Genomic DNA, 113,837 nt, shown 5'->3' on the forward strand with positions numbered 1-113,837 from the left:
CACCTCTGCGCGCAATTCGTCGGGTGAGAGTTGCTCGGACAGCCCGATGATCGAGTCGATGACCGTGCGTGCGGTCGGGTCGACGACCTCGAACCGTTCCAGCCCATCGCGGAAGCCAAGCGACACATTCGGGTTGGTCAGCGCAATCGCCGCGATGAGGCGATCGGTCAGCAGGAACAACTTTGCCTCATCAACGGCCCCCGCCAAGAGCGACGCTTTCGCCTCGGGTGTGGCAGTATCGCGCGGTTTGTGATATTTCCCTTTGAAAGGCGGCGCATAATTATCGGGTCGAAATTTTTCCCACCGGTATTCCTTGATCGCTTGTTCATAGTAGCGTTTGACGTCCGGGTCGGGGATTTTTCCCACCAGTGCACGCCAGCGTTTATCCAGATCGGCTTTTTGTTCGGGCGTGCCCCATGGGCGGCGATTCAACTCTGTCGTCCAAAGCTGGACGACCAGGGGATTTGCCTTTTCGTCGATAAAGGACCGCAGGACATTGGATCCATGCGCCTTCAGATAGTCATCCGGGTCCTGCCCATCAGGCAGTTCAACGAAATAAAGGCTGTTGCCGCCGCGCAAGCGTTCGACCGCCAGCGGGATCAAACGATCCGCCGCGCGGCGCCCGGCAGTGTCCCCATCCAGCATTATCTTGGGCTCCGGCCCGATCCGCCACAGCATGTCGAGTTGATGTTCGGTGATCGCCGTTCCCAGTGGGGCGACGGCCCCTTCGAAACCGGCCTCCGACAGGGCGATGACATCCATGTACCCTTCGGCCACGATCAGATCATGGCCCTTGCCCACCGCCTCGCGCGCTTTGCGGATGTTGAAGAGACTTCGGGATTTGTCGAAGAGCGGCGTCTCGGGCGAGTTCAGGTATTTGGCATTGTCTTCGGGGTCCATCGCCCGCCCGCCAAAGGCGATACAACGCCCGCGCCCATCGCGGATCGGGAACATAATGCGGTGACGGAAGGTGTCGTATGGCTCCTTGCCCTTATCGGATGTCTTGGCAAGGCCAGCGTCAATGATGAGGTCTTTGGCGATGCCTTTACCCGTCAGATGCGCCCACAGGTGCGACCAGCCGGGTGGAGCAAATCCGATCTCCCAACGCTCCAACGCATCCTCTTTCAGACCGCGCCCGGACAGATAATCACGCGCCTCCGCCCCGGCCCCGGTCTTGAGTTGCAGGCGAAAGAACTGCAGCGCCTGCTCCATGACCTCGACCAGTTGCGCGTTGCGGTCGGCCTTTTGCTGCGCCTGTGGATCCCGTTCGGGCATGGGCATCCCGGCCTCACCGGCCAGGATTTTGACCGCGTCCATGAAATCCACATTTTCGGTCTCGCGCACGAACGAGATCGCGTCGCCTTTGGCATGGCAGCCAAAGCAATAATAGAACCCCTTACGGTCATCGACGTGAAAGCTGGCAGTCTTTTCCTGATGGAATGGGCATGGTGCCCACAGATCACCCTTGCCCTGGTTGGACTTGCGGACATCCCACATGACCTTGCGCCCGACAACCTGCCCCAGCGACAGGCGGTTGCGCAATTCATCCAAGAATCCGGGGGGCAAGCTCATGATGTATTATCGCGCAGGCCCCGACCAATCACCACACCCTCTTTTGGCCAAAAAAAATCTCCGCCAGAGGCATAAAATCTACCGGCGCGCAGCCACTCCCCGCGCCGCGCTTTCCAATTCATGCACCAGCGTCCCGGCCATCGACCGCATCGCCATGATTTCAAACGCCTGGGCGCCGACCCGTGTGATCGACACGGACATGTGCCGCAGCATCGTTCGTGCGGTATGGCCGTTCCTGAACGCGGATGGCCGCAAATCCATGGGCACCAGTCGCGCCAGCATGTCCTCGACACCTGCGCCCGAGGCTCTTGTGATTGCCCAGGCGTCGGACTGGTCGCTCACTGCAGCAAAACCATCCAAAGTCACCTCGGCTGTGACCAGCCATATTCGATGCCCTGCCCAGAGCACCCGCGCCCGGCGGTTGCTGGTCGCCCGCCCGACAGCCGACAAACCAAGGCCGATCTGATTTTTCAACGCCGCGGATGTCGCCTTGGCCTGTCCGCGAAAAGGGGCCACTGACAAGATGCGGTCCAGCACAACCTCTTCCAGTGCGATACCCCCGACCTCGCGCGGCAACAGGTTTGCGCTGGGTGACAAAGGCAACAACTTAACCACGCGCGCGCTCTCCTTCGGGGTCAAAGAACACCGGATCGCAAACCTCGACCTGTGCCGTGATCTTGCGCAGGTGGTCGACCATCTTGATCACCTCACCATGGCGCGCCCTGCCCCGTTGCAAGAAAGCCAGAGCAAGGTTTGTCTCCAGCGTGGGCGAATAGCAGACCGACGTTGTGTAACCTTGGCTATTTACCCGTACCGGCTCTGCATTCGTCGCAAACAGATGTGCGCCTGCGGTCAGTTGCTTGACCGCGCCGACGGGTTTGAGCCCGACCAGTTGTCCGCGGTTGTCGTCCATCAGCCCCGGGCGCCGTGAGGCGGCTTGTCCGATGCAGTCTTTCTTTGGGCTGATCATCCGATCCATCCCGATGTCGAAGGCTGTTGTCCGCCCGTGGATTTCCGCGTGGGTGATGAACCCTTTTTCGATACGCAGGACATTCAGCGCTTCCATTCCATAAGGGCCGCCGCCCAACATCTCGGCCTGTGTGGTCAGCAGACGGAACAGGCTTTCGCCATAGCGGGCGGGCACCGCTACTTCGTAAGCGTGTTCGCCCGAGAACGAGATGCGGAACAACCGCCCCGGCACGCCGGCCACACCGATGGCACCGCAGGACATGAAGGGCCATTCATCGTTCGTCAGTTCAGCGTCGAGAACGCTATTCAGCAATTCCTGGCTGCGCGGCCCGGCCACGGCAAATTGCGCCCATTGCTCGGTCGCCGAGATCACCCGCGCATCCAGATCGGGACGCAGCGCCTGCAGCGCGAATTCCAGATGCCGCATCACCTGCGCCGCTGCCGCGGTTGTCGTCGTCATCAGGAAATGCTGATCGTCAAACCGCGCGGTGGTTCCGTCATCCATCACATGCCCGTCTTCGCGCAGCATCAGGCCATAGCGTACACGCCCCGGCTTGAGCGTCGAGAATGTGTTGGCGTAAACGAAATCCAGCAAAGCCGCCGCTTCGGGCCCCTGAATGTCGATCTTGCCAAGGGTGGACACGTCGCAGACGCCCACCGCGTTACGCACATAACCGACCTCGCGATCGCAGGATTGCCGCCAATGTGTTTCGCCCGGCGCCGGGTAATAACTGGGCCTGTACCACAATCCGGCCTCGATCATCAGCGCGCTGCGCGCGACACTTGCCTGATGCGAGGTCGTCAGGCGTTCAGGTGCAAAACCCTTTCCCTGGCTGCCCGCCCCAATCGCGGCGATTGAGACTGGCACAAAGGGCGGGCGAAAGGTTGTGGTTCCGGTTTCCGGTATCCCCCGTCCTGTCGCATCCGCCAACACGGCCAAAGCCACCACGTTCGAAGACTTGCCCTGATCGGGGGCCATGCCTTGGGTCGTGTAACGTTTCATATGCTCGACCGACCGGAAATTTTCCTGCACGGACATATCGATATCCTTCACGTGGACATCGTTCTGAAAGTCGATCCATTTGCGGCCCTTTCCCGGCAGAGCCCAAAGCGGGCTGATCTGATAGGCCGTGTCATCTGCAGCAGGCACCGTCACCTGGGGTTTCAACCCCAGGTCCGCGGCAACCTCGGCAGCCGTTTCCGCGCCTTCGCGCAGGCACCCCGCCGTGTCAAATGTGCCGTTACAGGCACCTGTTGCGACCAGCCCCGGAATGCTGTCCGGTGTCGGCACAAAGGACGCGATATCGTCGCGCCACGTAGGCCGCCCATTCATGTGGCAGGTCAAATGTACCGTCGGATTCCAACCGCCCGACATAGCAAGGCAGTCCGTCCACAACTCCCGCGTCCCGCCAGCATGTGACACGGTGATACTTTGCAGGGCGTGCCGTCCTTTGGTGCCTATGATCCGTGCACCAGTGAAAACGGGAAAGTCGCCGCTGACCTCGACATCATCGCGGCTGTCAATCAATGCGGCGACCTTGACCCCGGCAGAGACCAGATCATGCGCTGTGCGATGGGCATCGTCATTGTTCCCGAATATCGTTACAGCCTTGCCGGGGGTCACACTCCAGCGGTTCACATAAGACCGCACCGCGCTGGCCATCATGATCCCCGGACGGTCGTTGTTAGGGAAGGCAATCGGACGCTCCAAAGCGCCGGCGCACAGGATCGCGCGCTTGGCCACGATGCGCCAGAAGCATTCCAGCGGCTTGTCCGGTTTGCGCGGCCCGCTGATCCGCTCCAACGCGCCATATGTCCCCTGATCGTATGCGCCGGTTACCGTCGTCCGCGTCATCAGGCGTACATTGGGAATCGCGTTCAATTCGACAAGAACCTTCGCGATCCATTCCACCCCGGAGGTTCCATCAACCTCTTCCACCTCGCGCAGTAGCCGTCCGCCCATGGCGGTGTCTTCGTCGGCGAGGATCACATCCGCTCCGGCCCGTCCGGCGGTTAGCGCGGCCATCAGTCCAGCGGGGCCACCACCGATGATCAACATATCGCAAAAGGCAAAGGCCTTTTCGTACACATCCTCATTCGACCGCCCACTGAGCGCCCCAAGCCCGGCGGCCCGCCGGATTACCGGTTCATATAGCTTTTTCCAGAACGCCTTGGGCCACATGAAGGTCTTGTAGTAAAAACCGGCGCCCAGAAACGGTGACAGCAGGTCGTTCACCGCCATCATGTCATGGCGCAACGATGGCCAGGCATTCTGGCTGAACACCTCCAACCCCTCGGAAACCTCCAACACCGTCGCCCGCACATTGGGTTCTTTCTGCGCGCCACGCCCGACGGTCACCAGTGCGTTCTGTTCTTCCGACCCTGCCGACATGATCCCGCGCGGGCGATGATACTTGAACGAACGGCCCACCAGTTTGATCCCTTGTGCCAGTAGGGCGGCGGCCACAGGTTCTCCGGGCACGCCCTGGACGGGCTTTCCGTCAAAGGTGAAGGTCACAATGGTGTCAGGCGGGCGCACCCTCATCTTTTGGCCCGCTCGGCCAGGATCACCCCGCTTATGTCATGCGTGACCGTGTTGCGGTTCACGACGACCCAGGCACCGCATCCACCTTCGTGAAACCACAGGTCGCGTGTGTCGCCGGCTGGGTTGTCGCGATTGTGCAGGTAATCGTCCCAAGCCTGCAGTCCCGCATCAGGTGCGGGACGGCGAAGCGCCAGAGCGTCCCCTGAATAATAGAACTCCTGCCGGTCACGTTCGCCGCAATTTGGGCATGTCATTCGCATGTCTTGTCCTAGTGCAAATTGTGCTGAGAGCCGGTGCCCTCTTCATCCATCAGCGCGACCCCATCGCGGAACCGGTCCAGCCGGAACCTTGCCGCCGGTTCATGGTGCCGCCCTGTCGCCATCAGGTGAGCGAGGCTGAAACCCGATCCAGGCACTGCCTTGAACCCGCCGTAGCACCAGCCGCAGTCGATGAAGAGCCCTTCGGTCGGGGTTTTGTCGATGATGGGACTGCCGTCGGGTGTCATGTCCATGATACCACCCCAGGATCGCAGCACCTTGGCCTTGCCGATCATGGGCATGAGGGTCATCGCGGCCTCCATCACGTGTTCCTTCATCGGCAGGTTTCCTCGCGCGGCGTAGGATGCGTAGAAATCGATGTCGCCCCCAAAGACCAGGCCGCCCTTATCCGACTGGCTGATGTAGAAATGGCCCATCCCAAAGCTGACGACATGGTCAATCACCGGCTTCAAACCTTCGGTCACGAAGGCCTGCAAGACGTGGCTTTCGATCGGCAAACGCATCCCGGCCATTGCGGCAACCTGACTTGAGCGACCGGCCACGACGATGCCGACCTTCCCGGCCCTGATCGCGCCGCGGGTCGTCTGGACGCCTTTGACTGCACCGCCTTCGATATCGATGCCGGTTACCTCGCAGTTCTGAATGATATCGACCCCGCGCTGGTCGGCGCCGCGGGCATAGCCCCACGCCACGGCATCATGCCGCGCCGTGCCGCCGCGCCGGTGATAGAGCCCGCCGTAAATCGGGAAGCGCACATTGTCGAAATCAAGATAGGGCAGGACGCGACGAACACCTTCGGTGTCCAGCAGGATCGCATCGTCGCCCTGATTGATCATCGCATTGCCCCGCCGCGCAAAAGCGTCGCGCTGACCGTCCGAGTGGAACAGGTTGATCAGCCCACGTTGCGAATGCATGACGTTGTAGTTGAGCTCCTGCTCTAGACCTTCCCACAGTTTCAACGAATGAGAATAGAATTCCGAGTTGCCGGGCAGAAGGTAGTTTGCCCGCACGATCGTGGTGTTCCGCCCCACATTACCGCCGCCGATATAGCCCTTTTCAAGGACTGCTACATTGGTCAGCCCGTGTTCCTTGGCCAGATAATAAGCCGTTGAAAGCCCGTGACCGCCACCGCCGATGATCACGGCATCATAAGATGGTTTGGGATCAGGATCGCGCCAGACGGGTTTCCAGCCTTTTTGGCCGAACAGCCCTTCTTTGATCACCTGAAAGCCGGAATATCGCATCGTCGGTCCCCTTACCGATGGCGACCTTAACAAGCCTGTCGCGGTCGGAAAGCCCAAAGACGGCATGGGGTGTCGCAGACGGATCGTGGTACTTGGTTGCGAGAGCCGCAAAACCAACGTGACAAGTTCAGGCGATCACATCCAAACCAGCCCTAAGGTGCGCCCGAACCTGGGCACCGGTCTGGCGTAAATTTCAGGCAGCGCGATCGGCCGACCCGCAGCCGTCATGTTCTGCAGTCACGCCTCGCCTGTAAATGAATTTCGTCACGGCTGAAATCGGTATGCTTGCTCCGACGCGCCGGAGAGGAGCCGGACAATCATTCCGTCACCCATTTCGCAAAATATGGAAAAAGAAACTCCAAAAAGTTCATCTTGCGGTCCTCCGTGTCATTTGGCCGATGGCCATTCCAAGGGTGAAGCAGTCGCTTCACAGAGATGACGCGCGAGGAGTGTGTTTTATTCTGCGGCTGAGCGGGACTTTTGCCAGCACTGTTTATCTTAAACCGGCGACGTCGCGGGTAGCGCGTGCTGGATCGGTGCCTCATCACCAACGGATGGTTGCGGCAGGTCCAGAAGATGGGGCGCTGGTGCCGCCTCGATCCGGACGGCACGCATGCCCCCGAATTGTCCCAGCTTGGCCTGTGCGACGACCTGCCCGTCATGCGTTTGCAACCGCACCGAGTTCACGGTGCAGCCGCGCAATGGCAAAACCTGGCCGACGGCCAGATTGCGTGCCTGGCCTAACGGGACCGTCATCCTGTGCAAAAGCGCGTCAAGTTGCCCCGGCGCGCCGCAGACGGCGTCGTGGAACGTGACCGCCCAGTCCGGGCTTTCGATGATGTTTGGCGCAGGCTCCTCGGTCTGGGTGACCACAGGTAACGCCATAACGATCTGCCCATGCCGGTCGGCCACACCCAGATCGACATTGATTCGCAATGCGCGGTAGTTGCCGTCATCCAGCGATAGCCCGGCGGCACGCGCATCGCCGAAGCGATCGCCGAGGGTCAAATCATGCAGCCAGCCATCGCATTCCGTACCTGCCATCGCCGCGGGCAACGCAGCAAGGAAGGGATTCAGCATCGTCGCTGACATCATCAGGTCAGTACCGGTGGCCGCCCGCGTTTCTGCCGCAGCGCCGATGAGTTTGCCGATCGTCTGCATTTCAAGAAGTGCCGCGCGCATCTGCACATCAAGTCCGATCACGCCAACCGGTTGGCCACACCTTTCAAGGCCGATCAGCATCAGATCGCTGCCCAGTGTGTCGAGCAGCGCGTCGAGTTCGTGCACCTCGTCCCCGATTGCCATGATTGTCAGGGACAGGTCCGCGCTGTCTTGTGCGGCCTTGGTCAGCGCCAGCCGCAATGCGCGTGACCAGGTTTGCGGGGGGTCCGCCACCGCAACCGCCTGGCTGCCGGTCATCCGTCGCAAAATCGCTATCTGAGAACTGTCGCTCATCCGCCCATCAGGTTCTATCTCCAACGGCAGATTAGGGGCAGAGTGGTTACGTTTCCGCTAACGCGGTCGCGGTCACGTTGGGCACGACGACGCGAAAGGCGGTTCCGTATTGACCATGCAGATAACTGACCTGGCCCCCTAGCCGCTGCATGACCTCGCGGCAGATGGCCAGACCAAGCCCCGCCCCGCCGGCCTTGGACTGATCTGTAATCCGGGCAAATTTTTCAAAAATCACCTGCTGGTTTTCCGTCGAAATACCGCTACCATTGTCGATGAAATCAATTATGAGCTTATCGTGCCTGTCGCTGACGGCGATCTTCAGACGAGGTTTGTCCGCATCGCAGTATTTCTGCGCATTGGCGATCAGGTTGATGAAAACCTGCCCCAGACGGTCCAGGTCCGTGGTCAGTTCGACAGCCTCATCGCCCGGTTGCCGAACGATATCCAGTTCATCCGGTCTCACGCCGGCAGCACGCACCGCCCTGTCGAGCAGCGCGTCGAGACGTCCCGTCTGTTGGTGCAGGGTGACCTGTCCGTTTTCCAGGACCGATAGATCAAGCAGATCATCAAGCAGTCGGGTCAGACGCAGGGCCTCATCATGGATGATCCCGGCGTAACGTTCTCTTTCGTCCGGGCTGGTCTGTGCATCGCCGAGAATTTCGGAGAATGACCGGATCGAGGTCATCGGCGTGCGCAATTCGTGGCTGATCTGGCTGAGAAACGCATCCTTCTGGATCGACAGGGCGGTCAGCTTGTCATTGGCATCACGCAGGGCCCGCGCGGTGCGTTCCTGTTCGGCCGATTTGATTTCTAGCTGGTTGGAATATTCGAGGATTTGTGCCGCTTCGTCCGCAACGGCGATCAGGTCCTCGACCAGAATACCGCTGCCGCCGGTCAGTTGACCGATCATCGCATGCGCCGTCGCCCCGCCGACCGAGCCCGACAATTCCCGCTCCAGTCCTTCGATGAATTGCGGTGTGACGTCAGGTAGATAACCACGTTTGCCTTGGCGTGCAACCTCGCGTTGAAAGATCGCCTGGGCTTCGTTCGCCCCAAGGATCCGTTGCGCCATGACCAGAAGGTCCTCGGCCCCGGCGGCAGCAGTCGTCCAGGCACGGGCTCCGGTGGATTGATCAAGTGCGTTGACGAATTGTGCACCTTGCAGCCGTTCGAGCGGCTTTGGAAAACTTGTCAGTGATCCGACGATGAACATGAATGTGTTCAGAAGGATCGACCACATCACGCTGTGCACCAAGGGATCCAACCCTTCGATGCCGAACAGGGCGCGCGGGCGCAGCCATCCGACCCCGAAGGGACCGTCCGCCATGACCGTCGTTGATATCACCGCATCGGTGCCAAAGCTGGGCAGATACAGCGTCCACAGCCAAATGACCAAACCGGTTGCCAATCCAAGACCCGCGCCGATCCGGGTCGCCCCACGCCAGAAGATACCGCCGATCATCGCTGGGAGGACTTGCACCACCCCGGCGAACGAGATCAATCCGATCGCGGCGAGCGCGGCACCGCCGCCCGACAGCCGGTAGTAGACGAATCCAAGCCCAAGAATACCGGCGATCGAAAAACGGCGTGCAAGCAGAATGACATCACGCACGTCACCCGACATCACCGCCCGTTCCCGGTTGTTCATCCGCAACCAGATCGGCACGACGATGTGGTTCGAGACCATCGTCGCCAGCGCAATCGTCGCGACGATGACCATCGACGTCGCCGATGAAAAACCACCGAGGAAGGATAGCATCGCCAAACCTTCCCGATTTTCGCTCAGGGGCACGGTCAGAACGAACAGGTCCGGGTTGCTGCCTGCAGGTAGCAGATCAAGCCCGATGACGGCGATTGGCACGACGAAGAGGCTCATCGCGAAGAGGTAAAGCGGGAAGGCCCAACTGGCCGCACGAAGGTGCCTTTCATCGGCATTTTCGACGACGAGGACCTGAAACATGCGCGGCAGACACAAAAAAGCGGCCGCAGAGAGAAAGATGAGCGTGACCCAGCGATCCCCCGCTTGGTTCCAAAGCGGGATGGAGGATGTGTCGATCCGATCCAGCATTGCCGCGGGCCCGCCTGCGATCCCCCAGACCACAAAGATCCCCACGGCCAGCAGCGCCACCAATTTGACAACCGCCTCGACGGCGATGGCCATGACGATGCCGTGGTGGCGTTCGTTGGAATCAAGGTTGCGCGTGCCGAAGAGGATGGTGAAGACGGCGAGGCCGAAGGCGACCCATGCAGCGGCGGCCGTCAGCTCTGCCGGTTCCCATCTACTGCCTCCGGCCTCTGCAAAGACGGCGAAGGACAGTGTCACCGACTGCAGCTGCAGCGCGATGTACGGTGTCGCCGCGATGATCGAAATCAGAGTGACGATCACGCCCAGCTGCGTCGATTTCCCGAAACGCGATGAGATCAGATCGGCGATCGACGTGATCCGCTGACTGCGCCCGATCCGCACCAACCGGCGCAATACCCACCACCAGCCGATCATGATCAGCGTAGGGCCAAGGTAGATCGTCACGAACTCCAACCCCGACCGTGCCGCATAGCCAACCGCGCCGTAGAATGTCCAGGCGGTGCAATAGATGCTCAGCGATAATGTATAGATCAGTGGCGATTGCAGCCAGCGCACCGACCCGGCGGCAGCCCGTCGTTCGGCCCAGAAGGCGACGAGAAACAGCAGGACCACGTAGCCCAGCGCAACGAGGATCAAGATATTGAAGGTGAGCATTACGCGGGCTCATCCTTTGACGGTTTGTCATCGGATGGTCGGATCAGGCGAGCGATCAGTGCAGTGAGCAGAATCAGCAGAACCCAGACACCGAAAATGTACAACATCGCCATCGACTTGCCGTTCTGTGGGTCACCTTTGTCCCAAAGCAGCGGCACCAGCCAGAGTATGATTCCAAGAACCGGCACCAATAGCCCCGCATCGCGCAAACGGCGCTGGCGATAGCTGGATCGCTCCAGAAAGACGCCGGGTTGCGGCTGCTTTTTCATGCCATTATCAGGCTGCGCACGTGATCGCGCACCTCGGTGTTCGAAAACGGTTTGGTCATGAAGTGGTTGGCCCCAAGCCGCAGCGCCAGATCGCGGTCCTTGGCTTGTCCGCGGGCGGTCAGCATCATCACCGGTATCTTTTGGGTTTCGGGCCGCGCGCGCAGATCACGCAGGATGTCAAAGCCGCTACGCCCCGGCAGCATGACATCGAGGATGATCATGTCGGGCGGAAAGGACAGCACCTTGTCCAGCGCTGTTTCCCCGTCTTCGTGGGTATGCACCGTCCATCCATCCCGTGACAGAATAAAACTGATCGCCTCGATAATGTTCGGCTCATCCTCGATCAGAAGGACACGTTTGCCCATCTCATCCCTCCCCAATACTGTACCTGTGCTGCCTCCACAGCTCGCTGAGTCTATCTGCAGGCGGAGGCACCTGTCAAAGCGTGACAGCATCAGATGGTCATTTGATTTGGGGGATGAAAAAGGGTGCGCAGCGTCCGGCGCTACAGGTTGTGTCGTGCAATCGACGACGACCTGAATTTTCTTCCAGGCCCCGGCACCTTTTGCATTGGACCTCTAGTCCATAGGTTGTATTCCTTCTTTTGCTTATCGTCTGCGGAGCCGATCAATTATTCATGCATTTTGGAGTTTCGACCTTGCCTAGAACCGCCGTAATTTCAGCCCTTTTCATGTCCACGATGTTGACAGCGCCAAATGCTGGCATGGCGCAAAGCAGCGCTGAAATCATTGAAAAGCTCGAGGCGAACGCTGAAGGCAATCACGACTTCGTCCAATACTATCGTCAGCTTGTTCAGCAGGTCCAACGCGATCGGGGGGATAGTCTGTTGCGATCGACATTGCAAAACGTGCTGAACCTTTCGCCATCTGGCGAAATCAGCCCCGAAGTGATCGCGCGACAACGGCAAATCGAAACTGCAAACGCAAGAGGTAACCAGATCGGTCGGATTCTCGCATATGATTTGGACGGCAATGGCGAAATCAGCCAAGAAGAGCGCGCGGTTCATCAAGGACGAAACGCCGTCAATGTCGAAGTGCTCTTTGCTCAAGGAGATACTGACGATAACGGTATGATCAGTCTGCCAGAGATCCTCGCGTATGCGGCGACACAGGTGGACACGACGCGACGCGGGTCGCGATATAATCACCTTATGCTATTCGACCTGAATGATGATGGCGTGGTCCGCATTGACGAAATCACCGCGTCCATCGGAGCACTTCAGGACGGCGACCCGGCCCTGCCGCAGCCCATGCATCAGTCCGCTGTGTCGAACACCGTCCGTTGTGATGCACCTGAACCGCCCGACAAATCGGAAGTGGTGGTGCTGAGCGCCTATGAGGGGGCGGCTCTGTCAACGGTAAGTATTGCAGGTATGGATGACGAAACACATGTCGCGGACATCGTCATAGAAGACGGCGACACCCCGTTCTATCTGTTTCTGGCGGCATATTCGAACATGATTTGGAACATATCCGGCGACATCGACCGACTAGATACCGTTGTTGTGCAACGCAGCGGCCAGAGCGAGGACAATGGGGCTGGCGTCATCGGCATTCCGTCAGAGAAGGTTCATTTCGTCAGCCGCAACAGCTGTATCAAGCCCATTCACAGCATTGAAGGTGGCGAAGGTATCATTGCATATCGACAGGTCGCCCGCGGCCTCGGGCAGGATCCGGATCATATGCTTGCCCACTACACCGTGGGCACCATCTCGTTACCGTCGGGCGAAGGATCAAAAGAGGACGGCGAAGGTACGGATATCATTATATATAATGGACAGCGCTATACGCTTGGGCCCGACGGACCGAAGATCATCGATGAATCCGAAGGCCAGGGTTCTGGTGACCGGCCTTTTGGTGTGGGACAAGTGTATCGCGATCTTTTGCGTTTCAGCCCGGGCGGCATCCGCCATCTTGACGCCGACAACGTTGTATCGCCGGGTGATGCGCAAGACTATGATGTATTACCCCAGCAGGCCGGATTGCTGCAACTGCTTCTGGAAGAGAAGATCAGGTACACCCCTGACGGATTTTATCTGATCAGTGAACCGATCGCCCGCTTTCCGGCAGGACTTGCCGGGGCACATTCCGTAAAGTTCATGCTGGCAGAAGGTGTGCCGATGCCGGGTGGTTCTCCCGGTCATTCATCCGTGTACTCTGCTGAAACCGGTGAGTGTGTATCGGGTTTCCGCTGCCGATAGTCACTGAGATCGATTCATGTGAATTGGATCATACATAACTGCCGATCCCCGCGATTGCCGGTTCGCGGCGGCTGTCGCACCTGTTCCGCGGGCAAATCCGACAGGATGTCCCGACAGGGATCGGGTGTGGAGCCAGCGATGGCGGGTCCGGCAGCACCAGCATCGTGCTTTGCAAAGGTTGCGGCCCGTTCAGCCGTGGCGGGCCGACCGGTGCCGCGATGGCATAACACAGCATCTGGGTGTTCAGCGTGCCCGGCATCTCGACAACTGCATGCAGCGGTTGCGCCGGACGGGCGAAGGCACCGAAAAGCGGCCAGAGCGGGCAGGCCCCGCCAAAGCGTGGCAACGCAAAACCGGGCACGGATTTGAGGAAGGTCAGCGCACCGGATGCATCACAGACCGCCAGAGCCATGGGCGGGTGACCGTCATCCGGCAGAAGCGTGGAAAGGCGGCGCAGGATCGCGGCAAAGCCCGTGTTAAACCGCATAGCGAGTGCGACGGGATCATAGGCGGCGTCCCGCGCCGCCGGATCGAATTGCGCCCGCGGCATGGCCACGGCATCCGCATGATAGATGTCGGCCACGATTTGTAACAGTCTCGTTGCGGGTTGCGAAAGGTCGGCCGCGCTGACGAAAGATGCGATGTCTGCGTCATCAGCTTCGAGCGCGGTGAATTGGTGCCCATTGCCGGTGATGAAAATTTCGACCTCTTCCAGCGGCGTGATGGTGTTGGGCTGCGCGGGCTCGGGCTTGTCAAGATATGCGATCAGTGCCTCGCTACTTTGGGCCAGACGGCGGCTGTCGGCATCGATGTTCTGGTGAAAGCGCCGCTGCCAATCGGGGTCCAGTTGTTCCTGTTCGACGAGGATGGCCGCCGACGACCGGATCGCCGTGACGGCCGAAATCACCTCGTGAAGGGAGGTCGACAGGTGCGGATCATAGGCCATGCGATCCGACAGGGTGCGTATCTGCTCTTCGAGCGTTGTGATCCGCTGTTCCTGTGCAGCGATCAGCGCGGCCCAACCCGGATAACGTCCGGCAAGGTCCTCGGCACGCGCCACCTCGGCCATATCGCCGAACCGGGCGGTGGCGGCATGCATCCGATCCAGCAGATCGCTATCGGCCCCCTCGGACAGCGCGATCGGATCAACGCCAAGAACGCGGGCCAGATCGCCCAGCAGCTTGCCGCCGATTCTGCGACGGTTATGTTCGATAAGGTTCAGATATGACGGCGAAATACCGACATCCAACGCAACGGCAGCTTGCTTCAGGCCCTGATCCAGCCGCTTTTCGCGGATACGCGATCCTGTCAGACGATGGGGCGGCATGGAGAATTCCTTGAACGCTTTCAAATGCTTTCTGCGGGCGCAAGAAAACAGATTTACAAGATTGACCCACAAAGAGTAGAAAAATTTACATAAAAGTCCAGCCTGCCCAACCACTTGTTGATCGTTGTGGTAAGTCCGCCCCAAAGTCACGATACACTGGAAAAGTGTTTGTCGCATTGGCCCAAGCCGGTCCGGCAATGATGTTAGGGAGGAAACTAATGACGAAATCGAATTTCTCGCGGCGTGGCGTGCTGAAAACCAGTGCCATCGCCGGCGCAGGGCTGGCGCTGCCGACCTATTTGCGTGCCGATGGGCATGCGGGCTTTACCAATGCGCCGGGCGACAGCGAGGTCATCTTGGGCTTCAACGTGCCTCAGACCGGCCCCTACGCTGACGAAGGCGCCGATGAGTTGCGCGCCTATGAGTTGGCCGTCGAACACCTGAACGGCGGTGGCGACGGCGGCATGCTGAACACGTTCTCGTCAAAAGTCCTGGACGGAACGGGCATCTTGGGTCGCGAAGTCAAATATGTGACCGGCGACACGCAAACCAAATCCGACGCCGCCCGTGCATCGGCGCGGTCGATGATCGAGAAAGACGGGGCTGTCATGATCACCGGGGGATCGTCGTCAGGCGTTGCCGTGGCGGTGCAGGCGCTCTGCCAAGAGGCCGGGATCATCTTTATGGCTGGCCTGACGCATTCGAACGATACGACCGGCAAAGACCGTCGCGCGAATGGTTTCCGCCATTTCTTCAACTCTTACATGTCCGGCGCAGCGCTCGCCCCCATCCTTGCCGCACAATATGGCAGCGACCGTAAGGCCTATCACCTGACTGCGGACTACAACTGGGGCTACACCACGCAAGAGGCGATCCAGTCATCGACCGAAGCGATGGGTTGGGAAACGGTGAATGCGGTGCTGACGCCGCTGACGCAGACCGATTTCTCGTCCTACATCGCGCCGGTTTTGAACTCCGGCGCCGACGTGCTGGTGCTGAACCACTATGGCGGCAACATGGTCAACTCGCTGACTAACGCCGTGCAGTTTGGCCTGCGTGAGGCGCAAGCCAACGGTAAGCAGTTCGAGATCGTCGTACCGCTTTATTCAGAGCTGATGGCGCGCGGTGCGGGCGAAAACATCGCCGGTATCCTCGGCTCTCAGAACTGGGACTGGAAGCTGGAAAACCAGCTGGGCGAGAAATATGCGGGCACCAATGCCTTCGTACAATCCTTCGGCACCAAGTACGGTTTCCCACCATCGCAGGCTGCGCATACATGTTATGTGCAAACACTGCTATACGCGGACGCCGTCACGCGCGCCGGATCGTTCAACCCCTGCGCGGTCGACGAGGCCCTGTCCGGGTTCGAATTCGACGGTCTGGGCAACGGTCCGACGCTGTATCGTGCCGACGATCACCAGTGCTTCAAGGACGTTGTCGTCGTGCGCGGCAAGGAAAACCCCGAGAACGAATTCGATCTTGTCGAAATCGTCGAGGTCACGCCGGTCGATCAGGTCACATATGCGCCCGATCACCCGCAGTTTGCGGGCGGTGAACTGGGCAGCTGCAATCCAGGCGCCTGACGCTAACCGGGTCATCGCCGTTTGGCGGTGACCCCATTGCTTTTCCGACAACGTGCTGCGTTCGCGCGCCCGGTTTCCGGGTGACCGGCCGTGTTTTTGTCGCATCATCAGAGGTCATGATATGGACCAGATCATACTGCAAATTCTCAACGGTCTGGATAAGGGATCGGCTTACGCGCTGATCGCTTTGGGCCTGACGTTGATCTTTGGCACGCTTGGTGTCGTGAATTTTGCCCATGGCGCGTTGTTCATGCTGGGGGCCTTCGTAGCTGTCACGGTCAGCAAAGTGCTGACGCTTAGCCACAAGGTGGTCGACGAAACGCGGACGGATTTTTTGGGTAATCCACTGCAGGTGGATGTGCCCTATGTCTACGATTGGTTCGGACAAGCAGCAGGTGATGTGATCATCGACTGGGCCGTGCCCATCGCCATTGTAGTGGCGATCCCCTTCATGATCTTGGTCGGTTTCATCATGGAGCGGGGCCTGATCAAGCACTTTTACAAAAGACCGCACGCAGATCAGATCCTTGTCACCTTCGGTCTGGCGATCGTGCTGCAAGAAATTATCAAGTATTTCTACGGCGCGAACCCGATCCCCACATCGGCGCCCAGCGCCTTTACCGGCAGCTTTGATTTCGGTGTCGCCTTTGGGTTCGACCCGAATGCGATCATCTATCCCTACTGGCGCCTCGTCTATTTCTTCTTTTCGATCTTCGTGATCGGTGCGGTCTTTGCGTTTCTGCAATTCACGACGTTCGGGATGGTCGTCCGCGCGGGTATGGCCGATCGCGAGACCGTCGGCATGCTGGGGATCAACATCGACAAAAGGTTCACCGTGATGTTCGGCATCGCCGCCGCTGTCGCGGGTCTTGCGGGGGTCATGTATGTGCCGATCAACCCGCCGAATTATCACATGGGGATGGATTTCCTCGTCCTCAGTTTCGTCGTGGTCGTCGTCGGTGGCATGGGATCCCTGCCCGGCGCGGTTGCAGCCGGCTTCCTGCTGGGCATTCTTGAGAGCTTTGCCTCGATGTCGCAGGTCATCGCGGTGCTGCCGGGCATCAACCAGATCATCATCTACCTCGTCGCCATCATCATTCTGTTGACACGTCCACGCGGCCTGATGGGGCGCAAAGGCGTGATGGAGGAATAAGCCATGCTCGGACTACAAGCGAAAGACTTCCGGCTGCTTCTGGTCGTCATTGTCCTGACAATGCTGGCACCATTCATCCTGAACCCCTTCCCGGAGGGGTCGGACATGGCGCAATTCAATGCAGGCTATCCAGACCTGATGCAGCGGTTCGTGATTTTCGGCATCCTTGCCATCGGTTTCAACATTCTGTTCGGGCTGACAGGGTACCTTTCCTTTGGTCACGCTGCTTTTCTGGGTGTCGGTTCTTACGCAGCCGTTTGGATGTTCAAACTGCTCAGCATGAATGTCATTCCCGCGATCCTGCTGTCAGTGGCCATAGCGGGGATTTTCTCACTGATCATCGGCTATGTGTCGCTGCGCCGGTCGGGAATTTATTTCTCGATCCTCACGCTGGCTTTCGCCCAGATGTCGTACGCCCTTGCCTATTCTGTACTGACCCCGCTGACCGGCGGTGAAACAGGCCTTCAACCCAAACCAAATGATCCGCGTATCCTCGATGGTGAATTGGCGGCTGGCGAAACCGCGACACCGGGGTTTTTCGGATTGTTCGACATGCGCGACTCGCTCGAATTGTCCGTGGGCGGCTGGGTGTTCACCTTCAATGCCGGCTATTACTTTGCCGCGATCGTCATGATCATCGCCTTCTACCTCTCGATCCGTATCTTCAGGTCGCCGTTCGGGATGATGCTACGGGCGATCAAGTCCAACCAGACCCGGATGAGCTATACCGGGCTGAACGCGCGGCCCTACACGCTGGCCGCCTTCGTCATCTCGGGTATGTATGCCGGTCTGGCGGGTGGCCTGCTGGTGTCAATGGACCCGCAAGCGGGGGCGGAACGGATGTTCTGGACTGCCTCGGGCGAGATCGTGTTGATGACCATTCTGGGTGGTGCGGGGACCCTGATCGGCCCTGTGCTTGGCGCGGGTTTCATCAAGTATTTCGAAAACATCGTGTCCAAGATCAACAAAACTACATTGGAAAGCTGGTTCTACTGGATGCCTGACGGGATCGAGGATTTCATGATCGCCATCGTCTACCCGTTTGTGGGCAAGGGCTGGCATCTGACTCTTGGCCTGCTGTTCATGCTGGTCGTGATCTTCCTGCCCGGTGGCCTTGTTCAGGGTGGTCAGAAACTGTTCGGCTTTATGAGCCGCAAGAAACCCGATGACGCCAAATCCAGCGCCGCCAAGCCGGCCGAATAAGGAGAGACGATATGGGTATCCTTGAAGTCAAAGGCATCAACAAACGGTTCGGCGGCCTGCAGGCGCTGGGGGATGTGAACCTGAGCGTGGCAGAGAACACGACCCACGCGATCATCGGGCCGAATGGTGCGGGTAAGTCGACTCTGCTGAACGTACTGGTGGGCAAGCTGATCCCGGATAGCGGATCGGTCATGTTCGACGGTCAATCCGTGCTGGGCCGCAAGCCACATGAGATTAACCAGATGGGCATTTCCCGCGTGTTCCAGACCCCCGAAATCTTCGGTGATCTAAGCGTCCTGGAAAACGTCATGATCCCCTGCTTTGCGAAGCGCGATGGCGCATTTCGGATGCACGCCATCGAAAGCGTTGGCGCAGAGCGCGACATTCAGGAACAAGCCGAAGAAATCCTGACAGATGTGAACATGTTGGAAAAACAGAACATGATCGCATCCAGCCTGTCCCGCGGCGACAAGCGGCGGTTGGAAATGGCCATGTGCCTCGTGCAGGATCCGCGCCTCTTGCTGCTCGATGAACCGACGGCGGGCATGGCCCGGGCAGATACGGAAAACACGATCAACCTGCTAAAAGAAATCCGCCAAAAACGGGGGATCACGATGGCGATCATCGAACACGACATGAACGTCGTGTTTTCCCTCGCCGAGCGGATCACCGTGCTGGCGCAGGGCACGCCACTGGTCGAAGACACGCCCGACAATATCAAGGGCCACCCCAAGGTGCGCGAAGCCTATCTGGGCGAAGCGCAGGTCTAGGCAGAGGACAGGAAAATGAATGCACCCTTCAACAAACATGCCAATAACGCGGCCACGCACCCTGCATTTCTGAGTATCTGGGAAATCGAGGCCTACTATGGCGAAAGCTACATCGTTCAGAATATCAGCTTCAACATTCACGAAGGCGAAATCCTTGCCCTTCTGGGCCGCAATGGCGCGGGCAAGACCTCGACCCTGCGGACCATCGCACGGCTGGATGATCCGGAACTGCGTCATGGCGAGATTTGGCTGGACCACAAACCGCTGCACGAGATGAAGAGCTATGAGGCAGCTGGCGCAGGCATCGCGCTGGTACCCGAAGACCGCCGGATCATTCCGGGTTTGACGGTGGAGGAAAATCTGCAACTAGCGCAGATCGCGCCACCCAAGGGCTGGTCGCTGGAGCGCATTTATGACCTCTTCCCGCGCCTTTGCGAGCGTCGCAAACAGGAAGGCGTGACTTTGTCCGGGGGGGAACAACAGATGCTGTCTATCGCCCGTGCCTTGGCCCGTGACATCAAGGTTCTGCTGCTGGACGAACCCTACGAAGGTTTGGCACCGGTGATCGTGCAAGAGATCGCCAAGACGCTGGGGATCATCCGCGACCAGGGGATCACCACAATCATAGTTGAGCAGAATGCTGTTGCAGCGCTGAAACTCGCCGACCGTGCGGTGATCCTGGATACCGGAACAGTGGTTTTCGATGGTTCCGCGGCCGAGGTTCTGGAAAACGAGCAACTGCGCGCGCAATACCTGGCGATCTAATGGGCCTGCGCCGGTAAGGATGAATTGTTCTTATTCTGCCTTGGCCAATTAAGTTGTTGGTAAGGTTCTATGACGATCCTGAAACAGGGGCAGTTTCTGCCGTTCGGAGACGTCAAATGGATACGCAAATCGCACCGACCAACATTTTCCCAACGCCAACGACCTTATCCGCGGTCCGGCAACCGCCGTCTGACACCAAAGTACCCCGGGTGCAAAAGTTGGGCGAAAGCGCCACCCTGCCCTCTGAAGGCCCGTTCATCGCCCAGGTCGTCAACGCACGATTGTCCGGCGACGACTTCCCGGAAAGCCCGGGTGAAATCGCGCCGTCGGAACGCACCTTGCGACCTTATGATGTACCGATGCTGCCCGCAGAAAAATCGAAAGAGCCGTTGGTGGCGACTGCAACCCAAGGCGTCAGTGTTAAGGTCGACCCCGACCCGTTCAGCAAAACTGACTGATCCCGCTCACTTTTTCGAAACGCCCCCGCTTTCCACCCTCGCTGCCTTGACCTATAAGCGACGAAAGGCATTGTGACGCCACGTCGCAATGGCGACAGAACAGGGCAACGGGCCGAGGACAAGATGAGCGACAAAACCCATGACAGCGATGTCAGCTTTATTCAGGCGCTGGCGGCGCTTTTGCGCGAAAACGACCTGACCGAATTGCAGGTCAAACGGGATTATGGGGAAAATGACAGTCTGAACGTTCGGGTCAGTCGGCAGACGCAAATTGTCACAACCGTCGGCACCGCTCCATCGCCCGCAGCACCTGCAGCACCATCACCGACGCCCGCCGCGCCAACGCCCACCAGCAGCGAAAATGCGGATCCCGTCAACCATCCAGGCGCGGTGACCTCACCTATGGTCGGCACCGTATATATGGCACCAGAGCCCGGTGCAGCCCCGTTCACAAGCGTTGGCACCGCGGTAAAGGAAGGCGACACGCTGCTGATCATCGAGGCGATGAAGACAATGAATCACATTCCCGCCCCTCGCGCAGGCACGATCAAACGTATTCTGGTCGAAGATGGTGGCGCGGTCGAATTCGGCGCCCCCCTTGTGATCATCGAATAGGGCGGGCCGCGCATGTTCGACAAAATTCTCATCGCGAACCGGGGCGAGATCGCCTTGCGCGTCGTGCGCGCCTGCCGCGAAATGGGCGTGAAATCAGTCGCGGTTCATTCCACCGCGGACGCCGACGCGATGCATGTGCGTATGGCCGATGAGGCGGTTTGCATCGGCCCGCCATCATCCACGCAAAGCTATCTGTCGTTCCCCGCCATCATCTCCGCCTGTGAAATCACGGGCGCACAGGCCATCCACCCTGGCTATGGTTTCCTGTCGGAAAACGCGGCCTTCGTGCAGGCTGTGCAGGATCACGACATAACGTTTATCGGGCCCACCGCAGAACATATCCGGGTAATGGGCGACAAAATCACGGCCAAGGACACGATGAAGGACCTTGGTGTGCCATGCGTACCCGGCTCTGACGGCGGCGTCCCCACGCTGGATGACGCCAAGCGCATCGGCGAGGAAATCGGGTATCCCGTCATCATCAAGGCAACCGCTGGCGGCGGTGGTCGCGGCATGAAAGTGGCCCAAACGGCTGCTGACATGGAAAAGGCGTTTCATTCAGCCCGCGCAGAAGGCAAGGCCGCTTTCGGCAATGACGAAGTTTATATCGAGAAGTACCTGACCACCCCGCGCCACATCGAAATTCAGGTCTTTGGTGACGGCAAAGGTAATGCTGTGCATCTGGGTGAGCGCGATTGCTCATTGCAGCGTCGGCACCAAAAGGTGTTCGAAGAGGCGCCCGGCCCCTGCATCACCCCCGAACTGCGCGCAAGGATCGGTAAGGTCTGTGCGGATGCAGTCGCCAAGATCAACTATATTGGCGCGGGAACGATCGAGTTTCTGTTCGAGAATGACGAATTCTATTTCATCGAAATGAACACGCGCCTGCAGGTCGAACATCCGGTCACCGAGGGGATTTTCGGCGTCGATCTCGTGCGTGAACAACTCCGTGTCGCCGCCGGTATGCCGATGTCGTTCAGCCAGGACGATCTGGAAATCAACGGCCACGCGATCGAGGTGCGGATCAACGCGGAAAAACTGCCGAACTTTGCCCCCTGCCCCGGCACGATCACACAATATCACGCACCGGGTGGTCTGGGCGTCAGGATGGACTCCGCTCTTTATGATGGCTACCGGATTCCGCCTTATTACGACAGCCTGATCGGGAAACTGATCGTGCACGGGCGCGACCGGCCCGAGGCTTTGGCCCGGCTGGCGCGTGCCTTGGGCGAATTGATCGTGGACGGCGTCGATACGACAATCCCGCTGTTCCACGCGCTCCTCGCCGAAGAGGCCGTGCAGACCGGCGACTACAACATCCACTGGCTCGAACACTGGCTTGAACAAAATCTCTAGCCGATGTGGGACCGCGACCCACCCCTGACACCGGAACTCTTGCTGCAAGCCTACCGCGTTGGTGTGTTCCCCATGTCCGAGGGTCGTGATGATCCAGATGTGTTCTGGGTTGATCCAAAACGGCGGGGTGTGTTCCCTTTGGATGGTTTTCGAATATCGCGCAGTCTGGCAAGAACGATGCGGCGAGACCATTTCACGCTAACGACAAATGCCGCGTTCGAGGATGTCGTATCAGGCTGCGCGGACCGCGACGAGACGTGGATCAACGATACGATCTTCGATCTTTATCGGGTGCTTTTTCACAGGGGCTTTGCCCATTCTATCGAAGTTTGGGAAAATAATACTATGGTCGGTGGGGTATATGGGGTAGCGATCGGCGGTGCCTTTTTTGGTGAAAGCATGTTCAGTCGGGCAACCGATGCGTCGAAAGTGGCGCTCGCGTATCTGGTGGACCGGCTTAACCTGGGGGGTTTTGTCCTGTTCGACACGCAATTCCTGACGCCACATCTCTCCACCCTTGGCGCGGTTGAGATTACCCGTGCGCGTTATCGGTCACAACTGGCCGAGGCGATTACGATGAATGCCGATTTCAATGCACCAGGCGGCCTGCCACCGGCTCAGGACGTGATACAGCGTAACGCCCAAACGTCATAACGCGGGTGGTCCATCGCGTTCAAGGCCGGGGAAGATGCCAGCATCCATCCCGCGAAGGTGGGGCTGTCCTGATAGAGGACGTCAAGCGCAAGAAATGCGTCGCCATTTGGGTTCCCGGTCGGATAGCGACAGGCGCTCAGCGTCACTTTCAGATAGCCGACGGCCCACGTTTCCCCAACCTGCAGTGTGATGTCGGTCACTTCGCCGGTCAGCTTGTCCAGAACCCGCACTTCGCCCGCATTCGCGGATGCCGCATCTACGACCTGCGCTGTTACGGGTGCGGCGGCCACCGCTCCGACGATGATCGATGTCAGAAACCTGCGCATATCATGCCCTATTCCGGCGACCATGCCTCGTAATCCGACCGTTCCACGGGGGCGGCCTTGCGGATCGAACCGGCCGGCGCATAGGCGGCCATGGTGCCGGTCAGATTTTCCTGATGGGGCTTTTCCCAGTCCTTCCGCTTAAGGTTTGCCTCGGTCGGGGGTTCATCCCACGTGCGATGCAGCCACCCATGCCATTCCGGTGCCACACGCGAGGCTTCGTTTTCGCCATTGTAGATCACCCAGCGGCGGCTGTCGTCGGCGTTACGATAGAACACGTTGCCCTGATCGTCCTCGCCCACCTTTTGACCATGGCGGCGGGTCCAAAGCTGGGTCCCGTAGGATTGCCCATCCCACCAGGTAAAAAGACGTTTGATGTTGTGACCAAGGCCCATGCGGCATCTCCGATAGCGTTGCTTTCTTTTGTCTGAAAACGGCGGGAAGGTCTAGCAGGAAGCGTGTCGCGGCCCCTGAACCGGTTCGCTTACGGTATCCGCGCGGTCACTTCAATTTCGATCTTCATCTCAGGGTTCTGCAATTTGGCCGAAAACATAGTGGCCGCTGGACGCGCATTGGCAAACACTTCGGACGTCACCGGCCAGCAGTCCGGCCACTCATCGACGTTCGGTACGATGTAACTCACCCGCACGACGTGATCCAGCCCGCTGCCTGCATCCTCCAATGCTTTGCCGATCGTCACAAGCGCATTGCGGCACTGATCGACGATGCTGGCTGGTATCGTCATCGTCGCATAATCGTAACCGGTTGTTCCGGCGACAAAGACCCAGCCATCGGCAACAATGGCACGGCTGTACCCGATATCTTTCTCAAATGGTGATCCGGTGGATACATGCCCGACGGCCATGGCTTAGCTGGCCGTCGCAGGCTCTTTCTTGCTGCTGCCCTTGTCATGGATCATCAGCGGGGCAACGTCGGATGTGACCGCCTCTTCATTCACCACAACCTCGGTGACCGTATCCATCCCAGGCAGGTCGAACATGGTATCCAGCAGGATATCTTCCATAATCGAGCGAAGGCCACGCGCACCGGTCTTGCGCTCTATCGCGCGCTTGGCGATCGCACCCAACGCATCGTCTGTGAACGTCAGCTTGGTATCTTCCAGTTCGAACAGGCGCTGATATTGCTTGACCAAGGCATTCTTCGGCTGCGTCAGGATCGTGATCAGCGCATCTTCGTCCAGATCGGTCAGTGTGGCGATCACAGGAAGACGTCCAACGAATTCAGGGATCAGACCGTATTTCAGCAAATCTTCCGGCTCAAGCTCCTGGAACACTTCTCCGATTCCACGATCGTCGTTTTCCTTAACGTCAGCGCCAAATCCCATGGCAGAGCCTTTGCCCCGCTGCGCAATGATCTTGTCCAGACCCGCAAACGCACCGCCGCAGATGAAAAGGATATTCGTCGTATCGACCTGCAGGAATTCCTGCTGCGGATGCTTGCGCCCGCCTTGCGGGGGCACGGACGCAACAGTCCCTTCCATGATCTTCAAGAGTGCTTGCTGCACGCCCTCGCCGGACACATCGCGCGTGATCGACGGATTGTCGGACTTGCGCGTGATCTTGTCGACCTCATCAATATAGACGATCCCACGCTGGGCCCGTTCCACATTGTACTCGGATGCCTGCAACAGTTTGAGAATGATATTTTCAACATCCTCGCCCACATACCCGGCCTCGGTCAGCGTCGTCGCATCAGCCATGGTGAACGGCACATCCAGAATGCGGGCCAACGTCTGCGCCAGCAACGTCTTACCGCAACCGGTCGGCCCAATCAGCATGATGTTGGACTTCGCCAGTTCGATATCCGACTTCTCGGCATGGTTGAGCCGCTTGTAGTGGTTATGCACTGCAACCGACAACACGCGCTTTGCATGCATCTGGCCGATCACATAATCGTCAAGCACCTGACAAATCTCGGTTGGCGTCGGCACGCCATCGCCCGATTTCAACCCGGCGGACTTGGTCTCTTCGCGAATGATGTCCATGCAAAGCTCGACGCATTCGTCGCAGATGAACACCGTCGGCCCGGCAATCAGCTTGCGCACCTCATGCTGGCTTTTGCCGCAAAAGCTGCAGTACAGGGTGTTCTTGCTGTCGTTACCGGATGTGGTCGCCATCTCAAACCTCTTGGCCTAAAGGCCGCTCAAACAAATCGCAGACTGTCCCCGGTGCAACACTAGGACAGCCCGCCAAGGTCCACAATGTCAAAATGACCTTGTGAACGGGACGTTAATTTTCAATTCAATCATCCGATTTTTCGCGATTTTCGACGATTTCATCGATCAGGCCCCAATCTTTGGCCTCTTCGGGTGACATGAAATTATCACGCTCCAGCGCCGCCTCCACTTTCTTGAGGGTCTGTCCGGTATGCTTCACATAGATTTCATTCAGCCGATTTTTCAGCTTCTGGGTCTCGGCGGCGTGGATCATGATATCGGTCGCCTGCCCCTGATAGCCGCCCGAAGGCTGGTGTACCATCACACGCGAATTCGGCAACGAAAAGCGCATGCCCTCATGACCGGCTGTCAGCAAAAGTGAGCCCATGGAGGCGGCCTGCCCCACAACCAGCGTGCTGACCTTGGGTTTGATGTACTGCATGGTGTCATAGATCGACAGGCCCGAGGTCACAACTCCACCGGGTGAGTTAATATACATACTGATGTCGGCCTTTGGATTCTCGGCCTCCAGGTGCAACAACTGCGCGACGATCAACTGGCTCATCCCGTCATGCACAGGGCCGTTGACGAAAATGATCCGCTCTTTCAGCAGACGCGAAAAGATATCATAGGCGCGTTCCCCGCGTGCGGTCTGTTCGACCACCATCGGGACAAGGTTCATATAGGTTTCGACGGGGTCTTGCATGTAAGGTGCCTCATACCGGGGACATCACTGTCCTACTTCTAAAATCCTGACAGAGTCTTAGTGGTGGGGGTCAGGGGCTTCAAGGTCGCAAACGAACGTTGACTTTCTGTAAGCGATAACTTACGGTAAGTCATGAGCTACGAAGACGCAATAGCCGCCCTTGCCGATCCCACCCGCCGGGTGATCATCGACCGGTTGCGCCGCGGTCCCCTGCCCGTCGGCCACATCGCGGACGGAATGCAGATCAGCCGCCCCGCGGTCAGCCAGCACTTGCGGGTGCTTTCAGATGCAGGACTTTTGACCGTGACACCATCTGGCACCAAACGCCTTTATGCCATCGCCCCCGACGGGGTCGATAACCTGCGCCGCTATCTCGACAACCTGTGGGATGACGCGCTGGCCGCCTTTGCCCGCGCCGCCGAAGACCAAGCCAAAGGAAAATCAGATGAATGACCCGATCCAGAAATCCGTCACCGTCCCGCTGAGCCCTGCCGAGGCATTTGCCCTGTTCACCAGCAAGATCGACACGTGGTGGCCCGGCAAAACCCATTCTGTGTCGGCCTATCGCGATAAGAAACCGAAAAAAGTGACCTTTGAGGATCGCAAGAACGGGAAGATCAAGGAAATCACGGACGAAGGGGACGAACAGGTATGGGGCACGATCCTGGCCTATGATCCGGGCGAATACCTCGCCTTCACGTGGCATCCCGGTAAGTCCGAAGATGAGGCCACCGTCGTCACCGTCAGCTTCAAAGAGACTGCGGAAGGCACCCAGTGTGACCTGATCCATGGCGGTTTCGACATACTGGGCGACCTCGCTGACGCGGTCAGCACCAGTTATCTGAAAGGCTGGGATCTTGTCCTTGGGTCCTACACTGCGGCGGCAAAAGGGCCCGTCTTCGCCTGATGGTTTTCAGCGCTCGGCTGGCAACGATCCGATACCGCGCTAACTCAATGCGCATTGGAGCAGTGAAGGACAGCCAAAATGCCGCAAACAGCCGAGCGTGCCGGAAACCGTTTGATGGACCGGCCTGAATACAATTCCAAGCAAACCCCACTCACCCGCGCACCCGACACGACCGTTTTTGATGCAGTCGGTGCGATGTCGGAAAAGAACTATGGCTCGGTGATCGTGACCGATCCCGCCAATAAGGTCATCGGCGTCGTGACCGAGCGGGATGTCATGAACAAACTTGTTGGTAAGGGGCTCGACCCGAAGACAACCAAATTATCGGACATCATGACGGAAAACCCACGGCTCGCGAAAGAAACCGACGATCTGGTCGACTGGCTGCGGATCATGTCGAACGAACGGTTCCGGCGCCTGCCCGTCGTCGATGAAAACGGGCATATCAAGGCGGTGTTCACCCAAGGTGATTTCGTGTCTTACACATGGCCGGACCTAATGTATCAGATGAAGTCCATCGCCACGGCGACCGTCACCAAGAACTGGCCGTTCTTCCTGATCGGTGGGGGCATAGCGCTTTACTCCATCGTGATGGTCGTCGTCATTGGAATGATGAACTGACCACGCGGTTGAAACATGTGAGGGGGAACTATGTCTCCGATCATGTTTGATGCCACTTACACAGCTGCGCTGGAGAAGCTGCATGAATTTGTCCCCCATGCGGGACGGGATTATGCGGCAAAGCGCAATTATGACGACACGGCGGGCGTATCGACACTATCGCCATACATACGGCACCGCATCATCACCGAAGCTGATGTGCTTCACGCTACCCTTGGCCGACATAGCGCAAGTGCTGCCGAGAAATTCGTCCAAGAAGTTTACTGGCGGACCTATTGGAAAGGCTGGCTCGAGATGCGGCCGAGCATATGGACCAACTACAAGGTCGATCTCAACGCTGCGCTCAACCGGGTTCAGACGGAAAGCGGATTGCGACAGGAATGGGAGTCCGCCTGCAACGGCGAAACGGGGATCGACTGTTTCGACCATTGGGCCAACCAACTGACCGACACGGGATATCTGCACAACCACGCGCGCATGTGGTTCGCCTCGATCTGGATCTTCACTTTGCGGCTGCCATGGGTGCTGGGCGCCGACTTCTTCCTCCGGCACCTGCTGGATGGTGATCCGGCCTCGAACACGTTGTCATGGCGGTGGGTTGGTGGGCTGCAGACCAAGGGGAAAACCTATCTGGCGCGGCCCGACAACATCGCAAAGTACACGCAGGGGCGCTTCCGCCCGACCGCGCTGGCCGGTCACGCAGCTGCACTGGAGGGCATGCCGCATCCTGACTGCGGCCCAGTACCGCAAAGCGGAACGATTGACGGCAAACGCATCGGTCTGCTGATCACCGAAGAGGACCTGTCACCGGGATGGCTACTGCATCAGTGTCAACCGGTCGCCACGGCCTTCGTGCAAACCACCGACCACCGCAGCCCTTTGAAGGTCTCGCCGCGAGTCACTGATTTCGTCAAAGCGGCGATGGGTGATTGCGCGACACGCATCGGCGATAGGCTGGGGTCGGTGAAGCATCTCGGCGCGGATGATTTGGCCCCTTGGACCAGTGAAAATGACATCGACCAGATCGTCACCAGCTACATGCCCATCGGTCCGACGGCTGACGCCTTGTCCGACGCAAGTCCGACCCAAATCATACGGGTCCATGACAGCGCCGCGTGGCCCCACGCGACGCATGGATTTTTCAAGTTCAAAGAGAAAATCCCCAAGCTGTTGGGCCGACTTACGGGTCAGGACAACCAGGCGGCATAGTCGCTGACAAGCAGATGTGTCGGTGTGGTATCTTCCTCGACCTCGGCAAAACGGCCAATCTGCTCACGAAAAATATTGTCGGTCTCGTCGTCATTGACGGTGGACACCTCGCCGATCAGCACATCGCCCCCCTCGCCCCAGAACGCATGCCAATCACCAGGCATAAGGGTCACGCTTTCGCCTGGCGCAAATCTCAGCTTTTCACCCGGCGCGAATTCGCGCCTGATCCCGTCGCACATCACGACGCCACCGGCGGTTTCGTCGAAATTGCCATCCGGGTCCGATCCATAAAGCTCGATCACCATCGTCGCCCCACCGCGGTTGATGATGTCCTCGGCCTTGATCACATGGGTATGCATCGGCGACAGTTGATCCTGTTTTGAAATCAACAGCTTCTCAGCATAACACATACCCCCGCCCCGCTGCAGATCGGTCAGGCGACCATTGCGAAGTGTGAATAGAAACAACCCCATTTCATCATACCGATCCGCGCCGTAGTCGGTGATGTCCCAACCACAACGGGCGTCAATGACGGATTTCGCTTCGCTCGTACGCGCCTTGAACTCATTCGGTGTCCAATAGGCCCACGGCGGCAGGGTAAACCCGTGCGACCGGATCATCTCGTCCGCCTCAGCCATAATGTTATTAATTCGCGATCGTTTCACGGCTTTCTCCGTAATCGTTTACGGCAACATGCGGTGAATGGCTGACTTTGCCAAGCCAGAAAACACGCCAACTCACCGCCACGACAAAAACTGATAACTTTGCGCAGGTTGAAATCGAAACCTGCGGCGCGAGTTGGACGGCGACCGGACAATGCAACATATCGGCCGACGCAAAACGCAGCATTGGGCGCAAAACTACAAGGATCGGGTCGCGCGGCTGCGGGAAGAGCAGCGGATACAGGTAGCAGGTGAAGCGACCGTCGCCACCTCAATGACGCGCGGATTATGCGATTTCATGAACGATGTAGACGCCTCGATCGTTCCGAACGATCTGCAAGCCGCATCCACCAGCGCAGACACAGTGGCACAGCTTCTCGGTCAGTTCTCGCCGCAACATGTTAAGTCAGATCAAGCTCGCCAAAACAACGGGCACCCGCGCCGGGCGGATCAGGAAAATCGCTGAATTCGCGGCCCGAAACCAAAATCTGCCACAGACTTAACCCGCCTGCCGCAGCCCGCCCGCAGCCCAAGCCCGGCACGCATCTCCAAACGCTTCGAACAATGGTCGCGACACAGGATCATCGGCGGCATTCCATTCCGGATGCCATTGAACGGACAAGGTAAAGCCGGGCGCATCGGCGATGTAAATCGCCTCTGGCGTGCCATCCGGCGCATGTCCGTCGATCACAATACGCGGTCCGGGCTCTTTGATCCCTTGCCCGTGCAGCGTATTGGTCATCACCTGTCGCGCACCGAAGACGCAATGGAACGGACCACCGTCCGAAACGGTGACGACATGACGCAAAGCGAATTTCTCTTCCAGCGTCCCGTCGGGCGGCATCCGATGATTATCGCGGCCGGGTAAATCACGAATTTCAGGATGCAGCGTGCCACCCATGGCGACATTCACCTCTTGAAATCCACGGCAGACACCGAAAATCGGCTGACCACGCGCGACACAAGCGCGGATCAACGGCAAAGCGAGTTGATCACGGTCCCGGTCAAATGCCCCATGCGCTTCGGTCGCATCCTCACCATATTCCTCGGGATGGACATTCGGGCGACCACCGGTAAAGAGGAAGCCGTCGCAGAGGTCCATCAACTCGGTCACTGATACCGCTGAAGGATCAGATGGAATGATCATCGGGATCGCGCCCGACACCTGAGACACCGCACATGTGTTCATCGCGCCCGCCGCATGGGCCGGATATTCGTCGTTGATAAGGTAACTGTTCCCGATGATACCGATGACAGGGCGCGCCATAAAAATGTCCTTTCCGATCGAAAGATTGATAGCCCCTGATGCACCCAAACGAAAGCCAAGCCTGCGCACAGCACCATTGACAGCGATGCACATGCTGCCCAACTGCATCATATGGCTTATGATTTAAGCGATCCTGAATTTCTGGCCGATCCTATGCCGACGCTGGATCGGATGCGGTCCGAAGGTGCGCTGGTTCAGGTCAAGCTGCCTTTCATCGGAAAGACGTGGATGACGACGACCGACGCAGCCGCGCGGGCCGTGCTGAAAACGCCCGACATCTTCATACGCAATCCTTACGCCACATCCGGCAAAACGCTCGCTCAGAAATTCTGGTACTTTCCGCCGTTCATGAAGCCGCTGTTCCAAAACATGCTGGGATATGACGGCGACGCTCACAAAAGGCTGCGCGGCCTGGTGGACAAGGCGTTCAACCGCGTTGCCATCGACGACATGCGACCCGGGATCGCGGCAATCGCAGATGGCTTGCTGGACCGGATCGACACCTCGCAATCGGTTGATATCATCGCAAACTACACGCGACCCCTGCCGTTGATGGCAATCTGCGAACTGCTTGGTGTCCCACCGTCCGAGCGGGACAAAGTTGCCGGTTGGATCGCCCCGCTATCCGGCCCGACGACCACTTGGGCGATGCTGCGCGGCTTTCCAGGGTTATGGCGGATCATGCGCTATTTCCGCGCAGATTTCGAACGGGTTCGCGCGACCCCGCGCGCAGGGCTGATCACCGATCTGGTGGCGGTCGAAGACAATGGTGATCGGCTTAGCGATGACGAATTGCTCGCCATGGTCGTCACGCTTTTCATCGCGGGGCACGAAACAACCGTGCATCTGATCACCATGGGCATTTACGGGCTGCTCACGCACCGCGAAGAGCGCGCGGCACTTCGCGAGCGGCCCAACGAAGTTCCGCTATTGGTGGAAGAATTCATGCGGTTCTACTCGCCGGTCATGATGACCAAACCGCTTTTTACGCAAAAAGATACCGTTGTCGAAGGCGTCCCATTGAAAAAAGGCGATCAGGTCGCGGCTTTATTGATTGCCGCCAACCATGATTCCGCGCGCTTTCAAACGCCTGAAACCCTCGTTCCCGACCGTCGCCCCAATGCCCATCTTGGCTTTGGCCACGGCCCGCATGTCTGTCTTGGCATGCAACTCGCCCGGGCCGAGGCGCAGGTGGCGATCACGCGCCTGCTCGACCGGTTCCCCGATGTTGCGCTCGCCCGACCGGATGCGCCGCCGGAATATACCAGGCGCACCGGCATTCGTGGTTTGAAACAGTTGAAACTGCGCCTCGATTAGGCTTCGCCCGTCAGTCCGGCCCCTTCTATACCCTCCAGCGCTGCGATCGCATCATTGTCTGACGTATCGCCGGTGACACCGACAGCACCCATCACAGCGCCCTTTTTGTCATGCACAAGTACACCACCGGGCACCGGGATAACCTGGCCGCCATAGACCCCGTTCACCGCGGTCATGAAATAGGCCTGCTGCTCGGCCCGCGCCATCTGCGCCTTACCCGCCATACCCAGCATAACCGCGCCATAAGCCTTGCCGTGGGCGATTGCGAAGCGACCGGGTGAGGCACCATCTTCGCGCTCGAATGCCTTCACGTGGCCGCCAGCATCCAGAACGATGACGGAAAGCGGCTTCAGCTCCATCTCGCGCCCTTTCGCCAGCACCTTGCGAATGATGGTACGCGCCTTGCTCGCTGATATTTCTGCCATTTTGTTGCCTTTCGTAAGATGAGCCTCGACCCACCGTCCCCTAATGATTGCGCTGCGCTTTCAACTCCAACCGGCGCTGATGCAGCACCGGTTCGGTATAGCCTGATGGCTGTACCCGCCCTTTGAAAACCAAATCACAGGCCGCCTGAAACGCGATGCCGTCAAAATTCGGTGCCATGGGCTTGTAGGCCGGATCATCCGCATTCTGCTGGTCGACAACCGCTGCCATCTTGTGCATCGCGTCCATCACCTCGGTCTCGCTGACGACCTCATGATGCAACCAATTCGCCAAAGCCTGGGATGAAATCCGGCAGGTCGCGCGATCTTCCATCAGGCCCACATCATTGATGTCCGGCACCTTGGAACAGCCCACGCCCTGATCGATCCAGCGCACCACATAGCCCAGAATACCCTGCGCGTTGTTCTCGACCTCGCGGATTTTCTGCGCCTCATTCCAGCGCTGATACTGGGCCAGAGGGATATCCAGAATGGAGGACACATAAGCCCGCCGCCCGGCCTTCCGCAGCTTGTCTTGCACCGCCATCACATCCACTTTGTGATAATGCAACGCATGCAAAGTCGCCGCCGTCGGGCTGGGCACCCAGGCGCAATTTGCACCAGATTGCGGATGGCCGATCTTTTGCTCCAACATCGCCGCCATCATATCCGGCATGGCCCACATGCCCTTGCCAATTTGGGCCTTGCCCGAGAAACCACAGGCCAGTCCGATATCGACGTTCTGATCCTCGTAGGCGCCGATCCACTGTTTACGTTTGATAAAGTCCTTACGGCTGAACGGACCCGCCTCCATCGATGTGTGAATCTCGTCACCGGTGCGATCGAGGAAACCTGTATTGATAAAGGCGACACGGTGCCGTGCCGCACGAACGCACTCTTTCAGATTGACGGTCGTCCGCCGTTCTTCGTCCATGATGCCGATCTTGATCGTGTAGCGAGGCAGATCCAGCACATCTTCGACCTTGGCGAAGATGTCGTCGGTAAACGCGACCTCCTCGGGACCATGCATCTTGGGTTTGACGACATAGATCGATCCGTGGGCCGAATTCCCCCCGTCGCGCTGCAGATCATGCATCGCAATCAGGACGGTGAACATCGCGTCCATAATACCTTCGAACACCTCATTCCCGTCACCGTCAAGAATGGCCGGATTGGTCATCAGATGGCCCACATTGCGCACCCAAAGCAGCGCGCGGCCTTTTAGCGTCTGGGTGCCGCCATCGGGTGCGGTGTAGGCCAGATCATCGTTCAGACGACGGATCGTGTGCTTGCCGCCCTTTGAAAACGCCGCCTCCAGATCGCCCTTCATCAAACCCAGCCAGTTCCGATAGGCCAGCACTTTGTCCTCGGCATCCACGCAGGCGACGCTGTCTTCGCAATCCATGATGGCGGTCACCGCGCTTTCCAGCCGCACATCGGCCAGCAACGCTTGGTCGCGGCTGCCGATCGGATGTGCGCGATCGAAAATCAATTCGACATGCAGGCCATTGTTGACCAACAGCACCGCATCCGGCGCCTTTGGATTGCCGCGATAACCGACAAATTTTGCAGGGTCCCGCAAGCGATGATCATCGATCAGCAATACGCCGTCCCGGACATGATAGCGGCGCACATCCGCGTGGCTGGCCCCGTCGATGGGAAAGGCTTCGTCCAGAAAAACGCGGGCACGTGCGACGACCCGAGCGCCATGCCCCTTGTCGTAAGAGCCTTTCGGCGGCCGCACACCCATCGCATCGGTGCCATAAAATGCATCATAAAGGCTGCCCCACCGGGCATTTGCGGCGTTCAGCGCAAAGCGGGCATTGGTGATCGGCACAACCAGTTGCGGGCCGGGGACGTGGGCGATTTCAGGATCGACATTCTTTGTCTCGATCTCGAAATCATCCCTTTCTTCAACGAGATAGCCAATACCGCGCAAAAAACTTTCGTATGCGTCGCGATCGTGGACTCCATCGCGATGTTTGATGTGCCAATCGTCGATAACGGCCTGCAGGTCTTCCCGCTTTTGCAGCAAATCGCGGTTGCGGGGGGTCATTTCGGCGACGATGGCGGCAAAGCCCGACCAAAACGTTTCTGTATCTATGCTCGTACCAGGGAGTGCCTCGGTCTCGATGAACTTCGCCAGTTCCGTAGCGACCTGCAGGCCGTGTTTGTCAACGCGATCGGTCATCATGTCTCCTCTTGATCAGGCTGGCACCGCGCACCTCTTGATCAGGCTGGCACCGCGCACCAGATTGATTTCTTTTTTCCGATCTAGAGGAGAGGTTTCCGATAGGCAACAAATCTGGTAAAGTTTCGTGACCAATTCAGCAAAAAATCAGGTTGCGCGGCGATTTTTGCACCGCTCCGAACAGTAACGCACATCCTGCCACACGCGCGACCATTTCTTCCGCCACGCAAATGGCCGACCGCAGGCCGCACATGTTTTTTGGGGCAAATTCGCCTTTTTGCGCATCTTTGCCATCGCTATGACGTCAGTCAGTGCTTTCCACGACGGCGCCTGTCCGTCCGTCGATCTGGTCATCGGCGCCGGCAGGCTCTTGACCGCGTTCGACGACAAAGATGATCAATCCGCACAAAAGAATAAGCGCAAAGCCAACGGCGACCGATATACCAAGGAGGGATGGTCGATGACGGCGCGTTTGTTTTTCGACATTTGTGTCTGGTGCGGACATCTTGAATTCCTTTCGTTTCTGTCAATAAAATTAACACAAATCTTCGGGGTTTCGTTCCATATTCGTGGACCTGACACATGCAATGGCTAAGCCAAACTTTGCCGATCCTGCTTGAATATAGCGAAATGCATCGTCATTCTGTGACTAATTCCACACTTTGTCGTGGAATGGTTACGCGGTCGTGAACTTAAAGGCACATGAAACATCGCATCGATCCTTTGATCGCCGAACGGGCGCCCTGGCTATATGGTGATCGCCCCGGCACCCGCGCAGCGCGCCGCGCGCTTCACAAGATGTTGGGTTACGATACCACCATCGAAATCGCCGAAATTCTAGAGAATGAGCCAGCTGCCAAGATCATGGCAGCGATGGGCACGCGCCTTGCACAGACCGTGTCCGCCTCGGGACTCGCCAACGTTCCGGCGCATGGCCCGGCCTTGATCGTCGCCAATCATCCGACCGGAATCGCCGACGGCATCGTGTTGAACCATCTGCTGATGCAGCGGCGGCGGGATGCATATTTCTTTGCCAACCGCGACATTCTGCGTGTCTTCCCCCAAATGGATGCCATGATCGCACCGGTCGAATGGCGCAAGGACCAGCGTAGCCACGGCAAAACGCGCGAGACGATGGCCTATGTGCGCGAGGCGACTGAGGCTGGCCGTTTAGGTGTGATTTTTCCTGCGGGCCGCCTAGCCAAGCGCCGCGGACTGCGGTTGTTCGAACGTCCTTGGATGGCGTCCGCCGCGATGCTGGCGCGGAAGTTCGATTTGCCGGTCATCCCGGTGAACATTCAGGCACGCAATTCGGTGCTGTTTTACCTTTTCGACGTGATGCACCCCACCCTGCGCGACATCACGCTGTTCCATGAGACATTGAACAAGGCCAGGCAGCCCTTTGTCGTCACCGTGGGTGAACCGATTTCTGCGGCATCGATTCCAAAGAACTCTGAAGACGGGATCGAGATGTTGCGTCGCGCCACCCTTGCGCTGGGTGGCAAAGACGCGCCGACAGTCAATCTGTTAAAGGCATCACGCTCTTGGTTGAAAGCGTCGTAAGGGAGCGGCCGCGCATCTCTGGCCGCACGCTGTCCAGCGGGGCACAATAGCTTTGGCTGCGCGTCCAGGCGGCCATTTCCGGAATTTTCCGACGATTCGACATCGGTCCCCAATCGGCGGCAACACCACGCCAGCGGCCATCGTGGACGGCAATCGCCTCATCCCGCGCCACCGTGACCGCCATGATACGGGTCGCACAGCTGAGGTTTTCGGCAGGGTCTTTCAACGCCTCGCCTGTTCTTGCCCGACATTCATAGCGACGGGCCGTATCGGGGTAGATTTGTAGCAGGCCAAACCAAAGATTCCCGCCGCCCACGGCGCGCGGATTGTAGGTGCTTTCGTGCTTGGCCAAGGCAGACATCATCCCGGCCCAGAACGCACGTCGTTGTTCGGGGCCTGCGTTTTTATAGGCCGGACACCATGTGTCGATATCGCGCGGAATAATGGTTTCCAGCACTTGCCCGTGCTGTTGCAAAGCGCTGAGCGCGGTTCGTGTCCACAGATGACCCCCGCGTCTGAAATCCCACCGCGCCCGCGGCAGATAGGCGGGGCGGGCGATGGGGCGCATATCCGGCACCCGCGTCTCGACGCCGATGGGATAGCGCAGCATGTGCGGTGGCCGCGCAGCGGGCCGCAGGCTGGCGAGTTGCGCTTTTGCTACGTCTTGCCGTGCATATGGACGCTCGGCCAGTGGGTTCGCAGCGGCAAATCCGGCAGTTATCAAAAGGATCATCAGGCAGCGTATGAACATCATCTTTCTATTCCTGACCGTAACCGTTGTATGGCTCAAGTTGATCCGACAGTCGCAGGCAGGTTTTGGCTGATCCCTTGAAGCGCCCCGCGCCTTCTTTTACACCGCCGGAAAAGCAACAAAGGATGCGCGCATGCTTGACCTGACATATGAGGCCCCCGCCCCGAAGGTAATTGCCGGTGCCCAGCACGACTGGGAGCTTGTGATCGGGCTGGAGGTGCATGCGCAGGTCGCAACAAATGCGAAACTGTTTTCGGGCGCGTCGACGTTGTTCGGGGCTGAACCCAATAGCAATGTGGCATTTGTGGATGCGGGCATGCCGGGGATGCTGCCCGTCATTAATGAAGAATGTGTTGCGCAGGCGGTCCGGACCGGGCTGGGATTGAAAGCAGCGATCAATCTGACCTCTGCCTTTGACCGGAAGAACTATTTTTATCCTGACCTGCCACAGGGTTACCAGATTTCGCAGCTCTACCATCCGATCGTCGGTGAGGGCGAAGTGCTGGTCGAAATGGGGGATGGCACGGCGCGCATGGTCCGGATCGAACGCATCCATTTGGAACAGGATGCAGGCAAATCGATTCACGATATGGACCCGGCGATGTCCTTTGTGGATTTGAACCGGACAGGCGTGGCCCTGATGGAAATCGTCAGCCGCCCCGACATTCGTGGACCCGAAGAGGCCGCCGCCTACGTCGCCAAACTGCGTCAGATCATGCGTTATCTGGGGACCTGTGATGGCAACATGCAGAACGGCAATCTGCGGGCCGATGTGAACGTGTCGATCTGCAAGCCCGGCGATTACGAGAAGTATCAGGAAACACAGGATTTTTCGCATCTCGGCACGCGATGCGAGATCAAGAACATGAACTCAATGCGGTTCATACAGATGGCGATTGATTATGAGGCGCGGCGGCAGATTGCGTTGATCGAGGATGGGCAGGATGTCGTGCAGGAAACTCGCCTTTATGATCCTGACAAGAACGAAACGCGGTCGATGCGGTCCAAGGAAGAGGCGCATGATTACCGGTATTTCCCCGACCCGGATCTGCTGCCGCTGGAGATCGAACAGGGTTGGGTGGATGATATCGCTTCTGGTTTGCCCGAGTTGCCCGATCAGAAAAAAGCGCGTTTTATCAATGACTTCGGGCTATCGGATTATGATGCTTCGGTCCTGACCGCAGAGGCCGAGAATGCGGCATTCTTTGAGAAAGTCGCCGAAGGCCACGATGGCAAGCTGGCCGCGAATTGGGTGATCAACGAATTGTTCGGCCGTTTGAAGAAGGACGACAGGGGAATCGGTGACAGCCCGATTTCTGCGGGCCGTTTGGGACAGATTGTACGACTGATCAAATCAGGCGATATCTCGGGCAAAATTGCGAAGCAAGTCTTTGATATCGCGTATACTTCTGATCGCGATCCGACCGAGATCGTTGAGACAGAAGGCCTGAAACAAGTCACCGATACCAGCGCGATTGAGGCGGCCGTGGATGAGATTATCGCCGCGAATCCGGCCCAGGTCGAAAAGGCGAAACAGAACCCGAAACTGGCGGGTTGGTTCGTTGGGCAGGTGATGAAAGCGACCGGCGGCAAGGCCAATCCGGCGGCGGTCAATCAGATGGTTTCAGCCAAGCTAGAGCTGTAAAACAGCGATCGGAATTGCATCGGAAAACCATCGGAATTCCATCGGACCTTCGCGTGCGCTGTGATGATCCCGCGTTAAGGTTTGCGCGGCGTCGGCTTGGACTTTGCCGGCTTGGTTGCTATATGCCCTTGGGTGGAAAAGGGGTGACGTGATGTCATACGAATACAAAGTAGTGCCCGCGCCGGTGCGCGGCCTGAAGGCCAAGGGGGTCAAGACACCCGAGGACCGGTTCGCCTATGCGTTGGAAAGCGCAATCAACGAACTGGCGGCTGACGGCTGGGAATATCTGCGAACCGACACCCTGCCCGCCGAGCAGCGTGAAGGGCTGATGAGCAAGACCACCGTCTTTCAGAACATGTTGGTGTTTCGCCGCGTCGTCGGCACCGTCGCTGCGGAAGAGCCTGCCCAGCTCCCACCGCCTTCGCCCCCTACACCACGGGTCGAGGCCCCGACATTGACGAAACCGGCACCGACGCCGGAGCGACCGTCGCCTGACGTCGCGGCGGAATAATCAACCGATCTCGATCGCCAATGCGTGAATGCGTCCGATGATATCGGGACCAAGTGCATTGTGAATGGCGCGATGACGCTGGACACGTGACATGTCAGCGAATTGCGGCGCAGCGATCACCACCCGCCAGTGGCTTTCGCCGGACCCGTCATCACCCGCGTGGCCGTGATGCAATGCACTTTCATTGATCACTTTGAGCCGTGTCGGCGCAAGATCGTTCAGTGCGGCACGAATTTCTGCCTCTAATCCCATTATTTTGCCCCTGCCCTCTTCAATCTGCCGCGTGGGCGTTTATTCTCTGCCGCTCGAGTCGGAAAGGGAAGATGCGTGATGAAGAAAGATGACCCTTTTGGTTTTGACATGTCGGTGTCCAGCGCGAAGAAAAAGAACCCGCGCGGGCGTCGGGGCATGTCAGGCGCGTCTGAAACGTCGAAACGTGTCTGCGATCACGAAGGCTGCCAGCAACCGGGACTGTACCGAGCACCAAAATCGCCCGACGTGCTGGATGATTTTTTCTGGTTCTGCCAGGAACATGTGCGCGAGTACAATCTGAAGTGGAACTTTTTCGACAGCACGTCAGAGGCCGAACTGGCCGCGCAGATGGATCAAGACCGTGTCTGGGAACGGCCGACGAAGCCGTTCAAGCGCACCGTAGAAGAACGGGCCTGGGCCCGGCTGGGCGTCGATGACCCGCATCAGGTGCTGGGGGCGAATGCCACGCAGAACCCCGGCCGTGGTGCCGCGGCAGGCCGCAAGCTGCCCCCGACCGAGCGGCGGGCGATCGAGATTCTGGAGGCGAAAGATAACTGGTCCAAGCCCGAGATCCGCAAGGCCTACAAAGCGCTGATCAAGGTGCTGCACCCCGACATGAACGGCGGCGATCGCAGCCAGGAAGAACAGCTGTCCGAAGTTGTCTGGGCGTGGGATCAGATCAAGGTCAGCCGGAATTTTCGGGAGAAAGACTGAGACGGTTAGTAGGGGTCAGCTGTACAGAGGATCCGGCTATTGCCGCTCAAGATACTCCCAGCTCCTGCAAAACAAATTTGGCGCGGTCACGCACCGGCGCCTTTGGTATCTCGCATGCGTCATACCCGAGATCGGCAAAGGCCCTCACAAGCCGTCCGTATTCCTGAATTGCTTCGCTCAAGTCATGCTGACGCTCAGGGTCTGTCACGTAGATTTCAGGCCAAGGTGGCGTGAGAAAAACCTTTTTCGCATAATGGCGTCTAGTGCCAAGCGAAGTGAGAAGCGGCGGGCCCCCAGCGAATTCGAGGGCTACGGCAGCGTCGATCAAACCCCTGTCAAAAAATATAATCCCACCGTCGGTTTTTGCAGTCGAAAGATCGGATTTTGCCATTTCGACCGCACGCCGCGCGAAGGCTTTCAGATTTACCCAAGGAAGCGCCTTGCCAGTTTCCGATAGCTCATCCACCACAATTCGGCGACCGGGTTCGTTCACCGTTGCAAAGCCATGTCTACTGAGTTCATCCAGCAATGAGGATTTACCGCCCCCGGAACAGCCTGATATCAGTATGTTTTTTTCGGACATTTGTGGGCTCGGGCTTTTACGTCGGCCGATCAGAGTTTTCCCTGTGGCGTCTGACTCGCATAAAAAAGGCCCCGTGATACGGGGCCTTTGATCACCGCCGTGGTCTGCCATCAGTGACGGTACAAATTCGCCCGCGACAATGCGCTTAGCTGCGACAGCGCGCTGACATGCGCCACGGCCTCTTGTTCATGTCTCAATAGGCCAAACAGCATATGTGCAGCGAACAGGATCCCGACCCACGATGCCGCAATCACCGGGTTCGCCGCGAATTCGGACAAGACGATCACGGGCCCTGCGATCGCGCCGTAGAATGGAACGACCAGCAACCCGGTCAGTATTGCGGTGACGCATGTGACGATAATCGTCGCCACACCTGCCCTGGCCACCCCCAGAGCACCACGTCCGCCCAGCCAGCCGCGCGACACGTAAAGCGCCACGCCAGCAGCCAAACCGCCGACAAGAACAATCCAGTTGTCGTAAAGAGTGGGTTCCGGCGGGATCGCCGTGCCCCCGTTCACAGCGGACATGATCATCAGGGAAATACCTGCAGCGACCGCCATGACCGCGGCATAAGCAAAGGCAACCGCCTTCTGACCGCGGGTCAAATGTAGTTTCATCAAAATGCGCGCGAACATTGCGCTACCTCCAACTTACTGGTTAATGCCCTCTGTTTCGCAGACGTTGCCAATGTGGTCTGTGCGAAACGTCACAAGACAAACCCTTTTCCAATGCCTTTGTTTTGCCATATTCCGCCGACCCCAACAATGCGAAAACGGCGATTTACCGCCGAAACTTGCCCAAGAGGCTTGAATTGTTGAAAAATTCAGCATGCGGCAAATCGTGCGGCTGCGAAATCGAATGAATAATTACCCCTTTTCACAAGCATTGTCGGGTTTGTCGCTTCGGGATTAAGGCGAAAAAGAGACCTTTAGCCGCCCGATTCCCACACCAACACTCGCTTACACTGCATAATTTACAGTTAACCCCCTTCCTGTTTTCATGCTGCATTTGCCGCTGCCCCGCTTCCCCTTGCGGTGCCGCGCGTTATGTTGCATTTCCGGTTCGATCAATGGACCGACATCGAAGGGCAGCGAATATGGCCGACGGAACGACCGATATGCAGGCGAAACCCACCGAAGAAATCTCGGTCCGCGATGTGTTCGGCATCGATAGTGATATGAAGATAAAAGGGTTTGCCGATCGGACGGACCGCGTGCCTGATATCGACAGCACCTACAAGTTCGACGCTGACACAACACTCGCCATTCTGGCCGGGTTCGGCTACAACCGCCGCGTGATGATCCAAGGTTATCACGGGACCGGGAAATCGACTCATATCGAACAAGTCGCCGCCCGTCTGAACTGGCCCTCCGTCCGAGTGAATCTGGACAGCCATATCAGTCGGATTGACCTGATCGGGAAAGACGCGATCAAGCTGCGCGATGGTGTGCAGGTGACGGAATTTCACGAGGGCATTCTGCCTTGGGCCTTGCGCAATCCAGTCGCCATTGTCTTTGACGAATATGATGCGGGCCGCGCCGACGTGATGTTTGTGATCCAGCGTGTGCTGGAGGCGGACGGAAAACTGACCCTGATGGATCAGAACGAGATCATCACGCCAAATCCCTATTTCCGCCTGTTCGCGACGGCCAATACCGTCGGGTTGGGCGATACGACGGGCCTTTACCACGGGACCCAGCAGATCAACCAGGCGCAGATGGATCGCTGGTCGCTTGTCGCCACGCTGAATTACCTGTCGCACGACGCCGAGGCCGCGATCATTCTGTCAAAGTCGCCCCACTTCAACACCGAAAAGGGTCGCAAGACGATCAGCCAGATGGTGACCGTGGCCGACCTGACCCGGACCGCGTTCATGAATGGCGACCTGTCGACCGTCATGTCACCCCGGACCGTGCTGAACTGGGCCGAAAATGCGCGGATTTTCAAAGATATCGGCTATGCGTTCCGCCTGTCGTTCCTGAACAAGTGTGATGAGTTGGAGCGGCAAACGGTGGCTGAATTCTACCAGCGTTGTTTCGACGAGGAATTGCCCGAAAGCGCGGCGAGCCTGAGCTTGGGCTGAACCGAATGGATGCAACGAGGATCAGAATCAGTACATTCAGCCGATCGGTCGTCTTTGCCTTTTTATCGCTTATCGGCTGCGCCCCTGCCGACCCCCTTGCGGGGGCCTCTCCCTTTGCGACGATGGGGTGTGGTGGATACTATCTTGCGGTGGCCGCTGATCCGGCAACCTCGGCGACTGACAGGGCGTATTATGAGGCCTTGGCCGATGGTCTGGCCGTGGCGACGACCGCCTATAGCCCCGCAAGCCGCAACGAAGTGAAAACCGAGATGGTGCGTTGGCGCGACGAATGGCAGCGCGAGTTGCGGTCGGATTGGGCTCAGACTGCCGAAGGACGCGCGGAGAATGCGAATTTTGTCAGCGAATGTGCGGAACTGACGGCCAGTTTGCCGACAACGCGGAATATCACGCGGGCGGGATAGGCGACGCCTTCCTTTACCCAACGGCATGCGAAAACCCATGTTTTGCCAAAATTTAGGCCAAAACCATTATCACATTGGATGAGTGTAATGTGTGACATGGTTTTGTTATGTTTCGTTGTCAGTGGCCAGCCTTGTGTCTGGCAACTTTGTTGAATGTATCCGCACCCGTCCACGCGCAGGACTTGGGCCCCAATGCCCAGCTGCAATTCTTTGCGACCTGCGCCGGGCGGCTTGCTGCGGTGGTCGAACGGGAATGGAACGAGGACGGTACGATTTCCGCCCTTGCAGCGCATCAACGTGATCAGGTCGGTGACATCATTGCGGCCATCGCGACCCGCGACCGATCACGCGACGTCCTGATCTGGCGCAACGATGGCAAAGCGGCCCAAACCGCCCTGATTGCACGTGCCCGGTCCGCGGGCGACGCGGAGGACGCTGCCTGGGCGGCACGGCGCGCCCAGGAACTGCGGCGGGAATGCGTGTCAGTGCTACTTGGCTGACGAGCCACATCAACAGCATGTTTCCAAACTGACTGATTGATAGGCGAAAAATTAACCTTCATGCTGTATTTATGTGCGGTATGAAAACTCTTGTTACGAGTGTTGCTTTGATCCTTGGCCTGCAAGCCCCGATGGCGGTGGCTTTGGGGGTGCAGGATCAATTACGGGTCTTTGCGAATTGTGCAGGTCGCCTATCGGCGGTGATGGAGTACCAATGGATGGTCGATGGTCCGCAATCCGAACAAACCGAGACGCAGCGCGATCAGATGCTCGATCTGGTCGCCGCGATTATGCCTGTGGATCAAGGCCGCCAGGTATTGTCCTGGAGGGTGACAGCAAAATCGGCGCAATGGACGCTGCTCAGCCGGGCCACGTTCAACGATGATCCGGGGGATGCAGCCTGGGCGCGCAGAATGGCGGATCGTTATGCCGGGGAATGCACGGCCCTGCTCCTCAACTCATAAACGCCTTGCCAGCGTCATAGTCTTGCACAGATTATCCAGCTTCATATCGCGCAATATGGAGAAATGGAGCCAAGACAATGAAAATGACGATCGGGACACCGCTTCCACCCGAATATGAGGTGGGTCATAACGATCTGGCCGAGTCGGTCGCGGCACTGATCGCGCATGCTCTTTTACCGCTGTTCGCTGAGAACATGAGCGAAGATGCGGCCAAAGCGAATGTGCAGGGAATCCTGACCGAACTGGCGTATATCTTTGATGAGGGTGAGATCGTTCTGGGCGGGAAGAGCTATCGCCCCCGTCTGGCGTTTGTCGATGAGGCCGGTCAGGTATTGCCGGGCGCCGCTGCGCTGAACAATCTGCACGAGATGGTCGAAGACCCGTTCGACATCACGCCCGAAGCGCAGATTCGTTTCGAAGAAGACGTGTTTGTGGACGAGTAGCCCTCTGGCCTTCCGGCGCGCCGGGTTCTAGTTTGCAGATGAGCAAAGGACCGTGGCGATGAGCAAACCTTCCGACAATCCGGCCGATCCTTTTAAAAAGGCGCTGGCCGAGGCGACCAAAGTAATGGCGGATGACCCGGAACTGGCGGTGACCTATTCGGTCGACCCCGCCGGACAGACCACCGATACGATCCGCCTGCCGCAAGTGTCGCGCCGGATGACGAAGGATGAGGTTCTGCTGGCCCGTGGCACCGCCGATGCCTTTGCGTTGCGCCACAAATTTCACGACCCCAAAGTCGCTGCCAAATACATGCCGCAGGGCCAGATGGCGCAGGATTTGTATGAGGCGATGGAAACCGCCCGGATCGAGGCGATCGGCGCGGAATACATGCCCGGCACGGCTAGCAATATCGATGCCAAGATCGGCAATGAGGCGATGCGCAAGGGATATGACCAGATTACACAAGCCGCTGATGCGCCATTGTCCACCGCTGCGGGCTATCTGATCCGGCATTTGGCGACGGGGCGCGATATGCCCAAGGGGGCCGAGAACGTTATGGAGTTATGGCGCGGCTTTATCGAAGATCACTGTGGCGGGACGTTGGAAAACCTGGCCGGGACGCTGGATGACCAGCAGGCATTCGCGAAATTCGCGCGTCAGCTGATCAGCGATATGGGCTATGGCGACCAGCTGGGCGATGATCCGGATACGCTTGATGATGATCAGGACGACGAGGTCGAAGAAGGCAACGACAACGATCAGGATGAGCCTGACAGCACCGGCGATGACGAAAGCGAAGGCGAGGATGCCGACGCCTCGCCCGAGCAATCGCAGGAAGAACAGCAGGATGCGTCACAGGCACAGGTCAGCATGGACGATCAGGCTGACGCAGAGATGGGCGAAGAGACCGAAATGCCCGAAGGTGAAGCACCTTTGGAGCCGCCCGCGCCGCAGCCGATTTCCGAGGCCGATCCTGATTACCGTGTCTGGAGTGCGGAATTCGATGAAGAGATCGGGGCTGAGGATTTGGCAGAGCCGGTCGAGCTGGAACGCCTGCGCGCCTATCTGGATCAGCAGTTGGAGCCGCTGAAAGGCGCTGTGTCCCGACTGGCAAACAAATTGCAGCGCCGGTTGCAGGCGCAACAGAACCGATCATGGGAATTCGACCGCGAAGAAGGGATTCTGGATGCGGGGCGGTTGGCGCGGATCGTGGCGTCACCCACAACGCCGCTATCCTTCAAGGTCGAGAAGGATACCGATTTCCGCGATACGGTCGTTACGCTGCTTTTGGACAATTCCGGGTCCATGCGTGGGCGTCCGATTTCCATTGCCGCCATCTGCGCCGATGTCATGGCCCGCACGCTGGAGCGGTGTGATGTGAAGGTGGAAATTCTGGGCTTTACGACGAAGGCCTGGAAAGGCGGTCAAGCGCGTGAGCAATGGTTGGGCGATGGCCGCCCCTCAACGCCCGGTCGTCTGAACGATCTGCGTCACATCGTTTACAAATCCGCCGACGCGCCATGGCGGCGGACGCGCCCCAATCTGGGCCTGATGATGAAAGAAGGCCTGTTGAAAGAGAACATCGACGGTGAGGCGCTGGAATGGGCCCATCGGCGCATGCTTGCGCGGCATGAACAGCGCAAGGTACTTATGGTGATCTCGGACGGGGCGCCGGTTGACGATTCAACTTTGTCCGTCAACCCTGCGAATTACCTGGAAAAACACCTGCGGGACGTGATCGCGATGGTCGAAAAGCGCAAGGCGGTCGAATTGGTCGCCATTGGGATCGGTCACGATGTGACCCGGTACTACGAGCGCGCGGTGACGATCACGGATGTCGAGCAACTGGCCGGAGCGATGACCGAGCAACTGGCGAGCCTGTTTGACGCAGATCCGCGCAAACGCGCCCGAGTGCTTGGCATGCGCAAGGCTAGCTGAGTATGGAAAGCAACATGTTTCAGACATTCGAGGCGCAGTCTTTTCCCGAACAGGGGCCGCCCCGCCTTGCCGCGTTGCGTGTCCTGATGGCGCAGCACGAGGTGGATTGCTTTCTTGTTCCCCGCGCCGATGCGCATCAGGGCGAATATGTCGCCGACCGCGATGCCCGGCTGGAATGGTTGACGGGCTTTACCGGATCCGCGGGATTCTGCGCTGTGCTACAGAATGTCGCCGGCGTCTTCGTGGATGGCCGTTACCGATTGCAGGTACGTGCGGAGACGGCGGATGTCTTTACCCCGGTCGATTGGCCAGAGATCAAATTGGTCGATTGGCTGAAAGAGCAGATGCCGGAGGGCGGCGTGCTCGCCTATGATCCGTGGCTGCATACAAAGCAACAGATCGATGAATTGGCGGAAAAACTGGGTGGTTTTGCACTGCGGGCCGTCGACAATCTGGTCGATGCGATTTGGGACGATCAGCCCGCCCCGCCTGCGGCACGGTTTACGCAGCATCCGATGGAACATGCGGGCGAAAGCCATGACAACAAACGCGCCCGCCTTGCCGCTGATCTGAGGGCCAAGGCCGCGGTCATCACCCTGCCTGACAGCATCGCGTGGCTTTTGAACATTCGCGGTGCGGATATCCCGCGCAATCCTGTCCCCCACGGCTTTGCCGTGCTGCACGAGACGGGCAAGGTGGATCTTTATGCGGGGCCGGGTAAGGCCGATGATGTCGCGGATCATCTTGGGCCAGAAGTTACAGTGCGTGATGTGGCGGACCTGATCGATGGCCTGAAGGCGCTGGGGGGGTCGGTCCAGATCGATCCGGCCTCATGCCCGGCGGCGGTTGCCGTAGCACTTGAGGGCAAAAAGACCGTCGAGGCGCGCGATCCCTGCGTCTTACCCAAGGCCCGCAAGAATGCGACCGAGATTGCGGGCGCACGCGCGGCACATGAGCGTGACGCGGCTGCGATGGTCCGGTTTCTGGCCTGGCTGGACGCAGAGGCCCCGAAAGGAGGGTTGACAGAGATCGATGTCGTGACGGCCCTTGAGGGTTTTCGTCGTGATACCAATGCGTTGCGTGACGTCAGCTTTGAAACGATCAGTGGCGCCGGCCCAAACGGCGCCATCGTGCATTACCGCGTGAGTGAAGATACGAACCGCCCGGTCAAGCCGGGTGAATTGCTGCTGGTCGATAGTGGTGGCCAATATGTGGACGGGACGACCGATATCACCCGAACCGTCATTGTCGGCACCCCGACGGATGAGAATCGGACATGTTATACACGTGTATTGCAGGGCATGATCGCGCTGAGCCGTATCCGTTTTCCCAAAGGCGTGGGGGGGCAGCATCTGGATGCGCTGGCCCGTGCGCCGCTTTGGATGGCGGGGATGGATTACGACCATGGGACCGGGCATGGCGTCGGCAGCTATCTAAGCGTGCATGAAGGCCCGCAAGGTTTTTCGCGCCGCTATAAGGGAGTGCTAGAACCCGGCATGATCCTGTCGAACGAGCCGGGCTATTACAAGGAAGGTGCATTCGGCATCCGCATTGAAAACCTGATCGTGACCCGCGCGGCTGACGCCATCGCGGGCGGCGATGATCGCGAGATGCTGGATTTCGAGACGTTGACCTACGTGCCGCTGGACAGGAGGTTGATCGAGACCGATTTGCTGACGACGGCAGAACGGGACTGGATTGATCGCTATCACGCGGATACGCTCGCGCTTTTGGCACCGCGACTGGAGGCTGATACGCTGGGATGGTTGCAAAAGGCGTGCGCGCCTTTGTGATAAATACTTTTATCTGCAGGACTTACCGTCCAGATGATAAACGGGGGAGAGGAAGAATATCATGGTCGATCACATCAAAATTCGTCCGGCGAGCGGCAACTGGACGGTGCGGGCCGGTGGGGCCGTGCTGGCCGAAACCACGCAAGCATTGGAGCTGGTTGAAGGCGACTACCCTGCTGTCACTTACTTTCCCCGCGCCGACATCGCGATGGCGTTTCTGGAACCGAGCGAAACGACCTCTACCTGTCCGCACAAAGGGACCGCGACGTATTATTCCATCGCCGCGAAAAGCGGGCTGATCAAGGATGCGGCCTGGTCTTATGAGGATCCGAAGGACGGCGTCGCGCAGATCAAAGGGCATCTCGCCTTTTATCCGTCCAAGGTCGCCGTCGAAGAGGTTTAGGAATGCTCTTCGGCTGCGGTTTCTGACAGGGCGCGGTTCATCGCCTTCAATGCATCGACCTGGAAAAGGGCGCCCCACAATTCGGGCGGCTGCCCTTCGCCCTGCAGTGTTACCACGGGGATGAAAGCATGACCCGCCTGTTCGAACATGGGCATCGCCTGTTCCAGCGTCGCGTTCCCGTCGATATAGACGCCGTCGCCGATGAGGTCCCAACATGCCTCTTCACCCGCGGCTTTCGGTGCGTCCTTGGGGCGCATGATGGTCGAGACTTTGAATGTTGCCAAGAGATAGGCCTGCGGACCGGCTGCCAAATGCACGTTGCGCCTTTCAAGTTGCGTCAAAAAGAAGGACCGGTCCACCAGCTTGGATGCCAGCGCGGTGGACAACGACACCGACACCATGACCGCCAGGCCGGTCTGCCAGTCGCCTGTCAGTTCGAACACGATCAGCGTCGTCGAAATCGGCGATCCCAGAACAGCCGCCGACACCGCGCCCATCCCCGCGAGTGCATAGAGGGTTCCTTCACCAGATACATTCGGGAAAATCGCTGTGGCGATTATGCCGAAGGCCAAGCCGGTCATGGCGCCGATCATCAGCGATGGTGAGAAAACCCCGCCACCCATGCGACCACCCATAGTGATGGCCACAGCGATAACTTTGACGAAAACGAAAACGACCGCCTCGTGCATCAAGAGCGTACCGGTCAGCGCTGCCGACGTGGTTTCATAGCCGACCCCGATGATATGTGGATACCAAATTGCGATAATGCCCAGCAGCGCACCTGCGACGGCAGGTCGGAGAAAACGCGGCAGACCAGTGATATCCTGTATGAAACCGGCAAAATCCTCGGCCCAGAAAATCGCGCGCATCAGCAGAACCGCCACGAGTCCGCAAAGTAGCCCAAGCAGCAGAAAGGCGGGGAGCTCGACATAGAAAGCCAGCGCATTCTTTCCGCTTAACACAAACTCGGTCACGTCCCCGAAAGCCAACCGGTTGATCACCGTCCCGGCGACCGATGCGATGACGATCGGCGCAAAGGCATGCACGGCGAAATGGCGCAGCACCACCTCCAACGCGAAGAGCGCCCCGGCGATCGGTGCGTTGAAGCTGGCCGATACGGCAGCGGCCACGGCGCATCCCAGCAGGTCCCGACCGGTGATTCCGTTCGCCCTGATGAATTTGCAAACGGCAGTCGCTATCACGGCAGCAAGGTGGACGACCGGGCCTTCCCGCCCGGACGATCCACCGGACGACAACGTGATCAGCGACGCGGCGGCTGAGGCCAGACCGGCCCGAGTCTCGACCCGCCCTTCGTTAAGTGCGGCACCTTCGATGACGTCCGCCACCGACCGGACACGGCCATCGTTGGTAAAGCGATCGAGGATCACGCCCACGATCAATCCGCCGCAAATGGGGATCAACAGAATCTGATACCAGGCAAGCCCGGCCGCAAAACTGGCGAGATAGGCAGGGTCGTTGGTCCCGTAAAGCAACGATTGTGCCCATTCGATCCCCAACCGAAACAGCACCGCCGCGATACCGGCTGCAATGCCGATGGCAAGGGCAATGAACCAGAACTGAAACTGGCTTGGACCGCGGGTCTTAATCACACGAAACGCTTCGCGCGTATCGGACTTCAGGTCGCGCACCTTGCGTTCTATGGCTGCCTGAACCGATTTCGCCATGATGACCGCCGATCCCTCGTTACGCGGCGTTTCGGTCAACGCCGTTGCGTCACCCGATCACCGATTGAGCGCTTTCTAATGCCGATTGCACGGCACGCTCAATCAGGTATTTCGCCGCGCATTTTACCAATCGGACAACGAATCACTTCAGAAACAAGGGCCTACGTCAATGATAACCGAGTTCAAAGGCGGATCGTTGTAACTTAATCCATAACAATCGATGCTTTCATTGACTTTTTCGTTTGGTTTTCGGGATTCTATGCCGGAGACATCCTGCGAAGTTCTGCCGATGCAAAATTGTCACAATATTGAATGTAAATAGTTTCATGTTTGTCGGCGGACGTGCGCGCCGACCTGACGTAACGACAACCTTTGCGGGACTGTAGCATCAACCCTGATCCGCCCTACAAGATCATTACGGCGCGCTGAAAAATTCGCTAAAAAGTTTAGAAATGACTGAAAGAACAAAGAAATACTGGTTTTTATTCAAGTTTTTCGTTGCCTCATCAATGAATAATTTAATGCATAATAGACCTTTACGTAAAGCCAGGAAGTCAACCATTGGTATATAAGTCAGCAATAGTGACATACTTTGGGATAGGTTGATGGTGTAAATACGGCTCTGCTAAAAAGCTAGCACGCGATCTTATGATTGCGATGTTGGTAACGAGTATCTGGGTTCGGTTTCGTATTTCGGCGGAAACTTGCTCAACGTTAAGCGAAGGAAACGTTTGCGGATCCTTCACGACATATTTGAGACGTGCGTTGCGGAGGTGAGTGGCCAAGACGTACATGTTACGAGTGGGTTGGGTAACCCGTATGTTCCGGGGGTGGCGCACCGTCATATGATGTGAGTGTCACCCCCAATTTATGAGTTTAAGGTCCAAAAACGGTTGACATCTTGTATAGGGTGTCAGCCGTTTTTCATATTCCGATCAGCTCTTGCGCGGCGGCTCGCGCGGCATCGGTTACTTTGTCACCCGATAGCATCCTGGCAATTTCATCGATCCGCGCAGGCGGATCGAGCGGCACGACCGTAGACAGCGTGCTGTCCGCGCTTTGGCGTTTTTCGACCCGCCAGTGATGACGCCCGAAAGCCGCGACCTGCGGGGAATGTGTTACCACCAGGACCTGACCGTCGCTGGCCAGGTCCGCCAATCGCCGCCCGACGGCATCGGCAGTTGCGCCGCCAACACCCCGGTCGATTTCGTCAAAAATCATGGTCAGCCCTGCATCGGCCTGGGTCAGGCATACCTTCAATGCCAGCAGAAAGCGGCTTAGTTCACCCCCGGACGCGATCTTGTTCAATGGGCCGGAGGGTGCACCAGGATTTGTCGCGACCGTGAATGCGACGGCATCGACCCCGTCCGGCCCGGGATCGGCGGGGGCGAACGTCGTTTCAAACACGGCGCGTTCCATCTTGAGCGGGGCGAGCTCCGCCGCCATCGCCTGATCCAAGGCTTTGGCGGCTGTTCGACGGGCTGCTGACAGCGATCCGGCGTGTTCATCGTAGGCCGTTTGCGCGGCTTGCACCTGCCCCTGCAGCGCAGCAAGATCGCCGACGCTGTCATCAAGGACGGCCAAACGGCCGCGCAGATCATCCGCCAACGCGCTAAGGCCGTCGGCCTGAACGTTGTGCTTGCGGGCAAGACCGCGCATGGCAAACAGCCGCTCCTCGACATCTTCCAGTTCAGAGGTGTTAAACGACAGCGCATCAAGGCATTGAACTACGCCTTGTTGCGCGTCATCCAGCGCGACCATCGCCTGCTCGATAGCGCCAAGCGGTGCGTCCAACTGCCCTTCTGCCTTGTCGGCAACCCCTTGTAGCCAACGCGAGGCATCAGTCATCATGCCTTCGGCCCCGTTAAGGCCAAGCGCCTCTGCCGCCTTGCCAATGTCCTCTCGGATCCGCTCGGCAGCCTGCATGAACCGCCGTTTGGTATCCAGCGCAGCCTCTTCCCCCGGTTCGGGGGCCAAAGCATCCAGTTCGCCGACGGCGTGGCGCAGGAAATCCTCTTCGGCCCGCGTTTCGGCAACCCGCGCCTTGGTCTTGGCCAAAGCGTCTCTTGCGTTGCACAAGGCGCGCCATGCGGTGCGGGTTTTAGCGCGCTGTCCGTCAAGAGCCGCATAGGCATCCAGCATGTCACGATGGCCACGAGGGTTCAGCAGACCCCGATCATCGTGCTGGCCGTGCAGTTCGACAAGCGTATCGGACAGAGCGCGCAACACCTCACCACTGACCCGCCTGTCGTTGACCCAAGCCGTCTTGCGCCCGTCGCGTGTGTTGACCCGGCGCAGGATCAGTTCGTCTTCGCACCCGACCCCGGCCTCTTCCAGGACGGCAAAGGCCGCATGTTCGGTGGGTAGATCGAACCACGCCGTCACCTCACCCTGATCGGCCCCCTGTCGCACCAGTTCGGCCCGGCCCCGCCAACCCAGAACGAACCCCAGGGCGTCCAGCAGGATGGATTTGCCCGCGCCTGTTTCACCAGTCAGAACGTTCAAGCCCGGCTGAAACGTCAGTTCCAACCGGTCGATGATCAACATGTCCCGAATATCAAGGCCGCGCAGCATGCTACATCTCTACCACGGCTATTCCGCCATGGTCAGAGCCATTCACCGCGCACCACCTGTCGGTAGATCGAGGCCAGCCAGTTGTCGCCGCGCACCTCTGCCGGTAGGTCGCGGCCGTTGAGCAGCGCAAAGCTCGATTCATACCACTGGCTTGACCGATAGTTCAGCCCGAGGATCGCGCCGGCGGTTTGAGCTTCGTTATTGAGCCCAAGCGCGAGGTAGCTTTCGACCAAGCGATGCAACGCCTCGGCGGTATGGGTCGTGGTCTGGAAATCCTCGACAACCGTGCGGAAACGGTTCACCGCTGCGGCGTAGTGACCCCGCTTGAGGTAATAGCGTCCAATCTCCATCTCTTTCGCCGCCAGATGATCGAACGCAAGGTCGAATTTCAGCACGGACGTTCGGGCATATTCGCTGTCCGGATAAACCTCGATCACCTGTCGCAAGGCCTGCAGCGCCTGAAAGGTCAGCCCCTGATCGCGCCCGACCTCATCAATCTGATCGTAATACGAGAGGGCCAGCAGATAGGCCGCATAAGCAGCATCGTCTTCCGCCGGGTAGAAATCCAAATAGCGCTGCGCAGCGGCGCGGCTGTTGGGATAATCGCCGTCCCGGTGATAGGCAAAGGCCTGCATGATCAGCGCGCGTTCGGCGAATTCGGAATACGGATAAAGCCGTTCGATTTCGCCAAAAGAAAAGGCGGCGTCGTCGGCTTGCCCGGCCTCTAGCTGTCTTTCGCCGCGAGCGAAGATTTGCTGCGCTGTCAGGTCTTCCAACGGCGCTTCGGGTTGATTGCCACATGCCCCCAACAGCGCAAGCGCCAAAGCCGCACCAATGATTGGGCGTATCCTGCTTGTGCTGCCTGACATTATTGATGTCCTAACCCGTGGTCGCTCGATCGATGGACGCATTGGCCCTTGGTTACCGGACGGTCTAGCATAGAAAAATCGAGGGCAAAATGCCTTTTGCGCCCTGCCTCGATCAACGATTAGTGGGTGTGTTCAAGCGACCGCGTGTAAATCGGCCGCACTGACGCCGACACCTGGCAAACGCGCGGCTGTTTTTGCGTCGCACGTGATCCAACGCCAGGCGGTTGGATCAGCGAAAAGTGCGCGCAGCAACTTGTTCGTCATCGCATGGCCCGACCGGCTGCCTGTGTAGCGTCCCAAGATCGGCGCACCGGCTGTATAAAGATCACCCAGCGCATCCAGCATCTTGTGCCGCACAGCCTCATCCGTGTGCCGCAGGCCACCCGGGGTCAGCACCTTGTCGCCATCGACGACAACGGCGTTTTCCATCGTACCACCCAAGGCAAGCCCTTTGGCCCGCATGGCATCCACATCCGAAGACCGGCAGAACGTCCGGCTATCACAAAGTTCGCGGACGAAACTGCCATTGGCCAGGTTCATCACCTTGTGTTGGCGCCCGATCGCCGCATCGGCGAAGTCGATGGCGAAATCAATCTGCAATGTGGTGGCAGGCGATAGCGTGGCGACCGACATCCCCTCGGTCACGCTGACATCCTTCAACACTTCGATCGCCCGCAAGGGAGCAGATAGCCGGATCACACCCGCATCGACGATTCCGCGCACGAAACCTGCAGCGCTGCCGTCGAGGATAGGCAACTCAGGCCCGTCTATATCGACCACCGCATTGTGCACACCGCAACCGGCTAAGGCCGCCATCAGGTGTTCGATGGTGGACACGGTCACGCCGTCGGCATTCGTCAGCCGCGTATTCAATGGCGACACAATGACATTGTCCCAGGTCGCATGCAGTTTGGGGTAATCGGTCAAATCAACCCGCCGAAATACGATCCCGGTTGACGCTGGGGCAGGACGCACGACAACCGTAACAGGCATGCCGGTATGCAAACCGATGCCGTCAAAGGTTACGTCTGTTTTCAATGTCGTCTGCACGAAGGTCAGCCTTTGTTTGCCTTGATCCTGAATTAAGCTGCCCTGCCCTGTCGCTCAACACACAGTTTACAACGGTCTGAAACATGGCATGGCTTTTTTGTGGCATGGATTTTGCAGTTGCAGCAAGATATTGTTTTAAAAACAAAAAAGGCCGCCTATCGGCGACCTTCTATTGATTCTGACCTTGCGTCTTTTTTTTGGCTCAGTTCGCCTGACGCCGCAGAAAGGCCGGGATTTCGATCCGTTCCTGATCCTCGTTTGCCTCGGGTTCCTGCCGAATAGCTGTCACCTGCGGCTGTGTCCGCGCGGGCTGTGGTGTGCCACCTTCGGCTTGCGCACCGGTCATCCGGTTGATCAAAGAGTTGATCCCGAAACGTGGCTTTTCACCCTCTACCTCTGTTTGGGTCGCGGCTGGGCGCTGCTGCGGCTGGGCTTGTGTAGGTGCCTTGGCGACAGCGGCCTGCAGACGTGCGATCGCTTCTGGGGTCGGTGTACCCGGTGTTGCAGCAGCGGGTGCGCGCGGCGCGACAAAGGTCTCTGCCTCGGTCAGTTGCGGTGCCGGCCGTGGTGAATAGGCAGGCGGAGGCATGTCATCCACAGCGGCTGCGACGGGCTGTGGTTGTGGTTCCGGCTCGGCCCGCGGTTGGAAGGCCACCGGCTCGGGTGCGGCGCGTGGCACATCAAGTTCAGCAAAGCTGGGCTGTGCATCCTCGACTTGCGCTGCGACAGCGGGTGCCTCTGCCACCGTTTCTTCGACCGATACTGTCTGGGCCAAGGGGGCCGCCATCGACCGGCGCGGCAGCGGCGAATCCGCGTTGCTAACCGTGGCGTCGATGCCTGTTGCAACCACAGAGACGCGCATGCGGCCTTCCATTTCGGTATCCAGCGTGGAACCCACAATGATATTCGCGTCGCCATCGACCTTTTCGCGGATCTTGTTCGCCGCTTCGTCCAGTTCGAACAGGGTCAGGTCGTAACCGCCGGTGATGTTGATGAGGACGCCTTTCGCGCCTTCCAGCGAAATCTCGTCCAGAAGTGGGTTGGCGATTGCCTTTTCAGCGGCCTGAACCGCGCGGTTTTCGCCGTCGGCCTCGCCTGTGCCCATCATCGCCTTGCCCATTTCGTCCATCACGGCGCGGACATCTGCGAAGTCCAGGTTGATCAGACCGGGACGGACCATCAGGTCGGTCACGCCTTTAACACCTTGATACAGCACGTCGTCAGCAAGCGCGAAGGCCTCGGTAAAGGTCGTGTTCTCGTTGGCGAGGCGGAACAGGTTCTGGTTGGGAATGATGATCAGCGTATCGACGACCTTTTGCAGAGCTTCCACCCCGTCTTCGGCCTGTTTCATCCGTTTGGCACCTTCGAACTGGAAGGGTTTGGTTACGACACCGACAGTCAGCACACCCAATTCACGCGCCGCCTGCGCGATGATGGGGGCGGCACCTGTCCCTGTGCCGCCACCCATACCGGCAGTGATAAAGCACATATGTGCCCCTGCCAGATGGTCGACGATCTGTTCGATGCTTTCCTCGGCGGCGGCCGCGCCAACCGTTGCGCGGGCCCCGGCCCCCAACCCTTCGGTAACCTTGAGCCCCATCTGAATCTTGGCGCTGGCTCGCGATTGCTGCAGCGCCTGCGCGTCCGTGTTCGCCACGACGAATTCGGTCCCGTCGAGCTCTTTCTCGATCATGTTGTTGACCGCGTTGCCGCCGGCTCCGCCAACACCGAACACGGTGATACGTGGCTTCAGTTCTTCATGCCCGGGAAGGGAGAGATTCAATGTCATTACTCGATCCGCCTGTTTTTATGCCCGTGCCCACGAGCGCCTGCTGATTGTTTTTTGTTATCGTAGCCGAGTGGTGCCGAAAGGTCACGACAAAAACACAAAAATGACACCAAATATGGAGAAAAAACTTGCCGCTCCCGCTGGATATCCACGGATCGGCAAGATGTTGCGTATTACCAGTTATCCTTGAACCATTTTACGGCCCGTTTCAGCGATCGCGCCGGATAGTTTTCGGCCGGAATCTCGAAATCCCACCATTCATCCTGTGGATTCGCCGCGAACAGCGTGAGACCCACGGCGCTGGAAAAGGCCGGGCCGATGGCGGCCTGAGGGAGACCCTGCACCCGCAACGGACGACCCAATCGGACCTGCTGGCCAAGGATTTTGCTGGCCAGCCCGTCAAGCCCGGGGATTTGTGACCCGCCGCCGGTCAGCACGATCTGCTGGCTGGGGAGATGTTCGAAACCTGCTGCATCCAGACGACTGCGCACCTCTTCCAGAATTTCCTCGACCCGTGGCCGCATTATTCCGATCAGTTCGGCGCGGCTGACGGTCCGACGGTCATGTTCCCAATCGCCCGTATCGCCGCCGATCTCGATCATCTCGCGGTCATCCATGCCGGTAGCAACGACGCCGCCGTAGAATGTTTTGATCCGTTCAGCGGTCGCCCCCGGGATTTGCAGGCCCATGGAAATGTCTGACGTCACATGCTCTCCGCCCATACGCACAGCATCGGCATAGATCATGTGTTTCTTCATGAAGATCGATACGCCGGTCGAACCGCCACCAAGGTCGATACAGGCCGCGCCCAGTTCCTGCTCGTCCTCTACTAGCGAAGACATACCCGACACGTAAGCCGACGAGGCCAGCCCGGCCAGTTCCAGATCGCACCGTTTGATACAGTAAAACAGGTTCTGGATCGCCGCAGCATCCACGGTCAGCATGTGCATGTCGGTGGTGAGCGTATGGCCGATCTGGCCGCGCGGGTCGGACAGGCCCGAGCGGTGATCAAGTGCGAAATTCACCGGCTGCGCGTGCAGCACCTCGCGCCCTTCACCGTAATCTGGCACGTCGCAATTCGCCATGACCTGGCTGATATCCTGTTCGGTGATCACGCCGTCGGACACATTGAGCGATCCGTCCAGCCCATAGGACCGAGGCCGTGCGCCCGAGAAACAGGCGATGACGTGGTCGACCCGGACATTGGCCATCTTTTGCGCAGCTTGCAGGGCGGTGCGGATCGCGCGCTCGGTTTCTTGCATCGCATCGACCTCGCCAAAGCGGATCCCGCGTGACCGCGTCGTCGCCGCGCCGATCACCCGAAACTGCGACTGGCCGGCCATGGAGCCGACGCCATCGGCGCTGCGAAACTGCTCTGGCCCATCAAAGCGCAACACAAGGCAGGCGATCTTGGAGGTTCCGACATCAAGGGTCGCAACCACCCCCCGCTGCATCGCCGCCTTGCGCATTTGCCGCATCGCCCGCTGGCTGTCGTAGAGATCGCCCATTACTCGTCTGCCTCATCGTTTATTGTTATTTCGTTCGCCCGCCGCATCGCTATCGCAGCCTCCTGGCTCATCCGCAGGGTCGGGCGTGCGGCGTTGCGCATATCCACTACGACGACGTCGCGTTTCAGGATGTCCCGCGCTTCGTTCAGCGCGACGATGCGATTGAAAGCGGCCACCGGATCATCGCCCGGCAACAGAATGCGCTGGTCGCGATCCAGCACGATATCCCAGCGACGTTCGCCCATGCGCACCAGACCGCGCACCCGGTCGCGCAAAGGCCCCGATCCAGCATAAAGTTTCAGCGCTTCTTCGATCTTGCGCTCGGCCCCGTCACCCGCGATCAGCGGAAGATCGAGCCGGTCGGCCCTTGAACCGATCGTCCCGGATTCGATGCCTTCGCCATCGATCAGACGCAAGACCGCACCATCCCGCCACAAGGCGACCGGTTCGCGCGGGCTCAGCACGACCTGCAGCGCGCCATTCTGGCCCATGCGGACCCGTGCGGATTTCACGGCATCGAGCGCCTCGACCCTTTGGCGCATGGCTTCGAGGTCCAGATCAAAGGACGACACCGGAAACGTGATCGGCAGTTCAGCTGCGGCGGCAGCCGTGAGCGGACCGTCACCTCCGCTGATCGTCATGGATTGCACCATGAATTGCGGGCGCTCTTGAAAGCTCCGCTTGGCCTCGGCGATGCGGGCGTTCAGCATCGCGCGGTTTTCTTCGTGCGAGAACCAGCTGGTCATTATCGCCCCGACCAGAAGGATGGGCACCCCGACACGCAGAAACGCCCGAAACCCCGGCGTCAGCATCAGCCGCTGCATCCGGTAGGTCAGCCGTGATGGGGCGGGATCACGCGGCGCATCTGCAGCTTTGCGGCGGAAGATCAGCGATCGCATGATGCATCCTCCACCAGCCAGCGGCACAGTTCCGGAAAGGTGATCCCCACATGCTTGGCCTGTTCGGGGGTAAGTGATGTGGGCGTCATGCCGGGCTGAGTATTGGTTTCGAGCAGGATCAGGCCGTCCAGCCCGCGCGTCTCGTCCCAACGGAAGTCAGTCCGCGACAAACCACGGCAGCCCAATGCGTGATGGGCCCGCAGGGCATAATCCATGCAGGCATCGAAAATCTCTTGCGGTATGTCAGCCGGGATCACATGGCGCGACCCGCCCGGTGCATACTTCGCGTGATAGTCGTACCAGCCATCGGTAATGATGTCGGTGACGGTGAGGGCGCTGTCGCCCAGAACGGTTGTGGTCAGTTCGCGGCCCGGCGCGTAAGCCTCGACCATGACTTGTTCGGGCATATCATCGGCCAGCTGCGGCGGGCTATTGGCGTCTTTGTCAACGATGTAGATGCCGACGCTGGACCCTTCATTATATGGTTTCACCACATATGGCGGCTGCATCACGTGCCGGGTGCGGACGTCATCAGAGGACGCAAGCAGGCTATCGACAACCGGCAGACCGGCGGTACGATAGACATTCTTCGTCCGCTCTTTGTCCAATGCCGTGGCAGAGGCCAGCACGCCGGAATGGGTGTAGGGCATGCGGTGCCATTCGAGCAGCCCCTGCACCACGCCATCTTCGCCCAGCGGTCCATGAAGGGCGTTGAAAACGACATCGGGTTTGATTTCAGTCAGTCGCGCGACAAGGTCGGGGCCCGCATCGACCTCGATCACCTCGCATGCTGCTTCCCGCAAAGCCGCCGCACATTCGCGGCCCGAACTCAGCGAAACCTCACGCTCCGCCGATGGACCGCCCATCAGAACGACAACTTTCGGGTTTGCCCTGCTCGACATACCCAACCGCCTTTTTCGCGGGTCTTTTCGACCCGTCGTTTCTTTGTGATCCTTGCCTCGGATCGGGTCGTTTCGACCTGTTATTGCGCGGTATCTTTCCCCTGACGGCGACCGACCCGCATAATTTCCCACTCTAGGGTAATGCCTTGCGTATCGTAAACCTTTTTCCGCACCTCTTCACCCAAATCCTCGAGATCCGCGGCGGTGGCATCGCCGGCATTGGTCAGAAAATTGGAATGTTTGGTGTTCATGATCGCTCCGCCGAGGGTCGCGCCACGCATGCCGGCATTGTCGATGACCTTCCATGCCTTCAGGTCGTGCACATCGTCGGCGCGCCCGGTCGAGGAAAATCCGGCAGGATTGCGGAAGGTGGAACCGGCGGTGCGATCCTTCGTCGGTTGGGTTTCGTCCCGTTTGGTCAGCTGTTCCTGCATGCGCCGGGCAAGGACATCGGGGGCACCATTGGGCGGCGCGAACGTGGCGCTTATGATGACGGCGCCATCCGGGATCACGCCGTTGCGATAAGAGAGATGCAACTTTTCGGCGGTGACTTCGGTCATCGTGCCGTCGCGCAAGACGAGCGTTACCGATGTCAAGACATCGGCCACATAAACCCCATAGCAGCCCGCATTCATCCGGACGGCACCGCCGATCGTTCCGGGAATCGTGCGGAGGAAGGTCAGGTCCAACCCGGCCTCTGCCGCCTTGCGGGCGACATGGGCATCGAGCGCTGCCGCGCCAGCGGTCACGGTTTGACCGCTGATCTCGATCCCGTTGAAACCACGGCCCGGACGGATCACGACACCGTTGATCCCGCCATCGCGCACGATCAGGTTGCTACCTACACCCATTGGAAAAACCGGAATGGACGGATCGAGGCCTGCCAGAAAACCAGACAGGTCATCCGGATCAGCCGGCTGAAACAGGACATCTGCTGGCCCGCCGACGCGCAGCCACGTCAAATCCGCCAAATGCCGATTTTCCGTCAACGTGCCGCGCACTGCAGGAAGATCACGCATATATGTCCTTTCGACCTTTGATCCAGCCAATCGTGCCTGCGATGAAAAGACCTGCCGCACTTGGCGCGCTGACGAACATCAAGGCACCCAGATACCAATCCCAATCAATGCTGTGCTGCATTCCAGAATACATCATCAGTGTAAAGCCGACCCAAATCGCCGCCATGATCGTGATGGCGATGCCAATGTGACGGCGTGCGCACCAATAGGCGAGCGTTGCCGACGGGATAAGCACGGCAAGTATGATCAACGCTGTTTCGATCATGCGGCGGTCGGTTGTGGTTTGGTGATCCAACCAATCACCCCGCCAAGACCGAACCCCGCCGCACCGGGCGCGCAAAGGCCGAGTAGTGCAAGCAGATAACCCAGCCCGTCCCAGCCGCTGGCGTTCTCGAGGCCGATGAACATGAATGCGCTAAAGGCAAAGACCAGCCCGCCGATTGTCCACATCGCGGCAACTTTGCCTTTTTTCGCCAGCATGTAGGTCAGGCCACCTGTACCTAGTAACGTGATGGCTGGAATTACATATAAGAGGATTTCTTCCGACATGATTCGTCTCCGTTATTGAACTGTGTTCATCTTTTATCAAATTTGTGAACGTTGTTCAATAATTAAATTTGACGATCATCCCTCCGCCGCAACATCCATCCCAACAGCGCCCCTGCGCTTCCTCCCAGAAAAGCGGGCAAAGCCCCGACGAAAACTAGCATTGTCGCGATCACAGGATCGACCCCGATCTGGCGCCCGGTCGCATAAAACAGAATAACCAGAACCGCGCCAAGCACCGACATGATCGTCAACGCCACCCCCGAGGCCCCTTTGCGTACCAGCCATGCCAACAATGCCATCGCGCCAAAGGCGAGACCCGTCATCCCCCCGATGATCGCAATTTCAATCACGTGCGTGTCCGCCCATCTGCCGCATCAGCCACAAATATAGATAATAAACGGGCCAGCGCAGCACGGCGGCCCCAACCGCCAGCCCGATAAACCCAATCAAGGGCCCGTCACGCCATGTCACCCAAACCAAAAGCGGCACGCCAACCGCCATCAATACATAAGCCCGCCGCCAATGGTGATCATTCGACGGAACCAGCTGCATTATGAAGGCAATCAAAACCCATATAGAGATCATGAAAAGCGATAACGTCATTTCGGTATCTCCGGTCGTTGTCCCTTTGCGCGTCGATAGAAATAAACAAGCGGATTGCGGAACATCGAAGCGAAAGCGGCGAAGCCCATCACGGCCAAGACCCAGCCATGCGCGATGCCGATCCAGATCAACAGGATCGGAGCGGTTATCAGCAACGTGATGCCCGGTGCATACTGATATCGCATCGGCAGCAGCGCCGTGAGCGTGGCCGCAAAGACCCAAAGAATGCCAAGAATTGCAGGAATGCTCATGTATGATCTGTCATCAGTCACCGTTCTGTTTGTCACTAAGCGAAAATAGCGACCAAATGATGACCGACCAGCCGTTTCAGATCACGTTTTTTCCAACCGTCCGGGCAGCGCATTTGCCCAAGCACTGATCGTCCCGGCCCCAAGGCACACGACCATGTCCCCCGGTTTCGCCTGTTCCCGCACGATCCGTTCCAGGTCGTCCTCGGATTCGACAATCCGCGCGTGCCGGTGTCCATGGCGGATCAGGCCGGCAACGAGGTCGGTGTGGTTTGCACCTGCAATCGGGTCCTCTCCGGCGGCAAAGACTTCGGAGATGCCCACGACATCCGCGTCGTTGAAGCAGGCGCAGAATTCGTCGAAATGGTGACTTAGCCGCGTGTAGCGGTGCGGCTGGTGCACGGCGATCACGCGACCGTCAGTGGCTTGACGGGCGGCCTTCAGGACGGCTGCGATCTCGACCGGGTGGTGGCCGTAATCGTCGATGATCGTGACGCCATCGACCTCGCCCACTTTGGTGAAGCGCCGGTTGACCCCGCCGAAGCCTTTCAGGGCGGCGCGGATTTCGTCCTTTTTCATGCCCAGATGGCGGGCGACTGCCACGGCAGAGAGCGCGTTTGAGACGTTGTGATCGCCGGGCATCGGTAGTTCGCAGCCTTCGATCACGGCGTCCTCATTTTGCAAAGCCACGTCAAAGAACGCAGCACCCCCGCTATAGCGCAGGTTCACCGCGCGGATATCGGCCTGCGCGTTGAACCCGTAGGTCACGACGCGCCGGTCGGTGATCTTGCCCACGAGCGATTGCACGTCGGGATCGTCGGTGCAGCAGACGGCGAGGCCGTAAAAGGGAATGTTCGACACGAAGTCGTAGAACCCCTGATGCAGCGCCTCTTCGGTCCCCCAATGTTCCATATGTTCGGGATCGATGTTGGTGACGATGGCGATGGTCGCGGGGAGGCGGTTGAAGGTGCCATCGCTTTCATCCGCCTCGACCACCATCCATTCGCCCTGCCCCATCCGCGCGTTGGAGCCATAGGCATGGATGATGCCGCCATTGATGACGGTGGGGTCGATGCCGCCTTCGTCAAGGAGCGCGGCGACCATGGTTGTCGTCGTCGTTTTGCCGTGAGTGCCTGCGACGGCCACGTTGGATTTGAGGCGCATGAGTTCGGCGAGCATTTCGGCCCGGCGGACGACGGGCAGGCCTTTAGCCCGTGCCTCGTCCAGTTCCGGATTGCCGCATTTGATCGCGGATGAGATCACGACGACCTCGGCCCCTTCCAGGTTCTCGGCCTTTTGCCCTTCATAGATCACCGCGCCCAGCGATTTCAGCCGGTCGGTGATCTTGGATGATTTCAGGTCGGAGCCCTGCACCTGATAGCCGTGGTTCAAGAGCACCTCGGCGATGCCCGACATGCCGATGCCCCCGATCCCAACGAAATGGATCGGCCCGACATCAAGCGGAAGTTTCGTTGCGGCGTTCATGCGCGGGTTCCCGTCCATCATTCTTGTTGTCCCTCTGCCAGATTTTCTACCAAGTCCACAAGGCGTTCAGTTGCGTCAGGCACCGCACAGGCCAGTGCCGCATGCGCCATTCGCATTGCCCCTTCTTCGGTGCTAAGCACCGTTTCGATCTGTTCGCACAGGCTGTCGACCTCAAACACGCTTTCGGGCATCAGAATGGATGCGCCTGCATCGACCAGCTGCCTTGCATTGGCGGTTTGCTCGTCCCGAATGGCCGTGCCGAGCGGCACCCAGATTGCCGGCCGCCCAATGATGCTGACATCGGCAACGGTCGAGGCGCCCGACCTGGCAATCACCAGTTGCGCATCTGCCATGCGACCCGGCACATCATCGAAAAAAGTCTGCACGTCGGCGGTGATCAGTTCACTGGCATAGTACTCGGCGACCCGCGCAACGTCCTCTTCCCGCGCCTGATGGCTCACGCGGATGTTGCGGCGGAGATGTTCGGGCAGGCTTGCGATGGCAGGCGGCACGACGTCGGACAGGATACGGGCGCCTTGCGATCCGCCCAGCACAAGGATCGCCATCGGGTAATCACCTGGGGGAATATAGGGGGCCTGATACCGGTCGAGGATGGCCGCACGCACAGGGTTGCCAGTGTGAAAACCCTCAACACCTTTGGGTAGATCCGTCGGCCATGTCCCGCAAGCCACCTGATGCACACGCTTGGCGAACAGCTGATTGACCCTGCCCAGAACACCATTCTGCTCATGGATCATCCGGGGAATACGCAAAACCCAGGCTGCGGCCATCGCCGGGATCGTCGGATATCCACCGAAGCCCACAACTACTTTGGGTCGGTCGCGCAGCATGCGCCATTTGGCCATGCCGATTCCGCCAACGATACGGAACGGGGCCAACAATTTTTGCAGGATGCCGCCCCGGGCAAAAGTTGCGCTGCCGACGACCGAAATCTCGACAGCCTCCGGGAACGCGCCCACGTACCGCGCACCCCTTGCATCGGTCGACAGGCGCACCCGCCAGCCTTTTTCCAGCATTGCCTCGGCCAGGGCCTGCGCGGGGAACATGTGCCCGCCGGTCCCTCCGGCGGCGATGATCAGCAGTGGCGCTTTCATCGGTTTGCCCTGCGCATCAGGATATCCTCCATCTCGCCCTGCGGGCGGGTGCGGGTGAAGGCGAGCAGCATCCCGACAGCAATCCCACCAGCGATGAGGGACGAGCCACCGTAAGAGACGAACGGCAATGTCATGCCCTTGGCGGGCAAGAGGCGCACGGCGACCCCCATATTGATCATGGCCTGCACACCGAAGGTGCAGGCCAGCCCCGTCCCCGCGAGGCGAATGAACGGGTCGCGTTCTTTCATCAGCCGCAGAAGCGAACGCACGACGATGACGGCATAAAGCGCGATGATTACCAGCACGCAAATCAAACCGTACTCCTCAGCGGCGACGGCGATGATGAAATCCGTATGGGCGTCAGGCAGGGACCATTTCACTTGCCCCTCGCCCACACCAACGCCAAAGAAGCCGCCCTCGCGGATCGCGTTGGTGGCATAGCCAAGCTGCGTCGTGGGGTCCAAATCTGGCGATAGGAATCCGTCAATCCGGCGGGCGAAGTGCTCGGAATTCGAATAGGCGATGGAGCCGGCAAAAATCACCAGCCCGGCCAGAATGATCAGCAAAAGCATCGGCGCCCCGGCCACGAAATACATCACACCCCAGGCGAACAGGATCAAGGCCGCTTGCCCGAAATCGGGCTGCATCGCCAGCATGAGGACGATGACCATGGTCAGCACGAAAGAATAGGTCTTGCCGGGTGGGCCGCCGATCTGCTGGCTTGCGGCCAGCAACCACGCCGCCATTACGACAAAGCCGGGTTTGAGGAATTCGGAAGGCTGTATGGCGGCAAAGCCCAGCGAATACCACCGGGTCGCGCCCTTGCCGAAATCGGTCCCCAGAACCGGCAGCATTGCGAGGGCGGCAAAGGCCGCGACAAAGCCGAGCACGGCCAACCTGCGCACCATAGTAGGAGACATCATCGACGTGATGAGCATCACGGCCATGGCCATGCCGCCGAATACTGCCTGGCGGGTGACATAGTGAAAAGGTTCAAGCCCGTTTTTGGCAGCCAATGGGGGCGACGACGCCAATCCCAGCAAAAGCCCGATCCCGAAAAGAACGAGGATGCAGGACATTGTCCATTTGTCGATTGTCCGCCACCATCTGGGAATAACCGGGTCGCCGGATGAAACCGGGACCGCCCCATGGACCATTTCCGTCATGGATCACCGCCATACTGCCTCTGATGCCCGGTTTTCCGGGTCTGTGCGCAGCATAGCTGGCATTTTCGGGTGATTCTACAAAAAGATGACCGGTGCCGTACGCGACAAGAATTTTAGATAAAATTCTTGGGCTTACGATTTTTCTTTTGAAAGATTGTCGCCACCTTCAAGCGCCACGATCCGGGCATTCAGCGCTTCGTTCTCTTCGCGGGCCTTTTGGGCCATGGTGCGCACTGCTTCGAACTCTTCGCGCGTGACCAGATCGCGATCGGCCAGCCAGCGGTCCATCAGCGACGACAACGCCGTTTGCGCCTCGTCCCGTGCACCTTGGGCGACGCCCATGGCATTGGTCATCAACTGGCTCAGGTCATCGAAAATCTTGTTCTTGGTCTGCATGGTAATCTCCATCTGGTTAGGGCTTATATGGAACCTCTATCGCCCTGACACAAGTATGGTTGACTTCGCCCAACGGGCGGGAAAGGAATGGCCTCATGTTGGCGGCCATCTCCTTTCCCGATATCTCTCCGATCATCTTTTCGGTCGAGATTTTCGGTTTCAACCTTGCCCTGCGCTGGTATGCGATGGCTTACATCGTGGGTATAGGGTTTGGCTGGCTGATCATCCGCGCTGCCTTGCGGCGACCGCAAATCTGGCGAAATGGGCCACCGATGCAGGTCGGCCATCTCGAGGATTTGCTGACTTACATCGTCATTGGCGTGATTGCAGGCGGGCGGCTGGGTTACGTGCTGTTCTACAAACCGCAGGAATACCTCGCCAACCCGTTCGATATCCTCAAGATCTGGGAAGGTGGGCTGGCCTTTCATGGCGGATTCGTCGGCGTCGTTCTGGGCGTCTACCTGTTCAGCCGCCGACATAACGTGCCCCTGCCCGACCTCGCCGACATCATCGCCGTAGCGGCCACCCCCGCCATTCTGCTGGTGCGCTGCGCCAATTTCATCAATGCCGAACTTTGGGGGCGCCCGACCGACGCGCCATGGGGCGTGATCTTTCCGGGAGTCGAAGCACAATCCTGCGCGACTGCAACGGAACCGTGTGTGCGCCACCCCTCACAACTTTACGAGGCCGGATTGGAGGGGCTGATCCTAGGGATCATCCTGCTGACGCTGGCCTTCCGCTTTGGTGCACTCAAAAGGCCATGGCTTCTTTCTGCAGTGTTTTTCCTCGGCTACGGCCTGTCGCGTTTCATCGTCGAATTCGTCCGGCAGCCTGACCTGCAATTCACAAGCCCGGATAACCCGCTCGGCCTGGCCCTGCATACGGATGGCTATGGTCTGACCATGGGCCAGCTACTTAGCCTGCCGATGATCCTTGCTGGGTTTGCCGTCATCCTCTTTGTACTACGGCGATGACACCGCTTGGGGCGCTATTGGCCAAGCGGATCGCCGCAACCGGCCCGATCACTCTGGCCGACTACATGGCCGAATGCCTGATGCATCCCGTGCATGGCTATTACACAACCCGCGATCCGCTGGGCGCCTCGGGCGATTTCATAACGGCGCCGGAGATCAGCCAGATGTTCGGCGAACTGGTTGGGCTGTGCCTCGGACAAGCGTGGCTCAATCAGGGGGCACCAAGCGCGATCGTCCTGGCTGAACTCGGGCCGGGGCGTGGTACGCTCATGGCCGATGCTTTGAGGGCGACACGCGATGTGCCCGGCTTTCACGCGGCGGCACAAGTCCACTTTGTCGAGGCGTCATCCAAACTACGCGCCTTACAAGCGCAGGCTGTCCCCGAGGCGACATGGCATGACGATATCAATAGTCTGCCCGACCTACCCCTGTTCATGATCGCGAACGAATTTTTCGATGCGCTTCCGATCAGACAATTCGTCCGGGACGGAGACGGCTGGCGGGAACGGATGGTTGGATTGCAGGATGACAAGCTGACGCTGGGACTTTCGGCGCCTGCACCGCTTGATCTGCTCAGTGACAGGCTGGCGGACACACAAGCGGGCGATCTGGTTGAGCATTGTCCCACCATGCCCGCGATCGCGCAGGCCGCCGGCGCACGGATCGATCGGCATGGTGGCGCGGCGCTGATCATCGATTATGGTGACTGGCAATCGCTGGGCGACACCTTGCAGGCCGTAGCCGAGCACGAAACGGTTGATCCGCTTGAAAAGCCGGGGGTGGCGGACCTGACCGCCCATGTCGATTTTGCGGCGATCGCCGCAAACGTACATCCGGCGAAACATACGCGGTTGACGACGCAGGGCGTCTTTCTTGAACGGCTGGGTATCACCAACCGCGCGCAGATGCTTGCCAAGCGGCTTTCGGGTGACGCGCTGGACGGCCACATCGCCGCACATCGACGCTTGACCCACCCCGATGAAATGGGGGACCTTTTCAAAGTGATCGGCATTTATCCCGCCACGGCGACACCGCCACCTGGATTGGAACCATGACGCTGGACATCATCACGGATTCTGCGCTTTCGGGCATCCGCCACGGCTTTTTCGGACGGGCCGGTGGCGCCTCTTCCGGTGTGTTCAAGGGGCTGAATTGCGGCTATGGCAGCTCGGACCAGCACGATATCGTCACCATCAACCGCGAACGGGTAGCCAAAGCAATGGGTGTGACACCTGACAATATGATCGGGGTACATCAAATCCATTCAGCCGAAGCGCTGATCGTCAGGACACCTCGTACCGATCTGCCCAAAGCCGATGCACTCGTCACAAAAACCCGAGGGCTCGTCCTGTCGGTGCTGACTGCGGATTGCCAGCCTGTCCTGTTCGCCGACCCGAAGACAGGCGTGATCGGGGCCGCGCATGCGGGATGGAAAGGCGCGCTACATGGCGTTCTGGAAAATACCGTCAATCAGATGGAGACGCTTGGCGCAGACCGCAACGGCATCATCGCGATCATCGGTCCCACGATCAGTCAGCGCAATTATGAGGTCGGGCCCGAATTTCAGGAACGGTTTCTGGACGCCGATCCCGACTACCGCCGGTTCTTCACCAAGGCCCAGGGTGATCGGTCGCATTTTGACCTGCCCGCCTTTGGCGTGCACCGTCTACGGCAACACGGGGTCGGCATCGTCAGATGGACACGCCACTGTACCTACGCCGAACCGGACCGGTTCTTTAGCTATCGACGCTCCATGCACCGCAAAGAAGCTGACTATGGGCGATTGATTGCGGCAATCCGGCTATAGTGAGGCCACGAATTGGGGCAACCCAGTGTCGGCAAGATTAACGAACATAAACATCCTCAGCTTAATCAACCCATACATGTTGCATTATTTATATATTTTTCAAAACCTTAGAGGTATTTACCAAAATTTGCGTCGCAGATCGTTCTTTCCACGACAAGGTCAAACTGTTGCCCGCTTGGCTCGGCAATCTTCCGCCTAGGGTGAGAACAGAACGAGTAAGAATAGGCGAAGACCATGAATGATCGTTGGCAAAAATCCTTGGAAGCCGCTGTCGCGGCCTATGACACGCCCATGCCCTGGGAACGCGGTACACAACGTCAGGCCCTGATCGCACGGCGAAGGTTCAAGATGGACGAAATCCGCAAGATTCGCGCGGAAGAGCGGCGCAGCGCCTGATCACACCTCCCACGGAAACAGTAGCCGCCCATCGCGGTCATTGGCCATAAGTCACACGCAATAAACGAAAATTTTTGACAATGCCGCATCGCTTCGACACGTTTTCGACCATTAGCAATCGTCCTCGGATGTTGTTGGTGGGGCCAACACCGGATGTGAAAACCGCAAGGCAATCGCATGAACCGGAACAAGTCGCATGCGCCGAAAAAACGGGCCGAAGCCAGACGAAAGCGGGGACGCATGGACGGCGCGACTGACCCTACCCCACGGGCATCACGCGGCCTGTCCATGACCCGAAAGTACGAGATCAAATATCTGCATCCCACCGCAGGGATCACCGAGATATCGCGCCTCGCCCCGGCTCTCCCCGCCTTCGAGGATGCTTTTGGTGCATTGGGCCACGGCGCGATCCTTCAAACCGACAACGGCCCGATGTGCGTCGAAGACTTGTTGCCCGGCGATCGGGTCCGACTGGCCAACGGTGATTATGACACGCTTTTGTGGCACGGGGCGATGACGCTGCTGCCGGATTTCAACAGCGAAGATATCTCGCTTATCCGCATCACCGCCGATGCCCTTGGCCCGCAGCGTCCCGCGCCCGATCTGGTTCTTGGCCCTACGGCACGGCTGTATCATCGCGCGAATGGCGTCCGCACGCTGACCGGTGTGCGGGGTGCCTTTATCCCCGCCCGTGACTTCGTGGATGGGAGCCAGTTCATCGCTCTGCGCCCCGTGGCGGCAGTGCGGGTATATCAGCTGGGCTTTGCCGAACATCAACGGCTTTCGGTCAATGGAATCGAGATCGAAAGCCTGCATCCCGGCACCGCCTTTTCACTGGGCTTGCGAGGCGACACGCTTGTGCAGTTCCTATCGCTCTTCCCGCACAAACGTGATCTTGAAGAGTTCGGCACGCTCAATACCCCACGCCTGCGGCTGCGCGATCTGGATATTTTCGATCAATAGACCGGTCGCGACGGAGCGATCCGCACCGAGCGCCCCCAAAATCGCCACATCAACAAAAACGCGGCAAAGGCAAGCCCGATCACCAGGCCGAACCACAGCCCCGTGCCACCCAAACCAAACGTGAAAGCCAGCATATAGCTGGCAGGCAAGCCGATGATCCAATAGCTGATCGTCGCCATCACCATCGGCACCGTCGTATCCTGCACACCACGCAACAGCCCCAGCGCCAGAACCTGCGCGGCGTCTACAATCTGAAACAACGCAGCCACCATCAAAAGGCTGGCACCAACACCTAAGACGGTATCGCGGGCCGGCTCATTGGGGTCTATGAAAAGGCCGACCAGTGTTTCGGGAATGGCCAGAAACACGGCAGATGTGAGAATAGCAAAGACCGCCGACATCCCGATTGCGGTGATCCCGCCCTGCCGCAAAAGCTGCTCATCCCGACGGCCCAGCGCACGGCCAGCCCGCACCGTCGCCGCTTGACTGAACCCGATATGAACCATGAACGTCATGCTTGCCAACTGAATGGCGATCCCATGCGCCGCCAGCTCGATCGCACCGATCCAGCCCATCATCACCGCAGAGGCGCTGAACAGTCCGCCCTCGGCCAATGAGGTGAGCCCGATGGGCCAGCCCAGACGAAAGACCCGGGCCATGATTTCACCGTCACTGCGCCAGAAGTTCCGAAACAGTTCAAATTGCGGCAACACGCGCAAGGTGTAGAGCACAAGGATCAAAACGGTCATGATGGTCACGCTCAGCGATGCGATCGCCGCGCCCTGGATGCCCAGTTCCGGCGCGCCCCAGTTTCCGAAAATCAAAGCGTAATTGACAACAGCGTTCATGACCGCGGTGCCGATCGTCGCCCAAAGAATGATCGCGGTATGCTCCAACGCGGCTAGAAAGGACTTCATGGTCATCACCATAAGCGCCGGGATCATCTGCCAGATGACGATCTGCAGATAGATATGCGCCAGTGCCGCGACCTCGGGCTCCTGCCCGATGGCGATCAAAATGTCCTCGGCCCAGAAAAACGGCACGGTCACCGCAAGCCCATAGAAAATCGACAACCACAATCCCATCCGGGTCACACGACGCACCTGCGTATCGTCGTTTTCTTCGGCAGCGGCGGCGACCAGTGGAGTCACCGCCTGCCCGAACCCCGCGCCCACGATGAAAATGACGAAGAACATCGTGCCGGCCAGCGTCGAGGCCGCCAATGCAGTCACGTCGTACCACCCCAGCATCACCGCATCAGTGATGTGGATCGCAAACATGGCGAGGTTGCTCAGGATCAGGGGCATCCCCAGTTTCCAGATCGCCCGCGCATGGCCTTGATATGTCTGTGGCGGCTGGTCCATGATGGCCAGCCTTATGCCCGTTCTAATCCAGCGTAAAGATCAGACCAGGGCGCGCAACGCGAATTGCGTGGCGAGGATGACGACGATCGCGCCCGCCACGATCTCGGCCATAGCCAACGTGCGGGCGACACCCCGATGACCGATCAGGCTCAGCGTACTTTCGCGAAAGCCAACTGCGGCTAGGGCGACAAAAACGGTCACGCTCGCCGTGCCGAGCCCCATGACAAACGCGCCGACGATCCCGGCCCAGTCGATGCCCAAACGCCAGGTCAGAATCAGCAGAAACAGGGCACCGGTGCAGGGACGGATAGCGACGGCGCCAATGACCATTAGCGCATCGCGCCAGCCTTTGACGTTGGCAGCCTGTTCCACCGTGGGGCCGTGGGCATGGCCACATGTGCTGCATATCTCATCGTGGTGATGGTGTTGGTCGTGCTGGATCCGGAAATGGCGAACACCGCGAACAAATAGCCAAAGACCGACAGCACCGATCAGTATATAAGACAACGGTGCCAAGATATCGTCAGCCAGGCCAGTCATCTGCTGACGGCTCCAGTCCAGAACCCAGACCGCCGCGTAAACAAGAATCACGGCTGTGGCCGCTTGCGCCAGCGACGAGGCCAGGGCCAGGCCCGTCAGGCGCAGCGCTGGAACGCGCGCCGCAACGCCATAGCCACCGATGATCAACTTGCCATGGCCCGGTCCCGCTGCATGGACAAAGCCATAGGCAAAACACAGCGCCCAAAGGTTCGTCAGCGCACCGGTTTCGCCTGCGCGCAACGCCCGCAAGGAACCCGCCATCGCATTCTGTACGTCGCGTTGGGCAGCGGTGGCGAAACGACTGACTTGATCGGCCCCACCAAGCAGCCATAGCCAGCCGGCAAGCGCGACCAGCGCGGCCAGCGTCGCTATAGCGGCTGCGCGCATGTCACTGTCACTGTATCGGCAAAGGCCTGCCCGACCTCAGGGAAATATTCATCAGGGCCGACATCGCTGGCCGGACGCCCGTAAAGCAACTCTTCGACCATCGTATAAGCAGCATCCAGATCGGCGCGCGCGATATCGGCCGTGCAATCATCGCGACCCTTGATCTTCACCTCTCCGATCAAGTCGTAGGCGATGTAGTAGGTCGGATCATAAGCCCGTACGATCAACGGTGCATCGCGATCTTCCAACGCAGCGACCGGGCGCAGATGAACCTCGTGAAACACACCATCGGTAAAGGTCATCCGATGATCGCGCTTATCCGCCAATGGCAACACCGTGTCGCCCTGCATGACCTCAAGGTCGCCTTGATAATCCGGTGGCCATGCCGTGATTTGTTCATCCAGCAGTGTCTGCTCGGCCTTCGTCAGCTTAGTGTTACCGTCGAGATCAATCCCGAGATCAGTACTGACCAGTAGCGAAAAGAATTCATCGTAGAACCAGTCCAGCTGCACGCCAACCTCACCGGACGGATCGAACACGATCGTCATCTGCGCCTGAACGAAGACATGCGGATGGGCCATGCTTTGCCAGGGCAGAACGAGGGCCGTGATCAGGGAAACTATGCGCGACATGGTCGTAGTGGTAAAATCACTAGGGCCTAACCGCAATGGACAAGCCGCTAAGGCTTCGGCATTTTTGGCGCATCATTGCCGAGAAGGGGTGGACAATGACCTACGCGACACTGATTTCCGATGCAAAGACGTTCTATACCGCACTGAATGCCGACAATACCAAGGCATGGTGGCAGGAACATAAAGCGACTTACGACGACAACCTGAAAGCCCCAGCCCTCGCTCTACTCGAGGACGTTACATCGCCATTATCGGAACTTGCCGACGCCCCAATAAAAACCAAACTTTTCCGCCCGCACCGCGACGTCCGTTTCTCCAAGGACAAGACCCCTTACAACACGCATTTGCACATGATGTGGCAGACAGACACCGACGCGCCGCAAAACCCTGTTTTCTTCTTCGGCGTAGGGCTTGAATACGTCACCGCTGGCGTCGGGATGATGGGGTTCGACAAGCCAGTACTGGCAAATTGGCGCAAGATGGTCGATCTGGACACGGACCGGATCCTTCGTATCGTGGGCGATATCGAAAAGGCGGGATTCGAACTGCGCGAGCCGGAACTCAAACGTGTCCCTGCACCGTTCGACAAAGACCACGAGGCCGGACGACTGCTACGGATGAAAGGGGTCACCGCCTCTCAGGAATTGTCGCCAAATGCAAAACTGCCGGACGCATTGGTCGCGATATTCCGCGAAGGCTGGCCGCTCAACGCGATGCTGTTGTCGGTGGCCGCGGCGTAAGATGGGTTCGAACCCACCGCCCTTTCGAGCCATCCGCGATAATGCACGATCAACGCTCCGGTTAGCGGCGCTTTCAATGCGACGTCGAACCGAAAGCGGCCCTCCTTCGCATACTCTCGCGCCACGCTTTGCGGCAGCATGAACCGGGGCAACGGGATCGGCCCACAGCGCCCGGACACGACTGGAAAATGCAGCGCGCCTCCTGCCGCATGCAGGCCAAGGGTAAAGGTGAGCGGCCCGAACCGCTCTGTCATAACATCGCCGCGCTTGCGTAGATGGGATACAAATACCTGATCGCCAAACTGGCGGGTCCACCGCTCTCCGTCCTTCTCGGGGATCATCGTGACGGCCATGGGGATATCGTCCGTCTTTGGCGGAAATCCAAAGACCCACGCAATCGAACGCGCCCACAGCGACGGCCCCCGAGTGACAGATCCGCGCCCCACCCAGCGCCGCGGGCCAGGAACCTCATGCACCGCTTGCACTATATCCGGCAAGGATTTGAAAAATCGCGGTAATTGGCGCTGAAATAGCGGCTCGACTTCTTCGCTGATCCGCTCCGTTGTGACTGCCAAATCCGCCATCCCGGCTTCCAAATCAGCCAGCAAAACCTCCGCCACGGCAGGCCGTGCACCGGGTGCGATCGACTCTGGCGCCCGCAGAACGACCCGCGCAGGCACTGCCGGAATGTAAGGCCCCTCACCCGCCCGCGCGATCAGCCGCCATGTATGGCGTTGCCACCCCTTTGCGCTGCAGACTGTGACGGCGACGGACATCCCGCCCTCATCCGTACCAAATGGCCAGAGCAGCTTGGCGGCAAACAGCACGAAGCTGACCAACCAGCGCGGCACGCCAAATCCCAGCTTTCCGCGCAGCCACGAAAATGCGGCCAATGACCAATTCATGACCCCCAATTCCAGCCCCGCGCGGAACAATACGGTGCGGGCGCCAAAGTGGTCCTCGAACAGGCGATTGTCCGGCACCTCAAGCAGCCATCCTCTGCGGACCATCCTCTGCCCGAGATCGAATGTTTCCGGCTGCGACCAGCTACGTAGCGGTACCGGTACACAGTCCAGAATCACATCGAACGGGCGCCCCGCTTGATGCAAAATGCTCTCAACCACCGCCCGGCCCCGTGGCGCGCGATTGCCCGGCAGGATGGCAGAACTGATCGTATCGATTTCACCCGCGCCCTTGGCTAACGCAGCGACAGCGGCGGACGAAATCGCGGGAACGCTCGACACACCCGACAACGCAAAGACCCCTGTCGCGCGCGCCACCCCATCCAATGCACCTATCCCCGCGCAAAATGCCGGATCATCCGCTAGGTCCAGATAATGCACGCCCTGCGCGATGCAGGCGCGGGCCAATGCATAAGGATCATCGCCATAGGCATGAAATGGCCCCGCCGCGTCCACGACGACGTCCGGTGCAACGGCCCACAGCGGCGCCGGATCGCCCCGCCGATCCACGACCAGCGCCTGCGCACCGACCTCATCAGCCAAGACCCGCGCCTTCTGAGCGCTGCGGCCGGCGACATAGACCTCATGCCCGTCCCGGCGCAAAAGCCGCACCAATCGTGCGCCAAAGACGCCATAACCACCAAGGACGACGACCCTCACTGCAGCAACCGCGCGCGAAACGCGGGATCAGGCAAGGCACACATATCGCCGCGCCCGAACATCGCGTACCTGTTGCGCGCCATCCGGGCGTAAAGCCAATCACGCAAAGGACGGGGCACAGCCCGTAGCGCAGAGCATAAACGTCCCCATCCGCCAGAACGCTCGCCCACACGGATGACCGCATCGAAATCGCGCCAAACCTGACCGTCTTCAATGAATAACCATGAGTCCGGGTCCAAGGCATCCAGCCCATTTTTACGCATCAAGGCCCCGCCAACGTCGCCTTGGATCGGGGCAATCCTGATCTCACCCGACCGGTCCAGCCGATGGATCATCCGGGCACCCCACGAACACAGGGCGCACGTGGCATCCATTACGGCAATCGGAGGATCATCATTCATACACCTGAACTAGGCGCAAACGCTCAAAGGTACAATTCAAACACCAGTCGCCTGGAACTTGGCCATCAGATATGGCCCAGATCGAACAGACGGATAGGCATCAGACCCATCCAGCGGCACGATCTCGGCATCCCAATCGGGCTGATGAAAGAAGGCGAGCGATTGCCTGGCAGGCTGCCCAGACTTGGCGACCACACGATGCAGTGTCGACACCCACCGGTCCGCTGTCCATCGAGCCATCAGGTCGCCGATATTGATGACGAATGCCCCTTCCAGCGCGGGCACATCGACCCATCCACCGCCTTGTTGCACCTGTAAACCCGCACTCCCCGGCTGCGGCAACAGGATCGTGAGCGACCCATAATCCGTATGCGCCCCCGCCCGCTGCTGTTTGTCCAAGGGCGCATCCACGGTCGCCGGATAGTGCACCGCGCGCAGGGCCGAAATCGGATGGCTGATAAACGGCGCGAAATGATCCTCGGGCAAGCGCAAAGCAACGGCAAAGGCCCGCATCAAGCGCGCTGCAAGATCCTCCATCGCAGTGTAATAAGCTTCCCATGCCGTGCGAAAACCCGGCAGGTCCGGCCACAATGTCGGCTGATAGCAAAACGCCCGCGCCTCCGCACTTGCCCCATCCGGCACAACCAAAGGACCGCTATTGAAACTCTCTTTCAAATCAGGCGGCGTGTCCTCACCCTTCGACCGGGCCAACGCCTCGGCGTCGGACCCCAGATAACCGTAGGGATAGCCCTGATAGGGCGGTGCTACGGCCTGCTTCGCCGCCGCATCCTGCGCGAAAAACACAGCTGCAGCGCGCCACACATCATCTACGATGCGGGCATCGACCCCATGCCCCTTCAACACCAGAAACCCGGTATCGCGGCAAATCCGATCAAGTCGCGTTGCCATATCGTGGCGTGCATCTTGATGCGCGGTCTCGAACGCGGACAGGTCGAATGAAGGAAAGCTCACAGAACCTCCCGCCACGAATGCTTTGGCGCAAAGCCCACCATCCGCTTGGCCTTGTCATTGGCATAGAACGTCTCATCCGGCCGCATCGCGCGCCGCACCTCCACACCCCGGTAGAACCGGGCGATCACCTCATCGGACGAAATCCCGACCGACATATCGTCATTCGCCACGTTGAACACCTGATAGCTGAGGCCATCGGTTTTCAAACAACAATCCACCATATGTCCCAGATCACGGGCGTCGATATAGGCAAAGATATTGCGGCGTCGCAGTGCCGGATCATCCATGAACGCCGGAAAATTCCCTACGTATTCATGCGGTTCGATCACGTTATTGATCCGCAGCCCGTAGATATCCGCCCCCGTCCGCGCCTGAAACGACCGCGCCGTCGCCTCATTACACACCTTCGACATGGCATAGCTGTCATGGGGTAACGTCGGGTGATCCTCGTCCACAGGCACATATTCCGGCTTCACCTCACCATCGGCGAAGCAGACGCCATACGTCGTCTCGGACGAGGCAAAGATCACCTTGGGCACGCCCAGCTTCATGGCCGCCTCGATCACATTGTACGTCGACAAGGTGTTCTGCCGAAAACACTCACCATCCGTCCCGATCATCACGCGGGGCACGGCGGCGAAATGAACGACAGCATCATAGCGCGGCACGCCCGTGCCCTCGTCCAGCTCATGAAAATCGGTGAACTGGGACATCGCCCCAATGACCTGCCCCGCATCACACAGATCAATCAACAGCTCAGAACATGGCAGGCCCGACGGCACACGATCCACATTCAGCACCCGGTGCCCCTGTTCCAGCAGGTGGCGGATCGCCCATTTGCCTGCCTTACCGCTGCCGCCTGTGAAGAATACGCGCATGCCAACTCCGCATTTCCGTAACCTTACCCGTCACTCAACGCCTAAGGAAAACGTCACCGCACCGATGGGCTAGAACGGCCCGGCCCTTCATGGTGAGTTTGATCTCTGCCCGGTTTCAGAGAAGCCGACAAGGCGTACGACGCCTATTGCACCCGTGTCCACGTCCCGCCGTTTCGGCAGATGCCCAGGACGCAGCCGGAAACCGACAAGGAATTGCCGCTGAGTTGCAGGCGCGAATTATAGGTTTTGTCCCGGTCAGGGGCATAGACCTTGCCGCGATATTCGCCGCTGCCCCTAGCCACGGTCTGAGATATGATGTTGCGTCCATCAAATTCGGTCGAGATCTGATTGCCGCTGGAATCGAATGACCGCACGAGCGTGCCGCATAGCTGCGCGCCACACGGGGCCACGCGAATATGTCCGAAATTGCCGTTGTCATCCCGACCGGTCTGCCATGTACCCTCAAGCGGGTCTGCCATGGCCATTGTGCCCAGGCCGATTGCCGCGATGGCGGTGAACAGAAATGTCTTCATTGTTTTGCCTCCCAATCATGTTGGTGCAAGCATGCGTGGTTTGGTCGCATCCGATCAAGAGTGACGCTGGGTCGCTTTTGAGCGCGTTGCAATTCAAGGGGCTCCCGCCTAAAGCTGCTAAAAATCCTTGGGGCTGCCGATGATCCTTTATCCCGCCATTGATCTCAAAGACGGAAATGCTGTGCGGCTAGTTCATGGCGATATGGATCAGACGACCGTGTTCAATGACGATCCAGCCGCGCAGGCCAAGACGTTTGTCGACGCAGGCTGCGAATGGTTGCATTTGGTTGATCTGAACGGGGCCTTTGCGGGCGCGCCGGTGAATGCGGCCCCGGTTGAGGCTATTTTGACTGCCTGTCCGGTGCCCGCCCAATTAGGCGGCGGTATTCGCGATATGGCGACGATCGAACATTGGCTGGACAAGGGTCTGGCGCGGGTAATTTTGGGGACTGTTGCCGTAGAAAACCCCGATCTGGTGCGTGACGCGGCAAAGGCGTTTCCCGGGCAGGTTGCTGTCGGGCTGGATGCCCGCAATGGTCGGGTCGCGACGCGCGGTTGGGCTGAGGAAACAGATGTCATGGTCATGGATCTTGCCCGATCTTTCGAGGATGCGGGGATTGCTGCGATTATCTATACTGACATCCTGCGCGATGGGGCGATGAAGGGGCCAAACGTCGATGCAACCGCTGATCTGGCGCGGGCGGTGGATATTCCCGTCATTGCCTCGGGCGGTGTGTCTTCGATGGGTGACCTGGCAGCGCTGCGTCATACCGGCGTAATCGCCGGGGCGATTTCCGGTCGCGCGCTTTATGATGGCGCGATCGATCTTGCCGCGGCGTTGGCAATGTTGCGCGATGGCTGAGGTCAGGGCGATCCCATTACCTGATGGCAGCGTTCTGCATGAGCGTCGCGTCGCGGGCGATTTTCTGGATTGCTATGCTGTCGCCTCCGATGCCTCACCCCGCGAGGCGGCTGAGATCATCACCGATTTCCCCGGCTGGGCGCGTGGTTTGCTAATACTGCGGCGGGTCCTGACGGCCCCTTTCGGGTTGGACAATGACGGACCGGATGTGCCCGACAAGATCGGTCCCTTTCCGGTCGAGAGCAATACCGGGACGGAATTGATTGCGGGCTTCGATGACAGGCATCTGGATTTTCGCGTGTCGGTCATGGCCGTTGCGGGCAGGGTCAGTCTGGCGACGTGGGTGTTGCCCCATAATGGCGGCGGACGGATTTATCTGGCGGCGATCATGCCATTTCATATCGCTATTGCGAAGGATTCGTTGCGGCGCGTGGCGACCGTACAGCCCGCGAGGCAAACGGCTGGGAATGACTAACTCTATCCACCCCGGCCTTTAGCCGGGGCCTTAAACATGTTGTCGCAGGAGGTCCCGCATTAAGCCCGGGACCTGTTATTCCTAGTTCGCGCTCATCGCCTTGTCTGTCAGCATGTTCAGCGCACCGTTGATCTTGCCGACGACCTCAGCATCAGCGGCGATATCCAAACCTGAGAGCAATTCCTCGGCGGGCGTCCATGTCATTTGCGTGTTGCCGTCGGCGTCCTGATAGGCGAGCACCCGCAACGGCAGGACGAGGCCGGCGCGGATGTCATCCTCCATCGCCAATGTGCCCAGGGCCGGATTGCCAAAGATGAGCAGAGTCGCGTCGGGAATCGACTTGCCCACGCTTTCAGCCCCCTTGGTATGATCGACACGGGCGAAAACGGTTGCGCCGGCCCCGTTCACCGCGGCTTCCAGCCCATCAATGGTTTCAGAGACGGATAGAGGTGATTCTTTGATCATGTTTTCGGCCATAGCTTGTGTCGACAGCCCGATCAGGGCCATTGCGAGAAGGTTTTTCATTAGTAGCTCCCATGTTCCAGTGTTCCGCACTTAACATGCCCCCCTTCCCATTTCCCCCCTTTCCGCCTAGACCTCACAGCATGTTGAAAACACGGATCATTCCCTGTCTGGATGTGGCCGAGGGTCGCGTTGTGAAGGGAGTTAATTTCACGCAGCTTGTTGATGCAGGCGACCCGGTTGAGGCAGCGCGCGCCTACGATCTGGCGGGCGCGGATGAGCTGTGTTTCCTCGATATTATGGCTAGCCACGAAAACCGGGACACGATGTATGATCTGGTAACCCGTACGGCAGAGACGATTTTCATGCCGCTGACCGTGGGCGGCGGTGTCCGCACCCATCATGATGTGCGGGCGCTGTTGCTGGCAGGGGCCGATAAGGTCAGTTTCAACTCTGCCGCTGTGGCTGATCCGAATATAATCACCGATGCAGCGTTACGATTTGGCAGTCAATGTATCGTCTGCGCCATTGATGCGCGGAGCGTGGCGCCGGGGCGATGGGAAATCTACACCCATGGCGGGCGGCGCGAGACGGGGATTGATGCGGTGGCGTTCGCCCGTCTGGCCGAAAAAAACGGCGCGGGCGAGATTTTACTGACTTCGATGGACAAGGACGGGACAAAATCGGGGTTCAACCTGCTTTTGACCAAGGCGATTTCCGAGGCGGTGGATATTCCAGTGATCGCCTCGGGCGGCGTCGGCACATTGGATCATTTGGTCGAAGGCGTGGTACTGGGCGGCGCATCAGCCGTATTGGCGGCATCCATCTTTCACTTTGGCACTTACACGATTGGCGAAGCCAAGGCGCACATGGCAGCCCATAGCATCCCGGTGCGGTTATGACCTTGGATGATCTCGCCGCGATTATCGCGTCGCGCAAAGGCGCCGCTCCGGACAGCAGTTGGACCGCGCAACTTCTGACCAAGGGTCCCGAAAAATGTGCCGAGAAGTTCGGCGAAGAGGCGATAGAGGCGATTGTCGAGGCCGTGAAGGGCGACCGAGAGGCCCTGACAGCCGAAGCCGCCGATGTGCTTTATCACCTTTTGGTGATGCTCGCGGCGCGGGATGTGCCGTTAGAGGACGTGATGTCAGAACTGGCCCGGCGGCAGGGTGTATCGGGGATTACAGAGAAGGCAGGACGGTAGGGGCTTGCATCACATACGCCCTGGCCTTTAGCGGGTGCCTTACCCCCCACGACTACAACTTCGACGAAATCACACCGGTGTTGAAACCACCCATCCGCAATTCGTTGAACAGCCGCTGATATTCGATCTTTGGGCACCGGTTCTGGATGACATCGATGCCGCGTGCAGCAGCTTTGGCGGCGGCCTCGGCATGTTCGACGCCGATTTGCATCCAAATCGTCTGCAGGTCAGGCCAGCGGTCCAGCGCCTTGTCCACGATCCCTGGCACCGCTTCAGAGCGACGAAAGATATCAACCATATCCACATCGCCAGGAACGTCAGGGATGTCGGCATAGACCGCCTCACCCAGAAGCGTCTGTCCGGCAAGGCCGGGATTGATGGGAACCACCCGATAGCCTTTCAGCCCAAGGTAGCGCGCCACGAAATAGCTGGGACGGACCGGATTGGCCGAGACACCGACAATGGCGATTGTCTTGGTCCGTTGCAGGATCGCGCGCAGATGGTCATCGGTATAGGTCATGCGCACCACGCTACGGCAACGCGCCTGACAAAAAAAGCGCCCGGATCAATCCGGGCGCAAGTTATGGAACGAGGGACAGTGAGTTGAAACGCGCGTGTTCCGGCTGCGCGCTTCCACTAACTTACATATGATCAAGCGGGCCTAGCGGAAGAGATGTTCAGGCAAACGTGATCGCGCCGTGACGAATGCGCAGCGTCCTGACCCTAGCCCCAGACGAAACGCTGCCAGTTGCGGTCGGCCTGTGCGACATGGGTTTTGGAGTCACGTAGCCAAACTTCCCTGGCAGTGAGAGAATGATTGAGAAAAAGTTCACCATCGTAGATCGTCCAGGCCTCGGGATCAGATGGCGCAAGGGCTCCGCTTGATAAAGCCAGAGCACAATGACCGCCATAGCGAGGCGCAAAGGCATGAGGATCGCGTTCGAATGCTTCCCGATTTACCGAATTGTCAAAGCACCATCGGGCGCCGCGCCACGTGACCGACTCGGAGTGGCTTCCCTCGACAACGGCGCCGGTTCGAAAATATGCCACAGGATCAATCCCACCGATCGCAAAGCCGAAAGGGGCATAGACCCATTTTGGTTCTGCGATAGCGGCATTTGCTAGAAACGGAATGGCAATGGCAGACATCATTACAGCGCGGCGGGTGAGCATCGGATCCTCGGTGGTTTGGCAGTTGCACCCAACATGGAGCGTTGATGGTGCCGCGCAAACCCGCCCTCGCTGAGCCGTGAGCGAAGGTGATGCCTGTTTCAGTCAAAGATATCTTCGATTTCGTCCCAGACATCTTCGAAAACTTCGCGCAGGAAATCTTTGGTTTTGCGCCATTTTTTATACTTCTTGGGCCGCTTTGGTGGCCTTTGTTCCGGGCGTTTGCGGTGGTCCGTCGATTTTGCCTTGCCGGTGTTTTCTGTGACAGGCGCAGCGTCGGACCGTAACTTTTTCATGGCCCGCAGCGGGGCACCGCAGGTGCTGCAGCTTAGTTCGTGGCGCGATTTGCCACGCAAGACCAGCGCCGCCTTGTTGCCGCAATAGCAGCAAGTGGCGATCTTGGTCGTCATCTAGGTGCCTTTTGCCGCGTAAAGCGCGACGGCAGCCGCGTTGGACACATTAAGCGACCCAAACCCGCCTGCCGCATCGATCCGCACCAGCGCATCGCAGGTTGCGCGTGTTTTTTCTCGCAAGCCCGGACCCTCGGCCCCCATGACAAGGGCGACGGCGCGGTCCCGCTTACCATCGAGCGACTGTTCGATGGTCTGCTCGGCTTCGCCATCCAACCCCAGAACCAGATACCCCATCCCTTTCAAGGCGATCATCGTATCGGCCAGATTGCGGACCCGCAGATAAGGCTGCCTTTCCAGCGCCCCGCTGGCTGTTTTCGCCAGCGCTCCGGTTTCCGGTGCAGCCTGCCGCTGCATCGCAATCACGGCACGCGCGCCAAAAACCTCGGCGGAACGCAGGATCGCGCCGACATTATGCGGGTCTGTCACGCGATCAAGCAAGACAAGACGCGGTGGCATGACCCCTGCCCCGGTTGCGATATCCTCTACACTGCCCCAGTTGAGCGGTCTGACCTCCAATGCGGCCCCCTGATGTACCGACTGTGGATCAAGCGGGGCGGCGAATTTGCGAGGATCAGAGATTTCCGGGGCGATCCCCGCCTTGTCGGCAGCGTCGCCCAACCGGTCAAGCGCATTGCGGGTGACGACAAGCCGTAACTTCTCACGCGCTGGGTTCTCCAGTGCGTCACGGACAGCGTGCAAACCGAACAGCCAAACCGTTTCCTGCGCGGCGACGCGCTTGGCCTGTTCTTTTGCGATGACCCACTTTGGTTTTTTCATTTCGCATCCCGTCAACGTCTGTGACGCGGCGATACAATGTTGCCGCAACGCTGTGAAGGGGATGACGGTGATTTGCGGTTGACGCATCTTGGGGCCAAATGTAAGCAGCCCGTCAGTGGGCGACAGGCCGCAAGGTGTGGCAGGGGACTGTAACTCCCTCGCGGAGACGCACGCCTGGTTCGATTCCAGGGTCGCCCACCATCTCGCAATTTTCGGAAAAGTATTTGTCTAATACCTTGAACGGAAACGATATTTTGGCGGTTCGATAACCTGTTTTTCGGTGGTAGCGAATAGGTTCTGCAAAGGCTAGCCGCAGCACAGTTTGCTGGATTAAAAAGTCACCTTTCTGATAAAGACTCCAAGGGTTTGTAAGAAACTGGAGAGCCGGTCCATAAATTAAGATTGGTGTCCCTTTGCTGGGAGCGCGCAGTCGATCTTATCCACCAATTTCAGACGTTGAAGCTCCAGCCTTCGACACCTGCTTCGTAATCGCTGATCACGGTCGGGCTGTTTGCCAGTACGATGTGTCCTAGTGGCGACTGTCTTACGTCAAGAGAATCCCTAGTGATTCAAATTCAAACCGAAAAACTTTAAAGGCTCTCGTAACAGATTGATTATGTTGTCATAACGGTTTCGACCTGATGAGTCTGGTACCCGCCTCCAATTTCTCGCGGTATTGGCACACCCCCCCGCACAATCACCTTACTTTAACATCATGCTGGCTGCCGATGATTGATAGGTGCTACGTCGTTACTAAACGACGCGACTTTTTTGGTCGCTTGCACCAACAAGGAAGGGGGCGCAACATATGACCCGAGACCTGCCGGACGTGCATTCCGCCGAGCCGATCCCTGCGCGGGCGATGGATGAGGTCAATCGTATCCTGCAAAGCGGGGATTTGTTTCGTTATAACTCCGCAAACTCGCCGGTGACGATGCTGGAGCAGGATTTTGCCGCCATGATGGGCAGCCGATATGCGCTCGCCGTTTCGTCCTGCTCGGCGGCGATTTTTCTGGCGCTGAAGGCGTTGGATTTGCCACCGCAGGCCAGAGTCCTAATTCCGGCTTTTACTTTTGCCGCAGTTCCCTCGGCCGTCGTGCACGCGGAATGTGTGCCCGTCCTTTGCGAATGTGGGCGGAACTACCGGATCGATCTGGAGGATTTCCGGGCCAAGCTGCCGGATGTCTCGGCCGTTGTCATTAGCCACATGCGCGGACATACGTCGGACATGGATGCGATTCTGGCGGCCTGCGCCAAGATGGATATCCCGGTGATCGAAGACGCCGCCCATTCACTCGGCACGACCTGGAATGGTCGCAATATCGGGACGTTGGGCGCGATGGGGTGCTTTTCGTTTCAGTCCTACAAGCTGTTGAATGCCGGTGAGGGTGGCATTCTGATCAGCGATGACCCGGAATTGATCGCCCGAGCGATCATCATGTCCGGCGCCTATGAACATAACTGGAAACATCACGATATCGATCCGGACGTAATGGAGCGGGTGCAGAACAAGCTGCCGTTATACAATATGCGTCTGAACACATTGTCCGCGGTCCTGATCCGCGCGCAGCTGGATGAGATCCCGCGGCGTGTGCGTGACGGTGCGCGCAATCATGATCATCTGGTTGAGAAGCTGCGTACCAATCCGCTTTTCGACCTGCCCGCCCCCTACCCTGCCGAGGCCCGCGCACCGGATTCGGTACAGTTCAATTTGCCGACCCTTTCGGATGCGCAGTTGGATGACTTCCTTTCCGCGGCAGAAATGCATGGTCTGCGCATTCAGGTCTTTGGACGGTCCAGGGATAATGCCAGAGCGTTTTGGAATTGGCGGTTTCTGGATGGCTTCATCGAATTGCCCAAAACCCGGAAAATGTTGATGCGTGCCTGTGACTTACGCTTGCCCGCATCACTAAGTATTGCCGATTGCGACCAGATCGCTGGTGCGCTGCTGGCGTCGATGAATACCGCCGTTCCGCCCCAGCACGCCTGATGCTCAGCCAGTTGGCCAACTGATAGCGCCAACAATCCGGGCGGACCATCGCCTGCGTGTTTTCGTCAGCGATAAACGGCCTGCGCCCTCAATTCGCATCGTCCGAAATCCGCCCAAATTCAACGTATGCGATAACACATACTTGACCGTCTTCGCGGTGACTGAATAGCCGTTGGGCAATGCTAAAGAAACGACGCCGTGGGGATCGATGAATTGCCCGGCGACTTTGTCAAATGCTGTGGAGGGACACATGGCCAAGATTTCCGGCGACCAGATGACGTGGCACAAGGTCACGTTGGACTTTGAAGCACCTCAGAATTTTTCCGAAAACCCGGATACGTTCCGGGACTACCGACTGGATGTGACATTCACGAACGCCGCGACGGGCGAAGTGATCACCGTACCAGGGTTTTTTGCGGCCGATGGTGATGCCGCCAATACCGGCGCGACGTCAGGCAACGTCTGGCGCGCCCATTTCAATCCCCCGTCCGAGGGCGACTGGACTTACACCGCGTCGTTCCGCACCGGCGATGACATTGCGGCAAAGACCTTTGCCGAGGCCCCAAATGCCGGTCAGGCTGTTGAATTTATCAATGGGGATAGCGGCACGGTCAGTATCGCGCCGACCGACAAGACTGGTGAGGATTTCCGCGCCAAAGGTATGATCGTTCAGGATGAAGGCACGCATTTCCTGCAGCATCAGGGCGACGGCGATTATTTCGTGCGGGGTGGTCCGGGTATTCCCGAAAACTTCCTGGCGAACAAAGACTTCGACAATACGGGCAATGGGCGGCACGACTATTCCACGCACCTTAAAGACTATAATGGCGACGGAGAGACATGGGATGGCGGGAAAGGTGCCGCGATCTTGGGTGCCGTAAATTATCTGGCCGAAAACGGGCAGAACACGATTTACATGCTGACCAACACGTCGGGCGGAGACGGGCAGGACGTGTCACCTTGGACCTTCCCGGCGCAGAACACCCCGAAGTTCGACAAGGGGATCAGCAACAACGAAATCGCCAAGTTTTCCACGTATGACGTATCAAAACTGGAACAATGGGGCCTCCTTTTCGACCACATGGACGAAAAGGGCATCTACAAGAACGTTCTGCTGCAAGAGACCGAGAACGATCAACAGCTTGACGGGGGCACAAATGCGAGCGGTACGACCCTGAGTATCGAGCGTATGGTCTACATGCGAGAGATGGTCGCCCGTTTCGGCCATAACAACGGCATTCAGTGGAATCTGGGTGAGGAAAACACCAACACCAATGCGCAGCGCGCCGATATGGCGGAGTATATGAAGTCGGTGGATGGCTATGATCACTTGGTCACGATCCATTCCTTCCCCAATCAGATCGATCAGGTCTACAATCCACTTTTGGGTGTGGATGATTTCGACGGCGCTTCGTTTCAAACAAGCAGAACACAGATCCGCGACCGGATCGAAGAATTCCGCGACAAATCGGCGGCAAACGGTGACAAATGGGTGTTGACCTGGGACGAAGATGCCAGCGGCACCGGAAAGCTGGAGGCGGGTGATTTCAACTTTGACGCCCCCAATCAGAAAGGCCAACGCGATGCATTCTGGGGTTCGCTGACGGCCGGCGGATCGGGCGGTAACTGGTACATCAAGGACGACAACGCCTTTTCGCTTGATCAGAATTACGACGACTTTACCCAGCATAAGGCCGTGTGGACCTGGACCGCGGCGGCGACCAAGTTTTTCAATACCTACATTCCATTCTGGGACATGCGGCAGGCCGATGGCCTGACATCCGACAACGATGATTACGTCATGGCCAAGGATGGGGAATATTATGTCATTTACCTGCCTTACGGCGAGGCTGGAAATGTTCAGCTAAACCTGAACGGTCAAGGTGGCGAAACATTCGATGTGTTCTGGTACAATCCCCGAACCGGCGGTGAACTGATCCCCGATGGTCAGGTCAATGGCGGCGGCACGGTCCAGATCGGCGGTGCGCCTGCGGATGGCGGCAAAGACTGGGTTCTGTTCGTCCGCAATCAAGATGCGGCGGAGTTTCCGGGCGGCACTGTGCCAACCCCTGGCCCAACACCCGCGCCCGGCCCGAACGCGGCACCTGTCGCGCAGGATGACACCGCCGAGACAGGGCAGGATCAGACGATTTTCGTCGACGTGCTGGCAAATGACAGCGACCCCGATGGCGGACCGCTGACCCTGACCAGCGTAAATTACAACGGCAATTCGGCGCTCGTGACGATCGAAAACGGCCAGATCAAGGTGAACCCGCTCAGCGCCTTCACCAATGCCCGGACCGAGGTGATCGAATACACGGTGCATGATGCGGGCGGGAAAACGGATACCGCAACGCTCGAGGTGCAGATCGGTGGCGGCGGCGGAGTCAAGCCAGATCCGACGCCTGATCCGGATCCGGTGACTCCGCCCGATGCATCCGCGGGCGCGTTTCAGGGCAAGAACGGCGCCGTCGTGATCGAGGCTGAAAGCGCGATACCGCAGGGCAGCTGGCGTCAAACCAACGTGGACGGCCAAACCGTGCTGTTGTGGGATGCCCCCTCCAGCAACTACGGCAAGGTCGACCCGGGCGAGGCGCTGACCTACAACTTTGTCACGGATGAAGCAGGCAACTATCACATTGGCCTGCATTCCGGTCGCGTGAAATCGACAATGGGCCAATCCGAACTGTTCGAAAACGGCAAGCCGCGGACTGATACCGGGAACGATGTCTATGTCGCCGTGATCGATGTGGCGACCGGCGCCGTCGTTCAAAAGCCGACCAAGCTGTTCACTGGACTTGGCGGCAGTGACCGCGAGTTGCGGTTTGGCTCAACCTTCGATGCCAACCACAAGAAATCACCTGCCGCCGTTCAGTTGGACGCGAATAAGGAGTACCGGTTAGAGATTATCGGGCGGTCCGACGGTTATGCGCTGGATATGATCACATTGAACAAGGGTGGCGTGCTGAAGAACGCAAATCTGCCGGAATCACCGGTCGTAGGGACCAAGCCACCCGTCGATCCGATGCCGCCGGTCGATCCGAACCCACCGGTCGACCCTACGCCGAACCCGAACCAGGCCCCCGTTGCCCGCGACGACACGGCCAGCACGGGTCAGAACAACACGATCGTCGTCGATGTCCTGGGCAACGACACCGATGCGAACGGCGACACGCTGACTTTGACCGGCGTAAAATACGACGGCGATACGTCGCTGGTGTCGATCAAGGACGGCAAGATCGAGGTCAACCCGCTGAGCGCGGCCAAGAATGCCCGCACCGAAGTGATCGAATACACCGTATCCGACGGTAAGGGTGGCACGGATACTGCCACGCTTGAGGTAGCGATTGGTGGTGCGGCCCCTGCCCCCAAACCGACTCCAAAGCCGACACCACCCACCAACCAGGCCCCGACAGCTGTGGATGACACGGCAAACACGTCGCACAACAAGACCATCGTTGTGGACGTCCTCGCCAATGACAGCGATGCAGAGGGGGGCACACTGACGCTGACCGACGTCGCCTATACCGGCGATACTGCGATGGTCAACATCGAGGATGGCAAGATCAAGGTGAACCCCTTGAAAGCAGCCACCAACGATCGGGTCGAGACGATCACCTATACCGTCAAAGACGACAAAGGTGCGACATCCTCCGCGAGCCTTGACGTCAATGTTGGTGGCGCACCGGTGACAGTTCCGCCCGCGCCCCCTGCACCGCCTGTGAACAAGGCACCCGTGGCCAAAGACGACGTGGCCAGCACGCCGCAGAACAAGACCATCGTTGTCGATGTTCTGGGCAATGACAGCGACCCCGAAGGTGGAAAGCTGACATTGACGGATGTGTCTTATGACGGGAACACGTCGCTGGTGTCGATTGAGGACGGGAAAATCAAGGTCAATCCGCTGAAGGCTGCGACCAATGACCGGACCGAGGTCATTACCTACACGGTGACGGACGAAAAGGGTGCCGCGTCCACTGCGACGCTTGCAGTCGATATCGGCACTGGTGCGCCGGTGACCAAGGATAGCATCCTTGATTTCTACCTTGCGGACGCAGGCACCGACGAGACGATTCAGGCGTTGGAAGACGGGGCAAAGATCGATGCGGACCAGCTAAGCAACATGACCACGTTCTATGCGACGACGGATGCTGCGGATGTCGATTATGTCCGGATCATGTTCGAAGGCGAGACTTCGATCGAGAAGGTATCACCCTATGCGTTGTTCGGCGACAATGCCGGTGACTTCAAGAACGGGTTGGACCTAGCGCCAGGCAGCTATGAACTGCAGGCCGCGGCGTTCGACGACCAGAACAAGTTGCTGGACGAAGTCAGCATCGGTTTCGATCTGGTCTGATGTTTTGAGCTGGAAAAACGGCCCTTTCGCGCTGCGCGGGGGCCGTTTTGCGTTAATCCTCGAAAAAGTCGATGTGCGTTTTGCGAATTTTCGCAAGTACATCATCTAGGCGGTTCAGATGCATCATGATCACGGACGTCACCGTTTCCTCATCCTGTGCGATCAACGCTGCCACGATTTTCTTATGATCGACCAACAAGTCGTCCATCGCAGAATTCTGCGCAAGGCTGAGCAGGCAGATGCGATCGACCTGTGCCTTGTTTTCAGCGATGGTTTCAAAGACGAATTCGCTGCCACCGGCCTCGCATAGGATCTTGTGGAATTCGTAGTCGAGCATGTGGAAACGGTCGATGTCGTTATCTTTGATAGCCTTTTCTTGCGCCTTGATCGAACGTTCCAGTTTTTGTCGCGTTTTACCCAAGGGGCGGCGGCAGGCGCGGCGCAGTACTTCGTATTCGACCGCCATGCGCAGAAAGCGCGCACGCTTGACCTTTTCGTTCGAGAACTTACGCACGACCGTCGCCTTTTGCGGACGGATCAACAGTAGGCCACGATTGGCAAGGCGAATGAACGCCTCGCGCACGGGTTGGCGCGAAACGTCGAATTGCTTGGCGATTTCGATTTCGGAGATTCGGGTGCCTGGCAGCAGCTTGAGCGAATTGATTTGCATGGAAAGGTAATCGAATACATCGTCTGCACTCGTGCGTCGCAGATCACCGGTTACGATACTATCCATACTCGATCTCCCTTATTTCCTTGTTATCTACCATACCAGAAATGTCAATCATAGTATCCAATGATCTTGTTATGCGGGCCTCTCAGGGCGGTGAGTTATCTCAAATCGCATGAAACTGTTGCCTGTATATCTATACTAGTATATCAGATTTAGCAGAGAACGCGACATAGATCGGGGAGGATCAATGGCGGGTGTCAGCATCGGTGGCGTCTTCAAACGCTATGGCGCGTTGCAGGTTGTTCACGGGATCGATCTTAACGTTGCGGCAAAGGAATTCGTTGTTCTTGTTGGTCCCTCGGGCTGTGGAAAATCCACGACATTGCGGATGATCGCGGGGCTGGAAGAGGTTTCCGAGGGCACGATTTTGATCGATGATCGCGTGGTCAATCGCGTGGCCCCCAAAGACCGCGATGTGGCGATGGTGTTCCAGAATTACGCACTATATCCGCATCTGAACGTAGCGGACAATATGGCGTTTGGTCTGCGCATTCGCCGCACGCCCAAACCCGACATTGAGCGGATGATCAGCGAAACGGCCGCGATCCTGGGCCTAACGGAATACCTTGATCGCCGACCCGCTGACCTGTCGGGCGGTCAGCGGCAGCGCGTCGCCATGGGTCGCGCGATCGTCCGTCACCCAAAAGTATTTCTGTTCGACGAGCCGCTATCGAACCTGGATGCCAAGCTACGCACCCAGATGCGTGCCGAGATCAAGCGCTTGCACAACCGTTTGGGTGTAACCAGCATTTACGTCACTCATGATCAGGTCGAGGCGATGACATTGGCCGACCGGATCGTCGTCATGAATGACGGCGCGATCGAACAGGTTGGCACTCCGATGGAGCTGTTCAACAATCCGGCTAATACGTTCGTGGCGGGGTTCCTGGGTTCGCCCCCGATGAATCAGATGCGTGGGACGTTGATCGACGGCGGCGTTCAGATCGGTGGCGCGCAACTGCGTCTGCCCGGTGTCAATGGGAGCGGGGCGGGCCGTGATGTGATCGTCGGCATCCGGCCCGAGCATATTGCGTTGACGTCCGGGCCGGATACGTCGCCTTTGGACGTAGCGCTCGATCTGGTGGAGCCGCTTGGGTCGGAGGCGTTGCTGCATGCGACATTTGCGGACGAGCCGTTTGTCATCAAGACAGAAACTTTGGGCGACATTCAGGCCCTATCGGGCGTCGACAAAGTACATGTCCCCGGCGGTTTGGTGAAAGTCTTTGACGCCGCCACGGGCCGCGCCATCGATGTCGCGGGACAAACCTGATGACCGACGCGACGCAGGGTGATCAGGTGAAACCTGTTATCAAGGCGGTCAAGCCCAAGACTCGCAGTTTCGCCGAACGCCGCCAATGGCTGGCCGATCACCTACGCAGCGAATGGCAGCTCTACGTCATGCTGGCCCCGATGATCATCTGGTTCATCCTGTTTCTCTATAAGCCCATGTATGGACTGCAAATCGCGTTCAAAGACTATTCGATCTTTCGCGGCGTCGATGGCAGTCCGTGGATCGGGTGGGAACATTTTGAGACGCTTTTCAACAACGACCAGTTCATACGCGCCGTTAAAAATACCATTCAGATCAGTGCGTTGAACCTGATCTTTGGCTTTCCCGCGCCAATCATTCTGGCGCTAATGTTCAACGAAATCCTGAACGCGACTTATAAGCGGACCGCGCAGACGATCGTTTATCTGCCGCACTTTATCTCAACTGTGATCATCGCGGGCATCGTGATCACTGCGTTTTCGCCCTCAGCCGGGATCGTGAACACGATCCTTGGCTGGTTCGGGATCGAGCCGATCTATTTCCTGACCAAACCCGAGTGGTTCCGCCCGATCTTTGTCGGAACCGGTATCTGGCAAGAGGCGGGTTTCGGATCCATTGTGTTCCTTGCCGCCATTGCTGGGGTGAACCCGTCGCTTTATGAAAGCGCTGTTGTTGATGGCGCGAGCCGTTGGCAGATGATGTGGAAGATCACCATTCCCAGCATCCTACCCACCATCCTGATCATGCTGATCATCCGCATCGGCAACATCATGGAAGTGTCGTTCGAACTGATCATTCTTCTGTATCAGCCCGCCACCTATTCGACCGCCGATGTCGTCAACACCTACATCTTCCGGCAGGGTCTGCAGCAGGGGCAATACGACTTGGCTGCTGCGGCTGGCCTGTTCAATGCAGTGGTGGCCTTCGTTTTGGTGATGGTGGCCAATACCCTGTCGCGACGTTTCTCGCGGACATCACTGTGGTGAGGGCGGGCGCATGAGCATGAACCTTTATTCCCGCGGCGACAAGATATTCGCGATGGCGACCGCCGTTCTGGTGGGCATGTTCACGGTCGCAACGCTCTACCCGTTCATCTACATCGCCGCAGTATCGTTCAGTTCCGGTTTTGCCGCAACGGCGGGCCGCGTGGTGCTGACGCCGATCGACGCGACGATGGCCGCCTATGGCCACGTGCTGGCCGATCCCGCGTTTTGGCGATCCTACCTCAACACGTTCATCTACACGATCGGTGGCACCTTGATGAGCCTGATCATCATCATTCCCGGTGCCTATGCCCTGTCGCGTCCGCAGCTGTTGGGGCGGCGCTGGCTGAACCTGTTCGTCGCCTTCACGATGTGGTTCAACGCAGGCCTGATCCCGTTCTTTCTGAACATGCGCGATCTGGGTCTGCTGGACAGCTATTTCGGGATCATCATCGGCTTTGCGGTGAACGCGTTCAACGTGATCCTGCTGCGCAACTTTTTCGAGGCGATCCCGCGCAGTTTTGAAGAAGCCGCCCGGATGGACGGCGCGAACGAATTTCAGGTGCTGTGGAAAGTCTACATGCCCCTGTCCAAGCCTGCCATCGCGACGATCACCCTGTTCTGTATCGTGTCGCGCTGGAACGGGTTTTTCTGGGCAATGGTCCTGTTGCAAAGCGAGGACAAGATCCCGCTACAGGTGTTCCTGCGCCACACAATTTCGAAACTGTCCGACGACCAGGAATTCACCACGACGCTGCTGGATCAGCCCTATAGCGTTGAGACGGTCACTGCAGCGATCATCGTCTGTTCGATCATCCCAGTTCTGATCGTCTATCCGTTCATCCAACGATACTTCGAGAAGGGGATCCTTCTGGGTGGTGTCAAAGAGTGAAGAAAAAGCATAAGGGAGGAAATTATGCATAAACTTGGTCTGACAGCCGTCCTGCTTGCGGGCACGGCGCTTGCCACACCGCTTTGGGCCGATGGCCATCTGCGGATCGTGGACGAGCCGCTGGAGCTGACGATCCAGATGAACCACGCGCGCTATCCGATTTATGACGAGAATTGGCCGGTGGAACAAGCGGCGCGGGAGCTCACGGGTATTCATCTCAAGAACGACACCGTCGGTGCCAATATGCGGACCGATGAAAATACGGGCCGGACCGAAGCGCTGAACCTGATGCTGGCCGCCGGGCATGTCCCTGATATCGTCGGGTCCAGCCGGATCAAGGATTTCGTCAATCAGTATGGGCCCGAGGGCGCGTTTCTGCCGCTGAACGATCTCATCGACGAACATGCACCCAATCTAAAAGCATTTCTCGAGGCTCGCCCCGAGATCAAGTCCGCCATTTCGGCCGCTGATGGGAATATGTACTATATTCCTTACCTGCCTGATGGAAAATATGGCCGCGGATACTTCATCCGGTATGATTGGCTGAACGCTCTGGACCTTGAGGTGCCAGAGACGGTCGAAGAGTTCGAAGAGGTGCTGCGCGCCTTCAAAACGCAGGACCCGAACGGCAATGGCGAAGCGGATGAAATCCCCTACTTCGCCCGCCAATGGCCCGAATTGATCCGGTTGGTAACCTTGTGGGATGGCCGGTCGTCCGGCTCGGACACCTATCATGACTTCTATGTCGATGATGGCCAGATCAAGCACCCTTATGCCGGGGAAGGCTATCGCGAAGGGATCAAAAATCTGGCCCGCTGGTACGAAGAAGGGCTGGTCGATCCCGAGGTCTTTACCCGCGGATCATCAGCGCGCGACTATCTGTTGTCCGAAAACCTGGGCGGCGCCACACATGACTGGTTCGCTTCTACCTCGGGCTACAACCGCCTGTCCTCGGATATCGACGGGTTTTCGTTCAAGGCCTTTGCCCCACCAGCCTCGATCTCGGGTCAGCGGGTTGCCGAACATCGCCGAATCCCGATCAAACCAGATGGTTGGGCGATCGGATATACGAACGAACATCCGGTCGAGACGATCAGGTATTTCGATTTCTGGTTCACCGAGGAAGGGCGCCGTCTGGCCAATTTCGGTGTCGAAGGTCAGCAATACGAGATGGTCGACGGTGAGCCGAAGTTCACCGAAGAGGTGTTGACGAATGGTCAGCCTGTGAACAACCAGCTTTATGGTGTCGGTTCACAGTTGCAGGCACGCGGCTATTATCAGGATTACAACTACGAAATCCAATGGTCGAACGAATTCGCGCTGGAAGGTATCGCGCTGTATGATGAGGGCGATTATCTGATCGATCAGTTCCTTGGAGTGTCTTTCAACGAGGAGGAACAGAAGGTCTATGACCGCTACTGGCCGTCGATCCGCGACTATATGCTGGAAAAGCAGCAGGCCTGGATTCTTGGGTCCGGCGATGTCGAGGCGGAGTGGGACGCTTATCTTGAACAGCTTGAAAAGCAGGGCTTCAGCGAAGTCATGGCGGTGATGCAATCCGCATATGAGCGTCAATACGCCAATTAAACCGACGGCCGGGCGGAGGTTTCGCCCGGCCAATCCCCTTACACAGGTCGCTCCGATGTCTGCCCAAGTTGAAGAACAACACCGTCTCACCCCGCTGGACCAGCCCCCGGCTGGGCGGCTGATGATTCAATATGCGCCGACCGAGGATGACGCGATCGCCGAGAACCCACCCCGGTTTTCCTGGCTGCCCGAGATTGATGATAATGCGCGTTATGTGTTGCAGGTGAACGGCACGGGCGAAACCTACGAATACACCGATATTCCAAGCAACTTCTTCACACCGCCCGAGACCCTGCCCGCCGGAACCTACGAGTGGCGCTATGCGGTTTGGGCCGATGGAGCGCGGGTCAGCGAGTGGAGCTTCACGCGCCATTTCAACTTGGCCGATGACCTGCCGCAGACCCCCCTGCCCCCGCGTGACGGCCGTTTCGCATCTGTTCCGTCATCTCATCCGCGACTTTGGCTGGATCAGGATAAGCTGGCGCAATTTCGCAAAGACATGGCCAAAGACCCTGATCATTGCGGCTGGCAGACCTTTTTTGAGGAGTCGGTGGCACCATGGATCGGGAAAGAACCGATGCCCGAACCACCAGGCTATCCTGATAACAAGCGTGTCGCGCCTGTCTGGCGACAAACCTATATCGACTGTCAGGAGGCGCTGTATGCGATCCGCCATCTGGCCATCGCCGGGCAGGTTCTTGAGGACGATACACATTTGGACGAAGCCAAGTCATGGCTGCTGGAATTGGCAAGCTGGGACCCCGATGGCAAGACATCCCGCGCTTACACCGATGAGTGGGCTTTTCGGGTCAATCTGGCGTTGGCATGGGGGTACGACTGGTTGCACGACCAACTGACGGCGGAAGAGCGAGAGCAGGTCCGCGCCGCCCTATTGGCCCGCACCCGGCAGGTCGCCGACCATTGTATCGAAAATGCCCGGATCGCGACGTTTCCATTCGACAGCCACGCCGTCAGGTCGGTCTCGTTGGTCCTTGTTCCTGCCTGCCTTGCGCTGCTCGGCGATGCGCCAGAGGCGGAAAAGTGGCTGCATTTCTCCGTTGAGTTTCTGTTCACGCTCTATTCGCCTTGGGGCGATCAGGATGGCGGCTGGGCCGAGGGCCCACAATATTGGATGATGGGCCTAGCCTATCTGATCGACGCGGCCAACCACTTGAAAAGTGCGGTGGGTCTGGACCTGTTCCAGCGCCCTTTTTTGCAAAAGACCGGAGACTTTCCGCTTTATTGCCGCGCACCCGGTACGTACCGGGCGACCTTTGGGGATGATAGCGCGCTAGGCGACTCCCCTGGGATTAAGACAGCATATAATATGCGTCATTTTGCAGGCATAACCGGTAACTCGGCATATCAATGGTATTTCGACGAAATCAAACGCGACGATCCGGGAACCGAGAAGACGTTTTATAACTGGGGTTGGTGGGATCTGAATTTCGACGACGTGATCTTTCGACACGACTACGCCGCGGTGGACCCCGCCCCGCCGACAGAGAAAATGCGGCATTTCAAAGGGATCGGATGGGTCGGCGTTCAGTCGAATCCCGGCGATCGTGACAAACACATCCAATTTGTTTTTAAATCTAGTTCTTACGGCTCCATCAGCCATAGTCACGGGGATCAGAATGCGTTCTGCCTGTCCGCTTATGGTGAAGATCTTGCGATCCAATCCGGTTACTACGTGGCCTTCGGCAGCAGCATGCATATGGATTGGCGACGGCAGACACGGTCGAAAAACGCGATCTTGATCAATGGCAACGGCCAATATGCCGGCAAGGACAAAGCGCGTGCGCTTGGGTCGTCCGGACGTATCCTGAAAGCCGAGGAACACGACGATCATATCTTCATCAGCGGTGATGCGACGGCAGCCTATCGTACATTGTCACCCGAGGTCACACTCGCCCAGCGGGATGTGTACTTCATCAACGACGAATACTTCGTAATCGTGGATGTTGTGAACGCGGATACGCCGGTCACGATCGACTGGCTGCTGCATGCCAATGCGCCGATGGAACTGGGCAGTAATACATTCCGCTATAATGGCGAAAGGGCGGGGTTTTATGGCAAAGTCCTATGGTCCGAGGCCGGTCAGGCCGCGCTGGACCAAGTGACTGGATTCCCCGATATTGACCCAGAGGATTATGAGGGCAAGGCGCTCAGCACCCATCTGAAGGCACAATTTCCAGCCGCTAGACGGCACCGGATCGCTGTCTTGCTTGTGCCATACGCTTTGAACGCCCCAAAGCGCGTCTTCAGCTTCCTTGACGATCAGGGCTATGACATCAACCTTTACCTCACCGACGCGCAAGAGCGGTCGTTCCAGATTGTCGTGCCCAAATCCTTTGCCGCGACATGACCCATCATCCGACTTCAGAAAGGACCCGCCCATGAAACTTAGAGGAAAGATTGCTGTCGTAACCGGCGGTGGGCGCGACATCGGGCGTGCCACCGCGCTGCGGCTTGCCGAGGAAGGCGCGCAGGTGGCGATCAACTATCATAGCTCGGCCGAGGGCGCCGATAGCGCTGTGCGCGAGATCATCTCTTGTGGCGGCAATGCGCTGGCCTTGCGGGGCGATATGACTCAGGCCGCAGATGTCGCGAAATTGGTTGATGCGACGCGCGACAAGCTAGGAGACAGCATTGATATTTTGGTCCACGTTACCGGTGGGTTGATCGCCCGGAAGACGCTAACGGAGATGGACGAGGCGCATTGGCAAAATGTGATGAACCTCAACTGCACGTCGTTCTTTCTGGCCGCCAAGGCTGTCGTACCGTACATGCCCAAGGGCAGCGCGATTGTCGGATTGGCCAGTCAAGCGGGACGGGATGGCGGCGGGCCGGGTGCGTTGGCTTATGCCGCGTCCAAAGGTGCCGTGATGACCATGACCCGCGGCCTGGCGAAAGAATTGGGGCCCGATATCCGCGTGAACGCGGTCTGCCCCGGCATGATCGACACCGATTTCCACAACACTTTTACCAAGCCCGAAGTGCGCAGCCATGTCGCCAACATCACACCGCTGAAGCGCGAGGGCGACGCGCGGGATGTGGCGAACCTTGTCACCTATCTGACGTCGGACGAGGCTGCGTTCGTCACCGGCGCGAATATCGACATCAATGGTGGGATGCTGTTTTCATAAGCCCGTCAGTGGTCCCCGCCTCCGATTAAGTCACGATCGCCTAATGCGGCGGTGATTTCATCCAGAATTGCCGGGTCATCAATCGCTGCCGGCATCTTGAAAGACGCCCCATCTGCGATTTTTTGCATCGTGCCGCGGAGGATCTTGCCAGAGCGGGTTTTAGGCAACCGAACCACCGGCAAGGCGGTCTTGAACGCCGCGACCGCGCCGATCTTGTCGCGGACGAGCTGTACCAATTCGCGCTCCAGATCATCGGGCGCGCACGCGGCACCATCATTGGTGACATAAAAGCCCAACGGCATCTGCCCCTTCAACGGGTCTGCTTTGCCGACGACCGCGCATTCGGCGATGTCGGGATGGCTGGCGATGACCTCTTCCATAGCACCGGTCGATAGCCGGTGACCGGCCACGTTGATGATGTCATCAGTACGGGCCATGATGAAAAGATACCCTTCCTCGTCAATGATCCCGGCATCGGATGTTGCGTAATATCCGGGAAAATCAGCTAGATAGGATGAATGAAACCGTTCCGGCGCATTCCAGAGTGTCGGAAAGGCGGATGGTGGTAACGGCAGCTTGCAAACGATGTTGCCAAGTGTTCCCGGTGGGACGGGATGCCCGTCATCATCAAGCACATGAATGTCATAGCCCGGCATCGGTCGCCCGGGAGACCCGGATTTGACCGGGAAGCCCCCCAAACCCAAAGGGTTGCCCGAGATGGCCCAGCCAGTTTCTGTCTGCCACCAATGATCAATCGCCGGACAGCCGAGTTTGTCCTGCGCCCAGTCTATCGTCGCCGGATCGGACCGTTCACCCGCCAGGAAAAGCGCGCGAAGATGGTCCAGATCATAGTTGCCGATCAATTCGCCCCTCGGATCCTCTTTGCGGATCGCCCGAAAGGCTGTTGGCGCGGTGAACAGCGCCGCAACCTTGTGATCTTGAATCACTCTCCAAAAGGCACCGGAATCGGGTGTGCCAACCGGTTTGCCTTCGTAGACAACAGTAGCCGCGCCGTGCAACAGCGGGGCATAGCAGATGTAGGAATGCCCGACGACCCAGCCCACGTCGGAGGCGGCCCAAAAAACTTCGCCGGGTTTGATTCCATAATGGTGCTGCATCGTCCACTTGAGGGCGACCATATGGCCGCCATTGTCACGAACGACACCCTTTGGCTGGCCGGTCGTGCCAGAAGTGTAGAGGATGTACAGCGGGTCAGTCGCGGCTACGGGCACGCATTCGGTGGTTTTGCCCACTGCCTTAGCGGTCGCCACGGCGTCATTATAGTCGATGTCGCGGTGCGGCGTCAGCATACATAGCTGCGCTTCACGTTGCAGGATGACGCAATGCTCCGGCTTGTTCCTGGAAAGCGCGATGGCCTCGTCCAAAAGCGGCTTGTATTGAATGATTCGCCCCGGTTCGATCCCGCACGAGGCCGATATCACGGCGCGCGGGGCGGCGTCGTCGATGCGGGTTGCGAGCTCTTGCGCGGCAAAACCACCGAAGACGACCGAGTGGATCGCACCAAGCCGCGCGCAGGCAAGCATGGCAAAGATCGCCTGCGGCACCATCGGCATGTAGATAACGACACGGTCACCCTTCTCGACACCCAGATCACGCAGCACCGATGCGAGTGCTCCGACCTCTTGTTGTAGTTCGGTGAAGGTATAGCTCCCGACTTTGTCCGTCACTGGGCTGTCGTATATCAGCGCGGTTCTGTCGCCGTGCCCCGCTGCGACATGCCGGTCGACGCAGTTATGACAAGTGTTACATGTCGCCCCGTCGAACCAGCGCCCGTAGGCACCACTGTCGGGATTGAAAACTTGCGCCGCCGGCGTGAACCAATCGATGTCCTTTGCGGCCTCGGCCCAAAAGCCTTCCGCGTTTTCTTGCCATGATGCATAAATTTCTTCGTATTGCGACATGATCGATCGTCCTAACAAGTGTAGTTCAAACCAAGGCGGCCACCATCGACATAGATGGTTTCGCCCGTGACATAGCTGGCCTTTTTTGAGCAGAGAAAGGCTACCACATCCCCGATCTCGCGTGCATCACCCGGGCGGCCGAGCGGCGTCCGCGACATGGCGACCTTGAACGCCTCGGGGTTGGCATTGACCCCCGCCATCATTTCGGTATCGATCGAACCTGGACCAACGGCATTGACGCGAACGTTGTGTTTGGCCAGTGCCAGTGCCGCCACTTTGGTCAACTGCATCACACCGCCTTTTGACGCGCAATACGCCGGGATCGCGGGGATAGCGACCTGAGCGTTGATCGAGGACATATTGACGATGGCCCCTGCGATATTGTTGTCCACCATGACCTGCGCCGCCATTTGCGTGGCCACGAATACACCGCGCAGATTGATATCGATGACTTTTTCGAACGTCTCGACATCATAGGTCAGAAAATCACCCGGCATCGCGACACCGGCGTTGTTGACCAGCGCATGAAGCGGGCCGTGATCCGTGGCGATCTGGTCGAACATCCGTTTGATCTGATCGAGGTCGCCCATATCGCAGGTGATCGCAGCGACAGCGCCCAGCTTTTCAGCGGCGGCCCTCACACCATCCGCTTTGATATCCGACAGGATCACGCCGTATCCATCGGCGGCCAACGCCTCGGCACAAGCATAGCCAATGCCTTGCGCCGCCCCGGTGATCAGGGCGAGGGGTTTTTCGGTCATGGCATATCCTTCAATTCCAGCGTCTCAGGCGACAAGTCTGTCGCGATCATGCCAGATTGCGGATGACCTGCAAGCGCAGACCGCTCATTCAATGGTCAGCCGATGATTGTTGGGGTCAGCCGTCGCCTTCGCCACCATCGCCCCAAAGCAGCGCCTGCGCGCCGCCCAGTTTGCTGTGATTGAGGGGACGATATCGCGCGGCGAACGCATCAAGCTCGGGATCCCATGACAGCGCCAGATACGCTTCGACCCAAGCAAGCTGGAAGCTGCGCAGTTCTTCGGTGCCGTCGAAGTAGCTTTGGACCTCACCGGAATATGCCGCACTGCGCTCGCCTGTTTCCAGGTCGGACATGGCAAATTGGACGATCCTGTCCAGCGCGTTGTCGCAAACACCTTTTATTGAAACATCCTGTTGTTCCAGCAACGCCGTCGTCACCACCATCGGTGCAATCGCGTGCAGCTGATAGTGCAATGCATATTTCCCCCGCCGCATTTCTTGCGGCAGGCTGCCATCCTCGAGCGCTTCGCATTGCACAAGGCTTGCCGACCAGGCCGACCACCGCAGTGCCACTGGATCGTCGTTTATATCGGCGGATAGGTTGATCGCCAGTGTGGCCCAGCCGCGAAGATTACCAAGGCGGGCGCCGGACGTCGCGTCCTGCTCCCAAAAGATCATCTGCTCGTCAGTGCGGTCCGCCAGCCATGCCTTGATCACATTGCGACGTGCGGGGTTCGTCGAATAGGGGGCGACCTGACGGTAGATGAACCCGAAACCGGCAAGCCGCGCACCGATCGATAGGTTGGCGGTATAGCTGCCCAGTTCGGACAGCGCGTCGGCCTCGGCCCATGTAGCCATATGATCGATCACGCAGTCGGCACGGGCAACTTGATGATCCTCGCCCTCGGTGACCATGTTCGCCTCTTGCACCAGATCGCGCAGAAATGCCTCGATCGGTTCCAGCGCATCGTTGACGGCGGCATTGCTTTCGACGTCGATGTCAGAGCGGCTTTCGCTGTTGTCCTTGTAGCGACTGCCGTAGTTGAGCGTCACGACCGGTTCAGGCACTGGCGGGCAGACGAAATCACCTTCATCAGCCGTTGCAGGCATCGCGAGGCCGGTGGCGACAATCGACGCGATCAAGATCGGATGCGGTTTCATGATCCATCTCCCAAATTAATGAGCGAGGTGATCGCCCGCGCCTTTTCAGACCCGTTCTCAGCCGCTCGTTCAAGCCAGATGAGCGCGGCATCCGGATCAGGCTCGGTGCCGATGCCGAAAGCCAGGGCATAGCCGAATTCGGCCATTGCGGTGGTGTCACCACCTTCGGCGGCGCGGTTCATCCATGTTGTTGCATCGACAAGATCAGCGGCGACAGACGCATTGTCGCGCAGATGGACTGCGTAGGCGCGCATCGCGAACACATCGCCGTTCTCTGCCGCGACCCTGTAGATTTCAGGCATGTCGATGAATTGATCAATCGCCGCCTGCGCCACTGGATCAGCCCGACGATAGCGTCCCAGATAACCTTCGAGAACGGTACGATCGGGATTGTCCGTCGCGCTAGCCAGCATCGCGGCGGCTTCTTCCGGTTTATAGGTCGGCGCATCGACGGCCACCAACAACTCAAAAAGCCCACGCGCCGCCGACGGATCACCCAACGCATATGCGTCCTCGAAATAGGTTTGCGCAATAAAGGCTGCGTCCGGGCTCGCAACATTCAGATGCGATCGGGCGAGGTCCGTCATCGCCCACGCATTCCGATCGACGAGGTGTTTGGCGATGTCCATCCAGCGCAGGGCCTCGTCTTTGTCTCCTAGGGCCAGCGCGAGGTCCGACATCGTCATGACATTCTTGTAGTCGCACGGCATCACGCCGACGGCGCGTGATAGATATGCGGATCGCGCATCAGGTTCTAAAAACGGAATGGCGAAGACCAACGCATCGAAATCCCCATTGGCATCGATGATATCCGCGAACTGTTCAAACGTGTCGCGCCCTGTCGGATCGTTGATATCCAGCGATGCGATCAGGCGGATCGCTGCACCCTCGCCCGCTTGTGCCGGTTCGTTCAAGAGGCGCCGCACCTCATCGCTGCTTTCCTCAATCGTGGAATCGTAGCTTAAAAGCGCCTCCGCCAAAGCCAAAGCCGCTGGTGTCCCGGAATTGCGGTATTCCTTGCGCAAGAGATCAATCGCCGCCAGTCGCTCGAGCGGGCTTTGCGCCAGTTCCAGTTCGAGTTTGGCAAGCGCCTGGAGCACTTGCGAATACTGCCCCGAATATTCCTCCCAAAAGGCGCGCATTTCAGGCGTGGCGCGATCGTAGAATTCTAAGAATTTCAGATAACTGGCCAGTGACTTAGGCCGTCCATACAGCGCCTGCGATTGGATAGTCGCGACGGTCAGCGGATCATCCTCGGCGTTCAATGCGATCAACTGGTTCGCCGAGATTTCAATATTGGCTGAATCGGTCGATGCCTCGATGGCACGCCAATGCGTGGCCTCTGCCAAACGTGGACTGTCAATAGCCTGACACATGAACGCCGCATGTAGATGTTTGGTCGGTGTCACGCCCCCGAACGCAGAGACTGTGTGACTCAGAAGGTCGACTGCCCGTTCGAAGTTTTCGGGATCGTCGCGCTGGCTGATCAATATCTGGGCCAGCTTGCTCATCGCATCCATGTCGCCCAGATCAACTGCTTTTTCCAACAGCGCGATCGCTTCGAACTCACCCGCCCAGCGTCCTTCTCGGTCAAGGGTATCTTGTGCGAGGCGGGTGAACGCCCAGGCGGGGGCGTCATCCAGCGCGGCCAAAGCCTTCAAAGCCTCGAACCTCTCATCATCCAGATCGGGATAGGTATTCGCATGGGTTTCCAGAAACAAGGTCAGGCGGGTCAGGCCCGGACGACCGCCAACCGACGCCGCATCGCGATACAGCGCAAGCGTTCGGTCCAGATCACGTTCGACCAGCGACCCCGTTTCGTACAACCGCCCGAGCGCGATCTGCGCAAAGGGGAGACCAGCATCAGAGGCCTGCTGCAGATATTCCACAAGAACGGCATTGTTCTTTTCGAAACCTTCGGCCTCCATATGATATTCGACGACTTTCCATGCCGCGTTGGCATCACCCAAATCGGCCGTGAAACGGAACCAGTCATGGGCCAGTTGAACATTCCGCGCAACGACGTCACCGTTGTGGAATTCGCGCGCGATCCGCGCGGTGCGATCACAGATGGTCGGGTTGAGTTCGCCCACAAGCGCACCGAACGCCATCGTCACCGCAAGGTCCGTCGGCACATCCCAGCCCTGCGGCGCATTGCCATCCAAAGCCATCTTGCTCAGAGTCAGCAACGCATCCGCATTGCCCGAATGTCCCGCTTCCAACAGCAGTTGATTTGCACGTTCCGCATCGCGCGGCACGCCGATCCCCTCGCGATAGAAACGGGACAGCGCGTTTTTCAAACGCGGTGATAATTCGTCAGCCTCGGCGGCGAGTTGCGCGACCAGTTGCTGTGCCGCGATGCCTTCGAAATCACCCGCCGCCTCCATCGCCCCGATCCGGGCAAGCAATGCGTTGTTACCGGCAAAGCTGGGATCGGCTTCGGCGATGCGGGTGATCAGGGCGTCGATCGTATCGAACCAGGCCCGCCCGTCGATGTTCTGAAGGCGACTTATATCGCGCTTGATCAGCGGAATGCTGATATCCGGCAACGCGCCACCGTCCCAACCGGACCAAAAGGCGACGGTGTCTTCATCGCTTTCACGTGGAATGCAGATGGCCGACGGTGCCAAATCCGGGGGGCGAAACTCCAGCGCGATGCGCTCCTCTTGCGCAAGCACGACCAGTGGATTTAGCGTCATGCCAACCGCCAGTGTCGCTTTGAGTTTGGATAACAGCACGCCCATGGCCCGCCCTCCCAGAGGTCTACTTCAAATACATGTTCGACGTGGCAATCGCGGCGTAATCGCCGCCCGCCTCGGTCAGGATGATCGAGACGCCAGACCGGCGCACCAGTTTAACCTGCTCGACCGAAGCCAGCGTCTCACCATTCGCCCTCACCTGAAAATCAAGCGTCAAAGGCGCCCGCAGTGCCACAGATGATCCGCTCATGGCGTCGATGTCGCTGATGGCCGTCTGATCCGCTGCCGGCACGAATAACTCGACGTCATCAACCCCCGACAGATTGTAGAAGGTCACGTCGGATTTGGCCGGATCGAGAGTGATCGCATCGGTCAGGATCTCGGGCTCTTGCCCCTCGAGCATCACGATAGTGTAGTGTGAATTCGGGGCCACCTCCAACAAGGTGGTGGCGTCCGATGAGGTGATGGAAACCTCGCCCGGCATGACGTTCACATAGTCAGAAACCCCGTCATCGATATCCCGGATTGTCGTATCGTTGACTGCGACGAAGGTTTCGCCCGGCGCTAGTATCCGGACGAAGCTGGAATTGGGATCGAAGACATCTTCGTACAAACCATCATCGTTGGCCAGAACCGGGCCAGCAGACGAAACAACAATAACGCAAAAGAAATGTTTGAGAACTTTCATGAATCTTCCTTTCTGTTTGATGTGCAGGCATGGACTGTCGGGGGGGACGCAAAGCGCTGCGTCATCGTGAAATCCATCGAAACCGCGCCATCGGGCCAAAGACCCGATAACGGCATGTAGAAACGTCCGGTCCGCGTCAGCCGCTCACCCCGGACGATCGTTTTGGTCCGTTCCAATCCCTCGGACGACCGGAAACGAAAATCCGCGGAAAGACCAATGGACTTGTTCGTGTCGACCAAGAGCGTATCATTTAACCCAAGATCATAAGCAGCCAAATCCACCGTCAGGCTGGTTAGGTCATCGGCGACATCAGCCTGCAGTTCCATCGTGCAGGACCGCCCCGCCGCTGCAATCAATTCCCGCATGGGTTGATCACCGAATTGGGCGAGGTTGTTGTAGATCGGATTTTCCCAAATCAGAAATTTGGGGCGGGTGTCCTGAAACTCGGGCGAAGTCAGATAGGAAATCATCGCCCCATATTGGTTGCCGCCGGTGATCGCATAATTGACGACCTCCAGTTGGCTGTATTCAGCCAGAAAGCCTGGAAAGTTATTGATCGGGCTGTCAGAGAACGATGTACCGACAAGGGCAATGGGCACGGCATCTTCGCCGTCACCGAACAGATCCAACCCGCCGCTTATGTCCAGATTCCCGGATTGTTGGGTTTCATAGGTCATCGTCACGGCCTCGGGCAGAGTGTCGACGCAATGCTGTTGCAGGATGCGGCGCATGCCGGAAAAGGCGATATCGGTGTCTTGCGGGGAGGTTTCGAACGTCGTGGGCGTCAAATCGGCGTACGATGGATGCGCCTTGATGACGTCGGCGATCGCCTTGGCCGTTTCGCGGGCACCGCTAGCTGACCAGTGAAAATCGGCCTTGAAAAATGCCGGGTCATCCTGCGGCGCGCCCAGCATCGCCGTGCGTGCGTCCACCGTCAGGACGCCCGCATCGGACAGACGCTGCAATATCTCATCATGCACGAATGTCGCGATTTCCAGATCGAAACCATAAAGCGGTGCTTCGTCCGGTAAATGGTCCGGCATCGTCACACTTTTCGTCGGGATTGGTACGTAGATCAGCGTCGTTCCGTTCGCAGCCAATGCTTCGGACAGTTCGGCCAAGGATGCGACGGTCTGATCAGAAAACGGGTGGTTCATGCGCAAATCCGCGTTGATGCGAAAGAAAACGCCATCTTTCCCCTCGATGGAGGGCAATTCACGGTTCTGTTCCAGGCCTGAACAGCCAAAATTCGACTCCGCCATCGCGGGCGCGGCCATAAGTAGCGCCGCGCAGGATAATCCGATCGTCTTGGGTATCATCATTCCACCCTCTCGTTCTGCAATGTCGTTTGACGCGCCATCGCCTCGGCCAGCATTGCTTCCAGGTTTTGGGCGACGATGCGGGTCTGAAGCGATTCCGACGCGCGTGCGGTTGCCAGATAAGCCTGCACATTCACCAGATCATCGCGGGTGTGCTGATGGTCTTGTAGAATGGCGAGCGACTGGTCCAGTGACAGTTCAGCAGCCAATTCACCGTTCAAATTGGCCAGAAGAACGTCGACTTCATCATAAAGCGGCCCGAAAGGCACCTGCCGCCAGTGATAGCGCACCAGCGCATCTGCGGCTGCACTATTACCGGCATTGGCATAGGCGACGACGATGCTTTTCAGCAGAGCCAACCGCTGTGGACTGACATCGGTCGGGTCGATCTGATCAAGGAATCGGATCATGTTTACGATCGCCCCGCCACGCCCCGTCGCCGCGGCGACGCCATAGTAATGTGCAATGTCGGCGGCCCGCGGTTGGGTCGCGAACTTTTCCAGATGCTGCGCGAACCGCAAGGCAGCGAAACCGTCACCTAGATCGGCCAGGCGACGCATCTGACCGGTCGACACAGCGCCTTTTTGCGCAAGACGGCGGCGGGCCTCCACCAAATCGTCGGACGGCAGTTGCCACCACGCGGTAATCCCCGGAGTCATGACCACCGTGATCCGGTGAGGTGCGATAGGTTCATCGTCAGTCTCGGCACCGACCGGCATGCACAACGCGAGCGACAGGCACAAGGCGAGCGGAAGACTACGCATTCTCATCACCATCTGTTGTGACAGCTTCGAACAATGCAGGGTCACTCAGATACCTTACTGGAAACTCCCAGATCACGACGGGCGGGAGCGCGGCGGGGTCGATACTATCAAGGAACGCCTGCATCGGCGCGATCGGGCCCTGCCCCTCGGTCGCGTAATTTACGACGTCGGTGTCGAGGGACAGTTTCAGCGCAGCAAGAAAACTCCACCGTGGATTGGCGGAATAGCTGGTACCGACAAGCGCAATGGCAGCCGGGCCATCGGTGCCGAACAGATCCAGCGCACCGTCATTGTCGCTGATAGTTTCAACGGCCTTGTATGGGATGATCCGCTCTTCGGGCAGACCGATAAGGGGGGCCAAGCCGTCCGAGGTCACAAATGTTACCAGATCGCCGGTAAAGGGTTGTTCCGGTTGCACTTCCCGGACAAATCTGACCTGGCCACGACCGATGACATCAGAGGCCGCAACCGTCTGTGCGACCGCTGAAGCACCTTGGACCGTCCAATGCGTGTCGGTGGCAAAAAAGGCTCGATCAAGCCCGACCAATGCAGGGCGTGTATCTACATATGCGATCCCGGCGTCACCCAACGCTTTCAGAAATTCATCATAGGTCAGTGCCATCCGGCCTACGGCATCGTCCGACCCGGAACGTGCAGCGTCGATCTCTAACTTGGCGGGTAATGGTACAACGACCAGAGCGCTGCCCACGGCCTGTAAGTCAGCTTCGGCGCGGGCGATCCAGTCAATCGTCTCGGACAATGGCAAGCCCGCGCTTGCATCGCGGAACTCTTCGTCGCTGAACAGCCACCCATCCCGCCCGGTGACAACTCCGTCGCGACCTTCGTTCAACAGGGCATACCGCGCTGCTCCGACCCAGCTGACGGCGACATCGCGATGCGGCAGGTTCGACCGATAAATGCCGTCCAATTCTTGCGCAAAGGCGCCTTTCATCACCCCCTCGACCGGTGGCGGAGCGACATCACCTGTCACCAGCGTATAGTTGGCGAAGGCGGTATAACCGAAGAATGCGGCGGGGATCAGTGTCTTGATGGCGATTTGCGATGACATGACGAACCTCCGATCAGAATTGAAAGTAAAGGAAGGGTGAAAAACTCTGCTCAGCCAGCTTCAGGACTGTCAGTGCCCCGATCGACATGATCGCAAGCGTCAGCGCCATCTGCATGATCGTCGCTTGGGCGGCCGTCCCATCAGCGTTGACGACCATGCCGTCGCCTGGTCGACGCAAGGCCGCGCTGATATGTGGCTCGGCGAATGCCACACAGGCGGCTAACATCATGAACATCACACTTTCGCGGGTAGCGGCGAACCAGGCGTCGGGGTCGCCGATCAGCCCGTTCAGGCCGATCATGCCGCGATAGACCTCAAACGCTTCGGTCACATTGACGGCACGAAACATCACCCAGCCAATCAGAACAAAAAGCAGCGTCAGCGGCAGCGCGAACCAATGGTTTGCGGCCTTGCGATCCCAGCCCAAATACCGCTCCGAAGCAAGCAACCCGCCATGCCAAAAGCCCCACAGAACAAAGGTCCAATTCGCCCCGTGCCAAAGGCCACCCAGCACCATGACCGTCATCAGGTTGAAATAAGTCCGCCCCGGCCCTTTCCGGTTTCCCCCTAGCGAGATGTAGAGATAATCACGCAGCCAATTCGACAACGATATATGCCAGCGCCGCCAGAATTCGGTGATCGACCGGCTGATATAAGGAAAGCGGAAGTTTTCGAGGAAATTGAATCCCATCATCTTGCCCAGCCCGATCGCCATATCGCTGTAGCCCGAAAAATCGAAATAAAGCTGCAGCATGTAAGCAACCGCACCAGCCCAGGCGAGTGCCATTCCCGGGTTGTCGGTCGCAAAGGCAAGATCGGCCAGCGGGGCGACGGCATCCGCAAGGATCACCTTTTTGGCGAGCCCGATCAGGAAACGGGTCAGGCCATCGCAGAACAACTCCAACGAATGATCGCGCTGACGGAACTGATCCTCCAAATCCTTGTAGCGCAGGATCGGCCCCGCGATCAGCTGTGGGAAAAGGGCGATAAAGGCGGCGAAATCGACGAATTTCGCATCCGCTTTCGCATCACCGCGATGGACATCGATCAGATAGCTGAGCGCCTGGAAGATGTAGAAAGAAATCCCGATCGGCAGGATCAGCCGCCAGTGAATACCCAGACCGGCCGCATCGGTTCCAAGCAACGTCGCAAAGCTGTCGAGGAAGAAGTTGAGGTATTTGAAGATCACTAATGCGCCCAGACAACCAATTACCCCGATTGCTAGGTAGGTTCGGCCACGCGCGGTGCCGCGATACTGACCGATCTTCTGGCCAACCAAATATGTAAAGACGGTGGTCAGGAACAACAGCCCGAGGAAATCGACACGCCACCATGCATAGAAGACATAAGATCCCAGCAAGATCGGATAGGACCGATAACTTACCGGCGTAAGGTAATAAGCAAGCAGAAATAGCGGTAGAAACAGAAACAGAAACGACTCCGATGAAAAAACCATCCTAGCTTTCCCCCCCGAAATCGCAGGCGTCGCCTGATCCGCCAAATGCCTCGATACCGCCTACGGTGAAGCGCAAGTCATCATCACCCGTCAGGTCGCGCATGATCCTGTTCGCTTCGCTCGACAAGTCACCCTCGACGAGACGCGGAAACTGCCCCCTCAGATCGTTCTGGCGCAATGTCAGCATATGTGCCGAGGCGGAGGCGACCCCAACGCGGTTCCCGGCAAAGACATTCTCAGTCACCAGCGTTTCGTTGCCGTTCGGTTGATCCGCGATCAGCAGTCCGGCGCTATGATTACCGAAAACGCGATTGGCCGCGATGGTCGCATTGCGCCCTGTCCGCAGCTCGATTCCCTTTTTTCTGTTCTCCATAGCCAAGTTGTCGATGATCCTCGTGCAGTCAGCCCGGTTGACCGAAATGCCGACACCTGCATTCCGCCACAGAACATTGTGCTGCAAAGTGGTGTCCCGACTGCCGCGCGTAACGACGACGCCCGTCGTTTCATTGTCGAAGATAAAGTTACCTGTGACCTGCGAACCCGTCGCACCATCCGTCACCTTGATTGCTGCACTGCCAACCGTTTTCGTCAGTAGATTCCGCCGGACTACGACCCCGGATGTTCTATTCAGCGCCAAACCTGCATGCGTACCGCCAGTGAGAATATTCCCTTCTACATAGGCCCCGGGCGCGCCAAGCAGCGTCACCTGGCCGATATCACGCAACACGCTGTCGATGATGAATGACTGCCCGATCGGTGGATAAAGGCCCTTATTCACGACAGACAGGCCGGTGAACGCCGACGCCTTGCTGAAGCCAAGGTTTTCGATCAGCGCATGCGATATCTGGGCAATGCCGGAACCAGCCGTAACGACAAAGGGCGCGTAGTCCGGTACGATCGGGTTCGGATCACCCGCAGCGCTGATCCCCCCGCCGTCCACAATCAGGGTGCCCAGGTTCAACAGAAAGGCACCATCCGTGCGACTTAATTGCAGCATCGCGCCGTTAGATACGATCAGTCGGGCACCATCCAAAACCACTAACGGTACCCGCAACATGTCATCGGTCCAAAGCTTTTCAGCGGTCGGCTGTTCGGCTATCCAAGCGATGATCTCGGGCAAAGTGATCGAGCCATGCTGGATCGCGATCACCTGCGGCGCATCCGCGGGTTGCGCCCGCACGACCGTCAGTTGGTCATTGGTTCCGGCAAAAATCGACAACTGCACCAAGGCGACACGCAGATCAATCATTTGCAGCTTGGCCGGTGGCATCTGCGCCAAATCCGGCGGCACGAACGCACCGTCGATCGGCGGCAGAACTGCATCCAGCGCAGGTTCTGACAGGACGGCAACATCACTTGCGTCGGCCAGGGGTGCGCCAAGCTGGGACATCGCAACCACCATTTGATCACGCAACACCTCGTAATCGCCCTGCGGCTGGGCCGTTGCCACAGACAGCGACACGAAGAACCCGAAGAGGAGTTGCGCGACCAACTTAGCCATTGGACACATCATCCACATGCAGCTCAGGCGCCATCGTGCCATTCATGGTGACCAGAAGAACCTCGGCGCAATCATTGGACTTGTTGGTCAGGCCGAACCGTTCGTTCACTTCTAGCAGCACGCGCTCTCCGCTGCCCAGCTTGCGTCGGCTGAACCCATCGAACACCTCAAGATCACCGCGTCCGGCGATAATCTGGCGACCGGGCAGTGGGTCGATATTGATCGAGGCGCTTGGGTTTATCTTGAGCACCATCATCTCATAGTCCGGCGAGGTCAGAACCGACTGGCTTTGCCCCCAGACATGTTCGCGCTGCAGATGCTGATGGGATTCCCGGCGCGCCTCGTCACGCAAAGTCTCGGTCACTTTCTTGACGTCCTGGCATTTGCCACGCGCCGTCACCAACACGGCGTCTGGCGTATCGACCACGATGACATCCGACATGCCGACGACAGCGACCAACCGATTGTCCGACCGGACCAGTGAATTGGTCGTACCGATCGACAGGACATCACCCTGACATACATTGCCCGCCTCGTCCGGATCGCCGATGGCATGCATCGAAGTCCAGCAACCTACATCGCTCCATTCAACGTCGATGGGGGCAAGCGCGACCAAATCGCTTTGCTCGAAAATGATCCGCTCGGTCGGTTCGCTTGTCGCCCGGCGAAAGCTGTCGGGATGCAACAGAAGACCGGTATATCCTTGCTCGCCCTTGTCGATGGCATGGCGCACCGCCGCATGCGTGCCGCTGTCCAGCCGTGCAAATTCCTTGATGATGGTCGCGGAACTATAAAGTGAAATGCCGGAAGCCCAATAGGCACTACCGCTTTGCATCAGCGCATTGGCATGGGATAATGGCGGTTTCTCGACGAATTGCGCCACCCGGTGCAGTCCGTCATAAGTGCTAAATCGTCCGCCATCCGAGATATAGCCATATCCGGTTTCCGGGTAGGTCGGTTTGATGCCGAATGTGACGATCCGCCCATCCGTCGCCGCCTTGCGCATGGCCAGGATCGGTGTGTTCAGGTTGCCTTGGATGATGTGATCGGATGGCAGAACCAACA

114 protein-coding genes, 1 tRNA gene and 1 pseudogene (2 of these 116 only partly in view) are annotated in these 113,837 nt (G+C 58.5%); 48 read left to right on the forward strand and 68 right to left on the reverse strand.

Features of this window, described 5'->3' with window-relative positions; all coding sequences use genetic code 11:
• The 9 genes from dnaG to V8J85_RS06735 all read right to left on the reverse strand — a co-directional run.
• A protein-coding gene (dnaG, locus tag V8J85_RS06695) for a DNA primase (RefSeq protein ID WP_339952903.1) crosses the window boundary here: on the reverse strand, positions 1–1,572 show its 5' portion. 390 nt of this gene lie to the left of the window's left edge; only the first 1,572 of its 1,962 coding nucleotides appear in the window; it begins with the start codon at positions 1,570–1,572; the stop codon falls past the left edge of the window.
• Positions 1,573–1,650: 78 nt separating this feature from the next.
• Complete coding sequence (locus V8J85_RS06700; RefSeq protein WP_339952904.1) at positions 1,651–2,187, reverse strand: sarcosine oxidase subunit gamma; 537 nt, start codon at positions 2,185–2,187, stop codon at positions 1,651–1,653.
• Complete coding sequence (locus tag V8J85_RS06705) at positions 2,180–5,086, reverse strand: sarcosine oxidase subunit alpha family protein (protein ID WP_339952905.1); 2,907 nt, start codon at positions 5,084–5,086, stop codon at positions 2,180–2,182. The genes V8J85_RS06700 and V8J85_RS06705 overlap by 8 nt, the downstream gene beginning before the upstream one ends.
• Entirely contained in the window at positions 5,083–5,346 is a 264-nt protein-coding gene (locus tag V8J85_RS06710; protein WP_339952906.1) for a sarcosine oxidase subunit delta, read from the reverse strand. Before V8J85_RS06710 ends, V8J85_RS06705 begins: the two co-directional genes overlap by 4 nt.
• Before the next feature lie 8 nt (positions 5,347–5,354).
• Positions 5,355–6,608 (reverse strand): sarcosine oxidase subunit beta family protein, encoded by a 1,254-nt coding sequence (locus V8J85_RS06715; RefSeq protein ID WP_339952907.1) that lies wholly within the window; start codon positions 6,606–6,608, stop codon positions 5,355–5,357.
• Between the two features lie 498 nt (positions 6,609–7,106).
• Positions 7,107–8,063 carry a FliM/FliN family flagellar motor C-terminal domain-containing protein gene (locus V8J85_RS06720; protein WP_339952908.1) on the reverse strand — a complete coding sequence of 319 codons (957 nt, stop codon included), beginning with the start codon at positions 8,061–8,063 and terminating at the stop codon, positions 7,107–7,109.
• A gap of 46 nt (positions 8,064–8,109) precedes the next feature.
• Entirely contained in the window at positions 8,110–10,803 is a 2,694-nt protein-coding gene (locus tag V8J85_RS06725; protein WP_339952909.1) for an ATP-binding protein, read from the reverse strand.
• A complete protein-coding gene (locus V8J85_RS06730) occupies positions 10,803–11,072 on the reverse strand; it encodes a hypothetical protein (RefSeq protein WP_339952910.1) in 270 nt (89 codons plus the stop codon). Before V8J85_RS06730 ends, V8J85_RS06725 begins: the two co-directional genes overlap by 1 nt.
• Positions 11,069–11,437, reverse strand: coding sequence for a response regulator transcription factor (locus V8J85_RS06735; protein ID WP_339952911.1), 369 nt, complete (start codon positions 11,435–11,437; stop codon positions 11,069–11,071). The genes V8J85_RS06730 and V8J85_RS06735 overlap by 4 nt, the downstream gene beginning before the upstream one ends.
• A gap of 617 nt (positions 11,438–12,054) precedes the next feature.
• On the opposite strand from V8J85_RS06735, the gene V8J85_RS06740 reads away from it, so the two are divergent.
• Entirely contained in the window at positions 12,055–13,293 is a 1,239-nt protein-coding gene (locus V8J85_RS06740; protein ID WP_339952912.1) for a hypothetical protein, read from the forward strand.
• 28 nt (positions 13,294–13,321) lie between these two features.
• On the opposite strand, the gene V8J85_RS06745 is transcribed toward V8J85_RS06740, so the two are convergent.
• The gene (locus V8J85_RS06745; RefSeq protein WP_339952913.1) at positions 13,322–14,620 is read right to left on the reverse strand and encodes a short-chain fatty acyl-CoA regulator family protein; all 1,299 of its coding nucleotides are present in this window, start codon (positions 14,618–14,620) and stop codon (positions 13,322–13,324) included.
• 218 nt (positions 14,621–14,838) lie between these two features.
• On the opposite strand from V8J85_RS06745, the gene V8J85_RS06750 reads away from it, so the two are divergent.
• From V8J85_RS06750 to aat, 10 genes and pseudogenes are all read left to right on the forward strand, one after another.
• Positions 14,839–16,203 carry a substrate-binding protein gene (locus tag V8J85_RS06750; protein WP_339952914.1) on the forward strand — a complete coding sequence of 455 codons (1,365 nt, stop codon included), beginning with the start codon at positions 14,839–14,841 and terminating at the stop codon, positions 16,201–16,203.
• A gap of 121 nt (positions 16,204–16,324) precedes the next feature.
• Positions 16,325–17,356, forward strand: a complete 1,032-nt coding sequence (locus tag V8J85_RS06755) for a branched-chain amino acid ABC transporter permease (protein WP_339952915.1) — start codon at positions 16,325–16,327, stop codon at positions 17,354–17,356.
• Positions 17,357–17,359: 3 nt separating this feature from the next.
• Positions 17,360–18,559 (forward strand): branched-chain amino acid ABC transporter permease, encoded by a 1,200-nt coding sequence (locus V8J85_RS06760; protein WP_339952916.1) that lies wholly within the window; start codon positions 17,360–17,362, stop codon positions 18,557–18,559.
• 11 nt (positions 18,560–18,570) lie between these two features.
• Positions 18,571–19,089: pseudogene (locus tag V8J85_RS06765) on the forward strand (ABC transporter ATP-binding protein); the annotation flags it as partial.
• A gap of 105 nt (positions 19,090–19,194) precedes the next feature.
• On the forward strand, positions 19,195–19,329 hold the full coding sequence (locus tag V8J85_RS20045; RefSeq protein ID WP_373412707.1) for a hypothetical protein: 135 nt from the start codon (positions 19,195–19,197) through the stop codon (positions 19,327–19,329).
• Between the two features lie 15 nt (positions 19,330–19,344).
• A complete protein-coding gene (locus tag V8J85_RS06770) occupies positions 19,345–20,094 on the forward strand; it encodes an ABC transporter ATP-binding protein (protein WP_339952918.1) in 750 nt (249 codons plus the stop codon).
• 116 nt (positions 20,095–20,210) lie between these two features.
• Positions 20,211–20,552 (forward strand): hypothetical protein, encoded by a 342-nt coding sequence (locus V8J85_RS06775; protein ID WP_339952919.1) that lies wholly within the window; start codon positions 20,211–20,213, stop codon positions 20,550–20,552.
• Between the two features lie 123 nt (positions 20,553–20,675).
• Positions 20,676–21,167, forward strand: coding sequence for an acetyl-CoA carboxylase biotin carboxyl carrier protein (gene accB, locus V8J85_RS06780; protein WP_339952920.1), 492 nt, complete (start codon positions 20,676–20,678; stop codon positions 21,165–21,167).
• Between the two features lie 12 nt (positions 21,168–21,179).
• The gene (gene accC, locus V8J85_RS06785) at positions 21,180–22,523 is read left to right on the forward strand and encodes an acetyl-CoA carboxylase biotin carboxylase subunit (RefSeq protein WP_339952921.1); all 1,344 of its coding nucleotides are present in this window, start codon (positions 21,180–21,182) and stop codon (positions 22,521–22,523) included.
• 3 nt (positions 22,524–22,526) lie between these two features.
• Entirely contained in the window at positions 22,527–23,177 is a 651-nt protein-coding gene (gene aat / locus V8J85_RS06790) for a leucyl/phenylalanyl-tRNA--protein transferase (protein WP_339952922.1), read from the forward strand.
• Here the strand turns inward: aat and V8J85_RS06795 are convergent.
• From V8J85_RS06795 to V8J85_RS06815, 5 genes are all read right to left on the reverse strand, one after another.
• Entirely contained in the window at positions 23,141–23,503 is a 363-nt protein-coding gene (locus V8J85_RS06795) for a DUF2155 domain-containing protein (protein WP_339952923.1), read from the reverse strand. The genes aat and V8J85_RS06795 overlap by 37 nt on opposite strands.
• Positions 23,504–23,511: 8 nt before the next feature.
• Entirely contained in the window at positions 23,512–23,895 is a 384-nt protein-coding gene (locus tag V8J85_RS06800; RefSeq protein ID WP_339952924.1) for an NADH:ubiquinone oxidoreductase subunit NDUFA12, read from the reverse strand.
• Between the two features lie 89 nt (positions 23,896–23,984).
• Complete coding sequence (locus tag V8J85_RS06805; RefSeq protein ID WP_339952925.1) at positions 23,985–24,365, reverse strand: RidA family protein; 381 nt, start codon at positions 24,363–24,365, stop codon at positions 23,985–23,987.
• Between the two features lie 3 nt (positions 24,366–24,368).
• Positions 24,369–25,637 (reverse strand): ATP-dependent Clp protease ATP-binding subunit ClpX, encoded by a 1,269-nt coding sequence (clpX, locus tag V8J85_RS06810; RefSeq protein WP_339952926.1) that lies wholly within the window; start codon positions 25,635–25,637, stop codon positions 24,369–24,371.
• A 124-nt stretch (positions 25,638–25,761) separates the two neighbouring features.
• Positions 25,762–26,382 (reverse strand): ATP-dependent Clp protease proteolytic subunit, encoded by a 621-nt coding sequence (locus tag V8J85_RS06815; RefSeq protein ID WP_339952927.1) that lies wholly within the window; start codon positions 26,380–26,382, stop codon positions 25,762–25,764.
• A 132-nt stretch (positions 26,383–26,514) separates the two neighbouring features.
• Here V8J85_RS06815 and V8J85_RS06820 point away from each other — a divergent pair, with 132 nt between their 5' ends.
• The 4 genes from V8J85_RS06820 (at position 26,515) to V8J85_RS06835 (ending at position 29,119) form a co-directional block, all read left to right on the forward strand.
• Entirely contained in the window at positions 26,515–26,835 is a 321-nt protein-coding gene (locus V8J85_RS06820; protein WP_339952928.1) for an ArsR/SmtB family transcription factor, read from the forward strand.
• Positions 26,828–27,289, forward strand: a complete 462-nt coding sequence (locus V8J85_RS06825) for an SRPBCC family protein (protein ID WP_339952929.1) — start codon at positions 26,828–26,830, stop codon at positions 27,287–27,289. The genes V8J85_RS06820 and V8J85_RS06825 overlap by 8 nt, the downstream gene beginning before the upstream one ends.
• A gap of 78 nt (positions 27,290–27,367) precedes the next feature.
• The gene (locus V8J85_RS06830) at positions 27,368–27,910 is read left to right on the forward strand and encodes a CBS domain-containing protein (protein ID WP_339952930.1); all 543 of its coding nucleotides are present in this window, start codon (positions 27,368–27,370) and stop codon (positions 27,908–27,910) included.
• Positions 27,911–27,952: 42 nt separating this feature from the next.
• On the forward strand, positions 27,953–29,119 hold the full coding sequence (locus V8J85_RS06835; RefSeq protein WP_339952931.1) for an FAD-binding domain-containing protein: 1,167 nt from the start codon (positions 27,953–27,955) through the stop codon (positions 29,117–29,119).
• Here V8J85_RS06835 and V8J85_RS06840 read toward each other — a convergent pair.
• Positions 29,098–29,784, reverse strand: coding sequence for a D-lyxose/D-mannose family sugar isomerase (locus V8J85_RS06840; protein WP_339952932.1), 687 nt, complete (start codon positions 29,782–29,784; stop codon positions 29,098–29,100). The two genes, V8J85_RS06835 and V8J85_RS06840, sit on opposite strands and share 22 nt — an antisense overlap.
• A gap of 395 nt (positions 29,785–30,179) precedes the next feature.
• On the opposite strand from V8J85_RS06840, the gene V8J85_RS20050 reads away from it, so the two are divergent.
• Positions 30,180–30,284, forward strand: coding sequence for a hypothetical protein (locus V8J85_RS20050; protein WP_445285877.1), 105 nt, complete (start codon positions 30,180–30,182; stop codon positions 30,282–30,284).
• Here the strand turns inward: V8J85_RS20050 and V8J85_RS06850 are convergent.
• Positions 30,281–31,048: a gamma-glutamyl-gamma-aminobutyrate hydrolase family protein gene (locus tag V8J85_RS06850; protein WP_339952934.1), complete on the reverse strand. Its 768-nt coding sequence runs from the start codon at positions 31,046–31,048 to the stop codon at positions 30,281–30,283. The two genes, V8J85_RS20050 and V8J85_RS06850, sit on opposite strands and share 4 nt — an antisense overlap.
• A gap of 111 nt (positions 31,049–31,159) precedes the next feature.
• Here V8J85_RS06850 and V8J85_RS06855 point away from each other — a divergent pair, with 111 nt between their 5' ends.
• A complete protein-coding gene (locus tag V8J85_RS06855; RefSeq protein ID WP_339952935.1) occupies positions 31,160–32,365 on the forward strand; it encodes a cytochrome P450 in 1,206 nt (401 codons plus the stop codon).
• Here V8J85_RS06855 and V8J85_RS06860 read toward each other — a convergent pair.
• From V8J85_RS06860 to V8J85_RS06875, 4 genes are all read right to left on the reverse strand, one after another.
• Positions 32,362–32,790, reverse strand: coding sequence for a GlcG/HbpS family heme-binding protein (locus tag V8J85_RS06860; RefSeq protein WP_339952936.1), 429 nt, complete (start codon positions 32,788–32,790; stop codon positions 32,362–32,364). The two genes, V8J85_RS06855 and V8J85_RS06860, sit on opposite strands and share 4 nt — an antisense overlap.
• A gap of 40 nt (positions 32,791–32,830) precedes the next feature.
• A complete protein-coding gene (locus V8J85_RS06865; RefSeq protein WP_339953080.1) occupies positions 32,831–34,978 on the reverse strand; it encodes a malate synthase G in 2,148 nt (715 codons plus the stop codon).
• A gap of 147 nt (positions 34,979–35,125) precedes the next feature.
• Positions 35,126–35,332: a DUF2256 domain-containing protein gene (locus tag V8J85_RS06870; RefSeq protein WP_445285878.1), complete on the reverse strand. Its 207-nt coding sequence runs from the start codon at positions 35,330–35,332 to the stop codon at positions 35,126–35,128.
• Entirely contained in the window at positions 35,283–35,483 is a 201-nt protein-coding gene (locus tag V8J85_RS06875) for a hypothetical protein (RefSeq protein ID WP_339952937.1), read from the reverse strand. Before V8J85_RS06875 ends, V8J85_RS06870 begins: the two co-directional genes overlap by 50 nt.
• A 197-nt stretch (positions 35,484–35,680) precedes the next feature.
• On the opposite strand from V8J85_RS06875, the gene V8J85_RS06880 reads away from it, so the two are divergent.
• On the forward strand, positions 35,681–36,541 hold the full coding sequence (locus V8J85_RS06880; RefSeq protein ID WP_339952938.1) for a 1-acyl-sn-glycerol-3-phosphate acyltransferase: 861 nt from the start codon (positions 35,681–35,683) through the stop codon (positions 36,539–36,541).
• Here V8J85_RS06880 and V8J85_RS06885 read toward each other — a convergent pair.
• Complete coding sequence (locus V8J85_RS06885) at positions 36,498–37,295, reverse strand: transglycosylase SLT domain-containing protein (RefSeq protein ID WP_339952939.1); 798 nt, start codon at positions 37,293–37,295, stop codon at positions 36,498–36,500. The two genes, V8J85_RS06880 and V8J85_RS06885, sit on opposite strands and share 44 nt — an antisense overlap.
• A gap of 130 nt (positions 37,296–37,425) precedes the next feature.
• Here V8J85_RS06885 and gatB point away from each other — a divergent pair, with 130 nt between their 5' ends.
• Positions 37,426–38,937 (forward strand): Asp-tRNA(Asn)/Glu-tRNA(Gln) amidotransferase subunit GatB, encoded by a 1,512-nt coding sequence (gatB, locus tag V8J85_RS06890; RefSeq protein ID WP_339952940.1) that lies wholly within the window; start codon positions 37,426–37,428, stop codon positions 38,935–38,937.
• 151 nt (positions 38,938–39,088) lie between these two features.
• A complete protein-coding gene (locus V8J85_RS06895) occupies positions 39,089–39,448 on the forward strand; it encodes a DUF4177 domain-containing protein (RefSeq protein ID WP_339952941.1) in 360 nt (119 codons plus the stop codon).
• Here V8J85_RS06895 and V8J85_RS06900 read toward each other — a convergent pair whose 3' ends face one another.
• On the reverse strand, positions 39,449–39,700 hold the full coding sequence (locus V8J85_RS06900; protein WP_339952942.1) for a BolA family protein: 252 nt from the start codon (positions 39,698–39,700) through the stop codon (positions 39,449–39,451).
• A 78-nt stretch (positions 39,701–39,778) separates the two neighbouring features.
• Here V8J85_RS06900 and V8J85_RS06905 point away from each other — a divergent pair, with 78 nt between their 5' ends.
• Positions 39,779–40,414 carry a J domain-containing protein gene (locus V8J85_RS06905; protein ID WP_339952943.1) on the forward strand — a complete coding sequence of 212 codons (636 nt, stop codon included), beginning with the start codon at positions 39,779–39,781 and terminating at the stop codon, positions 40,412–40,414.
• Positions 40,415–40,460: 46 nt separating this feature from the next.
• Here V8J85_RS06905 and V8J85_RS06910 read toward each other — a convergent pair whose 3' ends face one another.
• A complete protein-coding gene (locus tag V8J85_RS06910) occupies positions 40,461–40,997 on the reverse strand; it encodes an AAA family ATPase (protein ID WP_339952944.1) in 537 nt (178 codons plus the stop codon).
• A gap of 110 nt (positions 40,998–41,107) precedes the next feature.
• The gene (locus V8J85_RS06915; protein ID WP_339952945.1) at positions 41,108–41,632 is read right to left on the reverse strand and encodes a hypothetical protein; all 525 of its coding nucleotides are present in this window, start codon (positions 41,630–41,632) and stop codon (positions 41,108–41,110) included.
• A 461-nt stretch (positions 41,633–42,093) separates the two neighbouring features.
• On the opposite strand from V8J85_RS06915, the gene cobS reads away from it, so the two are divergent.
• From cobS to V8J85_RS06955, 8 genes are all read left to right on the forward strand, one after another.
• Positions 42,094–43,080, forward strand: coding sequence for a cobaltochelatase subunit CobS (gene cobS / locus V8J85_RS06920; RefSeq protein WP_339952946.1), 987 nt, complete (start codon positions 42,094–42,096; stop codon positions 43,078–43,080).
• A gap of 5 nt (positions 43,081–43,085) precedes the next feature.
• Positions 43,086–43,502 carry a hypothetical protein gene (locus tag V8J85_RS06925; protein WP_339952947.1) on the forward strand — a complete coding sequence of 139 codons (417 nt, stop codon included), beginning with the start codon at positions 43,086–43,088 and terminating at the stop codon, positions 43,500–43,502.
• A gap of 149 nt (positions 43,503–43,651) precedes the next feature.
• Positions 43,652–44,002: a hypothetical protein gene (locus V8J85_RS06930; RefSeq protein ID WP_339952948.1), complete on the forward strand. Its 351-nt coding sequence runs from the start codon at positions 43,652–43,654 to the stop codon at positions 44,000–44,002.
• Between the two features lie 80 nt (positions 44,003–44,082).
• Positions 44,083–44,466, forward strand: coding sequence for a hypothetical protein (locus tag V8J85_RS06935; protein WP_339952949.1), 384 nt, complete (start codon positions 44,083–44,085; stop codon positions 44,464–44,466).
• 77 nt (positions 44,467–44,543) lie between these two features.
• Positions 44,544–44,909: a hypothetical protein gene (locus V8J85_RS06940; RefSeq protein WP_339952950.1), complete on the forward strand. Its 366-nt coding sequence runs from the start codon at positions 44,544–44,546 to the stop codon at positions 44,907–44,909.
• 58 nt (positions 44,910–44,967) lie between these two features.
• The gene (gene cobT, locus V8J85_RS06945) at positions 44,968–46,848 is read left to right on the forward strand and encodes a cobaltochelatase subunit CobT (protein ID WP_339952951.1); all 1,881 of its coding nucleotides are present in this window, start codon (positions 44,968–44,970) and stop codon (positions 46,846–46,848) included.
• A gap of 14 nt (positions 46,849–46,862) precedes the next feature.
• Complete coding sequence (locus V8J85_RS06950) at positions 46,863–48,641, forward strand: aminopeptidase P family protein (protein ID WP_339952952.1); 1,779 nt, start codon at positions 46,863–46,865, stop codon at positions 48,639–48,641.
• 61 nt (positions 48,642–48,702) lie between these two features.
• Positions 48,703–49,044: a DUF427 domain-containing protein gene (locus V8J85_RS06955; RefSeq protein ID WP_339952953.1), complete on the forward strand. Its 342-nt coding sequence runs from the start codon at positions 48,703–48,705 to the stop codon at positions 49,042–49,044.
• Here V8J85_RS06955 and V8J85_RS06960 read toward each other — a convergent pair.
• The 18 genes from V8J85_RS06960 to V8J85_RS07045 form a co-directional block, all read right to left on the reverse strand.
• Positions 49,041–50,729: a chloride channel protein gene (locus tag V8J85_RS06960; RefSeq protein WP_339952954.1), complete on the reverse strand. Its 1,689-nt coding sequence runs from the start codon at positions 50,727–50,729 to the stop codon at positions 49,041–49,043. The genes V8J85_RS06955 and V8J85_RS06960 overlap by 4 nt on opposite strands.
• Before the next feature lie 924 nt (positions 50,730–51,653).
• Positions 51,654–53,303: a DNA repair protein RecN gene (gene recN, locus V8J85_RS06965; RefSeq protein ID WP_339952955.1), complete on the reverse strand. Its 1,650-nt coding sequence runs from the start codon at positions 53,301–53,303 to the stop codon at positions 51,654–51,656.
• A gap of 32 nt (positions 53,304–53,335) precedes the next feature.
• The gene (locus tag V8J85_RS06970) at positions 53,336–54,172 is read right to left on the reverse strand and encodes an outer membrane protein assembly factor BamD (protein ID WP_339952956.1); all 837 of its coding nucleotides are present in this window, start codon (positions 54,170–54,172) and stop codon (positions 53,336–53,338) included.
• 132 nt (positions 54,173–54,304) lie between these two features.
• The gene (gene lpxC, locus V8J85_RS06975) at positions 54,305–55,222 is read right to left on the reverse strand and encodes a UDP-3-O-acyl-N-acetylglucosamine deacetylase (RefSeq protein ID WP_339952957.1); all 918 of its coding nucleotides are present in this window, start codon (positions 55,220–55,222) and stop codon (positions 54,305–54,307) included.
• A gap of 202 nt (positions 55,223–55,424) precedes the next feature.
• Positions 55,425–57,011: a cell division protein FtsZ gene (ftsZ, locus tag V8J85_RS06980; RefSeq protein ID WP_339952958.1), complete on the reverse strand. Its 1,587-nt coding sequence runs from the start codon at positions 57,009–57,011 to the stop codon at positions 55,425–55,427.
• 173 nt (positions 57,012–57,184) lie between these two features.
• Positions 57,185–58,519, reverse strand: a complete 1,335-nt coding sequence (gene ftsA, locus V8J85_RS06985; RefSeq protein WP_339952959.1) for a cell division protein FtsA — start codon at positions 58,517–58,519, stop codon at positions 57,185–57,187.
• A complete protein-coding gene (locus V8J85_RS06990) occupies positions 58,519–59,418 on the reverse strand; it encodes a cell division protein FtsQ/DivIB (protein WP_339952960.1) in 900 nt (299 codons plus the stop codon). The genes ftsA and V8J85_RS06990 overlap by 1 nt, the downstream gene beginning before the upstream one ends.
• Positions 59,406–60,320 (reverse strand): D-alanine--D-alanine ligase, encoded by a 915-nt coding sequence (locus V8J85_RS06995; RefSeq protein WP_339952961.1) that lies wholly within the window; start codon positions 60,318–60,320, stop codon positions 59,406–59,408. Before V8J85_RS06995 ends, V8J85_RS06990 begins: the two co-directional genes overlap by 13 nt.
• A gap of 80 nt (positions 60,321–60,400) precedes the next feature.
• Entirely contained in the window at positions 60,401–61,339 is a 939-nt protein-coding gene (gene murB / locus V8J85_RS07000; RefSeq protein ID WP_339952962.1) for a UDP-N-acetylmuramate dehydrogenase, read from the reverse strand.
• The gene (locus tag V8J85_RS07005; RefSeq protein ID WP_339952963.1) at positions 61,332–61,604 is read right to left on the reverse strand and encodes a hypothetical protein; all 273 of its coding nucleotides are present in this window, start codon (positions 61,602–61,604) and stop codon (positions 61,332–61,334) included. Before V8J85_RS07005 ends, murB begins: the two co-directional genes overlap by 8 nt.
• On the reverse strand, positions 61,601–61,888 hold the full coding sequence (locus tag V8J85_RS07010; RefSeq protein WP_339952964.1) for a hypothetical protein: 288 nt from the start codon (positions 61,886–61,888) through the stop codon (positions 61,601–61,603). Before V8J85_RS07010 ends, V8J85_RS07005 begins: the two co-directional genes overlap by 4 nt.
• 62 nt (positions 61,889–61,950) lie before the next feature.
• Positions 61,951–62,238, reverse strand: coding sequence for a UDP-N-acetylmuramate--alanine ligase (locus V8J85_RS07015; RefSeq protein ID WP_339952965.1), 288 nt, complete (start codon positions 62,236–62,238; stop codon positions 61,951–61,953).
• Complete coding sequence (locus tag V8J85_RS07020) at positions 62,231–62,440, reverse strand: DUF2484 family protein (protein WP_339952966.1); 210 nt, start codon at positions 62,438–62,440, stop codon at positions 62,231–62,233. Before V8J85_RS07020 ends, V8J85_RS07015 begins: the two co-directional genes overlap by 8 nt.
• Before the next feature lie 47 nt (positions 62,441–62,487).
• Complete coding sequence (locus tag V8J85_RS07025; RefSeq protein WP_339952967.1) at positions 62,488–62,742, reverse strand: DUF2484 family protein; 255 nt, start codon at positions 62,740–62,742, stop codon at positions 62,488–62,490.
• Between the two features lie 81 nt (positions 62,743–62,823).
• Entirely contained in the window at positions 62,824–64,224 is a 1,401-nt protein-coding gene (murC, locus tag V8J85_RS07030) for a UDP-N-acetylmuramate--L-alanine ligase (RefSeq protein ID WP_339953082.1), read from the reverse strand.
• Between the two features lie 17 nt (positions 64,225–64,241).
• Positions 64,242–65,339 carry a UDP-N-acetylglucosamine--N-acetylmuramyl-(pentapeptide) pyrophosphoryl-undecaprenol N-acetylglucosamine transferase gene (locus V8J85_RS07035; RefSeq protein ID WP_339952968.1) on the reverse strand — a complete coding sequence of 366 codons (1,098 nt, stop codon included), beginning with the start codon at positions 65,337–65,339 and terminating at the stop codon, positions 64,242–64,244.
• A complete protein-coding gene (gene ftsW, locus V8J85_RS07040; RefSeq protein WP_339952969.1) occupies positions 65,336–66,505 on the reverse strand; it encodes a putative lipid II flippase FtsW in 1,170 nt (389 codons plus the stop codon). Before ftsW ends, V8J85_RS07035 begins: the two co-directional genes overlap by 4 nt.
• 132 nt (positions 66,506–66,637) lie before the next feature.
• On the reverse strand, positions 66,638–66,901 hold the full coding sequence (locus V8J85_RS07045; RefSeq protein ID WP_339952970.1) for an accessory factor UbiK family protein: 264 nt from the start codon (positions 66,899–66,901) through the stop codon (positions 66,638–66,640).
• Positions 66,902–66,996: 95 nt separating this feature from the next.
• On the opposite strand from V8J85_RS07045, the gene lgt reads away from it, so the two are divergent.
• From lgt to V8J85_RS07070, 5 genes are all read left to right on the forward strand, one after another.
• The gene (gene lgt / locus V8J85_RS07050; protein ID WP_339952971.1) at positions 66,997–67,875 is read left to right on the forward strand and encodes a prolipoprotein diacylglyceryl transferase; all 879 of its coding nucleotides are present in this window, start codon (positions 66,997–66,999) and stop codon (positions 67,873–67,875) included.
• Positions 67,872–68,930: a class I SAM-dependent methyltransferase gene (locus V8J85_RS07055; protein WP_339952972.1), complete on the forward strand. Its 1,059-nt coding sequence runs from the start codon at positions 67,872–67,874 to the stop codon at positions 68,928–68,930. Before lgt ends, V8J85_RS07055 begins: the two co-directional genes overlap by 4 nt.
• Positions 68,927–69,682 (forward strand): peptidoglycan editing factor PgeF, encoded by a 756-nt coding sequence (pgeF, locus tag V8J85_RS07060; protein WP_339952973.1) that lies wholly within the window; start codon positions 68,927–68,929, stop codon positions 69,680–69,682. The genes V8J85_RS07055 and pgeF overlap by 4 nt, the downstream gene beginning before the upstream one ends.
• Positions 69,683–69,916: 234 nt before the next feature.
• The gene (locus V8J85_RS07065; protein WP_339952974.1) at positions 69,917–70,078 is read left to right on the forward strand and encodes a hypothetical protein; all 162 of its coding nucleotides are present in this window, start codon (positions 69,917–69,919) and stop codon (positions 70,076–70,078) included.
• A gap of 288 nt (positions 70,079–70,366) precedes the next feature.
• Positions 70,367–71,041: a Hint domain-containing protein gene (locus V8J85_RS07070; protein WP_339952975.1), complete on the forward strand. Its 675-nt coding sequence runs from the start codon at positions 70,367–70,369 to the stop codon at positions 71,039–71,041.
• On the opposite strand, the gene V8J85_RS07075 is transcribed toward V8J85_RS07070, so the two are convergent.
• The 3 genes from V8J85_RS07075 to V8J85_RS07085 are packed head-to-tail and all read right to left on the reverse strand — an operon-like array spanning position 71,035 to position 73,964.
• Complete coding sequence (locus V8J85_RS07075; RefSeq protein ID WP_339952976.1) at positions 71,035–72,405, reverse strand: MATE family efflux transporter; 1,371 nt, start codon at positions 72,403–72,405, stop codon at positions 71,035–71,037. The two genes, V8J85_RS07070 and V8J85_RS07075, sit on opposite strands and share 7 nt — an antisense overlap.
• Before the next feature lie 39 nt (positions 72,406–72,444).
• Complete coding sequence (locus V8J85_RS07080; RefSeq protein ID WP_339952977.1) at positions 72,445–73,332, reverse strand: nickel/cobalt transporter; 888 nt, start codon at positions 73,330–73,332, stop codon at positions 72,445–72,447.
• Positions 73,314–73,964 (reverse strand): DUF1007 family protein, encoded by a 651-nt coding sequence (locus V8J85_RS07085; RefSeq protein ID WP_339952978.1) that lies wholly within the window; start codon positions 73,962–73,964, stop codon positions 73,314–73,316. The genes V8J85_RS07080 and V8J85_RS07085 overlap by 19 nt, the downstream gene beginning before the upstream one ends.
• A gap of 95 nt (positions 73,965–74,059) precedes the next feature.
• On the opposite strand from V8J85_RS07085, the gene V8J85_RS07090 reads away from it, so the two are divergent.
• Complete coding sequence (locus tag V8J85_RS07090) at positions 74,060–74,704, forward strand: DUF2461 domain-containing protein (protein WP_339952979.1); 645 nt, start codon at positions 74,060–74,062, stop codon at positions 74,702–74,704.
• On the opposite strand, the gene V8J85_RS07095 is transcribed toward V8J85_RS07090, so the two are convergent.
• From V8J85_RS07095 to V8J85_RS07115, 5 genes are all read right to left on the reverse strand, one after another.
• Positions 74,602–76,326: a DUF4166 domain-containing protein gene (locus V8J85_RS07095; RefSeq protein ID WP_339952980.1), complete on the reverse strand. Its 1,725-nt coding sequence runs from the start codon at positions 76,324–76,326 to the stop codon at positions 74,602–74,604. The two genes, V8J85_RS07090 and V8J85_RS07095, sit on opposite strands and share 103 nt — an antisense overlap.
• A complete protein-coding gene (locus V8J85_RS07100; RefSeq protein ID WP_339952981.1) occupies positions 76,323–76,727 on the reverse strand; it encodes a thiol-disulfide oxidoreductase DCC family protein in 405 nt (134 codons plus the stop codon). Before V8J85_RS07100 ends, V8J85_RS07095 begins: the two co-directional genes overlap by 4 nt.
• 36 nt (positions 76,728–76,763) lie before the next feature.
• A complete protein-coding gene (locus tag V8J85_RS07105) occupies positions 76,764–77,699 on the reverse strand; it encodes an isopenicillin N synthase family dioxygenase (protein ID WP_339952982.1) in 936 nt (311 codons plus the stop codon).
• Entirely contained in the window at positions 77,696–78,577 is an 882-nt protein-coding gene (locus tag V8J85_RS07110) for an NAD-dependent epimerase/dehydratase family protein (RefSeq protein WP_339952983.1), read from the reverse strand. The genes V8J85_RS07105 and V8J85_RS07110 overlap by 4 nt, the downstream gene beginning before the upstream one ends.
• A 143-nt stretch (positions 78,578–78,720) precedes the next feature.
• A complete protein-coding gene (locus tag V8J85_RS07115) occupies positions 78,721–79,110 on the reverse strand; it encodes a DUF2147 domain-containing protein (protein WP_339952984.1) in 390 nt (129 codons plus the stop codon).
• A 139-nt stretch (positions 79,111–79,249) separates the two neighbouring features.
• On the opposite strand from V8J85_RS07115, the gene hisA reads away from it, so the two are divergent.
• Together hisA and V8J85_RS07125 are read left to right on the forward strand one after the other, a co-directional pair.
• A complete protein-coding gene (hisA, locus tag V8J85_RS07120) occupies positions 79,250–79,972 on the forward strand; it encodes a 1-(5-phosphoribosyl)-5-[(5-phosphoribosylamino)methylideneamino]imidazole-4-carboxamide isomerase (RefSeq protein ID WP_339952985.1) in 723 nt (240 codons plus the stop codon).
• Positions 79,965–80,447, forward strand: a complete 483-nt coding sequence (locus V8J85_RS07125) for a DUF2867 domain-containing protein (protein ID WP_339952986.1) — start codon at positions 79,965–79,967, stop codon at positions 80,445–80,447. The genes hisA and V8J85_RS07125 overlap by 8 nt, the downstream gene beginning before the upstream one ends.
• A gap of 81 nt (positions 80,448–80,528) precedes the next feature.
• Here V8J85_RS07125 and V8J85_RS07130 read toward each other — a convergent pair whose 3' ends face one another.
• Entirely contained in the window at positions 80,529–80,972 is a 444-nt protein-coding gene (locus V8J85_RS07130; protein WP_339952987.1) for a DUF302 domain-containing protein, read from the reverse strand.
• Between the two features lie 80 nt (positions 80,973–81,052).
• Here V8J85_RS07130 and hisF point away from each other — a divergent pair, with 80 nt between their 5' ends.
• Together hisF and V8J85_RS07140 are read left to right on the forward strand one after the other, a co-directional pair.
• Positions 81,053–81,811, forward strand: coding sequence for an imidazole glycerol phosphate synthase subunit HisF (gene hisF / locus V8J85_RS07135; RefSeq protein ID WP_339952988.1), 759 nt, complete (start codon positions 81,053–81,055; stop codon positions 81,809–81,811).
• Entirely contained in the window at positions 81,808–82,113 is a 306-nt protein-coding gene (locus V8J85_RS07140) for a phosphoribosyl-ATP diphosphatase (RefSeq protein WP_339952989.1), read from the forward strand. Before hisF ends, V8J85_RS07140 begins: the two co-directional genes overlap by 4 nt.
• A 52-nt stretch (positions 82,114–82,165) precedes the next feature.
• Here the strand turns inward: V8J85_RS07140 and V8J85_RS07145 are convergent, their stop codons facing one another.
• From V8J85_RS07145 to rlmB, 4 genes are all read right to left on the reverse strand, one after another.
• Positions 82,166–82,633 carry a CoA-binding protein gene (locus V8J85_RS07145; RefSeq protein WP_339952990.1) on the reverse strand — a complete coding sequence of 156 codons (468 nt, stop codon included), beginning with the start codon at positions 82,631–82,633 and terminating at the stop codon, positions 82,166–82,168.
• Positions 82,634–82,836: 203 nt separating this feature from the next.
• A complete protein-coding gene (locus tag V8J85_RS07150; protein WP_339952991.1) occupies positions 82,837–83,286 on the reverse strand; it encodes a YHS domain-containing (seleno)protein in 450 nt (149 codons plus the stop codon).
• A gap of 98 nt (positions 83,287–83,384) precedes the next feature.
• Positions 83,385–83,693, reverse strand: a complete 309-nt coding sequence (locus V8J85_RS07155) for a hypothetical protein (protein WP_339952992.1) — start codon at positions 83,691–83,693, stop codon at positions 83,385–83,387.
• Entirely contained in the window at positions 83,694–84,473 is a 780-nt protein-coding gene (rlmB, locus tag V8J85_RS07160) for a 23S rRNA (guanosine(2251)-2'-O)-methyltransferase RlmB (protein ID WP_339952993.1), read from the reverse strand. It abuts the gene before it with no gap.
• A gap of 117 nt (positions 84,474–84,590) precedes the next feature.
• Between rlmB and V8J85_RS07165 the strand changes: the two genes are divergently transcribed.
• The 3 genes from V8J85_RS07165 (at position 84,591) to V8J85_RS07175 (ending at position 90,820) form a co-directional block, all read left to right on the forward strand.
• Positions 84,591–84,674, forward strand: a tRNA-Tyr gene (locus tag V8J85_RS07165).
• 607 nt (positions 84,675–85,281) lie between these two features.
• Positions 85,282–86,463, forward strand: a complete 1,182-nt coding sequence (locus V8J85_RS07170) for a DegT/DnrJ/EryC1/StrS family aminotransferase (protein WP_339952994.1) — start codon at positions 85,282–85,284, stop codon at positions 86,461–86,463.
• 250 nt (positions 86,464–86,713) lie between these two features.
• Positions 86,714–90,820 carry an Ig-like domain-containing protein gene (locus tag V8J85_RS07175; protein ID WP_339952995.1) on the forward strand — a complete coding sequence of 1,369 codons (4,107 nt, stop codon included), beginning with the start codon at positions 86,714–86,716 and terminating at the stop codon, positions 90,818–90,820.
• Between the two features lie 52 nt (positions 90,821–90,872).
• On the opposite strand, the gene V8J85_RS07180 is transcribed toward V8J85_RS07175, so the two are convergent.
• Positions 90,873–91,556 carry a GntR family transcriptional regulator gene (locus V8J85_RS07180; protein ID WP_339952996.1) on the reverse strand — a complete coding sequence of 228 codons (684 nt, stop codon included), beginning with the start codon at positions 91,554–91,556 and terminating at the stop codon, positions 90,873–90,875.
• A gap of 184 nt (positions 91,557–91,740) precedes the next feature.
• Here V8J85_RS07180 and V8J85_RS07185 point away from each other — a divergent pair, with 184 nt between their 5' ends.
• Genes V8J85_RS07185 through V8J85_RS07210 form a run of 6 tightly spaced genes read left to right on the forward strand, consistent with a single transcriptional unit; the run spans position 91,741 to position 99,434 of the window.
• Entirely contained in the window at positions 91,741–92,823 is a 1,083-nt protein-coding gene (locus V8J85_RS07185) for an ABC transporter ATP-binding protein (RefSeq protein WP_339952997.1), read from the forward strand.
• On the forward strand, positions 92,823–93,809 hold the full coding sequence (locus V8J85_RS07190) for an ABC transporter permease (RefSeq protein ID WP_339952998.1): 987 nt from the start codon (positions 92,823–92,825) through the stop codon (positions 93,807–93,809). Before V8J85_RS07185 ends, V8J85_RS07190 begins: the two co-directional genes overlap by 1 nt.
• Positions 93,810–93,819: 10 nt before the next feature.
• Positions 93,820–94,698: a carbohydrate ABC transporter permease gene (locus tag V8J85_RS07195; RefSeq protein WP_339952999.1), complete on the forward strand. Its 879-nt coding sequence runs from the start codon at positions 93,820–93,822 to the stop codon at positions 94,696–94,698.
• Between the two features lie 24 nt (positions 94,699–94,722).
• On the forward strand, positions 94,723–96,285 hold the full coding sequence (locus V8J85_RS07200) for a sugar ABC transporter permease (RefSeq protein WP_339953000.1): 1,563 nt from the start codon (positions 94,723–94,725) through the stop codon (positions 96,283–96,285).
• Between the two features lie 55 nt (positions 96,286–96,340).
• Complete coding sequence (locus V8J85_RS07205; protein WP_339953001.1) at positions 96,341–98,653, forward strand: DUF4962 domain-containing protein; 2,313 nt, start codon at positions 96,341–96,343, stop codon at positions 98,651–98,653.
• Positions 98,654–98,684: 31 nt separating this feature from the next.
• Positions 98,685–99,434 (forward strand): SDR family NAD(P)-dependent oxidoreductase, encoded by a 750-nt coding sequence (locus tag V8J85_RS07210; protein WP_339953002.1) that lies wholly within the window; start codon positions 98,685–98,687, stop codon positions 99,432–99,434.
• A gap of 5 nt (positions 99,435–99,439) precedes the next feature.
• Here V8J85_RS07210 and V8J85_RS07215 read toward each other — a convergent pair whose 3' ends face one another.
• From V8J85_RS07215 to V8J85_RS07265, 11 genes are all read right to left on the reverse strand, one after another.
• A complete protein-coding gene (locus tag V8J85_RS07215; protein WP_339953003.1) occupies positions 99,440–101,356 on the reverse strand; it encodes a propionyl-CoA synthetase in 1,917 nt (638 codons plus the stop codon).
• Positions 101,357–101,367: 11 nt separating this feature from the next.
• The gene (locus V8J85_RS07220) at positions 101,368–102,117 is read right to left on the reverse strand and encodes an SDR family NAD(P)-dependent oxidoreductase (RefSeq protein WP_339953004.1); all 750 of its coding nucleotides are present in this window, start codon (positions 102,115–102,117) and stop codon (positions 101,368–101,370) included.
• 115 nt (positions 102,118–102,232) lie between these two features.
• Positions 102,233–103,276 carry an alginate lyase family protein gene (locus tag V8J85_RS07225; protein ID WP_339953005.1) on the reverse strand — a complete coding sequence of 348 codons (1,044 nt, stop codon included), beginning with the start codon at positions 103,274–103,276 and terminating at the stop codon, positions 102,233–102,235.
• Positions 103,273–106,020 carry a tetratricopeptide repeat protein gene (locus tag V8J85_RS07230; protein ID WP_339953006.1) on the reverse strand — a complete coding sequence of 916 codons (2,748 nt, stop codon included), beginning with the start codon at positions 106,018–106,020 and terminating at the stop codon, positions 103,273–103,275. The genes V8J85_RS07225 and V8J85_RS07230 overlap by 4 nt, the downstream gene beginning before the upstream one ends.
• 19 nt (positions 106,021–106,039) lie before the next feature.
• On the reverse strand, positions 106,040–106,663 hold the full coding sequence (locus tag V8J85_RS07235) for an alginate O-acetyltransferase AlgF (protein WP_339953007.1): 624 nt from the start codon (positions 106,661–106,663) through the stop codon (positions 106,040–106,042).
• The gene (locus V8J85_RS07240) at positions 106,660–107,985 is read right to left on the reverse strand and encodes an alginate O-acetyltransferase AlgX-related protein (RefSeq protein ID WP_339953008.1); all 1,326 of its coding nucleotides are present in this window, start codon (positions 107,983–107,985) and stop codon (positions 106,660–106,662) included. The genes V8J85_RS07235 and V8J85_RS07240 overlap by 4 nt, the downstream gene beginning before the upstream one ends.
• Positions 107,982–108,746, reverse strand: coding sequence for a hypothetical protein (locus V8J85_RS07245; protein ID WP_339953009.1), 765 nt, complete (start codon positions 108,744–108,746; stop codon positions 107,982–107,984). Before V8J85_RS07245 ends, V8J85_RS07240 begins: the two co-directional genes overlap by 4 nt.
• On the reverse strand, positions 108,739–109,815 hold the full coding sequence (locus V8J85_RS07250; RefSeq protein WP_339953010.1) for an alginate O-acetyltransferase AlgX-related protein: 1,077 nt from the start codon (positions 109,813–109,815) through the stop codon (positions 108,739–108,741). Before V8J85_RS07250 ends, V8J85_RS07245 begins: the two co-directional genes overlap by 8 nt.
• Before the next feature lie 13 nt (positions 109,816–109,828).
• The gene (locus V8J85_RS07255) at positions 109,829–111,271 is read right to left on the reverse strand and encodes an MBOAT family O-acyltransferase (protein WP_339953011.1); all 1,443 of its coding nucleotides are present in this window, start codon (positions 111,269–111,271) and stop codon (positions 109,829–109,831) included.
• A 1-nt stretch (position 111,272) separates the two neighbouring features.
• Positions 111,273–112,772 (reverse strand): right-handed parallel beta-helix repeat-containing protein, encoded by a 1,500-nt coding sequence (locus V8J85_RS07260; RefSeq protein ID WP_339953012.1) that lies wholly within the window; start codon positions 112,770–112,772, stop codon positions 111,273–111,275.
• On the reverse strand, positions 112,765–113,837 hold the 3' portion of the coding sequence (locus V8J85_RS07265; RefSeq protein ID WP_339953013.1) for a mannose-1-phosphate guanylyltransferase. The gene runs 328 nt beyond the window's last position; the window shows 1,073 of its 1,401 coding nt (coding positions 329–1,401); its start codon lies beyond the right edge, outside the window; the stop codon is at positions 112,765–112,767. The genes V8J85_RS07260 and V8J85_RS07265 overlap by 8 nt, the downstream gene beginning before the upstream one ends.

The organism is Yoonia sp. 2307UL14-13 (genome assembly GCF_037572755.1).
GTDB lineage: Bacteria > Pseudomonadota > Alphaproteobacteria > Rhodobacterales > Rhodobacteraceae > Yoonia.

Coding starts and splice junctions, on each gene's coding strand:
- V8J85_RS07035 (WP_339952968.1), bottom strand. CDS start 65,339: ATGAAAGCGCCACTGCTGATCATCGCCGCCGGAGGGACCGGCGGGCAC.
- V8J85_RS07005 (WP_339952963.1), bottom strand. CDS start 61,604: ATGATCGAAACAGCGTTGATCATACTTGCCGTGCTTATCCCGTCGGCA.
- V8J85_RS06835 (WP_339952931.1), top strand. CDS start 27,953: ATGTTTGATGCCACTTACACAGCTGCGCTGGAGAAGCTGCATGAATTT.
- V8J85_RS06800 (WP_339952924.1), bottom strand. CDS start 23,895: ATGGGCCTTGGTCACAACATCAAACGTCTTTTTACCTGGTGGGATGGG.
- V8J85_RS06720 (WP_339952908.1), bottom strand. CDS start 8,063: ATGAGCGACAGTTCTCAGATAGCGATTTTGCGACGGATGACCGGCAGC.
- V8J85_RS06915 (WP_339952945.1), bottom strand. CDS start 41,632: ATGTTCGCGCGCATTTTGATGAAACTACATTTGACCCGCGGTCAGAAG.
- V8J85_RS06795 (WP_339952923.1), bottom strand. CDS start 23,503: ATGCGCAGGTTTCTGACATCGATCATCGTCGGAGCGGTGGCCGCCGCA.
- V8J85_RS07225 (WP_339953005.1), bottom strand. CDS start 103,276: ATGAAACCGCATCCGATCTTGATCGCGTCGATTGTCGCCACCGGCCTC.
- V8J85_RS07195 (WP_339952999.1), top strand. CDS start 93,820: ATGAGCATGAACCTTTATTCCCGCGGCGACAAGATATTCGCGATGGCG.
- V8J85_RS07125 (WP_339952986.1), top strand. CDS start 79,965: ATGGCTGAGGTCAGGGCGATCCCATTACCTGATGGCAGCGTTCTGCAT.
- V8J85_RS06940 (WP_339952950.1), top strand. CDS start 44,544: ATGAAAATGACGATCGGGACACCGCTTCCACCCGAATATGAGGTGGGT.
- V8J85_RS07205 (WP_339953001.1), top strand. CDS start 96,341: ATGTCTGCCCAAGTTGAAGAACAACACCGTCTCACCCCGCTGGACCAG.
- V8J85_RS06705 (WP_339952905.1), bottom strand. CDS start 5,086: ATGAGGGTGCGCCCGCCTGACACCATTGTGACCTTCACCTTTGACGGA.
- V8J85_RS07235 (WP_339953007.1), bottom strand. CDS start 106,663: ATGAAAGTTCTCAAACATTTCTTTTGCGTTATTGTTGTTTCGTCTGCT.
- V8J85_RS07130 (WP_339952987.1), bottom strand. CDS start 80,972: ATGAAAAACCTTCTCGCAATGGCCCTGATCGGGCTGTCGACACAAGCT.
- V8J85_RS06775 (WP_339952919.1), top strand. CDS start 20,211: ATGGATACGCAAATCGCACCGACCAACATTTTCCCAACGCCAACGACC.
- murC (WP_339953082.1), bottom strand. CDS start 64,224: ATGAACGCCGCAACGAAACTTCCGCTTGATGTCGGGCCGATCCATTTC.
- V8J85_RS06885 (WP_339952939.1), bottom strand. CDS start 37,295: ATGATGTTCATACGCTGCCTGATGATCCTTTTGATAACTGCCGGATTT.
- V8J85_RS06715 (WP_339952907.1), bottom strand. CDS start 6,608: ATGCGATATTCCGGCTTTCAGGTGATCAAAGAAGGGCTGTTCGGCCAA.
- V8J85_RS06725 (WP_339952909.1), bottom strand. CDS start 10,803: ATGCTCACCTTCAATATCTTGATCCTCGTTGCGCTGGGCTACGTGGTC.
- V8J85_RS07080 (WP_339952977.1), bottom strand. CDS start 73,332: ATGCGCGCAGCCGCTATAGCGACGCTGGCCGCGCTGGTCGCGCTTGCC.
- V8J85_RS07210 (WP_339953002.1), top strand. CDS start 98,685: ATGAAACTTAGAGGAAAGATTGCTGTCGTAACCGGCGGTGGGCGCGAC.
- V8J85_RS07180 (WP_339952996.1), bottom strand. CDS start 91,556: ATGGATAGTATCGTAACCGGTGATCTGCGACGCACGAGTGCAGACGAT.
- V8J85_RS06970 (WP_339952956.1), bottom strand. CDS start 54,172: ATGTCAGGCAGCACAAGCAGGATACGCCCAATCATTGGTGCGGCTTTG.
- V8J85_RS07070 (WP_339952975.1), top strand. CDS start 70,367: ATGACCCGAAAGTACGAGATCAAATATCTGCATCCCACCGCAGGGATC.
- V8J85_RS06820 (WP_339952928.1), top strand. CDS start 26,515: ATGAGCTACGAAGACGCAATAGCCGCCCTTGCCGATCCCACCCGCCGG.
- rlmB (WP_339952993.1), bottom strand. CDS start 84,473: ATGAAAAAACCAAAGTGGGTCATCGCAAAAGAACAGGCCAAGCGCGTC.
- V8J85_RS06825 (WP_339952929.1), top strand. CDS start 26,828: ATGAATGACCCGATCCAGAAATCCGTCACCGTCCCGCTGAGCCCTGCC.
- V8J85_RS07115 (WP_339952984.1), bottom strand. CDS start 79,110: ATGAAGACATTTCTGTTCACCGCCATCGCGGCAATCGGCCTGGGCACA.
- V8J85_RS06880 (WP_339952938.1), top strand. CDS start 35,681: ATGAAACATCGCATCGATCCTTTGATCGCCGAACGGGCGCCCTGGCTA.
- lgt (WP_339952971.1), top strand. CDS start 66,997: ATGTTGGCGGCCATCTCCTTTCCCGATATCTCTCCGATCATCTTTTCG.
- aat (WP_339952922.1), top strand. CDS start 22,527: ATGTGGGACCGCGACCCACCCCTGACACCGGAACTCTTGCTGCAAGCC.
- V8J85_RS07155 (WP_339952992.1), bottom strand. CDS start 83,693: ATGACGACCAAGATCGCCACTTGCTGCTATTGCGGCAACAAGGCGGCG.
- V8J85_RS06745 (WP_339952913.1), bottom strand. CDS start 14,620: ATGCCGCCCCATCGTCTGACAGGATCGCGTATCCGCGAAAAGCGGCTG.
- V8J85_RS07240 (WP_339953008.1), bottom strand. CDS start 107,985: ATGATGATACCCAAGACGATCGGATTATCCTGCGCGGCGCTACTTATG.
- cobS (WP_339952946.1), top strand. CDS start 42,094: ATGGCCGACGGAACGACCGATATGCAGGCGAAACCCACCGAAGAAATC.
- V8J85_RS07090 (WP_339952979.1), top strand. CDS start 74,060: ATGACCTACGCGACACTGATTTCCGATGCAAAGACGTTCTATACCGCA.
- V8J85_RS06730 (WP_339952910.1), bottom strand. CDS start 11,072: ATGAAAAAGCAGCCGCAACCCGGCGTCTTTCTGGAGCGATCCAGCTAT.
- V8J85_RS06735 (WP_339952911.1), bottom strand. CDS start 11,437: ATGGGCAAACGTGTCCTTCTGATCGAGGATGAGCCGAACATTATCGAG.
- V8J85_RS07140 (WP_339952989.1), top strand. CDS start 81,808: ATGACCTTGGATGATCTCGCCGCGATTATCGCGTCGCGCAAAGGCGCC.
- ftsA (WP_339952959.1), bottom strand. CDS start 58,519: ATGGGCGATCTCTACGACAGCCAGCGGGCGATGCGGCAAATGCGCAAG.
- V8J85_RS06995 (WP_339952961.1), bottom strand. CDS start 60,320: ATGTCGAGCAGGGCAAACCCGAAAGTTGTCGTTCTGATGGGCGGTCCA.
- hisA (WP_339952985.1), top strand. CDS start 79,250: ATGATCCTTTATCCCGCCATTGATCTCAAAGACGGAAATGCTGTGCGG.
- V8J85_RS07085 (WP_339952978.1), bottom strand. CDS start 73,964: ATGTCGCGCATAGTTTCCCTGATCACGGCCCTCGTTCTGCCCTGGCAA.
- V8J85_RS07255 (WP_339953011.1), bottom strand. CDS start 111,271: ATGGTTTTTTCATCGGAGTCGTTTCTGTTTCTGTTTCTACCGCTATTT.
- V8J85_RS06905 (WP_339952943.1), top strand. CDS start 39,779: ATGAAGAAAGATGACCCTTTTGGTTTTGACATGTCGGTGTCCAGCGCG.
- V8J85_RS06870 (WP_445285878.1), bottom strand. CDS start 35,332: ATGACCAGATCGACGGACGGACAGGCGCCGTCGTGGAAAGCACTGACT.
- V8J85_RS06955 (WP_339952953.1), top strand. CDS start 48,703: ATGGTCGATCACATCAAAATTCGTCCGGCGAGCGGCAACTGGACGGTG.
- V8J85_RS06830 (WP_339952930.1), top strand. CDS start 27,368: ATGCCGCAAACAGCCGAGCGTGCCGGAAACCGTTTGATGGACCGGCCT.
- V8J85_RS07055 (WP_339952972.1), top strand. CDS start 67,872: ATGACACCGCTTGGGGCGCTATTGGCCAAGCGGATCGCCGCAACCGGC.
- V8J85_RS06990 (WP_339952960.1), bottom strand. CDS start 59,418: ATGCGATCGCTGATCTTCCGCCGCAAAGCTGCAGATGCGCCGCGTGAT.
- V8J85_RS06895 (WP_339952941.1), top strand. CDS start 39,089: ATGTCATACGAATACAAAGTAGTGCCCGCGCCGGTGCGCGGCCTGAAG.
- accB (WP_339952920.1), top strand. CDS start 20,676: ATGAGCGACAAAACCCATGACAGCGATGTCAGCTTTATTCAGGCGCTG.
- V8J85_RS06935 (WP_339952949.1), top strand. CDS start 44,083: ATGAAAACTCTTGTTACGAGTGTTGCTTTGATCCTTGGCCTGCAAGCC.
- V8J85_RS07045 (WP_339952970.1), bottom strand. CDS start 66,901: ATGCAGACCAAGAACAAGATTTTCGATGACCTGAGCCAGTTGATGACC.
- V8J85_RS06750 (WP_339952914.1), top strand. CDS start 14,839: ATGACGAAATCGAATTTCTCGCGGCGTGGCGTGCTGAAAACCAGTGCC.
- recN (WP_339952955.1), bottom strand. CDS start 53,303: ATGCTGCGCGGCCTTGATATTCGGGACATGTTGATCATCGACCGGTTG.
- V8J85_RS07200 (WP_339953000.1), top strand. CDS start 94,723: ATGCATAAACTTGGTCTGACAGCCGTCCTGCTTGCGGGCACGGCGCTT.
- V8J85_RS07260 (WP_339953012.1), bottom strand. CDS start 112,772: ATGGCTAAGTTGGTCGCGCAACTCCTCTTCGGGTTCTTCGTGTCGCTG.
- V8J85_RS07245 (WP_339953009.1), bottom strand. CDS start 108,746: ATGCGTAGTCTTCCGCTCGCCTTGTGCCTGTCGCTCGCGTTGTGCATG.
- cobT (WP_339952951.1), top strand. CDS start 44,968: ATGAGCAAACCTTCCGACAATCCGGCCGATCCTTTTAAAAAGGCGCTG.
- V8J85_RS06910 (WP_339952944.1), bottom strand. CDS start 40,997: ATGTCCGAAAAAAACATACTGATATCAGGCTGTTCCGGGGGCGGTAAA.
- V8J85_RS06960 (WP_339952954.1), bottom strand. CDS start 50,729: ATGGCGAAATCGGTTCAGGCAGCCATAGAACGCAAGGTGCGCGACCTG.
- V8J85_RS06875 (WP_339952937.1), bottom strand. CDS start 35,483: ATGTCCGCACCAGACACAAATGTCGAAAAACAAACGCGCCGTCATCGA.
- V8J85_RS07020 (WP_339952966.1), bottom strand. CDS start 62,440: ATGCAGCTGGTTCCGTCGAATGATCACCATTGGCGGCGGGCTTATGTA.
- V8J85_RS07110 (WP_339952983.1), bottom strand. CDS start 78,577: ATGCGCGTATTCTTCACAGGCGGCAGCGGTAAGGCAGGCAAATGGGCG.
- V8J85_RS06755 (WP_339952915.1), top strand. CDS start 16,325: ATGGACCAGATCATACTGCAAATTCTCAACGGTCTGGATAAGGGATCG.
- pgeF (WP_339952973.1), top strand. CDS start 68,927: ATGACGCTGGACATCATCACGGATTCTGCGCTTTCGGGCATCCGCCAC.
- V8J85_RS06760 (WP_339952916.1), top strand. CDS start 17,360: ATGCTCGGACTACAAGCGAAAGACTTCCGGCTGCTTCTGGTCGTCATT.
- clpX (WP_339952926.1), bottom strand. CDS start 25,637: ATGGCGACCACATCCGGTAACGACAGCAAGAACACCCTGTACTGCAGC.
- V8J85_RS06855 (WP_339952935.1), top strand. CDS start 31,160: ATGGCTTATGATTTAAGCGATCCTGAATTTCTGGCCGATCCTATGCCG.
- V8J85_RS07150 (WP_339952991.1), bottom strand. CDS start 83,286: ATGCTCACCCGCCGCGCTGTAATGATGTCTGCCATTGCCATTCCGTTT.
- V8J85_RS07220 (WP_339953004.1), bottom strand. CDS start 102,117: ATGACCGAAAAACCCCTCGCCCTGATCACCGGGGCGGCGCAAGGCATT.
- V8J85_RS06925 (WP_339952947.1), top strand. CDS start 43,086: ATGGATGCAACGAGGATCAGAATCAGTACATTCAGCCGATCGGTCGTC.
- V8J85_RS06850 (WP_339952934.1), bottom strand. CDS start 31,048: ATGGCGCGCCCTGTCATCGGTATCATCGGGAACAGTTACCTTATCAAC.
- V8J85_RS20050 (WP_445285877.1), top strand. CDS start 30,180: ATGTTAAGTCAGATCAAGCTCGCCAAAACAACGGGCACCCGCGCCGGG.
- V8J85_RS06710 (WP_339952906.1), bottom strand. CDS start 5,346: ATGCGAATGACATGCCCAAATTGCGGCGAACGTGACCGGCAGGAGTTC.
- V8J85_RS06860 (WP_339952936.1), bottom strand. CDS start 32,790: ATGGCAGAAATATCAGCGAGCAAGGCGCGTACCATCATTCGCAAGGTG.
- V8J85_RS07075 (WP_339952976.1), bottom strand. CDS start 72,405: ATGGACCAGCCGCCACAGACATATCAAGGCCATGCGCGGGCGATCTGG.
- murB (WP_339952962.1), bottom strand. CDS start 61,339: ATGCGTGATCTTCCTGCAGTGCGCGGCACGTTGACGGAAAATCGGCAT.
- V8J85_RS20045 (WP_373412707.1), top strand. CDS start 19,195: ATGAACGTCGTGTTTTCCCTCGCCGAGCGGATCACCGTGCTGGCGCAG.
- V8J85_RS06805 (WP_339952925.1), bottom strand. CDS start 24,365: ATGGCCGTCGGGCATGTATCCACCGGATCACCATTTGAGAAAGATATC.
- V8J85_RS06900 (WP_339952942.1), bottom strand. CDS start 39,700: ATGGGATTAGAGGCAGAAATTCGTGCCGCACTGAACGATCTTGCGCCG.
- V8J85_RS07145 (WP_339952990.1), bottom strand. CDS start 82,633: ATGACCTATACCGATGACCATCTGCGCGCGATCCTGCAACGGACCAAG.
- V8J85_RS07250 (WP_339953010.1), bottom strand. CDS start 109,815: ATGTCATCGCAAATCGCCATCAAGACACTGATCCCCGCCGCATTCTTC.
- V8J85_RS06770 (WP_339952918.1), top strand. CDS start 19,345: ATGAATGCACCCTTCAACAAACATGCCAATAACGCGGCCACGCACCCT.
- ftsW (WP_339952969.1), bottom strand. CDS start 66,505: ATGACGGAAATGGTCCATGGGGCGGTCCCGGTTTCATCCGGCGACCCG.
- V8J85_RS07065 (WP_339952974.1), top strand. CDS start 69,917: ATGAATGATCGTTGGCAAAAATCCTTGGAAGCCGCTGTCGCGGCCTAT.
- V8J85_RS07215 (WP_339953003.1), bottom strand. CDS start 101,356: ATGTCGCAATACGAAGAAATTTATGCATCATGGCAAGAAAACGCGGAA.
- V8J85_RS07025 (WP_339952967.1), bottom strand. CDS start 62,742: ATGAGCATTCCTGCAATTCTTGGCATTCTTTGGGTCTTTGCGGCCACG.
- V8J85_RS07230 (WP_339953006.1), bottom strand. CDS start 106,020: ATGGGCGTGCTGTTATCCAAACTCAAAGCGACACTGGCGGTTGGCATG.
- ftsZ (WP_339952958.1), bottom strand. CDS start 57,011: ATGACATTGAATCTCTCCCTTCCCGGGCATGAAGAACTGAAGCCACGT.
- V8J85_RS07185 (WP_339952997.1), top strand. CDS start 91,741: ATGGCGGGTGTCAGCATCGGTGGCGTCTTCAAACGCTATGGCGCGTTG.
- accC (WP_339952921.1), top strand. CDS start 21,180: ATGTTCGACAAAATTCTCATCGCGAACCGGGGCGAGATCGCCTTGCGC.
- V8J85_RS06950 (WP_339952952.1), top strand. CDS start 46,863: ATGTTTCAGACATTCGAGGCGCAGTCTTTTCCCGAACAGGGGCCGCCC.
- V8J85_RS07100 (WP_339952981.1), bottom strand. CDS start 76,727: ATGAATGATGATCCTCCGATTGCCGTAATGGATGCCACGTGCGCCCTG.
- gatB (WP_339952940.1), top strand. CDS start 37,426: ATGCTTGACCTGACATATGAGGCCCCCGCCCCGAAGGTAATTGCCGGT.
- V8J85_RS07170 (WP_339952994.1), top strand. CDS start 85,282: ATGACCCGAGACCTGCCGGACGTGCATTCCGCCGAGCCGATCCCTGCG.
- V8J85_RS06865 (WP_339953080.1), bottom strand. CDS start 34,978: ATGACCGATCGCGTTGACAAACACGGCCTGCAGGTCGCTACGGAACTG.
- V8J85_RS07010 (WP_339952964.1), bottom strand. CDS start 61,888: ATGTCGGAAGAAATCCTCTTATATGTAATTCCAGCCATCACGTTACTA.
- V8J85_RS07190 (WP_339952998.1), top strand. CDS start 92,823: ATGACCGACGCGACGCAGGGTGATCAGGTGAAACCTGTTATCAAGGCG.
- V8J85_RS07175 (WP_339952995.1), top strand. CDS start 86,714: ATGGCCAAGATTTCCGGCGACCAGATGACGTGGCACAAGGTCACGTTG.
- hisF (WP_339952988.1), top strand. CDS start 81,053: ATGTTGAAAACACGGATCATTCCCTGTCTGGATGTGGCCGAGGGTCGC.
- V8J85_RS06815 (WP_339952927.1), bottom strand. CDS start 26,382: ATGCAAGACCCCGTCGAAACCTATATGAACCTTGTCCCGATGGTGGTC.